Annotated in this window: 102 protein-coding genes and 2 pseudogenes (2 of these 104 only partly in view); 63 read left to right on the top strand and 41 right to left on the bottom strand. The window is 73.1% G+C overall.

Annotation, left to right across the window (positions count from 1 at the left end):
* The 4 genes from ACH5A8_RS20675 to ACH5A8_RS20660 form a co-directional block, all read right to left on the bottom strand.
* Positions 1-809, bottom strand: partial view of a helix-turn-helix domain-containing protein gene (locus ACH5A8_RS20675; RefSeq protein ID WP_399003899.1) — the 5' portion only. The gene continues 31 nt to the left of window position 1, outside the view; 809 of the gene's 840 nt are visible here — the first part of the coding sequence; it begins with the start codon at positions 807-809; the stop codon falls past the left edge of the window.
* A 130-nt stretch (positions 810-939) separates the two neighbouring features.
* Complete coding sequence (locus tag ACH5A8_RS20670; protein WP_399003898.1) at positions 940-1,773, bottom strand: hypothetical protein; 834 nt, start codon at positions 1,771-1,773, stop codon at positions 940-942.
* A 63-nt stretch (positions 1,774-1,836) separates the two neighbouring features.
* The gene (locus ACH5A8_RS20665) at positions 1,837-2,262 is read right to left on the bottom strand and encodes a DUF4267 domain-containing protein (RefSeq protein ID WP_399003896.1); all 426 of its coding nucleotides are present in this window, start codon (positions 2,260-2,262) and stop codon (positions 1,837-1,839) included.
* A 26-nt stretch (positions 2,263-2,288) separates the two neighbouring features.
* Complete coding sequence (locus ACH5A8_RS20660) at positions 2,289-2,735, bottom strand: anthrone oxygenase family protein (protein WP_399003894.1); 447 nt, start codon at positions 2,733-2,735, stop codon at positions 2,289-2,291.
* A gap of 92 nt (positions 2,736-2,827) precedes the next feature.
* Between ACH5A8_RS20660 and ACH5A8_RS20655 the strand changes: the two genes are divergently transcribed.
* On the top strand, positions 2,828-3,406 hold the full coding sequence (locus ACH5A8_RS20655; RefSeq protein ID WP_399003892.1) for a TetR/AcrR family transcriptional regulator: 579 nt from the start codon (positions 2,828-2,830) through the stop codon (positions 3,404-3,406).
* A gap of 293 nt (positions 3,407-3,699) precedes the next feature.
* Here the strand turns inward: ACH5A8_RS20655 and ACH5A8_RS20650 are convergent, their stop codons facing one another.
* Positions 3,700-4,110 (bottom strand): VOC family protein, encoded by a 411-nt coding sequence (locus tag ACH5A8_RS20650; RefSeq protein ID WP_399003890.1) that lies wholly within the window; start codon positions 4,108-4,110, stop codon positions 3,700-3,702.
* A 71-nt stretch (positions 4,111-4,181) separates the two neighbouring features.
* Between ACH5A8_RS20650 and ACH5A8_RS20645 the strand changes: the two genes are divergently transcribed.
* Both ACH5A8_RS20645 and hemB read left to right on the top strand, forming a co-directional pair.
* Positions 4,182-5,216 carry a helix-turn-helix transcriptional regulator gene (locus ACH5A8_RS20645; protein ID WP_399003888.1) on the top strand — a complete coding sequence of 345 codons (1,035 nt, stop codon included), beginning with the start codon at positions 4,182-4,184 and terminating at the stop codon, positions 5,214-5,216.
* A 10-nt stretch (positions 5,217-5,226) separates the two neighbouring features.
* A complete protein-coding gene (gene hemB, locus ACH5A8_RS20640) occupies positions 5,227-6,219 on the top strand; it encodes a porphobilinogen synthase (protein ID WP_399003886.1) in 993 nt (330 codons plus the stop codon).
* Here hemB and ACH5A8_RS20635 read toward each other — a convergent pair.
* Both ACH5A8_RS20635 and ACH5A8_RS20630 read right to left on the bottom strand, forming a co-directional pair.
* Complete coding sequence (locus tag ACH5A8_RS20635) at positions 6,183-6,389, bottom strand: hypothetical protein (protein ID WP_399003885.1); 207 nt, start codon at positions 6,387-6,389, stop codon at positions 6,183-6,185. The genes hemB and ACH5A8_RS20635 overlap by 37 nt on opposite strands.
* A gap of 239 nt (positions 6,390-6,628) precedes the next feature.
* Positions 6,629-7,429, bottom strand: a complete 801-nt coding sequence (locus ACH5A8_RS20630; RefSeq protein WP_399003883.1) for a DUF4232 domain-containing protein — start codon at positions 7,427-7,429, stop codon at positions 6,629-6,631.
* 209 nt (positions 7,430-7,638) lie between these two features.
* Between ACH5A8_RS20630 and ACH5A8_RS20625 the strand changes: the two genes are divergently transcribed.
* Together ACH5A8_RS20625 and ACH5A8_RS20620 are read left to right on the top strand one after the other, a co-directional pair.
* Positions 7,639-9,237: a helix-turn-helix domain-containing protein gene (locus ACH5A8_RS20625; protein WP_399003881.1), complete on the top strand. Its 1,599-nt coding sequence runs from the start codon at positions 7,639-7,641 to the stop codon at positions 9,235-9,237.
* A gap of 101 nt (positions 9,238-9,338) precedes the next feature.
* Entirely contained in the window at positions 9,339-9,788 is a 450-nt protein-coding gene (locus ACH5A8_RS20620; protein WP_399003879.1) for a nuclear transport factor 2 family protein, read from the top strand.
* Between the two features lie 71 nt (positions 9,789-9,859).
* Here the strand turns inward: ACH5A8_RS20620 and ACH5A8_RS20615 are convergent, their stop codons facing one another.
* From ACH5A8_RS20615 to ACH5A8_RS20605, 3 genes are read right to left on the bottom strand one after another with little or no spacing between them, the layout of a single operon-like run.
* Positions 9,860-10,801 (bottom strand): MBL fold metallo-hydrolase, encoded by a 942-nt coding sequence (locus tag ACH5A8_RS20615; protein ID WP_399003877.1) that lies wholly within the window; start codon positions 10,799-10,801, stop codon positions 9,860-9,862.
* A complete protein-coding gene (locus tag ACH5A8_RS20610) occupies positions 10,798-11,334 on the bottom strand; it encodes a flavin reductase family protein (protein WP_399003875.1) in 537 nt (178 codons plus the stop codon). The genes ACH5A8_RS20615 and ACH5A8_RS20610 overlap by 4 nt, the downstream gene beginning before the upstream one ends.
* A 40-nt stretch (positions 11,335-11,374) precedes the next feature.
* Complete coding sequence (locus ACH5A8_RS20605; protein WP_399003873.1) at positions 11,375-12,160, bottom strand: SDR family NAD(P)-dependent oxidoreductase; 786 nt, start codon at positions 12,158-12,160, stop codon at positions 11,375-11,377.
* A gap of 279 nt (positions 12,161-12,439) precedes the next feature.
* On the opposite strand from ACH5A8_RS20605, the gene ACH5A8_RS20600 reads away from it, so the two are divergent.
* From ACH5A8_RS20600 to ACH5A8_RS20590, 3 genes are all read left to right on the top strand, one after another.
* Complete coding sequence (locus ACH5A8_RS20600; protein ID WP_399003872.1) at positions 12,440-12,931, top strand: SRPBCC family protein; 492 nt, start codon at positions 12,440-12,442, stop codon at positions 12,929-12,931.
* Positions 12,928-14,076, top strand: a complete 1,149-nt coding sequence (locus ACH5A8_RS20595) for a hydrolase (protein ID WP_399003870.1) — start codon at positions 12,928-12,930, stop codon at positions 14,074-14,076. The genes ACH5A8_RS20600 and ACH5A8_RS20595 overlap by 4 nt, the downstream gene beginning before the upstream one ends.
* Before the next feature lie 444 nt (positions 14,077-14,520).
* Positions 14,521-15,759 carry a cytochrome P450 gene (locus ACH5A8_RS20590; protein ID WP_399003868.1) on the top strand — a complete coding sequence of 413 codons (1,239 nt, stop codon included), beginning with the start codon at positions 14,521-14,523 and terminating at the stop codon, positions 15,757-15,759.
* A 126-nt stretch (positions 15,760-15,885) separates the two neighbouring features.
* On the opposite strand, the gene ACH5A8_RS20585 is transcribed toward ACH5A8_RS20590, so the two are convergent.
* From ACH5A8_RS20585 to ACH5A8_RS20570, 4 genes are all read right to left on the bottom strand, one after another.
* Positions 15,886-16,659, bottom strand: coding sequence for a VOC family protein (locus ACH5A8_RS20585; protein WP_399003866.1), 774 nt, complete (start codon positions 16,657-16,659; stop codon positions 15,886-15,888).
* A 174-nt stretch (positions 16,660-16,833) separates the two neighbouring features.
* Positions 16,834-17,385, bottom strand: a complete 552-nt coding sequence (locus ACH5A8_RS20580; RefSeq protein WP_399003864.1) for a hypothetical protein — start codon at positions 17,383-17,385, stop codon at positions 16,834-16,836.
* Positions 17,378-18,763 carry an FAD-dependent oxidoreductase gene (locus ACH5A8_RS20575; RefSeq protein WP_399003862.1) on the bottom strand — a complete coding sequence of 462 codons (1,386 nt, stop codon included), beginning with the start codon at positions 18,761-18,763 and terminating at the stop codon, positions 17,378-17,380. Before ACH5A8_RS20575 ends, ACH5A8_RS20580 begins: the two co-directional genes overlap by 8 nt.
* Positions 18,763-19,086, bottom strand: a complete 324-nt coding sequence (locus tag ACH5A8_RS20570; protein WP_399003860.1) for a 2Fe-2S iron-sulfur cluster-binding protein — start codon at positions 19,084-19,086, stop codon at positions 18,763-18,765. The genes ACH5A8_RS20575 and ACH5A8_RS20570 overlap by 1 nt, the downstream gene beginning before the upstream one ends.
* A 211-nt stretch (positions 19,087-19,297) precedes the next feature.
* Here ACH5A8_RS20570 and ACH5A8_RS20565 point away from each other — a divergent pair, with 211 nt between their 5' ends.
* Entirely contained in the window at positions 19,298-20,725 is a 1,428-nt protein-coding gene (locus tag ACH5A8_RS20565) for an alpha/beta fold hydrolase (RefSeq protein ID WP_399003858.1), read from the top strand.
* Positions 20,726-20,799: 74 nt separating this feature from the next.
* Here the strand turns inward: ACH5A8_RS20565 and ACH5A8_RS20560 are convergent, their stop codons facing one another.
* The 6 genes from ACH5A8_RS20560 to ACH5A8_RS20535 form a co-directional block, all read right to left on the bottom strand.
* Complete coding sequence (locus ACH5A8_RS20560) at positions 20,800-22,029, bottom strand: cytochrome P450 (protein WP_399003856.1); 1,230 nt, start codon at positions 22,027-22,029, stop codon at positions 20,800-20,802.
* A 78-nt stretch (positions 22,030-22,107) separates the two neighbouring features.
* The gene (locus tag ACH5A8_RS20555; RefSeq protein WP_399003854.1) at positions 22,108-22,872 is read right to left on the bottom strand and encodes an SDR family NAD(P)-dependent oxidoreductase; all 765 of its coding nucleotides are present in this window, start codon (positions 22,870-22,872) and stop codon (positions 22,108-22,110) included.
* A gap of 120 nt (positions 22,873-22,992) precedes the next feature.
* Positions 22,993-24,102, bottom strand: coding sequence for a winged helix DNA-binding domain-containing protein (locus ACH5A8_RS20550; protein ID WP_399003852.1), 1,110 nt, complete (start codon positions 24,100-24,102; stop codon positions 22,993-22,995).
* Positions 24,103-24,189: 87 nt separating this feature from the next.
* A complete protein-coding gene (locus tag ACH5A8_RS20545) occupies positions 24,190-25,212 on the bottom strand; it encodes a zinc-binding dehydrogenase (RefSeq protein WP_399003850.1) in 1,023 nt (340 codons plus the stop codon).
* A 141-nt stretch (positions 25,213-25,353) separates the two neighbouring features.
* Positions 25,354-26,613: a cytochrome P450 gene (locus ACH5A8_RS20540; protein WP_399003848.1), complete on the bottom strand. Its 1,260-nt coding sequence runs from the start codon at positions 26,611-26,613 to the stop codon at positions 25,354-25,356.
* Between the two features lie 20 nt (positions 26,614-26,633).
* Complete coding sequence (locus ACH5A8_RS20535; RefSeq protein WP_399003846.1) at positions 26,634-27,755, bottom strand: epoxide hydrolase family protein; 1,122 nt, start codon at positions 27,753-27,755, stop codon at positions 26,634-26,636.
* A gap of 467 nt (positions 27,756-28,222) precedes the next feature.
* On the opposite strand from ACH5A8_RS20535, the gene ACH5A8_RS20530 reads away from it, so the two are divergent.
* From ACH5A8_RS20530 to ACH5A8_RS20480, 11 genes and pseudogenes are all read left to right on the top strand, one after another.
* Positions 28,223-29,269 carry a CaiB/BaiF CoA transferase family protein gene (locus ACH5A8_RS20530; protein WP_399003844.1) on the top strand — a complete coding sequence of 349 codons (1,047 nt, stop codon included), beginning with the start codon at positions 28,223-28,225 and terminating at the stop codon, positions 29,267-29,269.
* An 81-nt stretch (positions 29,270-29,350) separates the two neighbouring features.
* Positions 29,351-31,108 (top strand): MFS transporter, encoded by a 1,758-nt coding sequence (locus tag ACH5A8_RS20525; RefSeq protein WP_399003842.1) that lies wholly within the window; start codon positions 29,351-29,353, stop codon positions 31,106-31,108.
* 509 nt (positions 31,109-31,617) lie between these two features.
* Positions 31,618-33,237, top strand: coding sequence for a citramalate synthase (gene cimA, locus ACH5A8_RS20520; protein WP_399003840.1), 1,620 nt, complete (start codon positions 31,618-31,620; stop codon positions 33,235-33,237).
* Positions 33,238-33,258: 21 nt separating this feature from the next.
* On the top strand, positions 33,259-34,293 hold the full coding sequence (locus tag ACH5A8_RS20515; RefSeq protein ID WP_399003838.1) for a ketoacyl-ACP synthase III family protein: 1,035 nt from the start codon (positions 33,259-33,261) through the stop codon (positions 34,291-34,293).
* Between the two features lie 181 nt (positions 34,294-34,474).
* Positions 34,475-35,461, top strand: a complete 987-nt coding sequence (locus ACH5A8_RS20510; RefSeq protein WP_399003836.1) for an aromatase/cyclase — start codon at positions 34,475-34,477, stop codon at positions 35,459-35,461.
* Complete coding sequence (locus ACH5A8_RS20505; protein WP_399003834.1) at positions 35,448-36,077, top strand: antibiotic biosynthesis monooxygenase; 630 nt, start codon at positions 35,448-35,450, stop codon at positions 36,075-36,077. The genes ACH5A8_RS20510 and ACH5A8_RS20505 overlap by 14 nt, the downstream gene beginning before the upstream one ends.
* A 132-nt stretch (positions 36,078-36,209) precedes the next feature.
* On the top strand, positions 36,210-36,401 hold the full coding sequence (locus tag ACH5A8_RS20500) for an acyl-CoA carboxylase subunit epsilon (RefSeq protein ID WP_399003832.1): 192 nt from the start codon (positions 36,210-36,212) through the stop codon (positions 36,399-36,401).
* A gap of 127 nt (positions 36,402-36,528) precedes the next feature.
* Positions 36,529-38,295, top strand: a complete 1,767-nt coding sequence (locus ACH5A8_RS20495) for a fatty acyl-AMP ligase (RefSeq protein ID WP_399003830.1) — start codon at positions 36,529-36,531, stop codon at positions 38,293-38,295.
* Positions 38,292-40,028, top strand: a complete 1,737-nt coding sequence (locus ACH5A8_RS20490; RefSeq protein WP_399003829.1) for an acyl-CoA dehydrogenase — start codon at positions 38,292-38,294, stop codon at positions 40,026-40,028. The genes ACH5A8_RS20495 and ACH5A8_RS20490 overlap by 4 nt, the downstream gene beginning before the upstream one ends.
* 73 nt (positions 40,029-40,101) lie before the next feature.
* Positions 40,102-41,346 carry an acyltransferase domain-containing protein gene (locus ACH5A8_RS20485; RefSeq protein WP_399003828.1) on the top strand — a complete coding sequence of 415 codons (1,245 nt, stop codon included), beginning with the start codon at positions 40,102-40,104 and terminating at the stop codon, positions 41,344-41,346.
* A gap of 109 nt (positions 41,347-41,455) precedes the next feature.
* A pseudogene (locus tag ACH5A8_RS20480) lies at positions 41,456-42,055 on the top strand (4'-phosphopantetheinyl transferase family protein); the annotation flags it as partial.
* 111 nt (positions 42,056-42,166) lie between these two features.
* Here the strand turns inward: ACH5A8_RS20480 and ACH5A8_RS20475 are convergent.
* The 4 genes from ACH5A8_RS20475 to ACH5A8_RS20460 all read right to left on the bottom strand — a co-directional run bounded on the left by ACH5A8_RS20475 (position 42,167) and on the right by ACH5A8_RS20460 (position 46,948).
* Positions 42,167-42,778 (bottom strand): DNA-binding response regulator, encoded by a 612-nt coding sequence (locus ACH5A8_RS20475; RefSeq protein ID WP_399003970.1) that lies wholly within the window; start codon positions 42,776-42,778, stop codon positions 42,167-42,169.
* Positions 42,779-42,978: 200 nt separating this feature from the next.
* Positions 42,979-44,115, bottom strand: coding sequence for a sensor histidine kinase (locus ACH5A8_RS20470; protein WP_399003826.1), 1,137 nt, complete (start codon positions 44,113-44,115; stop codon positions 42,979-42,981).
* Positions 44,116-44,372: 257 nt separating this feature from the next.
* Positions 44,373-46,640 (bottom strand): TOMM precursor leader peptide-binding protein, encoded by a 2,268-nt coding sequence (locus tag ACH5A8_RS20465; protein ID WP_399003824.1) that lies wholly within the window; start codon positions 46,638-46,640, stop codon positions 44,373-44,375.
* On the bottom strand, positions 46,637-46,948 hold the full coding sequence (locus tag ACH5A8_RS20460) for a hypothetical protein (protein ID WP_399003822.1): 312 nt from the start codon (positions 46,946-46,948) through the stop codon (positions 46,637-46,639). The genes ACH5A8_RS20465 and ACH5A8_RS20460 overlap by 4 nt, the downstream gene beginning before the upstream one ends.
* Positions 46,949-47,198: 250 nt before the next feature.
* On the opposite strand from ACH5A8_RS20460, the gene ACH5A8_RS20455 reads away from it, so the two are divergent.
* From ACH5A8_RS20455 to ACH5A8_RS20425, 7 genes are all read left to right on the top strand, one after another.
* Positions 47,199-47,993, top strand: a complete 795-nt coding sequence (locus ACH5A8_RS20455) for a BTAD domain-containing putative transcriptional regulator (RefSeq protein WP_399003968.1) — start codon at positions 47,199-47,201, stop codon at positions 47,991-47,993.
* A gap of 43 nt (positions 47,994-48,036) precedes the next feature.
* Positions 48,037-49,689 carry an acyl-CoA carboxylase subunit beta gene (locus tag ACH5A8_RS20450; RefSeq protein ID WP_399003820.1) on the top strand — a complete coding sequence of 551 codons (1,653 nt, stop codon included), beginning with the start codon at positions 48,037-48,039 and terminating at the stop codon, positions 49,687-49,689.
* Positions 49,690-49,956: 267 nt separating this feature from the next.
* The gene (locus ACH5A8_RS20445; protein WP_399003818.1) at positions 49,957-51,222 is read left to right on the top strand and encodes a beta-ketoacyl-[acyl-carrier-protein] synthase family protein; all 1,266 of its coding nucleotides are present in this window, start codon (positions 49,957-49,959) and stop codon (positions 51,220-51,222) included.
* On the top strand, positions 51,219-52,439 hold the full coding sequence (locus ACH5A8_RS20440; RefSeq protein WP_399003816.1) for a ketosynthase chain-length factor: 1,221 nt from the start codon (positions 51,219-51,221) through the stop codon (positions 52,437-52,439). Before ACH5A8_RS20445 ends, ACH5A8_RS20440 begins: the two co-directional genes overlap by 4 nt.
* Before the next feature lie 204 nt (positions 52,440-52,643).
* Positions 52,644-52,913 (top strand): acyl carrier protein, encoded by a 270-nt coding sequence (locus ACH5A8_RS20435; protein ID WP_399003814.1) that lies wholly within the window; start codon positions 52,644-52,646, stop codon positions 52,911-52,913.
* A 330-nt stretch (positions 52,914-53,243) separates the two neighbouring features.
* Positions 53,244-55,055, top strand: coding sequence for an acyltransferase domain-containing protein (locus ACH5A8_RS20430; RefSeq protein ID WP_399003812.1), 1,812 nt, complete (start codon positions 53,244-53,246; stop codon positions 55,053-55,055).
* Between the two features lie 9 nt (positions 55,056-55,064).
* Positions 55,065-55,292, top strand: a complete 228-nt coding sequence (locus tag ACH5A8_RS20425) for a DUF6059 family protein (RefSeq protein WP_399003810.1) — start codon at positions 55,065-55,067, stop codon at positions 55,290-55,292.
* Between the two features lie 21 nt (positions 55,293-55,313).
* On the opposite strand, the gene ACH5A8_RS20420 is transcribed toward ACH5A8_RS20425, so the two are convergent.
* Complete coding sequence (locus ACH5A8_RS20420; protein ID WP_399003808.1) at positions 55,314-56,099, bottom strand: DUF4253 domain-containing protein; 786 nt, start codon at positions 56,097-56,099, stop codon at positions 55,314-55,316.
* 154 nt (positions 56,100-56,253) lie between these two features.
* Entirely contained in the window at positions 56,254-58,026 is a 1,773-nt protein-coding gene (argS, locus tag ACH5A8_RS20415; RefSeq protein ID WP_399003806.1) for an arginine--tRNA ligase, read from the bottom strand.
* A 229-nt stretch (positions 58,027-58,255) separates the two neighbouring features.
* Here argS and lysS point away from each other — a divergent pair, with 229 nt between their 5' ends.
* Positions 58,256-59,998, top strand: a complete 1,743-nt coding sequence (lysS, locus tag ACH5A8_RS20410; protein ID WP_399003804.1) for a lysine--tRNA ligase — start codon at positions 58,256-58,258, stop codon at positions 59,996-59,998.
* A 71-nt stretch (positions 59,999-60,069) separates the two neighbouring features.
* Here lysS and ACH5A8_RS20405 read toward each other — a convergent pair whose 3' ends face one another.
* The 3 genes from ACH5A8_RS20405 to ACH5A8_RS20395 all read right to left on the bottom strand — a co-directional run bounded on the left by ACH5A8_RS20405 (position 60,070) and on the right by ACH5A8_RS20395 (position 63,447).
* On the bottom strand, positions 60,070-61,383 hold the full coding sequence (locus ACH5A8_RS20405) for a DUF2637 domain-containing protein (RefSeq protein ID WP_399003802.1): 1,314 nt from the start codon (positions 61,381-61,383) through the stop codon (positions 60,070-60,072).
* Positions 61,384-61,511: 128 nt separating this feature from the next.
* A complete protein-coding gene (locus tag ACH5A8_RS20400) occupies positions 61,512-62,438 on the bottom strand; it encodes a DUF3558 domain-containing protein (RefSeq protein WP_399003800.1) in 927 nt (308 codons plus the stop codon).
* Between the two features lie 142 nt (positions 62,439-62,580).
* Positions 62,581-63,447 carry a DUF3558 domain-containing protein gene (locus tag ACH5A8_RS20395; protein ID WP_399003798.1) on the bottom strand — a complete coding sequence of 289 codons (867 nt, stop codon included), beginning with the start codon at positions 63,445-63,447 and terminating at the stop codon, positions 62,581-62,583.
* Positions 63,448-63,642: 195 nt separating this feature from the next.
* Between ACH5A8_RS20395 and ACH5A8_RS20390 the strand changes: the two genes are divergently transcribed.
* Positions 63,643-64,836: an RtcB family protein gene (locus ACH5A8_RS20390; RefSeq protein WP_399003796.1), complete on the top strand. Its 1,194-nt coding sequence runs from the start codon at positions 63,643-63,645 to the stop codon at positions 64,834-64,836.
* Between the two features lie 18 nt (positions 64,837-64,854).
* On the opposite strand, the gene ACH5A8_RS20385 is transcribed toward ACH5A8_RS20390, so the two are convergent.
* Genes ACH5A8_RS20385 through ACH5A8_RS20375 form a run of 3 tightly spaced genes read right to left on the bottom strand, consistent with a single transcriptional unit; the run spans position 64,855 to position 66,189 of the window.
* A complete protein-coding gene (locus ACH5A8_RS20385; RefSeq protein WP_399003794.1) occupies positions 64,855-65,013 on the bottom strand; it encodes a hypothetical protein in 159 nt (52 codons plus the stop codon).
* 5 nt (positions 65,014-65,018) lie between these two features.
* On the bottom strand, positions 65,019-65,795 hold the full coding sequence (locus ACH5A8_RS20380) for an SDR family NAD(P)-dependent oxidoreductase (protein ID WP_399003792.1): 777 nt from the start codon (positions 65,793-65,795) through the stop codon (positions 65,019-65,021).
* A 52-nt stretch (positions 65,796-65,847) separates the two neighbouring features.
* On the bottom strand, positions 65,848-66,189 hold the full coding sequence (locus ACH5A8_RS20375; protein WP_399003790.1) for a YnfA family protein: 342 nt from the start codon (positions 66,187-66,189) through the stop codon (positions 65,848-65,850).
* Positions 66,190-66,498: 309 nt separating this feature from the next.
* Here ACH5A8_RS20375 and ACH5A8_RS20370 point away from each other — a divergent pair, with 309 nt between their 5' ends.
* From ACH5A8_RS20370 to ACH5A8_RS20355, 4 genes are all read left to right on the top strand, one after another.
* On the top strand, positions 66,499-67,608 hold the full coding sequence (locus ACH5A8_RS20370) for an LLM class flavin-dependent oxidoreductase (RefSeq protein WP_399003788.1): 1,110 nt from the start codon (positions 66,499-66,501) through the stop codon (positions 67,606-67,608).
* Positions 67,605-68,213, top strand: coding sequence for an FMN reductase (locus tag ACH5A8_RS20365; protein ID WP_399003786.1), 609 nt, complete (start codon positions 67,605-67,607; stop codon positions 68,211-68,213). The genes ACH5A8_RS20370 and ACH5A8_RS20365 overlap by 4 nt, the downstream gene beginning before the upstream one ends.
* A 180-nt stretch (positions 68,214-68,393) precedes the next feature.
* Positions 68,394-69,104, top strand: a complete 711-nt coding sequence (locus ACH5A8_RS20360) for a response regulator transcription factor (RefSeq protein WP_399003966.1) — start codon at positions 68,394-68,396, stop codon at positions 69,102-69,104.
* Positions 69,105-70,622: an ATP-binding protein gene (locus tag ACH5A8_RS20355; RefSeq protein ID WP_399003784.1), complete on the top strand. Its 1,518-nt coding sequence runs from the start codon at positions 69,105-69,107 to the stop codon at positions 70,620-70,622.
* 88 nt (positions 70,623-70,710) lie between these two features.
* Here the strand turns inward: ACH5A8_RS20355 and ACH5A8_RS20350 are convergent, their stop codons facing one another.
* From ACH5A8_RS20350 to ACH5A8_RS20340, 3 genes are all read right to left on the bottom strand, one after another.
* Positions 70,711-73,026: a protein kinase gene (locus ACH5A8_RS20350; protein ID WP_399003783.1), complete on the bottom strand. Its 2,316-nt coding sequence runs from the start codon at positions 73,024-73,026 to the stop codon at positions 70,711-70,713.
* Positions 73,027-73,078: 52 nt separating this feature from the next.
* Positions 73,079-73,486: a hypothetical protein gene (locus tag ACH5A8_RS20345; RefSeq protein WP_399003781.1), complete on the bottom strand. Its 408-nt coding sequence runs from the start codon at positions 73,484-73,486 to the stop codon at positions 73,079-73,081.
* A 219-nt stretch (positions 73,487-73,705) separates the two neighbouring features.
* A complete protein-coding gene (locus tag ACH5A8_RS20340) occupies positions 73,706-74,926 on the bottom strand; it encodes an FG-GAP-like repeat-containing protein (RefSeq protein WP_399003779.1) in 1,221 nt (406 codons plus the stop codon).
* 169 nt (positions 74,927-75,095) lie between these two features.
* Between ACH5A8_RS20340 and ACH5A8_RS20335 the strand changes: the two genes are divergently transcribed.
* Positions 75,096-75,854 (top strand): IclR family transcriptional regulator, encoded by a 759-nt coding sequence (locus tag ACH5A8_RS20335; RefSeq protein WP_399003777.1) that lies wholly within the window; start codon positions 75,096-75,098, stop codon positions 75,852-75,854.
* Positions 75,855-75,945: 91 nt separating this feature from the next.
* Positions 75,946-76,356, top strand: a complete 411-nt coding sequence (locus ACH5A8_RS20330) for an STAS domain-containing protein (RefSeq protein ID WP_399003775.1) — start codon at positions 75,946-75,948, stop codon at positions 76,354-76,356.
* A 39-nt stretch (positions 76,357-76,395) separates the two neighbouring features.
* On the opposite strand, the gene ACH5A8_RS20325 is transcribed toward ACH5A8_RS20330, so the two are convergent.
* Positions 76,396-76,833 carry a hypothetical protein gene (locus tag ACH5A8_RS20325; RefSeq protein WP_010353923.1) on the bottom strand — a complete coding sequence of 146 codons (438 nt, stop codon included), beginning with the start codon at positions 76,831-76,833 and terminating at the stop codon, positions 76,396-76,398.
* Positions 76,834-77,469: 636 nt separating this feature from the next.
* Here ACH5A8_RS20325 and hemL point away from each other — a divergent pair.
* From hemL to ACH5A8_RS20240, 17 genes are all read left to right on the top strand, one after another.
* Complete coding sequence (gene hemL, locus ACH5A8_RS20320; RefSeq protein WP_399003772.1) at positions 77,470-78,786, top strand: glutamate-1-semialdehyde 2,1-aminomutase; 1,317 nt, start codon at positions 77,470-77,472, stop codon at positions 78,784-78,786.
* Entirely contained in the window at positions 78,783-79,490 is a 708-nt protein-coding gene (locus ACH5A8_RS20315; RefSeq protein WP_396318950.1) for a histidine phosphatase family protein, read from the top strand. Before hemL ends, ACH5A8_RS20315 begins: the two co-directional genes overlap by 4 nt.
* Positions 79,491-79,771: 281 nt before the next feature.
* Positions 79,772-81,076, top strand: coding sequence for a hypothetical protein (locus ACH5A8_RS20310; protein WP_399003770.1), 1,305 nt, complete (start codon positions 79,772-79,774; stop codon positions 81,074-81,076).
* 319 nt (positions 81,077-81,395) lie between these two features.
* Complete coding sequence (locus tag ACH5A8_RS20305) at positions 81,396-82,061, top strand: TlpA family protein disulfide reductase (RefSeq protein ID WP_399003768.1); 666 nt, start codon at positions 81,396-81,398, stop codon at positions 82,059-82,061.
* Between the two features lie 6 nt (positions 82,062-82,067).
* Complete coding sequence (locus tag ACH5A8_RS20300; protein ID WP_399003766.1) at positions 82,068-82,829, top strand: cytochrome c biogenesis CcdA family protein; 762 nt, start codon at positions 82,068-82,070, stop codon at positions 82,827-82,829.
* A gap of 3 nt (positions 82,830-82,832) precedes the next feature.
* A complete protein-coding gene (locus tag ACH5A8_RS20295; RefSeq protein WP_399003764.1) occupies positions 82,833-84,686 on the top strand; it encodes a cytochrome c biogenesis protein ResB in 1,854 nt (617 codons plus the stop codon).
* Entirely contained in the window at positions 84,683-85,789 is a 1,107-nt protein-coding gene (ccsB, locus tag ACH5A8_RS20290; protein ID WP_399003762.1) for a c-type cytochrome biogenesis protein CcsB, read from the top strand. The genes ACH5A8_RS20295 and ccsB overlap by 4 nt, the downstream gene beginning before the upstream one ends.
* A 98-nt stretch (positions 85,790-85,887) precedes the next feature.
* Complete coding sequence (locus ACH5A8_RS20285; RefSeq protein ID WP_399003760.1) at positions 85,888-86,298, top strand: SRPBCC domain-containing protein; 411 nt, start codon at positions 85,888-85,890, stop codon at positions 86,296-86,298.
* A gap of 124 nt (positions 86,299-86,422) precedes the next feature.
* Entirely contained in the window at positions 86,423-87,874 is a 1,452-nt protein-coding gene (locus tag ACH5A8_RS20280) for a menaquinone biosynthesis decarboxylase (RefSeq protein ID WP_399003758.1), read from the top strand.
* Positions 87,871-88,773: a menaquinone biosynthesis prenyltransferase MqnP gene (gene mqnP / locus ACH5A8_RS20275; RefSeq protein ID WP_399003756.1), complete on the top strand. Its 903-nt coding sequence runs from the start codon at positions 87,871-87,873 to the stop codon at positions 88,771-88,773. Before ACH5A8_RS20280 ends, mqnP begins: the two co-directional genes overlap by 4 nt.
* A 67-nt stretch (positions 88,774-88,840) precedes the next feature.
* Positions 88,841-89,512, top strand: a complete 672-nt coding sequence (locus ACH5A8_RS20270) for a UbiX family flavin prenyltransferase (RefSeq protein WP_399003754.1) — start codon at positions 88,841-88,843, stop codon at positions 89,510-89,512.
* Positions 89,513-89,593: 81 nt separating this feature from the next.
* Entirely contained in the window at positions 89,594-90,049 is a 456-nt protein-coding gene (locus ACH5A8_RS20265; protein WP_009190018.1) for an Lrp/AsnC family transcriptional regulator, read from the top strand.
* A gap of 48 nt (positions 90,050-90,097) precedes the next feature.
* Complete coding sequence (gene mqnE, locus ACH5A8_RS20260; protein WP_399003752.1) at positions 90,098-91,261, top strand: aminofutalosine synthase MqnE; 1,164 nt, start codon at positions 90,098-90,100, stop codon at positions 91,259-91,261.
* 58 nt (positions 91,262-91,319) lie between these two features.
* Complete coding sequence (locus ACH5A8_RS20255; protein ID WP_399003750.1) at positions 91,320-91,985, top strand: UdgX family uracil-DNA binding protein; 666 nt, start codon at positions 91,320-91,322, stop codon at positions 91,983-91,985.
* A gap of 96 nt (positions 91,986-92,081) precedes the next feature.
* Positions 92,082-92,606, top strand: a complete 525-nt coding sequence (locus ACH5A8_RS20250; RefSeq protein WP_399003748.1) for a GNAT family N-acetyltransferase — start codon at positions 92,082-92,084, stop codon at positions 92,604-92,606.
* A gap of 121 nt (positions 92,607-92,727) precedes the next feature.
* The gene (locus ACH5A8_RS20245) at positions 92,728-93,027 is read left to right on the top strand and encodes a DUF4229 domain-containing protein (RefSeq protein WP_399003746.1); all 300 of its coding nucleotides are present in this window, start codon (positions 92,728-92,730) and stop codon (positions 93,025-93,027) included.
* Positions 93,028-93,107: 80 nt separating this feature from the next.
* A complete protein-coding gene (locus ACH5A8_RS20240; protein WP_399003744.1) occupies positions 93,108-93,764 on the top strand; it encodes a TetR/AcrR family transcriptional regulator in 657 nt (218 codons plus the stop codon).
* A gap of 39 nt (positions 93,765-93,803) precedes the next feature.
* Here ACH5A8_RS20240 and ACH5A8_RS20235 read toward each other — a convergent pair whose 3' ends face one another.
* Positions 93,804-94,706 carry a MaoC/PaaZ C-terminal domain-containing protein gene (locus ACH5A8_RS20235; protein WP_399003742.1) on the bottom strand — a complete coding sequence of 301 codons (903 nt, stop codon included), beginning with the start codon at positions 94,704-94,706 and terminating at the stop codon, positions 93,804-93,806.
* Between the two features lie 3 nt (positions 94,707-94,709).
* Positions 94,710-96,044, bottom strand: coding sequence for a 3-oxoacyl-ACP reductase (locus ACH5A8_RS20230; protein WP_399003740.1), 1,335 nt, complete (start codon positions 96,042-96,044; stop codon positions 94,710-94,712).
* Between the two features lie 87 nt (positions 96,045-96,131).
* Here ACH5A8_RS20230 and ACH5A8_RS20225 point away from each other — a divergent pair, with 87 nt between their 5' ends.
* On the top strand, positions 96,132-97,418 hold the full coding sequence (locus ACH5A8_RS20225; protein ID WP_399003738.1) for an acetyl-CoA C-acetyltransferase: 1,287 nt from the start codon (positions 96,132-96,134) through the stop codon (positions 97,416-97,418).
* A 250-nt stretch (positions 97,419-97,668) separates the two neighbouring features.
* The gene (locus ACH5A8_RS20220; protein ID WP_399003736.1) at positions 97,669-99,615 is read left to right on the top strand and encodes an AMP-dependent synthetase/ligase; all 1,947 of its coding nucleotides are present in this window, start codon (positions 97,669-97,671) and stop codon (positions 99,613-99,615) included.
* Between the two features lie 97 nt (positions 99,616-99,712).
* Here the strand turns inward: ACH5A8_RS20220 and ACH5A8_RS20215 are convergent, their stop codons facing one another.
* Positions 99,713-99,916 (bottom strand): cold-shock protein, encoded by a 204-nt coding sequence (locus ACH5A8_RS20215; RefSeq protein ID WP_003992177.1) that lies wholly within the window; start codon positions 99,914-99,916, stop codon positions 99,713-99,715.
* A gap of 372 nt (positions 99,917-100,288) precedes the next feature.
* On the opposite strand from ACH5A8_RS20215, the gene ACH5A8_RS20210 reads away from it, so the two are divergent.
* The 4 genes from ACH5A8_RS20210 to ACH5A8_RS20195 all read left to right on the top strand — a co-directional run bounded on the left by ACH5A8_RS20210 (position 100,289) and on the right by ACH5A8_RS20195 (position 104,965).
* Entirely contained in the window at positions 100,289-101,137 is an 849-nt protein-coding gene (locus ACH5A8_RS20210) for a menaquinone biosynthetic enzyme MqnA/MqnD family protein (RefSeq protein WP_399003734.1), read from the top strand.
* Positions 101,138-101,313: 176 nt separating this feature from the next.
* Positions 101,314-103,140 carry a serine/threonine-protein kinase gene (locus ACH5A8_RS20205; RefSeq protein ID WP_399003732.1) on the top strand — a complete coding sequence of 609 codons (1,827 nt, stop codon included), beginning with the start codon at positions 101,314-101,316 and terminating at the stop codon, positions 103,138-103,140.
* 99 nt (positions 103,141-103,239) lie between these two features.
* A complete protein-coding gene (mqnC, locus tag ACH5A8_RS20200) occupies positions 103,240-104,454 on the top strand; it encodes a cyclic dehypoxanthinyl futalosine synthase (protein WP_399003964.1) in 1,215 nt (404 codons plus the stop codon).
* A 58-nt stretch (positions 104,455-104,512) separates the two neighbouring features.
* The gene (locus ACH5A8_RS20195) at positions 104,513-104,965 is read left to right on the top strand and encodes an imidazolonepropionase-like domain-containing protein (RefSeq protein WP_399003730.1); all 453 of its coding nucleotides are present in this window, start codon (positions 104,513-104,515) and stop codon (positions 104,963-104,965) included.
* Positions 104,966-105,094: 129 nt separating this feature from the next.
* On the opposite strand, the gene ACH5A8_RS20190 is transcribed toward ACH5A8_RS20195, so the two are convergent.
* Entirely contained in the window at positions 105,095-106,138 is a 1,044-nt protein-coding gene (locus ACH5A8_RS20190; protein WP_399003729.1) for a chitinase, read from the bottom strand.
* 582 nt (positions 106,139-106,720) lie between these two features.
* Between ACH5A8_RS20190 and ACH5A8_RS20185 the strand changes: the two are divergent.
* The 3 genes and pseudogenes from ACH5A8_RS20185 to ACH5A8_RS20175 form a co-directional block, all read left to right on the top strand.
* Positions 106,721-107,173: pseudogene (locus tag ACH5A8_RS20185) on the top strand (acyltransferase); the annotation flags it as partial.
* 30 nt (positions 107,174-107,203) lie between these two features.
* Positions 107,204-107,899, top strand: a complete 696-nt coding sequence (locus ACH5A8_RS20180; protein ID WP_399003727.1) for a demethylmenaquinone methyltransferase — start codon at positions 107,204-107,206, stop codon at positions 107,897-107,899.
* Between the two features lie 125 nt (positions 107,900-108,024).
* On the top strand, positions 108,025-109,329 hold the full coding sequence (locus tag ACH5A8_RS20175; RefSeq protein WP_399003725.1) for a geranylgeranyl reductase family protein: 1,305 nt from the start codon (positions 108,025-108,027) through the stop codon (positions 109,327-109,329).
* A gap of 247 nt (positions 109,330-109,576) precedes the next feature.
* Here ACH5A8_RS20175 and ACH5A8_RS20170 read toward each other — a convergent pair whose 3' ends face one another.
* Positions 109,577-110,446, bottom strand: coding sequence for a C40 family peptidase (locus ACH5A8_RS20170; RefSeq protein ID WP_399003723.1), 870 nt, complete (start codon positions 110,444-110,446; stop codon positions 109,577-109,579).
* A 1,339-nt stretch (positions 110,447-111,785) separates the two neighbouring features.
* On the opposite strand from ACH5A8_RS20170, the gene ACH5A8_RS20165 reads away from it, so the two are divergent.
* Complete coding sequence (locus tag ACH5A8_RS20165) at positions 111,786-112,145, top strand: NADH-quinone oxidoreductase subunit A (protein ID WP_007383963.1); 360 nt, start codon at positions 111,786-111,788, stop codon at positions 112,143-112,145.
* A gap of 15 nt (positions 112,146-112,160) precedes the next feature.
* A protein-coding gene (locus tag ACH5A8_RS20160) for an NADH-quinone oxidoreductase subunit B family protein (RefSeq protein ID WP_009190037.1) crosses the window boundary here: on the top strand, positions 112,161-112,276 show its beginning. The gene runs 439 nt beyond the window's last position; only the first 116 of its 555 coding nucleotides appear in the window; it begins with the start codon at positions 112,161-112,163; the stop codon falls past the right edge of the window.

The following is a 112,276-nucleotide window of genomic DNA, read 5'->3' as shown; positions in this document are numbered from 1 at the left end:
ACGAAGGCCAACGAGTCCCGGGGGCTGAGAGCCTGAGCGCGGAGGGCTCCGTAGCGGATGTCGAGGACCGTTGTCTCCTTGGGATCCGTCATTACCCGGCTGCTGAGCGGTGCTTCGCTGAACGCGACCGTGGTCCCGTCCTTGAGTCTGAGGAGCCTGAACGAACCGTCGGTCCCCGAGTTCTCCTCCCGGTCAAGGGGGAGGACTTGGAGGTCCACGATGCGCTGGTGTCCCACCTCCAACAGCCGTTCGAGTTGCTGTCGCATCACCATCCTGCCCCCCATGGGCCTGCGAAGCGTCGACTCGCACTGAACGAAGCTGAACACACGCCGCCCCGTCAAAGGGTCGAGGATCTCCTGGCGCGCCATGCGCGCTGTGACGTGTTGCTCCACTTCTTCCTCTGTGAAGCCTGGTCGACGAGCGTTGAAGACTGCCCGTGCGTACTCCTCGGTCTGCAACAACCCGTGGATCACGGAGTTGTTGTACGCGCAGAGTTCGACCGCCTCCGCCTCCAGCTTCTTCAGGTCCCGTACCTTCTTCGGGTACCGGGCCTCCTCCACGTCCTTCTTCATCGTGGCGACGCGGCCACCCGCCCCCAGCACCTCGTCCGCCCGGTCCAGGTACTCCGGTCGCGGAATGCGCCGCCCCCGCTCCACCGCGGAGACCTGTTCCTCGCTGTAGCCGATGGCCGTGCCGAACTCGGCCTGGGTGCGGCCGCTCGCCTGCCGCCACAGCTTCAGCTGCCGGCCGACCATGCGCATCACGGCCCCGGCCTCCTCGTCGTCCGGCCCCGCTTCCCACTCGCCCATGTCCGTCGCCCTCCCGTCGCGCGCCCTTCCCCGGTTCAACTCCGGGCGTCCGCGCCCGGTCACCCGGACGGCCCGGACGGAACCGGACACGCCCCGGACAGACATCGGCCGCACGGGCGGGGCGGGAGCTTCAGGACCCGGGCACCCGGGCCGAGCGGGGGCGGCTGCGCAGGGCGGGCAGCCGGGCGAGGTCCTCGGGCTCGGCCAGGCTCTCGCCGAGGGCCAGGAGCGAGAGGAGCCGCACCGGGCGGCCGGCCGTGGCCGCGGCCTCCAGCTTGTGGTGGCCGTCGAGGAGGAAGTGCGTCAGACCCCAGTGGCGGTAGTGGTCGTCGGGCAGGCCGGCCGCGGGTTCGCAGACGTCCAGCGTCGAGACCGCCACCGCCGTCGGGACCGCTCCCCGGCCCATGTCCCGGACGTACTCCTCGACGCGCTCCCTCTCGTTCGACGTCGGCGGGACCATCGGCACGACGAACTCGTAGAGGTGGGCGGAGGCGTCGACCTCGGTCTCGAAGGTCCGGTAGTACGGCGTGTGCGGGTACTCCGGCAGCCCCCAGAACTGGTCGAGCCCCCAGGTGGCCACCTGCTCGTGGCTGAAGTAGTCGCCTTCCCGGCCGGGGACGACCAGACGGGGCTCCACGTGCAGCAGCACCGGAAGGTACGCGCCCTCCGGCAGCAACGCGGCGAACGCGTCGGCGACGCCGCCCTCGCCGGGGTCGGACAGCGACCCGGTGAGCCGCTCCCGCACCTTCTCCAGCGACAGCGTCTGCCGGGCGCTCGCCAGACGGCGGAACAGGAACGGGCAGGATCCGCACCAGAAGCTGAGCTCGAAGGCGGCCTCCCCGTCGACCGTGAGCAGCCTGCGCCCCGGCCCGCCCCCTGTCTCCTGCCGCTCCGCCTCGAACCGCAACCGCGCCTCGGACTTCGGCACCCCGAGCCTGCGCGGCCCGCCCGATCTGATCATCATGCGACAACCGTATGAGGGTCACGGTGCGCATTGCACCGCGTCGGTTCCGCCCGACCGGGGGTCTCAGGCGGGTTGCGGGGCGCGCGTCACCGGAGCGGCCGCGACCTTGCGGGTCTCGTGCATGATCAGCAGGCCGTTGACCACCATCAGTGTCGCGGTCAGGCCGTGGACGCCGAGCGCGGTGGCCACGGAGCCGTGGTGGGCCAGCACGTTGGCCATGTCCCCGTACGCGGCGAGGGCCTCCACCAGCATCACCGCGCCCAGCGCCCGGCGGTGACCTGCCACCAGCAGGACACCCAGTACCAGGGCCATGACGACGTCGCGGGTTCCCTTGACGATCAGGAAGCCGCCGCCGTCGCCGGACGGCCGGCTCGGCAGGCCGAAGCCCGGCGCCACCGTCTCCGGGCGCAGGATGAACTCCGACCCGAACCAGAGGATGAAGAGGACGAAGGCGGCGGCCAGGACGGTGTTGATCTTCTTCAGCGACATGGTTCTGCTCCTTGTGGGTGTCGGTCTCAGACGAGGGCGGTGACCAGGAAGGTGAAGGCGGCGACGATGACGGCGACGCGGACGTAGTGGTAGCGGTCCCAGCGGTTCATCTGCTCCTTCCAGTCCGCGGGCCGGTTCTCGGGGGTCCACGTCTTGCCGCGGTTGTTGATCGGGACGAGCAGCAGGAGCGACATGATCACGCTCACGATCAGCAGCGCGGCGGCGACGACGACGCGTCCGGCGCCGGGGCGGTCCCATCCGGCGACGGCCCAGACCGCGCTGAGGACGAGCGAGCCGATGTACCAGAAAGGCATGAGGGCGCCGAGCATCCGGCCCCCGTGGGCGCGGGCGAGCTGATCGCTGTCCTCGGGAAGGGCGTTGAAGATCCGGTTCATGACGAAGGCGACGGAGAACTCCACCCCCACCATCAGGCCGACGATCACGGTGGTGAACACCTCGAGTGCGTTGAACATGATGACCCCTCCTGGAATCTAGCGCTGCTAGATGACGAGGCAACGCTAGTACTGCTGCCGCTCGGTTGTCTAGCGGTGCTAGGATCGAAGTCATGTCAGTACAAGATCGCAAGCAGCGCGAACGGGCGGAGCGCGAGCGCCTCATCGTGGCGACGGCCCGCGAACTCGCCGAGCAGCAGGGCTGGGACATGGTCACGACCCGTCGGCTCGCCGAGCGCATCGAGTACAGCCAGCCGGTCCTCTACAGCCACTTCCGCGGTAAGCGGGAGATCATCGGCGCCGTCGCCCTGGAGGGCGCCGCCGAGCTGGCCGCGGCGGTGCGTGCCGCGACCTCCGCCGCGGACGGCCCACGCGAGCGAGTCGCCGCGCTCGCCCGCGCCTACCTCGACTTCGCCGCGCGCAACCCGGCGGTCTACGACGCCCTGTTCCAGCTCGACGGCGGCCTGTTGTACGCGCAGGAGGACACGCCGGAGCCGCTGAAGGACGCCTTCGCCGCGCTGCTGGAGAGCCTGGGCGAGGTCGCCGGGGACGGTGTCCCCCCGGGGCTGTTCACCGAGGTGTTCTGGGCGTCCCTGCACGGCCTCGCCACCCTGACCCGGGCGGGACGGTTGCTGCCGGAGGACGCCGCGCAGAGGGTGGAGCTGCTGGTGGACCGGCTCGCCGTGGTCTGACACACCGTCCCGGCGACCACGCCCGGTCCGCGGTCGCCGCTCTCAGGACGCCGGGCCCGCGAGCGTGGCCCGTCGCGGTCCTCGGCCGCGTCCCAACGGCGGCTGTGGAAACACGGCCGCCCAGGTGCGGCGGGCGCGGAGGCGGCGCTTCCGTGGGACGTCCGCCCACTGCGGCCCTGGATCCATGGCTGACGTGAGAGTGCCGCCGGGCGGAGCTCGGCTCCGGGCGGCGGCACGGGCTGTGTGGCCGTCGGCGCGGCCGTCTGCCGGGGACGGCCGCGCCGGACGCGGGATCAGACCAGTGTCGTGATGCAGAACGGGTGGCCGGCGGGGTCCAGGAGGACTCGCCAGCGGTCGTCGGGGGCGGGCTGGTGGGCGGGCTTGGTGGCGCCCAGGGAGAGGAGGCGCGCCTCGGCGGGGTCGAGGGCGTCGACGCCGATCTCGATGTGGGCCTGCTTCTCCTGGGCGGGGTCCGGCCAGGTCGGCCGGCGGTAGTCCGTCAGGCGGTTGAAGCCGAGGCCGGGCGCGCCGTCCTTGGCGAGGAAGACGAAGTCGTCACCGGCGAAGGCGACGGGCAGGTCGAGGGCCTCGCCGTAGAAGCGGGCCAGTTCGGCCGGGTCCGGGCAGTCGAAGGTGACCGCGGCGAACCGGAACGCGGGGGCGGACGCGGGGACTTCGGTGGTCGTGCTGTTCTCGGTGCTCATGGGGAGCACGCTAGGACGTGACCCGGACAGTTCCGGTCCTGGTCGTCGCGCGCTGTGGAAGACTCCCGGATGTGATCAGCGCGTCCGCCCGGCTGCTGCGGCTGCTCGCCGTCCTCGCCGCACGCCCGTCCTGGACCTGTGCCGAGCTGGCCGAGCGGACGGCGGTCACCGAGCGGACGGTGCGGCGCGACATCGCCAGGCTGCGGGAACTCGGGTACGTCGTCGACTCCGAGCCCGGGCCCTGGGGCGGGTACCGGCTGCGGGCCGGCGGACGGGTGCCGCCGCTGATCCTGGACGACGAGGAGGCGCTCGCCGTGGCCGTCGGGCTGCGCGAGACGGCGCTGAGCGGCGCCGCCGGCGGGGACCAGGCCGCGCTGTCCGCCCTGCTGAAGCTGCGCCAGGTGCTGCCGCGACGGGTCGCCGACCGGCTGGCCGGGGTGGACGCCGCCTTCGTGCGCACGCCCCGCCCCGACGAGCCGCAGATCACGGCCGGGCTGCTGCTGGAACTGGCCGCCGCCTGCCGGGCCGGCGAACGGGCCCGGCTGTCCTACCGCGACGGGGAGGGCCGGGCCACCGTCCGCGACGTCGACCCGTACCGCCTCGTGCACACCGGACGCCGCTGGTACCTCGTCGCGCGGGACGTGACGCGCGGCCAGTGGCGCACGTTCCGTGCCGACCGGGTCGAGCGGATCCAGCTCACCGGGCAGCCGGCGGAGCTGACCGACCCGCCCGACCCGGCGCTGCTCGTCTCCCGCAACATCGCGACCGGCCCGTATCCGATGTACGCCACCGTGCGCCTCCCCGTCGGCCTGGACCAGGCGCTGCGGCTGGTCCCGTCGACCGTCGGCGCGCACCGCCCCGACGGCCCCGACGCCACCGTCGTCGACGTCGGCGGCCCCGACCCGGACGGGCTCGCCCGCTACCTGCTCAGCCTCGCCACGCCGCTGCGGGTCCTCGCGCCCGACTCCGTACGGCAGGCCCTCGAGCGCCGTACGCGCGCGCTTCTGGAGGCTCTGGAGGAGGGCGGGACGGAGGGGACCGGGGGCGGGGCGTGCGGAGCGGCGCCCGACTCGGAGTCGGCAAAGGCACCGGGTGGGCGGGCGTAGCGTAGAAGGCATGACGAAGTACGGATCCTTCCCCGGTACGCGTCCTCGTCGGCTGCGCACCACCCCCGCCATGCGCCGTATGGTCGCCGAGACCCGGCTGCACCCGGCGGACTTCATCCTTCCCGCGTTCGTGCGGGAGGGCGTGAGCGAGCCGGTGCCGGTCGCGGCGATGCCCGGGGTCGTGCAGCACACGCGGGACAGCCTGAAGAAGGCCGCGGCCGAGGCGGTGGCGGCCGGGATCTCCGGGATCATGCTCTTCGGCGTGCCCGAGGAGGCCAAGAAGGACGCCTTCGGCACCGCCGGGACCGACCCCGACGGGATCCTCCAGGTCGCGCTGCGCGACGTGCGCGCCGAGGTGGGCGACGAGCTGCTCGTCATGTCCGACCTGTGCCTGGACGAGTTCACCGACCACGGGCACTGCGGTGTGCTGGACGCCGCCGGGCGGGTCGACAACGACGCCACGCTGGAGCGGTACGCCGAGATGGCGCAGGTCCAGGCCGACGCCGGTGCGCACATCGTGGGCCCCAGCGGGATGATGGACGGGCAGATCGGCGTCATCCGCGACGCCCTCGACCAGATCGGCCGGGAGGACGTCGCCGTCCTCGCCTACACCGTGAAGTACTCGTCCGCCTTCTACGGGCCCTTCCGGGAGGCCGTCGGTTCCTCCCTCCAGGGCGACCGCAAGACCTACCAGCAGGACCCGGCCAACCTGCGCGAGTCGCTGCGCGAGCTGGAGCTGGACCTGGGGGAGGGCGCCGACATGGTGATGGTCAAGCCGGCCGGTCCCTACCTCGACGTCATCGCCAAGGTCGCCGACGCCGCGAACGTGCCCGTCGCCGCGTACCAGATCTCCGGCGAGTACTCGATGATCGAGGCCGCCGCCGAGAAGGGCTGGATCGACCGCGACCGCGCCATCCTGGAGGCCCTCACGGGCATCAAGCGGGCCGGGGCCGTGAACATCCTCACCTACTGGGCGGTCGAGGTCGCGCAGAAGCTGGGCTGAGCCGAGCCGTGACCGCAGGGCCCGTCGCCCGTCCCCAGCGACCTGGAGACGGACGACGGGCCCTCGTCGCGTACGCCCTGACCGTCGTCGCAGCCCGTGAGGGCGGAGGTCGCGGCGAGGACGAGCACCGTGGCGGCGAGCAGTCGGACGCGGACGGGGCGCGCGGGCATGGGTCCCCCTGTGGACGAGCGTGAGCGGATCGTGCGGGCGGGCGGGGCGGCGGCCTCTCCCGCCCCTGAAGCGGTGCCGACGGACCGCGCCGGCCGGCCGGTCCAGCTTGTGCCGCCGGGCCGCCCCTGCGCCACCGCCGCGCGCGAACATGGGACGCCGGGACGCCGTCACCGCCTGTGACCTGCGGGAACGGCGTCCTTCCGGGACGTGGTACGGGACGTGCGGTCCCGTGGCGCGGTCAGTGGTCCAGGGCGAGGTCCAGGCTGGCCTGCCAGTACGTCACCGTCAGGCTGTCGTCGACGTAGACGCCCTTGGCGGGCAGCGCGACCGTGGCGATCGAACCGTCGTCGAACGGGACCGTCAGGGTGTGGACGGTGTGGCCGTGCGCCGCGCTGCCGTCGCCGGCCGACAGGAGGACACCCGCGTAGCCGGACTCGCCCGGCGCCAGCCCGGTGAGGGACTGCGGCTTGGTGTCCTCCGCGACCGGCGGCACCGCCTGCGCCTCGCCGAACCGAGCCATCGGGTACGGGGGCAGCATGCACGTCTTCGAACCGGTGTTGGTGGCGGTCAGCAGCAGGTGGTTGAGCGGCCGGGACACCACCGTCGCCCTGATCCGGACCGACTTCGCGCCGCACTTGCCGGGCAGGCCGGAGGACCGGCCGGCGGCCTGGGAGCCGCCGCTGCCGCCCGTTGCCGCTCCGGTGCCGCCGGTGGAGCCGTTGCCGCCGCTCCGGGAGCCGGTGGACGCGGCCGAGCCCTGCGAGCCGGTCGAGCCGGTCGTCGCGGTCGAGCCCTTCGAACCGGTGGTGTCGGCGGTGCCGCCCGTGGTCCGTGCGGCGGAGCCGGTGCCGTCCTGCGCCGACGTGGTGCCGGAGGACTGCCCGCCCTGCGCGGCGACCGGGGAGGAGGAGCCGGCGCCGATCGCGTCCGTGCCGTTGCAGGCGGTCAGCGACAGGGCGGCGAGCGAGAGCGCGGTGGCCGCGAAGAGGCGGGTGCGGGTGGTGCGGGCGGTGCGGCTGCGGGTGGTGCGAGCGGACATGGGAGCCCCCGATTCGATGTGCGGTGGTGTGCCGCTCGACCGGTTGCCGGGAGCGGCGTGCTTGATGGACCACAGCTTGTGGGAGGATCCGTTCCAGGGGCCAGCGGCGCCGGGACATGCGGGACGCCGGAATGCCGGAAGCGGCTCTGACCTGCGGAGACGGCATCCTCCTGGAACGCTTTCCGGGGATGCGGGGAGGACGGGGAACGGTGTCGGGCGACGACTTCGCACAGCTGCTGGGGGAGCTCAAGGAGCGGTCGGGGCTCAGCTACGGCGCGCTGGGCAAGCGCCTGCACATGAGCGCGTCGACGGTGCACCGGTACGTCAACGGGGACGTCGTGCCGACGGAGTTCGCCCCCGTCGAGCGACTGGCCCGCATCTGCCGGGCGACCCCCGACGAACTCCTCGAACTGCACCGCCGCTGGATCCGGGCGGACGCGCTGCGGGGGACGAAGGCCGCGGGCGGCGGGGCCGCGGCGGGAGGACGCCCCGGGACCGAGCCGGCGCCCGAGCCTCGGCAGGCGCCCGAACCCGCGTCCGAGCCGGAAGCCGAACCCGAAGCCGCATCCGTGACCGAGTCCGCGTCCGACGCGCGGCCCCCGTCGGACTCGGGGCCCGAGCCCGGGGTACGGCCCGAGCCGGTGGGCGAGTCCCGCCCGTCGTCCGCGGCCGAGGCGGAACGCAACCGCGGGGCCGCGTCCGAGGCGGAACGCAACCCCGGGGCCGCGTCCGAGGCGGAGCGGGGCCGCGAGGCCGGACCCGGGTCCGGGCGCGAATCCGCCGCCCGCCCCGAGCCCGCCCGCACTCCTGTCCCGGCCCCGTCCCCGGCCCCCGCGGTCCGGGCCGCTTCCCCGGTCGGGTCCCCGGCCGCCTCCCGGCCCGGCGGGGCCGCCCGCAGGCGGTCCGCCGCGCTGCTCGCCGGCGCCGGGGTCGTCGCGGTCGCCGCGGCCACGGTGCTCGTCGTGAACCTGGTGCCGGGGCACTCCGACGGCGCCGGCACCGTCCAGCGCGCCGCCGAGACCGGCTCCGCCGCCGCGCCCGTACCGCACGCCGACCGGTCGCCCGGTCCGACGGCGAGCACGTCACCGTCCCTGTCCCCGTCGCCGTCCTCGTCCCCGTCCCGGACGCCCACCGTCACGCCGAGCCGCACCGCCTCCCTGGGGGGCGCCGGGGTCACCGGGTCCTCCGGCGGCGCGGACGCGGCCGGTTCGGGTCCGGCAATCACGGTCGCCACCACCCCGTACTACTGGGACGTGCCCTGCGAGCAGAGCTTCCTGGTCGACCGCAGCCCGCAGAACGTGCCGACGCCGCCTCCCCAGCAGAACGTGGTCGGCTGGAGCACGGCGCTCGGCGCGGTCGCCGCCGACCACCAGATGCTCGCGCTGACCGTGCAGGGCACCGGCGCCAAGACGGTCGTGCTGCAGGCCCTGCACGTACGCGTGGTGCGCAGTGACGCGCCGCTGACCTGGAACAAGTACGCGATGGGCGTCGGCTGCGGCGGCGGTGTGGACACCAAGTCCTTCGACGTGCAGCTCGATCTGACCAACCCCCTGGTCCAACCGATCGGCGGGCAGCGGAACTTCCCGTACAAGGTGAGCGAGTCCGACCCCGAGGTCTTCTACGTCGACGGGCACACCAGCGGGCACGACGTCAGCTGGTACCTGGAGCTGGACTGGTCGAGCGGCGACCGGCACGGCACCGTGCGCGTCGACGACCACGGCAAGCCGTTCCGCACCAGCGGTTCCCACAAGGCGTACTACGCCTATCCGCTGGGCGGCAAGGACTGGGAGCCGGTCTCCGGGGAGTGAACGGGCCCGGTCCCGAGCGCTTCTCCAGCGGGGCTGCGGGCGGGGTCGGGCAGCCTGGGGGCGAGGGCGGCCACCGGGGCGGCGCCTCGAAGGGAGAATCCATGTCTCAGCCCGTCGGGACCCTGCGGCACCAGGTCAGCGGGGACCTCTACGCCGAGGTGCAGACCTTCTACGCGCTGCAGATGCGGCGGGTGGACTCCCTCGACATCGAGGGCTTCGCGGACACCTTCACCGACGACGGGGAGGTGGTGCACGCCGGAGGACAGCGGCAGCGCGGTCGCGCCGAGATGATCGCGGGCATGCGCGCGAACCTGCCGCGCTACAAGGACATCGCCGTACGGCACTGGTTCGGCCACCTGCTGATCGAGCCCGACCCGTCCGACGCCGACCTGGTGCGGGTGTCGTACTACACGCTGGTCACCCAGACCGACCGCGAGGGCAAGGTGAACTTCCAGCCCACCTTCACCGTCGAGGACGAACTCGTGCGTCGCGACGGCCGGTTGCTGACCCGCTCGCGAGTCATCCACCGCGACGCGCCCGCCGGCGCCTGAAGCCTTCGGCGCACACCGCGGCAGGGAGGGGCCCCGCTTCCGCGGGGCCCCTCCCTGCTGGTGGCGGCGTCTCAGGCGTGGCAGGGCGGCAGGCCGCCGTGGTACTGCGCCATCTCCTGGAACGGGACCATGATGTCCATCCGGGCGCCCGGCGCCAGACCGTCCAGCTCCGCGTACACCCGGTGCAGATTGGCCACCAGCCGTTCCGGGTCGATGAGGCCGGCGTAGCGGCCGGGGCCCGAGCGGCGGGCGGCCTCCATCGGGGTCAGCCCCTCGCGGACGCCCTCCTCGGCGAGCCGCTGGAGCCACAGCAGGTACTCCTCGGTCGCGTCGAGCAGCTCCGTACCGCCCACCGGGCCGTGGCCCGGCACCACCGTCCGCGGGCCGAGCGCGCGCATCCGCGCGATCGCCCGCAGCGAACCGGCGACCGTGCCGAACAGCACGAACGGCGTCACCCCGGACCACACGACGTCGCCGGTGAACAGCACCGAACGCTCCGGCACCCAGGCCACCACGTCGTTCGCGGTGTGGGCCGGCCCGACGTGCAGCAGCTCCACCCGCACGTCACCGGCGCGCAGGGTCAGCGACTCGGTGAAGGTGAGCGTCGGCAGGACCAGTGGCGTCTCGCCCCAGTGCACGTCCGGCCACAGCTGCCGTACCGACAGGCCCGCCTCCTCGGCGTCGGCCCGGGCGCCCTCGTGCGCGACGACCGTGGCGCGCGGCGTGAACTGCCCGTTGCCGAAGGTGTGGTCGCCGTGGAAGTGGGTGTTGACCACGTAGTCGGCCCCGCCCGGAGCGACCCGGTCCACCTCCGCGCGCAGCCGGCGGGCCCGGCTCTCGGTCGCCGCCGTGTCGACCACGACCGTCAGGTCCCGGCCGACCACCACGCCCGCGTTGTTCAGGCACCAGCCGCCGTCCGGCTGGACGAACGCGTACACGCCGTCCGCCACCCGCTCCAGCGTGCCCTGCCCGCCGGCGGCCCCGCGGACCTCCTGCTGTGCCGTCGTGCTCACGCCGCCGCCTCCGTACCGGTCGCGGGCAGCCGGCCGAAGCGGCCCTGGTGGAAGACGAGCGGGTCCGGGCCGGCCGCGCCGCCCGACAGGGCCACCACCCGGCCGATCAGCAGGGTGTGGTCGCCCGCGGTGTGCTCGGCGTCCAGGACGCACTCGAAACAGGCCTCCGCCGCCGGCAGCACCGCGTTGCCGGTGACTCCCTCGACGGCCGACAGGCGCAGCATCGCGGCCTCCCCCTCCGAGCGGTCCGGCCGGCAGAACTCCTGCGCCAGGTCCCGCTGGGCCTCCGCGAGCACGTTCACCGCGAAGCTCCCGGAGCGGGAGATGCGCGGACGCATCCGGCCGTCGGCCTTGACGGACACCAGGAGGAGCAGGGGGGCCAGGGACACCGAGGTCAGGCTGTTCAGGGTCATCACGATGGTCTGTTCGGCGCTGCCCTGCGTCAGCAGGGCGACACCGGTGGGGAACCGGCCCATCGCGGACCGGAACGCGGCCACGTCGGGTTCGGTGAGCACTGCGCCTGCAGCTGTCATGTCCGGGCTCCGTCTCTTCGTGTGCGCGAGTGGGTTGTGCTCAGTAGTTGCCGAGTCCGCCGCAGACGTTGAGCGCCTGCGCGGTGATCGACGCGGCGATGTCGGAGGCCAGATAGCCCACCAGGCCCGCGACCTCCTCCGGCGTGCTGTAACGGCCCAGCGGGATCTTGGCGTTGAACTTCTCCTGGATCGCCTGCTCGCTGACGCCGTAGTGGCCGGCGTATCCCTGGCGGACCCGCTGCGCCATCGGCGTCTCGACGTAGCCGGGGCAGACGGCGTTGACGGTGATGCCGGTCTTGGCGAGCTCCTTGCCCACCGCCTTGGTGAAGCCGACCACCCCGTGCTTGGAGGCCGAGTAGGGCGCGGCCAGCTCCACGCCCTGCTTGCCGCCCGTGGAGGCGATGTTGATGATCCGGCCCCAGTCGCCCTCGCGCATCCGGCCGGTGCTCAGCACCTCGCGGGTCACCCGGAAGGTGCCGTTGAGGTTGGTCTCGATCACGTCGTCCCACACGGCGTCGTCGAGTTCGGCGGTGACCCCGCCGCCGCCGCGGCCCGCGTTGTTCACGAGGATGTCGATGCGCCCGTACCGGTCCACGGCCGCCCGTACGGCGGCGCGGATCGAGTCGACCGAGGTGACGTCGCAGACCGCGCCGTCCACCTCCAGGCCCTCCTCCCGCAGCCGCTTCACCACGGTGCGCACGGTCTCCTCGCCGCGCGCCACACCGAAGACGGCGACGCCCCCGCGGGCCAGCAGTTCGGTCACCGCGAGCCCGATGCCGCTGGTGGCGCCGGTGACGAACGCCACCCGTCGTACCGCGTCTGTCATGGTGCTCTCCCGTTCGGTCGTCGTGCGTGCCGGCGATTCACGACGACCGTGACGGCGCGGCCTCGGTCCCGGATCGACGTGGGGTGGAGCGGTGCTCGGGCACGGCCCTCCAGCCGTACTCGACAAGGGGACGAGCGCACTCGGCCAGCGTGGCGGCGTTCCCCGCGGGATCCGGGGCCGGCCGCGTCCGGGAGCCGGGGCCCGCCGGGACGCCCGGCATCGGGGAACCACCCCCCGGAGAAACCGGAGACACCCGGCGACAGCGAGCGAGGAGGCCCCGTGCCCGAACAACCGCAGAACCTGCCCGACGTACGGAAGTCGGTGACCGTGGCGGCCACCCCCGAGCAGTGCTTCGCCGTCTTCACCGAGCGGCCCAAGGACTGGTGGCCCCCCTCCCACGTGCTGGTGAAGAAGGAACGGGCCGGCCTCGCCTTCGAGCCGGGCGTGGGCGGCCGCTACTACGAGTGGGACGTGGACGGCGAGGAGAAGACCTGGGGGCGGGTGCTGGAGTGGGAGCCGGGCCGCCGGCTCGCCATGACCTGGCGCATCGACCCCAACTGGCAGTCCATCGACGACGACGAGCGGGCCAGTGAGATCGAGGTCGACTTCGAGCCGGTCGACGAGCGGCACACCCGTGTGCACCTCGCCCATGTGAAGCTGGACCGGCACGGCGAGGGCGCCGAGCGGATCTTCAAGGCGCTGGACGGGCCGAGCCCGGGGGAGACCCTGGAGCTGTTCGCCCGCGCGATCGCGAAGGGGAGCCGGGCATGACCGTCACCAGCGTCGGCCGCCCCTCGGCGGACACGGACACCGGCGGCGCACTGGCGTCGGCGGCGGAGAAGGTGCGCGAGCTGGCCGCCCGGCACGCCGCCGACGCCGACGCCGCGCGCGCCCTGACCCCCGAGGTGGTCGGCGCCCTGCGCGAGGCCGGCTTCGCCCGGCACTTCGTGGCCGCCCGGTGGGGCGGCGCCGAGGGCACCTTCGCCGAACTGACCGACGCCGTCGTCACGGTGGGCGAGGGCTGCGCGGCGGCGGCGTGGTGCGCCTCGCTGTGCGCCTACTCGGCGCGGTTCGCCGCGCACCTGCCCGAGCGGGGCCACGCCGAACTGTGGGCCGAGAGCCCCGACACGGTCGTCGCCACCGCCCTGATGCCGGCCGGCCGCGCCCGGCGCGCGGACGGCGGCTGGCGGCTGACCGGCCGCTGGGCGTACGTCAGCGGCATCGACTTCGCCCAGTGGGTCCTGGTGTGCGCGGTGGTGGAGGGCACGGGCGACGGCGACGGTCCTCCGCGCGCGCGGTTCTTCGCGCTGCCGCGCGGCCGCTACACGGTGCGCGAGACGTGGGACAGCGTCGGCATGCGGGCCACCGGCAGCCACACGGTGGTGATCGAGGACGCGCTCGTCCCCGACCACCTGTCCTTCGACCGCACCGACATGCTCACCGGCCGCAACGGGACCTCCGTCCTGGACGCCCACAACGTGCCGTTCCAGGCGGTGGGCGGGCTCACCTTCATCGCCCCGGTCGTCGGCGCCGCCCGCGGGGCGCTGGCCGCCACCGCCGCCGGGCTGACCGGCAGGCGGCGCGGCCAGAGCGGCGAGCTGAAGGTGGTCCGCGCCTCCGGCCGGATCGACTCCGCCCGCCATCTGGTGGCGCAGAACGCACGGGTGCTCGACACCCGGGAGTTCACCCCCGAGGCCATGGCGCGCAACGAGCGCAACGCCACGTTCTCCGCCGAGCTGCTGCAGGAGGCCCTGGCGCTGCTCGTCGGCGCGGCCGGCACCGGAGGGCTCGGGGAGGGCGGCGCGCTGCAGCGCTTCTGGCGGGACGTCACCGCCGCGACGAGCCATGTCGCACTCCAGTACGACACCGCCGCCCGCAAGAACTACGGGGCGGTGCTGCTCGGCCCCGAGGGCTGAGGGGCGCCCGGGGCGGCGCAGGGGCCCGGTCCGGGGCGGCGGAGGTCTGAGCGCGCCGGAAGCGGGAAGCGGGAAGCGGGGAGGAGGCGCCGGGACCACGGGACGGTCCCGGAGCCCCTCCCCGCGGCCGTGTCCGGCCCCCTCCCCGCGGCCGTGTCCGGCCCCTGCCCCGCGGCCGTGTCCGGCCCCTGCCCCCGCCGTTCTCCGGCCGCCCCCTGACGTGCGGGGCCCGAGGTCTCCCGTCCGGATCGGACCCCGCGCGCCGGGCGGGCCCCAGGGGCTCTCGTCCGGATCAGGCCGGGCCGGGGCGGGGCGCGGTGCCAGGGACCGCGAGCCCGGCGTGATCCAGGCGAGAGGCCCCAGGTCGAGGGCGGGGCGAGCGGGCCTCCATCGGGCCTTCCTACGGTGAGGCGTGACCGTAGTGCCCCAAGCGGAGGTGTCAACGTGACTGCCCCTCAGACGGCTGCCCCTCAGGCGGAGACGGACGTCTTCCCGTTCGCCGGCTCGTCCTATCGCTGCCCGGCCGCGCAGTACGCACGGCTGCGCGCCGAACAGCCCGTGGTGAAGGTGCCGACCGCGGGCGGTGTGGACGCCTGGCTGGTCACCCGGTACGACGACGTGCGCCGGCTGTCCGCCGACCCCCGGCTCAGCCGGGCCCTGGCCTGCGGCCCGCACGCCCCCCGGATCGGCGGGACGATGCACACCACCCCCGAGATGATCATCTCGCTGGACTCGCCCGAGCACTCCCGGCTGCGCAAGCTGGTCGCGGGCGCCTTCACCCTGCGCCGCGTGGAGCGGATGCGCGCGAACGTGCAGAAGGTCACGGACGAACTGCTCGACGACATGCTGGCCAAGGGCGGCACCGTCGACCTCGTCCAGCAGCTCGCGCTGCCGCTGCCCCTCACCGTGATCGGCGAACTGCTGGGCGTGCCCTCGCAGGACCTGCGTACGTTCGAGAAGTGGGCCCGGGCCTTCGCCACCGTCGACGACCGTGCGGGCGGCGAGGCCTCCCTGGAGGGCCTGGCCAAGCTGAGCGAGTACATCGTGGGGCTGATCGCCGACAAGCGGAAGAACCCCACCGACGACATGCTCTCCGAGCTGATCGCGGCCCGCGACAACGACGACCGGCTCAGTGAACCGGAGCTGGTCACCTTCGGGTTCACGCTGATCGGCGCCGGCTTCGACACCACGGCCAACCAGCTCGCCAACTCGGTGCTCGCCCTGCTGGCGGACGGCCGCGACCAGTGGCGGTGGCTGGTGGAGGACAGCGGGCGCATCCCCACGGCGGTCGAGGAACTGCTGCGGCACGTCAACCTGTTCGCCACCGACACCTCCGGGTTCCCGCGGATCGCGGCGGAGGACATCGAGGTCGGCGGGGTGACCATCCCCAAGGGGGACCCGGTGCTGCTGGTGCTGGCCTCCGCCAACCGCGACGAGAGCGTCTTCCCCGACGCCGACCGCCTGGACCTGGCGCGTACGCCCAACCCGCACATCTCCTTCGGGCACGGCGTCCACTACTGCCTGGGCAAGCACCTGGGACGGATGGAGATGGAGATCGCCATCGAGGGCCTGACCCGCCGCTTTCCCGGCCTGCGGCTGGCCGTCGAGGAGAGCGGACTGCCCTGGCACGTCGGCGAGATCAACCACACGCTCACCAGCCTCCCGGTCGTCTGGGACGACTGAGCGCCCGGCGCCCCGGCCGCGGCGGCGCCACCACAAAAGACAGCTGGTCCCGGCCCCTGGGAGGGGGCCGGGACCAGCTGTCGTCGTAGCGCCGCCGCGACCGCGCGGACGTCCGCCGCGGCCCGCTCAGCCGCCGTTCGCGACCGGGCCCATGACCGCGAACCGGGCGCCCTGGTCGTCGGCGACCAGCGCCGAGCGGCCGAACGGGCTGTCCGAGGGCTCACGGCTCACGCTGCCGCCCAGCTCGCGCACCTTCGCCACGGTGAGGTCGGTGTCCTCGACGGAGAAGTACACCAGCGCGTGCGCGGGGACCTCGACCGGGATGAACGGGCCCATCTGCAGACGGCCGGCGACCGGCTGCTGGGCGCCGGGCAGGAACCACAGCTTGAAGTCGAACTCGGTGCCCTCGGAGATCTGCTGCCCGGTGAAACCGAACACCGACTCGTAGAACGGGTCGACGGCGTCCTTGTCCCGGGTGTAGATCTCCGGCCAGAAGAAGGAGCCGGGGGCGCCCTGCGCCTCGAAACCGGTCCGGGTGCCGGGCTGCCAGGCGCCGAAGGAAGCGCCGCCCGGGTCGGTCGCCACCAGCAGGGTGCCCGCGTCGGCGACGGCGGACGGGCCCGCGGTGACCTTGCCGCCGGCCTCGCCGATCCGGCGGCTGAGCGCCTCGGCGTCGGGGGTGGCGAAGTACAGGTTCCAGCCGGCCGGGTCGCCGCCCTCGGCGGGGGCGAGCGCGGCGACGTTCTTGCCGTCCTTCAGGGCCGGCGTGTAGTGGCCGGACTCGGCGGCGCCGGCCTCGAAGGTCCAGCCGAACAGCTCGCCGTAGAAGCGCTTGCCGGCTTCCAGGTCGGGCACGGTCAGGTCCACCCAGCAGGGGGCTCCGGCGTCGAAAGCGGTCATGAGGTGGCCTCTCCAGGTCGTGTCGGGGTGACTGAGGGATCGTCACGGACCCGTGGACCGTATCGGCGCGCTCTCGAGAACCGGACGAGCGGCGCCCGCGTCCGGCTGGGGAAGCCGGACGCGGGCGCGCGGGACAGGGGACCTCTCGTGCTCTCGTGCGCGGAGCGGGCCGGGTCAGGGGGCCGAGTAGGAGACCCTGACGGCGGTGCTGCTCACGTTGATCGGTCCCTCCGGCGCGCCGCCGGGCGTGGTGATCGTGAAGGCGTAGGCCTTGGTCGAGAAGTGCTTGCCGACGATGCGGCCCATGTGCACGGCCTGGACGCTGCCCAGGTAGGCGCCGTCGGCGCGGCCCGGGTGGGTGACGTAGAACGCGAACGTGCCGTCGCTCTTCTCGTTCCAGAAGCCGTGCGCCTCGTACTGCGGCCGGCCGTCGGTGTCGGGCGGGCCCTCGGCGCTGAGCTGGTGGTCGGCGTGGAAGACGAAGCGGGGCGTGGTGCTCGTGGAGCCACCGTCGGGGGTGACGATGGTGACGGTGAGGTCCCACACGCCCTCCAGTGACGGGTGGGCGCTGTGGTGGCCGGCGTGCTGCGGCGCGGCGGTGGCGCTGGTCACGCCGGCCGTGCCGATCGCGGCGATGAGCAGCAGCCAGACGCCGAGCATGCGCGCGGTCAGCGTCCTTCTGGTGCGGCCGGCGCGCTGCGCCGGGGCCGCCTGTGACTCAGGCATGGACGGACACCTTCTCCTTCTTCTCGGTGATCGGCGTGATCGGTTTCTCGTGGACCGGCTTGTCGTGGACGGGCTTGTCGACGGCCGCTTTCTCGGTGGCCGGCTCGTCGGTGGCCGGCTTCTCGCCGGCCGACGCGGTGCGCGCGCGGGACGCGCACGCCTTGAAGTCGAACTCCGGCCGCCGGGCCTCCCGCGGGGACAGCGGGGCCCCCGTGGCGAGCAGCCGGCGGGCGATGGCGTGGTCGGCCGGGCGGCCGACCGACTCCACCGCGGCGAGTCTGCCGCGGTGGAAGCAGAGGACGGAGAACCGGCCGGTCGCCGGGTCGCCGTGCAGGACCGTCTCGTCGTGCCCGGCGGACAGACCGGCGATCTGCAGCCGCACGGGCCCCTGCTCGGACCAGAACCAGGGGACGGCGGTGTACGGGACCGGCTCGCCGGTGAGGGCGGCGGCCACGCAGCGGGCCTGGTCGCAGGCGTTCTGCACCGACTCCAGGCGCAGGTGCCGGCCGGCCGAGGCGCTGGGGAAGCGGGCGCAGTCGCCGACCGCGTACACGTCCGGGTCGTCGGTGCGCAGGTGCCGGTCGACGACGATCCCGTCCCCCACCAACAGTCCCGCCGCGGCGGCGAGTTCGGTGTTGGGCAGGACGCCCACGCCGATGACGACGAGGTCCGCGGGGATGCGCTCGGCGACGTCCAGCTCGACGACGCGCACCCGGCCGGAGGCGTCGCCGTGCAGGGACGTCACCTCCCGGCCCAGCAGGACGCGCGCGCCGCCCTGCCGCAGCCGCTCCACGAGCCAGTCGGACATCACCGGGGTCAGGGCCCGGCGCAGCGCCTTCGGCTGGGCCTCGACGACGGTGACGTCGTGCCCCAGCTTCCGCGCGGTCGCCGCGAGTTCCAGTCCGATGAAGCCGGCGCCCACCACCACCAGTTGCAGCGGCGGCCCGCTCAGCCGCCGGCGCGCCTCCTCGGCGTCGGCGAGGGTGCGCAGCGACAGCACCCCGGACAGGGAGGCGGCGCCGGGCACGGGCAGGGTCCGGGGGCGGGCGCCGGTCGCCAGCACCAGTCGGCCGTAGCGCAGCGAGAGTCCCGACGCCAGCCGGAGGGTGTGGCGGTCCCGGTCGATCGCCGAGACCCGGTCGCCGGTCACCAGGTCGATGTCCTGGGCGGTGAAGAACGACCGCGGACGCAGTTCGAGCTCGTCGGCCGCGGTGGTTCCGGCCAGGAACCCCTTGGACAGCGGCGGGCGTTCGTAGGGCACGGCGGGCTCGTCGCCGACCAGCGTGATCCGGCCGTCGAAGCCGCGGCCGCGCAGCGCCGCCGCGGTCTCCAGACCGGCCTGGCCCGCGCCGACGACCACCACGCCACGGGCCGGCATCAGCTCTGCGCCCGGGGCAGGTGGACGACCAGGCCGTCGATCGCGTCGGACACCGGCAGCTGGCAGCTGAGCCGGCTGTGCTCGGTGCGCTCGCAGGCGGTGCCGTACAGCACGTCGTCCTCGACGCTGTCCATCTCCGGCAGCGGGAGGGTGTTGGCCGCGTCCACATAGACGTGGCAGGTGCCGCACTGGGCGGAACCGCCGCACTGCGCCTCGATGCCGTCGACGTTGTTGAGCTTCGCACCGCGCATGACCGTGTTGGGCGCCTCGACGTCGACGACCGTGACGGTGCCGTTGGGATGCGTGTAGGTGATTTTGGCCATGGCGCTCTCCTCGTGGGTGTCCGGCCGGCCGTGCGGAGATACGGGACGGAACTGTGCCCACGGCTCCTGGGACGCCGGTGGAGAAGTCCTGGACAGTGGCGGAATCCGTGCGTCCCGACCGGCCCGGCGCCGTGATCGGGTCCGGGACGGTTCCAGGCTGTCTCTAGGCGGTGCCGAGACGCTGAACCCCTGACGAGAGCGGAGGTTCGCAGTGGTCAACGAGTTCTCCACCCAGCGGCCGCAGTGGTCGCCCGCCCCGCACGACGGGCGGCTCGAGTACGCGACGGTCGAGGTGCCCCGCGACTACGCCGATCCCGGGGGCGAACGGATCACGATCGCCCTCAGCCGCCGCCGCGCCACCGACCCGGCACGGCGGCGCGGGGTGCTGCTGGCCGTCAACGGCGGCCCCGGCGGCGACTGGGGATTCGGCCGGGCGCTGCCCGACAAGTACGCCGGCACCCCCCTGCACGAGGTGTACGACCTGATCGGCTTCGACCCGCGCGGCACCGGCGAGTCGACACGGCTGTACGCCGACGTCACCGTGCCCCGGGCGCCCTTCGACTCCCGCCCGCCGGACAGCGCCTTCGAGACCATCGCCGAGGACATGCGCCTGCGGGAGCTGGGCTGCGCCCGGGCGGGCGGTGAGCTGCGCCCGCACATCAGCACCCGCAACACGGCCCGCGACATGGACACGATCCGGGCCGTCCTCGGCGAGGAACGGATCAGCTTCGTCGGGTACGCGTACGGCGCCTACGTGGGCGCCGTCTACGGCAGCATGTTCCCCGACCGCCTGGACCGCAGCGTCCTGGACTCCTGCGTGCACCCCGGCTGGACCTGGCGCGAGCAGTTCCTGTGGCAGGGCGACGCGGCGCAGCGCAACGTCGACCGGTGGGCGGCGTGGATGGGCGAACGGCACGGGCACTTCGGGCTCGGGTCCGGCGCCGAGCAGGTGCTCGACGGCGTGGAGCACCTGGTGGCCCGGCTGGAGGGGCTGCCGGACGGGACGCGGCTGCGGACGCTGCTCGACGGAGCCGTCGGCAGCCGTTCCGCCGACCGCGGCCAGTGGGCCCAACTGGGGACGCTGATCGGCGCGCTGCGCGCGGCGGCGGAGGCCGGCGACGCGGACGCCTGCCAAGGTCTCCTCGTCCAGCAGGGGACCTGGCGCCCCGAGGACAGCGAGGGCGCCCAGCGCGTCGGCGTCCTGGAGGCCATCACGCTGGAGCACGCCTGGCCCGCCGACCTGGAGGTCTACTACCAGGACATGCGCGACTTCCGTAAGCGGTTCCCCTACGGCTACGGCGTGCTGCGCGCCCAGCCGTGGGTGGGCGCCTTCCGCACCTTCGAGGCCCCCGAGGCGCCCACGGTCGTCGAGCGCGCCGGCTACCCGGTCGGCCTGATCGTCCAGGCCGACGGCGATCCGATGGACCACTACGCCGGCGGGGTCGCCATGGCCGAACGCCTGGGCCACCACCTGGTGACCGTGGAGGACTCCGGCGAGCACGAGGTGTACGTCCTCGGCGGCAACCCGCACGTCGACGCGCTGGTGCACCGCTACCTGGTCGACGGCGAACTGCCGCCGCCCCGGGTCTCCTGCCCCGCCCGCACCCCCCGCCCGGACATCCCGGCGGACCCCGCCTGAACGAGAGCGACCCCTACGGCCGGTGGCCCGGTACCGCGAGGTGCCGGGCCACCGGCCGTGGTGCCGGGCCTGGGTCACCAGGTGATCGGGAGCTCCCACAGGCCGTAGATGACGGCGCCTTCCTTGCGGGGGATCTCCAGGAAGGGCTTGGCCAGGCGCAGGGTCGGGATGCGCTGGAAGAGCTTGCTCCAGACGATCTCCAGCTCCAGCCGGGCCAGGTCGGCGCCGATGCAGTGGTGGACGCCGTGGCCGAAGCCGAGGTGCTTGCGGCTGCCGCGGGTGATGTCCAGCTTCTCCGGCTCCGGGAAGACCTCCGGGTCGCGGTTGGCGGCCAGCCCCAGGCACAGGATGCCGTCGCCCTGGCGGATGACCTGACCGCCGATCTCGATGTCCTCCAGCGCCACCCGGGGCACGGCCGTGTCGCCGATGGTCGCGAACCGGACCAGTTCCTCCACGGCCGGCCTGACCAACGACGGGTCGCCGAGCAGCAGTTCGAGCTGGTCGGGGTTCTCCAGCAGGCAGGCGGTGCCCAGCGAGATCTGGCTGGCGGTGGTCTCGTGGCCGCCGTTCATCAGCAGCCGCACCATGTTGAACAGGTCCCGGTCGGTGTATTCCTCGCCGGAGGCCTCGTAGTCGGCCATGGCCCTGCTCAGCAGGTCCTCGCCCGGCTCGGCCTTCTTCAGCTGGATGAGCTCGCTGATGTAGGCGTTCACCTCGACGATGGCCGCCTGCCGCTCCTCGGTGGTGCTGTGACCGCCGAGGAGGGCGGTGCCGTGCTTGATGAAGAAGTCGTGCTGGTCCTGCGGGATGCCCAGCAGCTCGCAGATCACCGTCATCGGCACGGCCAGCGAGAACTCCCGGTGGAAGTCCGCCGGCGGCGTCAGGCGCAGCAGCTTGTCCAGGTGGTCGTCGACGATCTCCTCGATGCGCGGGCGCAGCCGCTGCACCTGCCGGTTGGTGAAGGTGAGGGCGGCCTTGCGGCGGGTGCCGCTGTGCGCCTTGCCGTCGTAGCCGATGAAGGAGGTCTCGGTGCGGTACTCCGGCGGCGCGACGAAGTAGAAGGGGAAGTTGGCGTGCTTGCGGGAGGCGCTGACCCGGGGATCGGTGAGCAGCTGCTTGATCGTCTGATAACCGGTGACCGTCCATATCCGCAGGCCGGATCCTTCCAGCGTGACCTGGGAGACGTCCTTCTCGATCATCTCGGCGTACTGCCGGGGCGGTGTGAAGGGGCACTGCCGCTTGTACGGGAAGGTCATGGTCTCCGTCTGCTCGGCGGCGCCCGGTTCGGTGGCACTGGTGGTCACGGTGAGTCCTTCCGGTTCGTGACGGTCGGTGGGGTGCGGACAGGGCCTGGGGCCCGAGGCCTTGCCTTGGGGCAGGCCCTACTTGCCGGCGACGTCCATGCCGCCGTCGACGGTGAGGATCTGGCCGGTGACCAGGGCGGAAGCGGGCTCCGCGAGCCGGGTGATCCAGGTGGCGATCTCCTCGGGCAGCGCCACCCGGCCGAGCGGGACGGAGTGGGCCACGCCGGCGAACAGGCCCTCGACCTGCTCCTCGGACAGGCCGTTGGCGGCGTACGCCTCGGTGCGGACGAAGCCGGGCGCGACCGCGTTGACGCGGATGCCGCGCGGGGCCAGTTCGGCGGCCCAGCTGCGGGTGAAGCTGTGCACGGCGGCCTTGCTCGCCGAGTACAGGGAGCTCTCCGGGCCCGGGTTGTGGCCGCCGCGGCTGGAGACGAGGACGAGCGTGCCGCCGGGGGAGCGCAGCAGCGGCAGCAGCCGGCGGGTCAGCAGGACCGGCCCGAGCACGTTGGTCTCCAGCACCTCGCGGGCGGTCGCCGGGTCCAGGCCGGTCAGCGGGGTGAAGCGGAACACCCCGGCGTTGTGCACGAGGACGTCCAGGGTGCCGCCGTGTCCCTCCACCGCCTCGGCGACGGCGTCCGCGCCCGTCTCGGTGGTCACGTCGGCGGTCACCGGGACGATCGCCGGGTGCAGCTCGGCGACCTCCGCGAGCCGTTCCTTGCGGCGGCCGGTGACGATCACCGCGCTCGCCCCGAGGGCGGCGAAGGCCAGGGCGGAGGCCCGGCCGATGCCGGTGCCCCCTCCGGTGACGACGACGGTGCGTTCGGCGAATGGCTTGTCCGACATGGCAGTTCCCTCTCTTGGCCGGTGGCCGGCAGACGGACGGATCCGGCCGTGGTGGCCAGTACACCGGGCCCGGCTGGTGCCCCGGTCGAGTCGCCGGGGAGCAGCCGGTGGGGAGGGGCACTAGGAGTCGAAGCGGACGCCCGCCGGGGTGTGGCCGGGGGCGGCGAAGGCCAGCAGCCGCGTGCCCTCTTCGGTGAGCTCCCGGCGGTGCGCCCGGCCCACCGGGGCGAACGGCTCCAGGACGAGGGCCGCCTCGCCCCCTTGGCGTTCCAGCCGCCACAGCCCCCGTACGAAACCGTCCACGAGGAACACGGACTTCACCAGGCCGTTGCGGGTCAGGACGTGGGTGCGCTGCTCGGCGGTCAGGATCCGGGAGCGGTCGGCGTGCGCGAGCAGGATGTTGTCGAACTCCGGCAGGAAGCGCACCGGCGCGGGGGCGGCGGAGTCCGGGCGCGGCGCGTCCGGCAGGTCGTGCAGGACGGCGCCCCTCTCGTCGCGGAAGGCGCACAGCCGCGGGCCGAGCCGCCGCACCACCGCGTTCAGCCCGGTCATCCCCGACCACGTCTGGATGTCCTTGACGGTGGCCGGGCCGAACGCGGCGAGGTAGCGCAGGACCAGGTCGTCGGCCGCGTCGTCGGCCTTTGGCGGACGCCCCAGCCAGGCGTCGGCGGTCGTGTGCACGGCCTGGCCGGACCGCCCCCACAGGCCGCGCGGCGGCGTCTGCACCAGCGGCACCAGGGCGCGTACGGCGTTGGCGAGGGCGAAGGGGTCCCGGTCGGGCCAGTGCTCGGCCAGCCCGGTGCCGAGGCCGCCCAGGGTGAGCGGCTCCTTCTCCACCAGGGCCCGGCCGCGTGCCGTCACCTCGGCGAGGTCGAGGCCGGCCAGTTTGCGGCCGAAGGTGCTGTTCAGGGAGCGGGCCAGGGACCCGTGCAGCACCGGGCGCAGCCGCAGGCAGTCCCGCGCGGTGACCAGGTGCAGCGTCGAACGCATCATCACCAGCCGTACCGCCGCCCGCTTCTCGAGCAGCCCGGACAGGTCGTCCGGCCGGAAGCCCGCCAGCCGCGTCCACAGCCCTGTGTACGGCGGCTCGGGCGCCTGGGCCTGCATGCCGACCAGGTGCTCCAGGGCGTCGGCGGCGCCCATGGGCGAGCGCTCCAGCAGCAACTGGCGGTCCAGCAAGGCCCGGTTGAGCGCCACGCGGTCCAGCACCCCGCCGTCGTGTGTGGTCATCGTCGGTCCCCTCCTCGCGACGTGCACGCGGCGGCCCGTCCCGGAACGGTCCGGGACGGGCCGCCGCCCGCATCGGGATTGCGTCCTTCAGCTCAGCCTGACGAGCACGGTCCCGCTGTAGCGGCGTTCCAGCAGGGCGATGAACGCGTCCGGGAGCGCGGGCACCCCGCCCTCGACGACAGTGTGCGGGAAGACGATGCGGTCCTCGCCCAGCCAGGCGCCGAACCGGTCGTTCCAGTTCTCGATCTGGTCGGGGGTGTGCAGGGTGGCGAAGCCGCGCAGGGTCAGGTCCTTGGTGATGACCTGCATGAGCGGCAGCCGGGGCGTGCCGCCCTCGCCGGTGCCGTGCTGGCCGGCCAGCGCGCCGCACAGCGCGAACCGCGCGCCGCGCGAGGCCACCTGCACGGCGGCCTCGAACTGCTCGCCGCCGACGTTGTCGAAGACCACGTCGACGCCGTCGGGGGCCAGTTCGGCGAGCTGTTCGGCCGCCGGGCCGTCGTGGTGGTCGAAGGCCGCGTCGAAGCCCAGCTCGTCGACGAGGAAGCCGATCTTCTCCTTGGAGCCGGTGCTGCCGATGACCCGCTCGGCGCCCCGCAGCCGGGCGATCTGGCCGGCCAGCGCGCCGACGCCGTTGGTGGCGCCGGAGACGAACACGACGTCGCCTTCCCCCACCTGCGCGGTGTCCACCATGCCGTGCCAGGCCGTGGGGCCCTGGGAGAGGAAGTACTCCGGTCCGGGCAGCAGCGCGCGGTCGCGGCGGAAGAACTCGTGGGCGTCGCCGACGGCGTACTCGCGCCACCCGGAGAAGTGCTCGACCAGATCGCCGACGGCCAGCAGGGGGCTGCGGGAGGCGACGACCGTGCCGACCGTGCGGCCCCACATGGCCACCCCCGGCTGGAACACCGGGATGGGCAGCTTGGTGTCCGGGTTCATCTGGTCGCGCGCCACCGAGCCGAGGGTCATCCAGTCGTTGCGTACGACGACCTGGCCCTCGCCGGGCTCCGGCAGGGCCGACTCGCCGAGTTCGAAGTGGTCGAGGGTGACCTCGCCACGGGGATAGGAGGCCAGCCGGACCTCACGGCTGGTGGCCGGCAACTGGTCGGCGGTCATGCGGTGCTCCTTGTCGGACGGGCGGGTGGGGTGATCGGGCGCGGGGGGTGCGGGGCTCATGGACGCGGGGCCGGATGCGCGGGGGCCGGGGAGGGCGCGGCGTACCGGTGGTGCGGGAGTGGCCTGCCGGCGTACGGGGGGTCAGGCGGGCGGGCCCAGGCGGACCGGCAGGGCCAGCAGGTTGTGGTTGACGTCCCCGGCCCGCCGGCGCAGCTCCCCCTCCGGCACGGCGAGGGCGGCCTCGGGGAACCGCCGGGTCAGCTCCGCCAGGGCCACGGACAGCTCCAGCCGGGCCAGGGGCGCGCCCAGGCAGCGGTGGATGCCGTGGCCGAAGGCCAGGTGCGGGTTGTCGGCGCGGCGGAAGTCGGTGCGGCCGGCGTCGGGGAAGACGTCCTCGTCGCGGTTGGCGGAGGAGAAGGCGACGAACACCGCGTCCCCGGCGGGGATGACGACACCGCCCACGGTGACGTCCTCGGTGGCGATCCTCGGCAGGCCGGAGGTGTCGTTGCCGTTGAGGTTCACGGTGCGCAGCAGCTCCTCGACCGCGGCCGGGATCTCCTCGGGGTGGCCGCCCAGGCGGCGCCACACGTCGCGGTGGCCGGCGAGCAGGGTGGCCACCACATTGCCGAGCTGCCCGGCGGAGGAGTCGAAGCCGGCGCCCAGGAGGGTGAACCCCAGACCGACCAGCTCGTCGAAGCCGAGGCGGTCCTCCCCGAGGCGGGCGGCGGCCAGCGCGGCCAGCACGTCGTCGCCGCCGGTCCCGTCCGCGTCCTGGCCGGCCTGTCGCCGCGCGACCAGCCCGGCGATGTACGCGCCCAGCTTCTCCCCGCCCTCGGCGGCCCGCTCCGGCGGCCCCGACACGTCGGCGAACTGCCGTACCCAGACGTGGAAGCGGTCGCGGTCGGCCTCGGGCACGCCCAGCAGTTCGCAGATCACGGTCATGGCGAGCGGGGCCGCGAAGCCGGCCACCAGGTCGACGGCGGCGTCCTCGCCCTCCTTCGCCAGGCCGTCCAGCAGCCGCCCGGTCAGCTCCCCCACGCGCGGCCGCATCGCGGCGATCCGGTCCGCGGAGAAGGCCTGTTCGGCCAGGGCGCGCAGCCGGGTGTGGTCGGGCGGGTCCAGCGAGATGATCATTCCGGGCGGGGCCTGGAACAGTCCGCTGAAGCGGGGCGCGTCGGGCGCGTAGGCGGCGGCCCGGCTGAAGCGCGGGTCGTCGAGGACGGCCCGGATGTCCGCGTGCCGGGTGACCAGCCAGGCGTGGCCGCCGCCGGTCCACTCGACGCGGACGACCGGGCGCTCGGCCCGCAGCCGTGCGAACAGCGGGGCGGGGCCCCGGTGGCTGGAGCCGGGGAACGGGAAGGCGGGCAGGTCCGTGACCGTGGTCGGTGTGTGCCGCGTCATGACGGTGTCCTTTGGTCCGGTCAGCGCAGCGCGCGGAAGAAGGAGCGCAGTTCGTCGACGAGCAGGCCGGGCTGCTCCAGCGCCGGGAAGTGGCCGCCCCTGTCGTGGTCGGTCCACCGGCGCAGGTCGGAGAACCGGTGCTCGCACCAGGCCCGCGGCATCCGGGCGTCCTTGGGGAAGACCGAGCAGGCCGTCGGCACCGCCACCGGGGCCAGGGCCATCTTGTTGTGGCTCTCCCAGTAGATGCGGGCCGAGGAGGCCCCCGTCCCGGCCAGCCAGGCCAGGGTCACCACGTCCAGGAGGCGGTCGCGGGGAACCACCTTCTCCAGGTCGCCGTCGTGGTCGCTCCACGCCCAGTACTTCTCGGCGATCCACGCGAGCTGGCCGACGGGGGAGTCGGTGAGGGCGTAGCCGAGCGTCTGGGGGCGGGTGGCCTGGATCGCGGAGTAGCCGCCCTCGTTCTGCTGGAACTCCTTCAGCCCGGCCAGCCCGGCCAGATCGCGGGCGTCCAGCTCGACCTGCTCCTGCGGGGGCCTGGCGAACGGCATGGCCACGTGGATGCCGAGCAGATGGGCGGCGTCCAGGGCGCCGAGCTCGCCGGTGAGGAAGGAGCCCCAGTCGACGCCGTGGGCGGCGTAGCGGTCGTAGCCGAGGCGCGCCATCAGCCGCGCCCAGGCGGCGGCGGTGCGCTCCACGGTCCATCCGGTGCCGGCGGGCTTGTCGCTGAACGCGTAGCCGGGCAGCGAGGGCGCCACGACGTGGAAGGCGTCCTCGGGGTCCGGCGGGTTCGTCAGCGGCTCGACGAGGTCGAGGAACTCGACGACGGAGCCGGGCCAGCCGTGGCTGAGCAGCAGCGGGACGGCCCGCGGGTGCGGGGAGCGCACGTGCAGGAAGTGGACGCCGAGACCGTCGATCACGGTCCGGTACTGCGGCAGCGCGTTGAGCCGGGCCTCGGTGGCACGCCAGTCGTAGCCGTCCTTCCAGTGGGCGGCCAGGTCGCGCAGGTACGCCAGCGGGACGCCCTGGGACCAGTCGTCGACCGTCTCCCGCTCCGGCCACCGGGTGCGCGCCAGCCGGTCGCGGAGGTCGGTGAGGTCCGACTCGGGAAACTCGACGCGGAAGGGCGTGAGTGCCGTGTCCATGCGGGGTTCCTCTCGGGCTGCCGAAGGCTTCGTGCCCCGGCACGCTAGGGGGCGCCCCTAGAGCGGGGGTCGACCGGCGACGGGCCTCGGCCGCACCGTTGGGCACGCGCGGTCCACATCGCCGGGCACGCGCGGTCCGCGTCTTCGGGCACATGTGGCCCGCGCCGCCGGGCACGCGCGGTCCGCGCCTCCGGCGTGCTCCGGTGCCGCGCCTCCCGGACGTGCGCGGCTTCCCCGGCGGCTTCTCCGGCGTCGGCGCCCCGCCGCCTCGCCCAGGGCGGCCCACCACCGCGGCACCCGGCGGGAGCCGCCTTCGTCCCGTCCGGCGGTCCACCGCCAGGCCGCCCGGCCACCCCCACCGCCCCGCCCGAGGCGCCCCCCCCCGCCGAGTCGGGCGCGAGCGGGGCGCGAGTGGGCGGGGGCAGCGTGCCCGGGCCGGTCGGGCGGGACGAGACGAGGAGGGCGGGATGGCAACGGAACCCGGGACGGGGCCGCTGCGGGGACTGCGGGTCGTGGAGCTCGCGGCGATCGGGCCCGCCCCCTTCGCCGGAATGGTCCTCGCCGACCTCGGCGCGGACGTGCTGCGCGTGGAACGCGCCGACGGCCGACGCTCCTTCGCCGACTGGCACCGGGTCCTGGACCGGGGCCGCCGTACCACCTCCCTGCACCTCAAGGACCCGGCGGGCGTCGCGGAGCTGCTGCGCCTCGCGGACGACGCGGACGTCCTGGTCGAGGGCTTCCGGCCCGGTGTCGCCGAGCGGCTCGGCATCGGCCCCGAGGCGTGCCTGGAGCGCAACCCCGCCCTGGTGTACGCCCGGATGACCGGCTGGGGCCAGGACGGACCGCTCGCCCGCACCCCCGGCCACGACATCAACTACCTCGCGCTGACCGGCGCGTTGCACGCCGTCGGCGAGGCCGGCGGCCCGCCGGTGCCGCCGGTCAACCTGCTCGGCGACTTCGGCGGCGGCGCCATGTTCCTCGTCGCCGGCGTCCTGGCCGCGCTCTACGAGCGGCAGCGCTCGGGCCGCGGGCAGGTGGTCGACGCCGCGATCGTCGACGGCGCCGGCGCGCTGCTCGGCATGCTGACCGGCATGGCGGCCGCCGGGCACTGGCGCCACGAACGGGGGGCGAACCTGCTGGACGGCGGCGCCCCCTTCTACACCTGCTACGCCTGCGAGGACGGCCGCTACGTCGCGGTGGGCGCCCTGGAGGACCGCTTCTACGCGGCCCTGCTGGCCGGCCTCGAACTGGACGGGCGGCGCCTGCCGGACCGTACCGACCCCGCCAACTGGCCCGAGCTGCGCCGCCGTTTCGCCGATCGCTTCCTCGGCCGCGACCGGGACGGCTGGGCCCGCCACTTCGAGGGCACCGAGGCGTGCGTGACCCCGGTCCTCACCGTCGAGGAGGCCCCGCGCCACCCCCACCACGTGGCCCGCGGCAGCGGCCCGGCCACGGCCGCTCCCCGCTTCAGCCGCACTCCAGCAGCGCTCCACCGGCCGCCGTCATGCTGCTGAACCGATGCTTCCGCGGCCTTCGGCCGTGACACCGGTTACCGACCGCCGGACACCCCCCGAGTATCAGAGAGGTACACCATCATGGCTATTGAGTCCCAGCAGGCCCCGTCCGTCGAGACGGAGGTGGAAAAGAAGGCGCAGGGCGCGGACCTGTCGGCCGAGGAGGCGGTGCATCTCGACCCCAAGCGCTGGGCGGCACTGCTCGTGCTGCTCGTGTCCGCGTTCATGGATCTGCTGGACGGGACGATCGCCAACGTGGCGGCGCCCTCGATGCAGCGCGAGCTGGGCGCGGGGTACTCGGCCATTCAGTGGGTGCTGGTGGGCTATCAGCTCGCGTTCGCCCTGATGCTGATCCTCGGCGGTCGCCTCGGCGACATCTACGGCCGCAAGAGGATGTTCCTCGTCGGCGTCGGCGGCTTCACGCTGGCCTCGCTCGCGGCCGGCGTGTCGCAGGAGCCGTGGCAGCTGGTGGCGGCCCGGGTCGTGCAGGGCGCGTTCTCCGGCGTGATGGTCCCGCAGGTGCTGTCCATCATCCACGTGACGTTCTCCGACAAGGAGCGGGGCACCGCGTTCGCCCTGCACGGCCTGGTCGGCGGACTCGCGGCCACCCTGGGCCTGGCGCTGGGCGGCCTGATGGTCGAGTGGAACCTGTTCGGCCTGGACTGGCGGCTGATCTTCCTCGTCAACGTGCCGGTCGGCCTGCTCGGTCTGGCCTACGGCGGCAAGGTCATCCGGGAGTCCAAGGCGCCGCACGCGCTGCGCCTGGACACCATCGGCGTGGTGCTCGCCACGGTCGGCCTGGTCATGCTGGTCTACCCGCTGCTCCAGGGCCGCGAGTTGGGCTGGCCGCTGTGGGGCTACGTCTCCATGATCGCCGCCGCGCCGGTCCTCATCGGCTTCGTGCTGTGGCAGAAGGCCAAGGCGCGCAACGACGGCTCGCCGCTCGTGGAGCTGAGCCTGTTCCGCATCCGGAGCTTCTCCTCCGGCCTCGCCGTGAACATGATCTTCTACACCGGCATGGGCATGTTCACCATCGGGTGGACGCTCTACATGCAGGTCGGCCAGGGCTGGTCCCCGATGCGGGCCGGCCTCACCAGCCTCCCGTTCTGCGTCGGCGCCTTCCTCACCGCCACGTCCTCGGTGATGATCCTGGTGCCCAAGTTCGGCCGCAAGGCCATGCAGGCCGGCGCTGTGGTCCTCGTCGTCGGCCTGGCCAGCTACATCTGGGTGGCGGGCGCGAAGGGCGCCGAGGTGACCTCCTGGCACATCGCCGCGCCGCTGTTCCTGGTGGGTCTCGGCTTCGGCACGGTGGCCACGCCGCTGCCGCTGATCGTGACCTCCGAGGTCCCGCACAAGGACGCCGGTTCCGCCTCCGGCCTGGTCAACACCAACACCCAGCTCGGCTTCGCCATCGGCGGCGCCCTGGTCAGCGTCGTCTTCTTCGGCGGGCTGGTCGCCAACACCGGCTCCGCCGTGGACGACCAGCTGCCGCAGCTGCGCAAGGACCTGGTGGCCGTCGCCCAGCTCACCCCGGGCGAGGCGAGCACCACGGCGAAGGCGTACCGCGACTGCGCCACCGACCGGTCCGGCCAGAAGGACCTCCAGGTGACCCCCGCGAGCTGCACCGTGGCCCCGCTGCGGGACGCCAAGGTCGCCTCGGTGCTGTCGAAGTACGAGACCGAGGTGCGCGGGGACTCCTTCGCGGACAGCTTCCAGACCCTGATGGAGGTGTTCGTCGGCATCACGGTGGTGGTGTTCGCCCTGATGTTCGCCATCCCGCGCAAGCTGCGCGACGAGGCGCAGGGGCAGGCCGAGGGCACCCCGGCCGAGGTGTCCTGACCGGCACCCCACCCGTCCGCCGGCGCGGCGGGACCGGACGGCTCCGGCCGCCCGGCCCCGCCGCGCACCGGCGTTCCGCGGCCCGGCAACGGGCCCGGCCGTCGGGCGTCCCGGCCGTCCGGTGTCCCGGCCGTCGGGCGTCCCGGCCGTCGGGCGTCCCGGCCGTCGGGCGTCCCGGCCGTCCGGTGTCCCGGCCGTCCGGTGTCCCGGACTCCGGCCGTCTCCGTCTCCGGCCGTCTCGGACGGGGGCCGGACGGACGCCGGACGGACGCCGGAGGGAACGGCGACACCCCGGGGGCCGGGTGGTCGCCCGACGGCCCTCGCTCCCCTGCACACCCCCCACACACCCGACCCCGCACCTCCACCCCCACCTCGCCCCCCACGCCCGCACCCCCCTGCACATCCCCCGTTCCACCCCCGTTCGAGGAGTTCTCCGGACCCGCGCCGGACCGTAGGGGCAGCAGGAATGTTCGAGAAACGCCGCGATCCGAGCGAGCGAGGGAGGGACGATGGCCGAGCGGAGCTTCCAGCTCTACGACACGACCCTGCGGGACGGTACCCAGCAGGAGGGCCTGGTGCTGACGGTCGAGGACAAGCTCGCCGTCGCACGCCGGCTGGACGCACTCGGCGTCCACTTCATCGAGGGCGGATGGCCCGGCGCGGTACCGAAGGACACCGAGTTCTTCCGTCGCGCCAAGAGCGAACTGGACCTGCGGTCCGCCCAGTTGGCGGCGTTCGGGGCGACCCGCCGGGCCGGCGTCTCGGTCGCGGTCGACCCGCAGGTGCGAGCCCTGCTGGTGGCCGAGACCCCCGTGATCACCCTGGTGGCCAAGAGCCACGCCGGGCACGTCAGCCACGCCCTGCGCACCACCCTCGCCGAGAACCTGGCCATGATCGGCAGCACCGTGCGCCACCTGGTGCGCGCCGGGCGCCGGGTCTTCCTCGACGCCGAGCACTACTTCGACGGGTACCGGCTCAACCGGGAGTACGCCCTCGCCGTCGTCCACACCGCCGCCGAGGCCGGGGCCGAGACCGTCGTCCTGTGCGACACCAACGGAGGCTCGCTGCCGGACGAGGTGGGGGCCGTGGTGGCCGACACCATCGCCATGACCGGCGCCGCCGTCGGCATCCACTGCCACGACGACACCGGCTGCGCGGTCGCCAACACCATGGCCGCCGTCGACGCCGGCGCCGTCCACGCCCAGGGCACCGCCCACGGCTACGGCGAACGCTGCGGCAACGCCAACCTGTTCACCGTCATCGCCAACCTCCTGCTCAAGCGCGGCCGGGAGGTCGTACCGCTGGAGCGGCTGCCCGAACTCACCGCGACCGGGCGCGCGATCACCGAGATCACCGGGGTGCCCGCCAGTCCGGCGGCCCCCTACACCGGCGCCACCGCCTTCACCCACAAGGCGGGGCTGCACGCCTCGGCGCTGCGCGTCGACCCGGACCTGTACCAGCACACCGATCCCGCCCTGGTCGGCAACGTGATGCGCACCCTCGTCTCCGACATGGGCGGCCGCTCCTCCATCGAGCTGAAGGGCCGTGAGCTGGGCTACGAGGTCGCCGCGGACTCCGAGGTCGTGGCCCGGGCCGCCGGCCGCGTCAAGGAGATGGAGCAGCGCGGCTACAGCTTCGAGTCCGCCGACGCCTCCTTCGAGCTGCTGCTGCGCGAGGAGCTCGCCGACGCTCCGCAGGACCCGCCGTTCGAGGTCGAGACGTGGTCGGTCGGGGTGGCGCGCCGCCCCGACGGGCAGGTCCGCACCGAGGCGTCCGTGGGCCTGCGGATCGACGGCCGGCCCGTCACCGCGACCGGCCACGGCAACGGCCCCGTCCACGCCCTGGACACCGCGCTGCACCGCGCCCTGGACCCGTGCTTCCCCGTCCTGGCCGCTCTGGAGCTGGTGGACTACCGGGTGAGGGTCCTCGGCGGGGAGACCGGCAGCGGCGCCGCCGCCCGGGTCCTGATCTCCTACCGGGCCGGCGAGCGGCGCTGGGGCACCGTGGGCGTCGACCAGAACACCGTCACCGCCAGCTGGGCGGCGCTCCTCGACGCCGTCCACTACATGCTGCTCGACGGATCCCGCGGCCCCCTCGGCACCCCCTCCCTGGCCGCCGCCACCGGCTGAGCCCCGACCTCTGGAGCACCTGTGCGCGTGGAAGACGTCTTCATACGGGGGACATCCGTACGGCTGCCCTCCGTGCTCACCGTCGCCGACGCGGTCGCCGCCGGCGCCTGCCCGCCCCGTGTCGCCTCCGCCACCGGCATGGTGTCGGTGGCCTTCTCGCCCGAGGAGTCCGCCGCCGAGATGGCCGCCGCCGCGGCCCGCACCGCGCTGCGCCGAGCCGACAGCGACGGCGGCGACATCGGCCTGCTGCTGCACGCCGACACCTACCACCAGGGCCAGGACCTGTGGCCGGTGGCGTCCTACATCCAGCGCGAGGCGCTCGGCAACAGCTGCCAGGCCGTCGAGATCCGGCAGATGTCGAACGGCGGCCTCGCCGCCCTCGACCTCGCGACCGCCTACCTCACCTCCGGACACGGCGCCACGGACGCCCTGCTGACCACCGCGGACCGCTTCTGCGAGCCCGGCATCGACCGGTGGCGCACCGACCCCGGCACCCCGTACGCCGACGGGGCCACCGCACTCGTGCTGTCCAGGCGCGGCGGCTTCGCCCGGCTGCTGTCGCTCGCCCTGTTCGCCGACCCCGAGCTGGAGCCGATGCACCGCGGCGACGAGCCGTTCGGCCCGGCCCCCTTCAGCCACCGCACCCCCGTCGACTTCGAGCAGGCCAAGCGCGCCTTCATCGGCCGGGTCGGCATGTCGTACGCCATCACCCGCGCCCACAACGGCCAGCAGACCGTCGTCAAGCAGGCCTGCGCCGACGCCGGCCTGGAACTCGCCGAGGCCGACTGGGTGCTGCTCCCGCACTTCGGGCACCGGCGGCTGAGGTCCATCTACTACGAGCCCTTCGGCATCGACCCGGCCCGCACCGCCTGGGACTTCAGCCGCACCGTGGGCCACCTCGGCGCCGGCGACCAGTTCGCCGGGCTGGACCACCTGGCCGCGGCCGGCAGGCTCGCTCCCGGCGACCGCTGCGTGCTCGTCAGCGTCGGCGCCGGCTACAGCTGGGGCTGCGCGGTGCTGGAGATCATCCACCCCCCGCTGCCCGATCCGGCCTGACCCGGGGGGACACCCCGGGAGCGTCGACGGCCCCGAGGCCCCGACGCCCCCGGAGCACCACGCGAGACCGCACCCGCTCCGGCCCCCCGGCCGGGCTCCACCACTTCTCCACCCTTGCTCGACCATCCGTATGTCAGTCTGCTGGCACGCCGTACGCGCGGCTGTCGAAGGGAAGGTTGCCGTGGCGCCGACCGCTACGTCCGAGACCTCCGCTCCCCACCTCACGGAGCACTCCATCACCGTGGCCGCCCCGGCCTCCGCCGTCTACGCGCTGGTCGCGGACGTCTCCGCGTGGCCCCAGGTGTTCGGCCCGACCGTGCACGTCGAAGTGCTCCAGGACGCGCCCGCCGAAGGGGGCGAACAGACGCTGCGCATCTGGGCCGTCGCCAACGAGCGCGTGCGCACCTGGACCTCCCGGCGGATCCTGGACCCGGCCGCCCGCACGATCACCTTCCGCCAGCTCGTCCCCGCCGCGCCGGTCGCCGCCATGGGGGGCGAGTGGCGCGTGGAGGAGCTGGAGGCCGGCCGCACCCGCGTGGTCCTGCTGCACGACTACCGCGCCGTCGACGACGACCCCGCCGCCGAGGAGCAGATCGAGCGGGCCGTCGACCGCAACAGCCGCGCCGAGCTCGCCGCCCTGAAGAACGCCGCCGAACTCGGCGACGCCCGCGACGAGCTGCACTTCACCTTCAGCGACTCGGAGACGGTCGTCGGCGCCGCCGGGGACGTGTACGCGTTCCTGGACCGGGCCGACCTGTGGCCCGAGCGGCTGCCGCACGTGGCCCGCCTGGACCTGACGGAGGAGGAGCCGGGCATCCAGCACATGGACATGGACACCCGCAGCCCCGACGGCTCGCTGCACAACACCACCTCGGTGCGCGTCTGCTTCGAGGACCGCCACATGATCGTGTACAAGCAGCTGCGCGTGCCGGTGGCGATGAGCGGCCACACCGGGCGCTGGGTCATCGAGTCCCTGGGCGACGGCACGGTCAGGGCGACCTCCTGGCACACCGTGACCCTCGACCCGGAGGGAGTGCGCAGCGCGCTCGGCCCCGAGGCCACGCTCGCCGAGGCGCGCGCCCTGGTCCGCAAGGCGCTGGGCACCAACAGCTCCACCACGCTGCACCACGCAAAACAGTTCGCGGAGGAAGCGCGTGTCGGATCGTAGCCACAGCCGGCCGGTCGTCGTCGTCAACTACTTCACGGTGACGGGCGACCTGCTGGAGTTCGAGCGGCTGTTCGATGAATACGCACAGTTCATGCGTCACCGCCCGGACTTCGACTTCCTGGTCACCGTCAAGCTGACGGACCGGCCTCACGTCTACGCCCATCTCGGGCACTGGCGCACCCGGCGCGGTTTCCTGGACACCGTCAACGACGCGGAGTTCCAGGACCGTGTGGGACGGCTGGGGCCCCTGGTGGAGACCGAGGCCGACCAGGCGGTCAGTGTGGCCCGCGTCCTGCGGGAGAACGCCGTGGTGGGCGCCGCGAACGTGGTCCTCACCCGGGCCACCGTGCACGGCGACCCGGCCGTTTTCGAGGCCTGCTTCGCCGAGGCCAACGAGCACTTCGACGAGCTGGGCCACTTCGGCGGCAGCGACCTGCTCCGCTCCACGCTGCGCCCCGGCGAGTACACCGCGCTGCAGTGGTGGCGCGACTCCGAGGCCTGCGAGCGGTCCCTGGGCAGCGAGAAGTACCTGAAGCTGCGCGCCGCGATCGCCGAGGAGGCCGAGGTGGCGGTGGTGCGCACCCGGCACATGGCGTACCAGCGCGTGATCGTCTGAACGCGGCGGCCGGCGGGCCGGCCCGGGCCCGGCGGGACCCGGATGAGCGCGAGAGCCGAGGACCACCGGTCCTCGGCTCTCGCGCGTCCCGGGCGCGAGGCCGCTTCGAGCGGCCCGGAGCAGGCTGTTCCCATGGCCGACACGACACGTATCACCGTGGTCCGCGGACAGCCCGACGCGGCCGAACTCGCCGCCGTCACCGTCGTGCTGCTGGCCCTCGTCCGGCGCGGCGAGGCGCCGGACGAGGAACGGCGCACCGCGTACGCGGGCTGGACCGTCAAGAGCGGCGGCCACCGCACCGAGGCGGCCTGGCCGGGTCAGTGACCTCGGACCACGACGCGCACCGGGCGGGGACGGCACCGGTTCGCCGGACCGCGCCACCCGCCCGCCGGCAGGACAAGCAGCGGCCGAGCCGCAGAGACGGCCGCACGACACGTGAGGGGGAGGGGCGATGACCGGTCACCGGACTCTCACCGAACTCATCCAGGACCAGGCCGCGAGGACACCCGACCGGGAGGCGCTGGTCCTCCTCGGTGAACACGCGGAGGACCAGCGTCCGCGGACGGTCACGTACGCGGAGCTCGACCGCGCCGCCCGGGACCTGGCCGGCCGGCTGCTGGAGCACACGCGCCCGGGGGAACGGGTCCTCGTCGTCCACTCCTCCCGCGCCCGGTTCGCCGCGGGCTTCCTCGCCTGCCTGTACGCGGGCGCCGTCGCCGTCCCCGTGGCGCCGCCCGGAGGACGCGCGCACCACGACGAGCGCATCGCGGGCATCGTCAAGGACGCGGCGGTCTCCTGCGCGCTGACCTCCACCGCCGAGGCCGCCGAGGTGTCCCAGCTGCTGGCCCGCACCGGCCACGGCCACATCACCTGCGTCCTCGCCGACGCCCCCGGGAACGCCGACGCCCCCGGGAACGCCGACGCCCCCGGGAACGCCGACGCCCCCGGGAACGCCGACGCCGCCCGCCCCTCCCGCGCCGTACACCCCGCCGCGCCCGGGCCGCGCCCCGAACCCGACGCGCCCGCCTTCCTCCAGTACACCTCCGGCTCCACCCGCGACCCCCGCGGCGTGATCGTCACCCACGGCGGTCTGACCGCGAACCTGCGGGCCATCGCCGACGCCCTCGGCATCGAGCCCGGCACCAGGGTCGGCGGCTGGCTGCCCTTCCACCACGACATGGGCCTCGTCGGCCAGTTGCTGCTGCCGCTGTGGCTGGGCGGCACCACCGTCCTGCTGTCGCCCACCGCCTTCGTCCGGCGGCCCGCGTCCTGGCTGGAGGCCGTCTCCCGGCACCGGATCGCCGTCAGCGGCGCCCCCGACTTCGCGTACGACCTGTGCGTGCGGCGCGTCAACGACTCCCAGCTCGCCGGGCTCGACCTGTCCGGCTGGCGGGTGGCCGTCAGCGGCGGCGAACCGGTGAACCCGGCCACGCTGCGCGCCTTCGCCGAGCGCCTCGCCCCGGCCGGTCTGCGCCCCGAGGCGCTCGTCGGCTGCTACGGCCTGGCCGAGGCCACCCTCCTGGTGTCCGGCTCCGCCGCCGCCCCGGCCCTCACCGGACCCGGCGCCGGCCGCGGCCACTGCGGACCCGCCGCGTCCTGCGAGATCCGGATCGTCCACCCGGAGACCCACGAGGAGCTGCCCGACGGGCGCACCGGCGAGATCTGGGTGCGCGGGCCCGGCGTCGGCGCCGGCTACCGGGGCCGCCCGGCCGAGACCGCGGCGGTCTTCGACGGCCGGCTCGCCTCGGGCGACGGCGGCTACCTGCGCACCGGAGACCTCGGCGTCCTGGAGGACGGGCTGCTGCGGGTGACCGGACGCATCAAGGACGTCATCGTGTGCGCCGGACGCAACCTGTACCCGCAGGACCTGGAGCGCACCGTGCAGCGGGTGAGCGGACTGTTCGGCGCCGGCACCGCCTTCGCCGTCCCCGGCGAGCGCGAGCGCATCGTCGTGGTCCAGGAGCTGCGGGCCCGCAGCTCCTACGACATCGACCTGGGCGCCCTGGCCTCCGCCGTGCAGCAGCGGCTGAGCGAGGAGCACGAGGTGACCGCCGCCGGTGTGCTCCTCGTCCGCCCGGGGACCGTGCGCCGCACGACCAGCGGCAAGGTGGAGCGCGCCGCCATGCGCCGGCTGTTCCTGCGCGGCGAGGTCCGGGCCCTGCACCAACGGCTCGAACCGGAGATCGAGCGCCTGGTGGCCCCGGGGAGGCGGCGGTGACCGGCGTCCAGGACCGCATCGACGCGCTGGAGCGCGCCTTCGGACCGCTCGACGACCCGGCCAACCCGCTCGGCGGCGCCGCGCTGCTGGCCGCCGACGCGGCGGGTGTGGTGCTGCCCGGCGCCGAACGCGTCCTCGACGCGTGGGGGATGAACGCCGAGTTCGTGCCCGCCTCCCTGGGCGGACGGCTGGAGCGCATGGACCTGCTCGGCCGCATCCTGCGCACCGTCTTCCGCCGCGACGCCTCTCTCGGCTTCGGCTACGGGCTCAACTGCTTCTTCGCCGCCGCCCCGGTGTGGACCGCCGGCAGCACCGCGCAGCAGGAACTCGCCGCGCGGGTGCTGCTGGAGGGCCGTCGGATGGCCGTCGCCCGCCACGAGGTGGCGCACGGCAACGACTTCGTGAGCGACGAGTTCACCGTCCGCCCCGAAGGGGACGCGCTCGTGCTGAACGGCAGCAAGTCGGCGATCGCCAACGCCTCCCGGGCCGACGGTCTGGTCGTCTTCGCCCGCGCCGAGGGCGTCGACCGCAGCCTCAGCCGCAGCCGTACCGTGCTGCTGCTGCACCGGCCCGACCTGCCCGAGGGCACGGTCGAGGACCTCGGCCGGCACGCCACCAACGGGATGCGCAGCACCGAGTTCGGCGGCCTGCGGATCAGCGGGTGCCCGGTGCCGCGCGAGGCGGTGCTCGGCGCCGAGGGCGACGGCTACGAGCTGTCGCTGCGCTCCTCGCTCGTCATCCGGGGGCTGATCCCGTCCATCGTGCTGGCCGGCGCCGACACCGCGCTGCGCACGGTCGCCCGGTTCGCCGTGCGGCGCCGCGCGGACGGCCGCTCCTCCCTGGACGTCCAGCACGTCCGCGACGTCCTCACCGGCGCCTTCCTCGACCTGCTGCTGACCGACTGCCTCGCCCTGGTGGCCACCCGGGCGCTGCACCTGCTGCCCGGGCAGATGAGCGCCTACGCGGCCGCCGCCGCCTACCTCGCGCCCAAGCTGGTCTCCGAGTCCATGGACGAGATGTCGGCCGTCCTCGGCGAGGAGACGTTCGCCGAGGACGGCATGTACGCCATGTTCCAGAAGCAGCTGCGCGACCTGCCGGTCACCTCGCTCGGGCACGCCGGCAGCGCGGGCCGGCAGGTCAGCCTGCTGCCGCAGCTGCCGTACTTCGCCCGGCACGCCTGGTTCGCCGACCCGGAGGCGCCCGCCGAGCTGTTCCGGCCGCACGAGGACCTGCCGCCGCTGGACCTCGGCAAGCCCACCCTGCTGGGCGACGCCGACCCGCTCGCGGCCACCCTGGTCGCCACCACCGACCTGCTGGAGGAGGGCGAGGTCGGCGCGGCCATCGGGGAGTCCGGGGCCACCCTGCGCTTTCTGGCGCGCCGCCTGACCAGCGAGCTGGACGATCTGCGCAAGGCGTTCCTGGAGATCTCCCCGACCGACCGGCGGGCGCTGGCCAACCCGCACAGCTTCGGCCTCGCCGACCGCTACACCCTGGTGATCGCGGCCGCCGCCTGTCTGGGGGTGTGGCGCGCGCAGCGCTCCGCCGGCGACGCCGCGGACCCGTTCCTCGCCGACCCCGCCTGGCCGACGGCCGGGCTGTACCGGCTGTGCCGGCGGCTGGGCCTGCCGCTGCCGGACCGGCCCGCCGCGGACGAGGAGCGCGTGCTGCGCGAGGTCCTCGCCCGGCTGCACGGGCGACGCAGCTTCGACCTGTACGACTCCACGCTTGCCTGACGCCGGAGGGGGCGCCCTCCACGACCGACCCGGGTGCCTCGGTGACCCCGGGTCCCCCTAGGGAGCACTGACCATGCGAGAACATCGCGAACAGGAAGACGACGGCTTCGACAGGGCCTGCCGCGAGTGGCTGCTGGAACGGCTCGCCCACTACCTGGGCCGGCCGGTGGAGGAGACCGCCCCGCTGCACGAGTACCTGGACTCGGTGGCCGCGCTGAGCCTGTACGGGGACATCGAGGCGGAGTTCGGCCCGCTGGTGGAACCCACCGACATCTGGCTCCACCCCACCGTGCGCGACCTGGCCCGGCACATGGCCGAGCAGGGCGCGCGGCGCACCGGCCACCAGGTCAGGGCGGCGTTCGTCTTCACCGGCCAGGGCAGCCAGCACCCGGGTATGACCGAGGGGCTGTACCGGGGCTCCACCGGCTACCGGACCTTCCTGGACGAGGCGGCGGCCGCGCTGCGCCCGTACACCGGGATGAACGTGGTCGAGCTGATCCTCGGCCGCGATCCGCGGATCCACCAGACCGCGCTGACCCAGCCGGCCCTGTTCGCCGTCGAGTACGCCCTGGCCCGGACGCTGCAGGAGGCCGACGTCCACCCGGTGGCGGTGCTGGGCCACGGCATCGGGGAGTTCGCCGCCGCCACCGTCGCGGGCGCGCTGTCCCTGGCCGACGCGGCCAAACTGGTCGCCCTGCGCGGGGCGTTCATGCAGTACCTGCCCTCCGGCGGCGGCATGATGGCGGCCTGCATCACCCCCTACGAGGCCGCCGAACTCGTCGCCGACGAGCCGGGCGTGGGCATCGGCGCCATGAACGCGGCCAAGTCCACGGTGCTCTCCGGCGACCAGCAGGGCCTGGAGCGCATCGAGGACCGGCTCGCCGAGCGCGGTGTGCGCTGCCGGCACCTCGCGGTCACGCACGCCTTCCACTCGCCGCTGATGGAGCCCGTCGTCCCGAAGTTCGAGGCGGTGGTCCGCCGCATGCCGGGCGGCTTCACCCAACTCCCGTTCTACTCCACGGTCTACGGGCGTCTCGTCACGGAGCCGCTGTACGCGCCGTACTGGACCGAGCAGCTCACCGCGCCGGTCCGGTTCGCCGACGCGGCCCGGCAACTGCTGGCCCAGCAGTCGCCGACCCATGTGGTGGAGATCGGTCCGCGCGCGGTGCTCACCCCGTACCTGCGCCGGATGGGCGGGACGGCCGGACCGGTCTGCCTGCCGGTGTGCCAGGGGCCGCGCAGCGACGCCGTCGACCTGGCCGGGGTGATCTCGGCGCTGGACGCCGGCCCGCTGGCCGCCGCACTGGCCGGTGCGTGAGGTGACGGGCCCGATCCGGCCGTCGGCGCCCGTCCCCGGACCCGACGGCCCCTGGGAGCGGCTGCACGACGACCTCGCCCGGACCGGTACGGCCCTGGTGCACGGGGTGATGCGGGACTGGCTGCCGCGCCGGGAGGCCGACGACCAGCTGCGGCCGCTGCTGGGACGGGACTGGCGCCGCTACGAGAACCTGACCCGGCCCGGGATGCGGGAGCGGTTCCTGGCGTCCCGGCTGCTGCTGCGGCACACGGCGGCGGCCGCGCTCAAGACCGCCCCGCACCTGGTGGACCTGTCCTACCAGCCCGGTGGCCGGCCGTACGTGCGCGGCTGCGACCAGATCGAGGTCAGCCTCAGCCACACCGAGGACATGATGGTCGTGGGCGTCACCCGCCGCGGACGCATCGGCGTCGACGTGGAGCGCGCCGACCGCAGGCTCGCCCACACCGGTTCGGAGCTGCAGGCCTGCACGCCGTTCGAGAAGGAGCATCTGGACGCCGGCGGCGAGGACGCCCGCAACGACACCCTGGTGCGGCTGTGGACCCTGAAGGAGGCCTACAGCAAGGCGCTCGGGCAGGGGCTGCGGTTCCGCTTCACCGAGTTCGGCTTCGCCCTGTCCGAGACGGGCGCGTCCCTGGTGCGTCCGGACGGCACGCCCGCCCGGGGCGCCCAGTGGCTGTTCGGCACCTTCGCGGTGGGGGAGCGCTACGTGGTCAGCGTCGCGGTGGGCGACACCGGCTTCGGCGGGCTGTCCGACCTGTCCGTCGGCACCACGCTGGACGAGGGCATGCTGGACGCCCTGGTCGGGGCCACGGGCTCCGGGTCAGGGGATCCAGCCGGCCTCCTCGGCCAGCCGTATGGCGTCGATGCGGTTGCGGGCGCCCAGCTTGGTGACGATCGCCGTGAGGTAGTTGCGGACCGTCCCCTTGGACAGGAACAGGCAGCCGGCGATCTCGGCGGCGTCGGCGCCGCGGGCGGCGAGGCGTAGCACTTCCAGCTCCCTCGCCGACAGGGGGTTGTCGGCGCAGTCCCATGCGGCGAGGGCCAGTTGGGGGTCGACCACCCGGCGGCCGGCGGCGACCGACCGCACGGCCAGGGCGAGCTGGTCGGGTGGCGAGTCCTTCAGCAGGAAGCCCGTGACGTGCGCCGACAGCGCACGGCGCAGGGTGCCGGGACGGCCGAGGCTGGTGAGGATCAGGGTGCGGCACTCGGGCAGCTGCTCGTGCAGCTCGGCCGCCGCCGTCAGCCCGTCCGTGCCCGGCAGGTCGACGTCGATCACGGCGACGTCCGGCCGGGTCTCCAGTGCCTTCTTCACGATGACGTCGCCCCGGTCGACCTCGGCGACGACCTCCAGATCGGGCTCCAGTTCGAGCAGCGCGACCAGCGCGCCCCGGATCATGTGCACGTCCTCGGCAAGAAGGATCTTCACCGACAGCACCGCTTCCCCCTCTTCCCCCCAGGGCCCCTCGCCCGGACGACGCCGAACTCGCGGACCCTGGCAACGCTCCCTCGTCCGGCCTGATCCGGACGAAGGTCCCTGGCAACGCTCCCTCGTCCGGCCTGATCCGGACGAAGGTCCCTGGCAACGCTCCTTCATCCGGCCTGATCCGGACGAAGGACTCTGATCGGCACTTCTCAGACGGCGGCCTTCTCCAGCGCTCCGTCGTGCGGCGAAGTCCCCGTCTCGGCGGTGCGCGGCTGCAGGGGCGCCCATGCCCGCAGATGGAAGCGCCCGTCCTCGCGGGTCTCCGCGTCGAGCCCGCCCCCGATGGCGGTCAGGCGCGTGCGCAGGTTCCCCAGCCCGCTGCCGCCCGTCCCGGCCTCGGTGGGCAGTCGCGTGCCGTCACCGCTCTCGTGCGGACGGTCGTTCACCAGTGCCAGCCGGACCACGTCGCCTTCGACGTCTGCGGTGATGGTACAGAGCTGCGCGGCGCTGTGGCGGAGCATGTTCGTGATCCCCTCCCGCAGGGCGGTGGCCAGCACGGTGTCGACCACCGGGTGCAGCCGGCCGACCTCGACACGGACCTCGGCGCGCACGTCCGCCGCGGCGAGGACGGCCCGGGCCGACTGCGCCTCCTCGGCGAGCGACATGTCCCGGTACCCGCGGGAGACCAGCCGCACGTCGGCGAGCGCCTGCCGGGCCACCGCCAGCAGTTCGGCGGTCTCCGCGGCGGCCCGGTCGGGCCGGTGTCCGATCAGCCGCTGGACCAGCTCGCCCTTGAGCGTGATCGCCGACAGGCTGTAGCCCAGCAGGTCGTGCAGGTCCCGGGCGAAGCGCAGCCGCTCCTGGACCACCGCCATCTTCGCCACCTGTTCGCGCGTCTCGTGCAGTTCCTCGACCAGGTCGGCGAGTCGGCTCAGTCCGTAGACGACCAGCCCGGTCAGCCCGCCGGCGATGAGGAAGTAGGCGGTCTCCAGCGGCCCGGCGCCGGACAGCAGCGAGTAGGGGACTATGCCGGCCACCACCGCCCCGTAGGCCGGCCAGGCGAGCCGGGAGGGAAGGGTGAGCAGCAGAGTGGCGCCCAGCGGCCCCTGCATGCTGCCCCAGCTGGAGTGGAACCAGACCATCGGCAGGTACGTCAGCACCGCCTGGGCGCCGAGGACGGTCAGGCGGTGCCGCAGGGTCCAGGTGCGCGCCCGCTGCGAGGAGACGCTGAACTGGATCCCGAAGTTGAGCACGACGGTGGTCAGGCACACGGCCAGCGCCATGCGGCCCAGCCCGGTGCCGAACACGTTGAGCACCGTCGCGGCGCAGTAACTGGCCAGTGCCATCACGGTGATGGCCCGGGCCACCCTCGGCGCCGGCGAGTGCTGACGGGGCGAGGAGAGGAACTCATGCCGGCGCTCCCCGGCACCGGCCCGCTTGCCCGACCGAGCCGAGGAACCGGGCGCCTGTTCCGGAATGGATGCTTCCACATGTGGGAATTCGTTCGGCATCGCCGTCTCCAAGCCGGGGACAGGTGTGGGCGAAGCGCATGGTATGACTTTGCGTCGCATCGGAGCCACAGGTAGCGATCAGCGGCCTGGAATCACACGAAGAGCGGGACGGGGTTGAGATCGTCGTACGCCGTCGGTCGCGACAGTCTCCCCAGGCGGACGGGGGTGTCGAAAAGGCGTCCTGGAGCGAATCGCGCCCAGAAGTGCCGCATGCCCGGAACGATCACTTTCGCTACGGGAACCCCCAGGTCAGGGCGGGTCTGGTCCAGGACGAGAAGCTCCATGCCATGGGCACGCACCAGGCGTTCGGCGGCCTCGACGTCCGCGCGGAGGTCGCTGCGCGCCTCCTGTTCGTAGCTCGTCGGCCCCAGCGTGCCCTGGCCGTAATCAGCTACGAGGTAAGGCTGATTTTCGACAGTCGCGTTTCTCCACCATTCGTCCATGTCCGGGTGGGACGCGCGGGCCTGCCGGCCCTCCTCGCCGACCGGCAGGAGCTGGCCCAATTCCGTCACCGCGCGCCGCAGGGCCAGCCGTGCGTCGAAGTGCGCCCCGAAGCCGACGCAGATCCCCTGCTCCCCGTCGCCGACGAGCCGGGACATCGCCGCCATGGCCGGGATCCCCAGGTCGCTGGTGACGTCCAGCACCCACATCTCGCGCCCCAGCCGGCCGTAGGCCTGCCGGATGCGGGCCAGCCACGGTTCGTCGAACGCGTCGAGGTCGACCCCCGGCTGACGGGTGCGGTTGTACCACCACAGGGCGACCGCGTCGCGCTCCACCAGTTCCAGGAAGCCCTGCACCACGGCGTCCTCCAGGCTGCTGCCCGCGGCGCAGCCGTTGGAGTCGGCCCACGGCGCCCGCGCACGGCCGCGGGAGTCGAGGTCGTAGTAGAGCATGGAGGTCGGCAGCAGGCGGTGCTCGCCGGCCGTCAGCGACCACACGGGCGTCCACTCGGCCGGCTCGTGCGGGTCGAAGGGCGGCGGCACCCGGTGGAACGGCGCGCTCCGCGCGTTCCACCGCTCGCGCTCGCGGAACTGGCGGTCGGCGAACAGCTGGCAGGCGTTGGGGTGCACGGCCGTGGCGCCCAGTCCCGCCAGGGTGTCCCGGACGACGGGCTCGTCCCCCTGCCGGGTGCCCGAGTAGCGCTCCACGGCCTCGCACAGGGCGCCCACCTCCGCCTCCAGCGGAGTGGTCCCCTTGCCGCCGCTCTGGCCGCGCATCCCGCCGCGCACCCCGCCGAGGGAGAACGCCTGGAGCGCCGCGTTCCGGCCCGACACGTACCGGTTGAGCCCCTCCGGAGTACCCGGGGCGCGACGCACCTCGGGCACCACGCCGGTCACCGGGCCGATCAGGTGGCGGTGGCGGGACAGCATCTCCTCGGGCGGCAGCGCCCGGTCGTTGCCGCCCGCCGAGGCGGCCTTGGGGCGGGAGCGCAGGACGACGGGCCGCCGCACCTGACGCGCCACCAGGAAGGGGTCGCCGCACTCCGGGCACTGCGGGCGCCGGAGCACCGCGTGGTGGCGGGTGCGCAGGGTGCGGGTGTCCAGCGTGCAGACGGCGCCCTGCTCCTCGTAGCGCATCCCGGCCACCCACTTGACCGCCTCCAGCACCGCGGTGTGCAGACCGAGGCCCCGCACGACCGGGAGGGAGGCGTCGGGCACCGGCACCGCGCCCGGCAGGCCCAGGGCCTGCCGGACGGGGGCCTGGGAGAAGATCCGGGCGCGCAGCCGGTGCGCGAGGCACGACCAGCAGGCACGGTCGCCCGGTCCGAAGACGGGGCCCACCCAGGCCTCGGTCCCGCACGGCTTGGCGAGCAGCCACGGCCGCCCCTCGGCCCGCAGCCGGCCGTCCAGCTCGCGCAGCCGCGGGTCGAGGTAGTCGTCGCACAGGACCAGCGTGAACGCGCCCTGCCGCCCCTCGGGCGCGACGGACAGCCCGGAGGCGAGGCACTGGCCCAGCGCGGCCTCCCGGCTCGTCCGGCCCAGCGTGACCAGGCCGACGACGGTGGCGCGCAGGGACGAGACGGCGCTCGCCCCCTGCACACCGGCCAGTTCCCAGTAGGCGGCGGCCGAGTCGTCGGCGCTCGGGTCCCGGTAGCCGACCAGGTCGGCCCGCGCCAGTTCGGCGATGACCTGGGCCGCCTCACCGGGCGGCAGGGTCCCCGAGACCTCGTCCAGCACGGCCGGAAGGGTCCGGGTGCCGTCCAGGAGCGGTGCCAGGGACTCGACGTGCGCCCCCTGGAGCGCGGTGGTGCCGCGCTCCGACAGCAGGTAGACGGCTTCGCCGGCCACGACCTCGACCCGCAGGTGCGGCTTGAAACCCACCGTCCGCGCGGCGCCGGAGGACAGCAGCGCCCCCGTCATCTGCGGGCGGCTTCCACGGCGGCGAGCATGTCGTTCGTCGACACGCACCAGGTGCTGGCCACCATCGACGCGCGGTCCAGGTCCTCGATCACCAGCCGTCCCGCGGTCGGCCACGTGGCGTACACCGGCTCCGCGGCCGGCAGACCGAACTCGGCGAGCAGGGAGCACGGGTCCTCGGAGTAGCGCTTGGCCAGTTCCGGTTCCAAGGCGGTCCTGGCCGTCAGCAGGGCGATGCGGTGATCATCGGCCGGGAACGCGGCGGCGGCGCCGTCCGCGTCGGCGTGTGCGGTGGACAGGGCGGTGCTCATGGAAGTCCCCCTCGAATTGGCGTCGTACGAGCTTGCGTTCGACGGTGCCGAGGGAACGGATTCTGCTGGACCGGCCGGGAGAGGGCCCAGTGCCGTCCTCACTAGGACGGCATGACATTTTCACGCCCGTCCTCGTGACCCGCTCACTGGGACTCCAATCCCCCTGGTGTCAGGCTCGGTCAGTACTTCGAAAGCCATGGGCCGGACCCAGCAGGGCCGGCCGTACGAGCACACGAAGGGGCTGACCCACATGGAGATCAAGGTCCTCGGACCGCTGACGGCCCGCGAGAACGGCGTGTCGGTCGTTCCCACCGCGGCCAAGCCCCGCCAGATCCTGGCCCTGCTCGCACTGCAGGCCGAGCGCGTGGTGACCGTGCCCACGCTCATGATGGAGATCTGGGGCGAGAACATACCCCGCAGCGCGGCCACCACGCTGCAGACCTACATCCTCCAGCTGCGCCGCCGCATAACCCAGGCCCTGGACGGCGATCCGACCCGGCAGGCCAAGGACGTCCTGGTCACCCGGCACGGCGGCTACCTGCTCCAGGTGCAGCCGGGACAGGTCGACAGCCAGGAGTTCACCCACCTCGCCGCCTCCGGCCGGGCCGCGCACGAGGCCGGCGACCACCGGGCCGCCTCCGACCTGCTGGGCCGGGCGCTGCGGATGTGGCAGGGCCCCGCCCTGGTGGACGTCCGCGTCGGCTCCGTGCTGGAGCTGGAGGTGCTGCGGCTGGAGGAGGACCGCATGGCGGCCCTGGAGCGCCGCATCGACGCCGACCTGAACCTGGGCCGGCACACCGAGATCGTGCCCGAGCTGCGCGTCCTGGCCACCCAGCACCCCATGCACGAGAACTTCTGCGCCCAGCTGATGACGGCCCTGCACCGCTCCGGCGCCGCCTGGCGCGCACTCGACGCCTACCAGCGGCTGCGCGAGACGCTCATCGAGGAACTCGGCCTGGAGCCCTCGATGCGCCTGCAGCGCCTGCACCAGGCCGTGCTGTCCGCCGACCCGGCACTGGAACTCCCGGTTCCGGCGAACGGCTGAGCTGCTCCAGCACCTTTCGAGCCGCCGTACCTACGTTCGGCCGATGACGATCCTCGACGACCTGACGGTCACACCGGACACCTCAGCCGAACCCGACGCGCCCGCCGCGCCCGCCGCGCCCGCCGGACCCACCGGGCCCGCCGCGCCGGACCTGCGCCGCGCCGCCGCCGAACTGCGGCGGCTGAAGGAGGAGGTCGGCCGGGGCCCCGACCCCGAGGCGACCCGGCGCCAGCACGCCAAGAACAAGCTCACCCCCTACGAACGCCTCGAACTCCTCTTCGACGACGGGACGTTCACCGAACTGGAACCGCTGCGCCGGCACCGCGCCACCGGCTTCGGCCTGGAGGACAGGAAGCCGCACGGCGACGGCGTCGTCATCGGCTGGGGACTGGTCCACGGCCGCACCGTGTTCGCCTACGCCCACGACTTCCGCGTCTTCGCGGGAGCCCTCGGCGAGGCCCACGCCGCCAAGGTCCACAAGGTCATGGACCTCGCCCAGGCCGCGGGAGCCCCGCTGGTCAGCCTCAACGACGGCGCCGGGGCCCGGATCCAGGAGGGCGTCACGGCGCTCGCCGGCTACGGCGGCATCTTCCGCCGCAACGTGGCCGCCTCCGGAGTCATCCCGCAGATCAGCGTGATGCTCGGACCGTGCGCCGGGGGAGCCGCGTACTCGCCCGCCCTCACCGACTTCGTGTTCATGGTCCGCGACACCGCGCAGATGTTCATCACCGGCCCCGACGTCGTCCAGGCCGTCACCGGCGAGCGGATCACCCACAACGGCCTCGGCGGCGCCGACGTGCACGCCACCACCTCCGGCGTCTGCCACTTCGCCCACGACGACGAGACCACCTGCCTGGAGGACGTGCGCTTCCTGCTGTCGCTGCTGCCGTCCAACAACCGCGAGACACCCCCCGCCGTACGCGCCGAGGACCCCGCCGACCGGCGCACCGACGCCCTGCTCGACCTGGTGCCCGCCGACCCCGGCCGCTCCTACGACATGCGCGCCGTGATCGAGGAGATCGCCGACGACGGGGAGTACATCGAGGTCCATGAGGCGTGGGCGCGCAACGTCGTGTGCGCGCTGACCCGGCTGGACGGGCAGCCCGTCGGCATCGTCGCCAACCAGCCCGCCGCGCTCGCCGGCGTCCTCGACATCCACGCCAGCGAGAAGGCGGCCCGCTTCGTCTCCACCTGCGACGCCTTCAACATCCCCCTGGTCACCCTCGTCGACGTGCCCGGCTTCCTGCCCGGCGTCGACCAGGAGCACAACGGCATCATCCGGCACGGCGCCAAACTCCTGTACGCCTACTGCAACGCCACCGTGCCCCGCATCTCGCTGGTGCTGCGCAAGGCGTACGGCGGCGCCTACATCGTCATGGACTCCCGCTCCATCGGCGCCGACCTGTCCTTCGCCTGGCCCACCAACGAGATCGCGGTGATGGGCGCCGAGGGCGCGGCCAACGTCATCTTCCGCCGCGAGATCAACGCCGCCGACGACCCCGAGGCCGTCCGCGCCCGGCGGATCGCCGAGTACAAGAGCGAGCTCATGCACCCCTACTACGCCGCCGAACGGGGCCTCGTCGACGACGTCATCGACCCCGGCGACACCCGGCACACCCTCATCCGCGCGCTCGCCGTGCTGCGCACCAAGAAGGCCGAGGTGCCCGCCCGCAAGCACGGCAACCTGCCCACGTGAGGCGCCGCCGCGGCGGTCCATGGCGGCGCGAGCAGCGGTCGAGCACACAGACGTTCCATGGCGGAACCGGAAAACGGCGGCACGCCACAAGCGGGCGGCCGGCCGGTGACGGTCGGCCGGGGCGCTCCCACCCCGAGCGCACCCGGCCACCGCGAAACCGGCGCAATCGGCAGTGACACGGACGAAGGGATCGACAGTGGCCCGCACAGTTGCATCCGGCAGGTGCCCGTCGCGGCACCCCGCTCCCGCGAAGGCGAGGTAGCCGTCATGCGCAGAGTCGCCATCACCGGACTGGGCGTCGTGGCCCCCGGCGGGGTCGGTGTGAAGCAGTACTGGGACCTCCTGACCTCCGGCCGCACCGCCACCCGCCGGATCAGCTTCTACGACCCCTCCCCGTTCCGCTCGCAGGTCGCCGCCGAGTGCGACTTCGACCCGCGGGCCGCGGGCCTGAGCCCCCAGGAGACCCGGCGGCTGGACCGGGCCGCGCAGTTCGCGGTCGTCTCCACCCGCGAGGCGCTCGCCGACAGCGGACTGGACATCACCGCACACGACCCGTCCCGCGTCGGCACCGCCCTCGGCAGCGCCGTCGGCTGCACCACCAGCCTGGAGCGCGAGTACGTCGTCGTCAGCGACGGCGGCCGCAAGTGGAACGTCGACCACGAGTACGCCGTACCCGAGCTCTACCGCCACTTCGTGCCCAGCTCCATGGCGGCCGAGGTCGGCAACGCGGCCGGCGCCGAGGGGCCCGCCGCGGTGGTCTCCACCGGCTGCACCTCCGGACTCGACGCCCTCGGCCACGCCGTGGAACTCATCCGCGAGGGCACCACCGACGTGATGATCGCGGGCGCCACCGAGGCGCCGATCTCCCCGATCACCTCCGCGTGCTTCGACGCCATCCACGCCACCACCCCGCGCAACGACACCCCCGAGAGCGCCTGCCGGCCCTTCGACCGCACCCGCAGCGGACTCGTCCTCGGCGAAGGCGCCGCCGTGCTGGTCCTGGAGGAGCTGGAGAGCGCCCGCCGCCGCGGCGCCCACATCTACGCAGAGATCGCCGGCTTCGCCTCCCGCTGCAACGCGTACCACATGACCGGCCTCAAGCCGGACGGCCGGGAGATGTCCGAGGCCATCGACGTCGCCCTCGGCGAGGCCCGCCTCGCCCCCGACAGCATCGACTACATCAACGCCCACGGGTCCGGCACCAAGATGAACGACCGCCACGAGACCGGCGCGTTCAAGCGCAGCCTCGGCGACCACGCCTATCGGACCCCCGTCAGCTCCATCAAGTCGATGATCGGGCACTCCCTGGGCGCCATCGGCTCCCTGGAGATCGCCGCCTGCGCCCTGGCCATGGAACACGGCGTCCTGCCGCCCACCGCCAACCTGCACGAGCCCGACCCCGAGCTCGACCTCGACTACATCCCGCTGACCGCCCGAGAGAAGCAGACCGACGTCGTCCTCAGCGTGGGCAGCGGCTTCGGCGGCTTCCAGAGCGCCATGGTGCTCGCCCGCCCCGAGAGGAGCGTCGCATGACCACGCCAACGGTGGTGACGGGCCTGGGCGTCGCCGCGCCCAACGGCCTGGGCACCGACGAGTACTGGAAGGCGACCCTCGCCGGACAGTCCGGCCTCGGCCCCGTCACCCGCTTCGACGCGGCCCAGTACCCCTCCCGCATCGCGGGCGAGGTCTCCGACTACGTCGCCGAGGAGCACATCCCCAGCCGGCTGATGCCGCAGACCGACCACATGACCCGGCTCGCCCTCACCGCCGCCGACTGGGCGCTGCGCGACGCCGGCATCGACACCTCCGTCCTGCCCGAGTACGGCATCGGCGTGGTCACCTCGGCGTCCGGAGGGGCCGTCGAGTTCGGCCAGCGCGAGCTGCAGAACCTCTGGAGCAAGGGCAAGGAGTACGTCAGCGCCTACCAGTCCTTCGCCTGGTTCTACGCCGTCAACACCGGCCAGATCTCCATCCGGCACAAACTGCGCGGACCCAGCGGCGTCCTGCTCACCGAACAGGCCGGCGGCATCGACGCCATCGGCCAGGCCCGCCGCCACGTGCGTAAGGGCTTCCCGGCGGTCATCACCGGCGGCGTCGACGCGGCCGTGTGCCCCTGGGGCTGGGTGCCGCAGATCGCCACCGGCCGGATGAGCACCGTCGACGACCCGCGGCGCGCCTACCTGCCCTTCGCCGCCGACGCCGGCGGCTACGTGCCCGGCGAGGGCGGCGCCATCCTCATCGCCGAGGACGAGCGCTCCGCCCGCGAGCGCGGCGCCGAACGGATCTACGGCGAGATCGCCGGCTACGCCGCCACCCTGGACCCGGCGCCCGGCTCCGGCCGCCCGCCCGGCCTGCGCAAGGCCGCCGAGAACGCGCTCGCCGACGCGGGCCTCACCCCCGCCGACATCGACGTGGTCTTCGCCGACGCCTCCGGCGTGCCCGACCTCGACCGCACCGAGGCCCAGGCCCTGACCGGCCTCTTCGGCCCCCGCGCCGTCCCGGTCACCGCTCCCAAGACGATGACCGGACGGCTGCTGGCCGGCGGCGCCGCCCTGGACACCGCCACCGCCCTGCTCGCCCTGCGCGACGGCGTCATCCCGCCCACCGCGCACGTGAGCGAGGCCGACCCCGCCCACGGGATCGACCTCGTCACCGGGGAGGCCCGCGAGGCCCGGCTGCGCACCGCGCTCGTCCTGGCCCGCGGCCACGGCGGCTTCAACGCCGCACTCGTCGTCCGCCGCGCCGGCTGACCCGCCCGCGGCACCGACCCGTCCGCCCGGCGCCCCACACCGCCCGGCCCGTCCGGCGCCCCGCACCCGCCCGGCGCCCCGGCCCGGTCGCGGCCCGCCGCGTAGACATCCCCCCACCACCGTGCTCCGGCCGGCCGCCCGACGCGGACCGGCGGGATCCCGAACGCACCATCCGAGTTGTTCCATCGAGAGGACGGCACCGACATGACCACCACGACCACCACCACCGTCACCCTGGCCGACCTCACCCGGATGCTCCGCGAGAGCGCCGGCGAGGAGGAGGGCATCGACCTGGACGGTGACGTCATCGACACCCCGTTCATGGAGCTCGGGTACGACTCCCTGGCGCTGCTCCAGGTCATCGGCCAGATACAGCGCGAGTACGGCATCAGCATCCCGGACGACGCCGTGGTCGACGCCGAGACGCCCGGCGCGCTGCTCGCCCTCATCAACGAGGGGCAGGCCGCCGCCTGAGCGCCCCGCCCCGCCACCGGAACGCGGCCGCCCCGCCCCAGTCCCCCGCCGGGCGGGGCGGCCGCCCCCGTCTCCCCAGGGCCTCCCGTCCGCATCACCCGGGCTCGCGGGCCCCGGCGCCGCAGCCCCACCGCCCCAGCGGCGGGGAAGGCGCCTCCACCACCGGGGCCGCGCTCCCCGATCCGGACTCCGGGATCCGGGATCCGGGCTCCGGGACCCCGGCTCCGTGATCCGGGGTCCGGGATCCGGGATCCGGGATCCGGCCTGATCCGAACGCAAGGCCCCAGCCCGCACCAGCGGTCGGCGGACCGCGCCGACGAGGAGGGAACCATGTCGCTCACCGAGCACAGCGCGGTGATCCGGAGGCTGGTCGTCAGCCCCGGCGCCGCCACGCAGCACCGGCCACCGGCCGCGGCGACGCCCGCCGGAGTGCCGGCGACCCCCGCCGCCGTCTCGGCTGTGCTGCGCGCCTTCGGGCAGCCGCCCGCCGCCCTGCCCGCCCGCACCGTCGTCCACATCGCCTCGGCCACCCCGGACCCGGCCCTCGGGACGGAGCACGAGGGCTTCACCGTGCGCACCACAGCCTCCTCCGGCCGCGCCCTGCGCCGCGCCCACGAGGAACTGCGCGCGGGCGCCGCCGACTTCGCCCTCGTCGCCGGCTTCGACGGCCCCGGCCCCGACACCATCACCGTGTACGCGGTCAAGCGCGCCGCGGAGGCCGTCGCGGACGGCGACGGCGTCGTCGGCGTCCTGGACCTCGACGACACCGTCGACGTCGACACCGTCCCGCCCCTGCGCCCGCTGCGCCACGGACACCGCGACACCGACCCGCAGCGCCACCGGCTGCTGCTCTGGTCCGGCCGCGACGGCGCCGACGAGACGCGGGTGCGCGGCGAACTGCTGCCCCTGCTCGGCAACCTGCACAGCGAGGCCTTCGCCTCCCTGCCCACCGCCGTCCCCTGCGGCACCGTCCCCGGACCCGTGCGCGGCGCCGCCGTGTCGACCGCCTCCCTGGCGGCGGGAGCCGTCCACAAGGCGCCCGCGGTACGGGCCGACCGGCCCCGCCCCGTCGCCCTGCTCTTCCCCGGCCAGGGCTCGCAGCACCACCGCATGGCCGCCGGGCTCTACCGCCGCGAACCGGTGTTCACCGCCGCCGTCGACGCCGCCCTGTCCCACATGGGCGAGGAGGGCCCGCGCATCCGCCGGGACTGGCTGACCACCGGCCGGCCCGCCATCGGCATCGACGACGTGCGCCGCGCGCAGCCGCTGCTGTTCGCCGTGGACTACGCCCTGGGCCGCCTCGTGCTCAGCTGGGGCGTCCGCCCGGCGGCCCTGCTCGGCCACAGCGCCGGCGAACTGGTCGCGGCCGCGCTGGCCGGCGTCATGTCGCTGCGCGAGGCGGTCGGGATGGTCATGTCCCGGGTGCGGGAGGCCGTGCGGATCCCCGAGGGCGGGATGCTCGCGGTCGGGGCCGGCGAGGAGCGCCTGCGGCCCTACCTCACCGACGAGGTCGGCATCGCCGCGGTGAACACCGCCCAGCAGGTGATGCTGGCCGGGCGCGCCGGGCCGCTCGCCGAGGTGCGGGAGCGGCTGATCGGGGACGGCCTCGTCGCCGTCGCCGTCCCCGCGACCAGCCCCTTCCACTCGCCGGCGATGGCCCCCGCGTCCGACGCCGTCGAGGAGGACTACCGCCACGTTCCGCTGCGCGAGCCGTCGCTGCCGCTGTACTCCGGGTACACCGGCGCGCTGATGGGTCCCGACGAGGCCCGCAGCCCCCGCTTCTGGGCACGGCAGATCACCGACACCGTGCACTTCAGGACGGCGCTGGAGGAACTGCTCAGGACCGACGACGTCCTGCTGGTCGAGGCGGGACCGCGCCAGACGCTCACCGCGTTCGCGCGCAGGCACCGCGCGGTCCGGCTGGGCGCGAGCGCGGTGGTGCCGCTGCTGCCGGCCCGCCCGGGCACGGCCGAGGCGGACCGCCAGTCCGTCCTCACCGCGGCGGGCCGCCTGTGGACCGAAGGGCACGACGTCGACCTGGTCGCCCTGTCCCGCCTGTGGACGTGGAGCGACGAGGAGACCGCCGCCCCCGCCGCGGCGGACGCCGGCGCCCCGCCCCTCGCCCCGGCCCTGCACCACTGAGGCACGGCCATGGGACGAGAGGAGACACGGCAGCCCGCCATGAAGTACGTGAACGTCGTCTACCGGTTCTTCGCCGACGCGCTCATCGCCCACGGCTGGATGTGGATCGGCTCCCCCTGGCCCCTCCTGCTGCGCACCAGCCTGAACGCCCCGCCCCCCGGTCACCCGGAGCGCCTGCGCCCCGACATCCCCCTCACCGCGACGGAGGCCCTCCTGGACCGCGAACTGACGCACTGACCCGGGTGGCTCCGGGCGGTCTCAGTCCCACCAGAAGTGCCAGGCGTGCTCGCCGACCAGCCCGTCCGCGTACGCCTCCAGCCGGTCGGGGTCCACGTTGTCCGGGCAGAAGGCGAAGTGCTCGGCGGCGATGGCCTCCGCCTCGGCGCGGGTGGCCGGCGGGGCCGCCACGGACACGGTGAGGTGGTCGAAGCCCAGCGCCACGACCCGTATGCCGAACCGGTCCTCCCAGGAGCGGAGGACCGCGCAGAGGCGGGCCACATCGTCGTCGTGGTTGAGCGGGCCGCTCCAGCCGATCGCGGCGGGTATGTCGGCGCTGCGGCGGGCGGGCGCCAGCGCGAGGTGCGGGTCCTTCAGCCAGGGCCGCCCCTCGGCGAGCGAGTCGGCGACCTCGGCGGCGCGGGCGTCCGGGGCGGCGATGAGGGCGAGCGGCGCGGCCAGGCCCGGCCACGGCTCGCCGCCCGACTCCTCGTGGGCGACGTCGTCCCAGTACTCCGCCAGCACGTCCTCGGCGTCGTGGTCCCCCGGGTACGACACCTCCCCGGGCATCAACTCCCACCCCTCGGGCCCGCCCTGACCACCCCCCAGGTCCACGAGCACCGGCAGCAGCCCCACCCGGGCGGCGGGCGCGCCCAGCGCCGCCCAGTTGCCGGGGGACACCGCCCGCCCGGCGTACCAGAGCAGCGGCTCGTGCCACGGCCCGCCCTCCGTGGCATCGAGCAGAACACCGGGCGGCAGCTGCAACCCGAGCGAACGCCCACTCGGATCGGCCACCAGCTTGGGCAGCGGGTTCGGAAGAGTCGCCATGCCGGTGACTGTAGGGCCGGCCACTGACAACGGGTCACCCAAGAGGGCGTGCGGCGGGCCGAAAGGGGTGGCCGCGCGGGGTCGGGGCCCGGCTCGGGCGGCAGGTCCTCTCATGGTCTGCGGGGCGGTCCCCGCAGACCATGAGGGCTGTGCCTCAGAGCCGCTCAGGCGTCCGGATGCCCAGGAGGGCCATGCCCTGGTGGAGGGTGCGGGCGGTGAGGTCGACCAGGAAGAGGCGGTTCTCGACGACCTCCGCCGGGTTGTCGGCGGACAGCACCTGGCACTGGTCGTAGAACGTCGTCAGCAGCGAGGCCAGGTGGTACAGGTACGCCGCCAGCTTGTGCGGCTCGTAGGAGGCCGCGACCTCCAGCACCGTCTCGCCGAACTGGTCCAGCTGGAGACCCAGCGCCCGCTCCGCCGGGGCCAGCTCCAGCTCGGGGTGGGCCGCCGGACGCGCCTCGCCGGCCTTGCGCAGGATGGACTGGATACGGGCGTAGGCGTACTGGAGGTAGACCGAGGTGTCGCCGTTGAGCGAGACCATCTGGTCCAGGTCGAACTTGTAGTCCCGCACGGCCGAGGTCGACAGGTCCGCGTACTTCACGGCGCCGATGCCGACGTAGCGGCCGTTCTCGACGATCTCGTCCTCGCTCAGGCCCACCTTCTCGGCCTTCTCGCGCACCACGGTCGTGGCCCGGTCGACCGCCTCGTCCAGCAGGTCCTGGAGCTTGACCGTCTCGCCCGCGCGGGTCTTGAACGGCTTGCCGTCCTTGCCGAGCACCGTGCCGAACGCCAGCTGGTAGGCGGTGACGTCGTCACCCAGCCAGCCCGCCCGGCGCGCCGTCTCGAAGACCATCTTGAAGTGCAGGGACTGGCGGGCGTCCACCACGTACAGCAGGGTGTCCGCCTTCAGGTCGAAGACGCGGTCGCGGATCGCGGACAGGTCGGTGGCCGCGTAACCGTAGCCGCCGTCGGACTTCTGGACGATCAGCGGGACCGGGTTGCCGTCCGGGCCCTTGATGTCGTCGAAGAAGACGCACAGGGCGCCCTCGGAGCGGACCGCGACGCCGGACTCCTCCAGCAGTCGGCAGGTCTCGGCGAGCATGTGGTTGTAGCCCGACTCGCCGACGATGTCCGGGTCCCGGACCTCCATGTCGAGCTTCTCGAAGACGGAGAAGAAGTAGATCTTCGACTCGTCGACGAACTTCTGCCACATGGCGACGGTCTTCTCGTCGCCCGCCTGGAGGTCGACCACCCGGCGCCGGGCACGGGTCTTGAACTCCTCGTCGGAGTCGAACAGCTTCCGCGCGGCCTTGTAGAGACGGTCGAGGTTCGACATCGCCTCCTCGCCGCTCACCTCGGACGCCTTGTGGTCCAGCTCGTGCGGGTGCTCGTCCAGGTACTGGATGAGCATGCCGAACTGGGTGCCCCAGTCGCCGATGTGGTGGCGGCGCACCACGTTCTCGCCGGTGAACTCCAGGAGCTTGACCAGCGCGTCGCCGATCACCGCCGAGCGCAGGTGGCCGACGTGCATCTCCTTCGCCACGTTCGGCTGGGCGTAGTCGATCACCGTCGTGCCCGGGCGGTCGGCCTGCGGCACGCCGAGCCGGCCGGCCGGGTCGGTGGCGCGCGCGGCCAGGTTCTCCACGATCGCCCGGTCGGAGACCGTGATGTTGAGGAAGCCGGGGCCGGACACCTCGATGTCCTGGATCAGGTCACCGGCCGTGACCTGCGCGACGACCTGGGTCGCCAGCTCCCTCGGGTTCGCCTTGGCCTTCTTCGCCAGCGCGAGGATCCCGTTGGCCTGGAAGTCCGCCCGGTCGCTTCGTCGCAGCAGCGGGTCCGCGTCGGCGGTCTCCGGCAGGGCGGCCGAGAGAGCGTTCGCGAGGCGCTGATGGACGGCGGACGTGAGGGACTGGACCGAGGCCATAGGAAGGGGTGCCGTTCTCCTCGTGCGGATGGATAGTCCCGCCCAGTATCCCACGCGGGGCAAAGCGAATTTTCCGGTCGGCGGGCCAACCCCCGGGCGCGCGACGCCGTCCAACGCGGTGAAAAGGCGTTTTCGTGGATACCGCCCGGCCTGGGACAATGGAGCGGTCAGCGGTGCGACCGCACCGGCTGCGCACGAAGAGCTTCAGGGAACTTCAGGGAAAGAGGACGTGCCGATCGTGGCTCAGAGCACCGAGACCACCGACTGGGTCTCCCGTTTCGCGGATGACGTCATCGAGGAATCGGAGCGTCGGGCCCCGAACAAACCGGTCGTCGTCGCGTCCGGGCTGTCGCCGTCCGGCCCCATCCACCTCGGCAACCTGCGCGAGGTCATGACCCCGCACCTCGTCGCCGACGAGATCCGCCGCCGGGGACACCAGGTGCGGCACCTGATCTCCTGGGACGACTACGACCGCTACCGCAAGGTCCCGGCCGGGATCAGCGGCGTCGACGAGTCGTGGGCCGAGCACATCGGCAAGCCGCTGACCTCCGTCCCCGCCCCCAAGGGCTCGGCGTACGCGAACTGGGCGGAGCACTTCAAGGCCGCCATGGTCGAGTCGCTGGCCGAGCTCGGCGTGGAGTTCGACGGCATCAGCCAGACCGAGCAGTACACCTCCGGCGTCTACCGCGAGCAGATCCTGCACGCGATGCGGCACCGCGGCGACATCGACGCGATCCTCGCCCAGTACCGCACCAAGAAGGCCCCGGCCAAGAAGCAGCAGCAGAAGCCCCTCGACGAGGCCGAGCTGGAGGCCGCCGAGGGCTCCGGCGCCGCCGCCGAGGACGACGGCAGCTCCGGCTCCGCCGGCTACTTCCCGTACAAGCCGTACTGCGGCAACTGCGAGAAGGACCTCACCACCGTCACCGCCTACGACGACGACTCCACCGAGCTGACGTACACCTGTACCGTGTGCGCCTTCTCGGAGACCGTGCGGCTGGAGGAGTTCAACCGCGGCAAGCTGGTCTGGAAGGTCGACTGGCCGATGCGCTGGGCCTACGAGGGCGTGATCTTCGAGCCGTCCGGCGTCGACCACTCCTCGCCCGGCTCCAGCTTCCAGGTCGGCGGCCAGATCGTCGGCATCTTCGGCGGGCAGCAGCCCATCGGCCCGATGTACGCCTTCGTCGGCATCTCCGGCATGGCCAAGATGTCCTCCTCGCGCGGCGGCGTCCCCACGCCCGCCGACGCGCTGAAGATCATGGAGCCGCAGATCCTGCGCTGGCTCTACGCCCGCCGCCGGCCCAACCAGTCCTTCAAGATCGCCTTCGACCAGGAGATCCAGCGGCTGTACGACGAGTGGGACAAGCTCGCCGCCAAGGTCGCCGAGGGCTCCGCGCTCCCCGGTGACGTGGCCGCCTGGACGCGGGCCGTGGGCACCGCCGCCGGCGAGCTGCCGAAGACAGTCCGCCCGCTGCCGTACCGCACGCTCGCCTCGGTCGCCGACATCACCGCCGGCCACCAGGACCAGGCGCTGCGGATCCTGTCCGAGCTGGACCCGGCCGACCCGCTGGGCTCGCTGGACGAGGCCCGGCCGCGGTACGACAAGGCCGAGGCGTGGATCAACACCCACGTCCCCGCCGACCAGCGCACCATCGTCCGCGACGAGCCCGACAGCGAGCTGCTGAAGTCGCTGGACGACGCCTCCCGCCAGTCGGTGCGGCTGCTGCTCGACGGGCTCGCCGACCACTGGTCGCTGGACGGCCTGACCCACCTCGTCTACGGCGTGCCCAAGGTCCAGGCCGGGTTCTCCGCCGACGCCACGCCCAAGGAGCTGCCGCCGGAGATCAAGACCGCCCAGCGGACCTTCTTCGCGCTGCTCTACCACCTGCTCGTCGGCCGCGACACCGGCCCGCGCCTGCCCACCCTGCTGCTCGCGGTGGGCCAGGACCGGGTCCGCACCCTGCTCGGGGAGTAAGCGGCCGCGGTAGTACGAGAAGGGGGCGCCCGGTGATCACCGGGCGCCCCCTTCCGTCGTCCGCGTACCGCCTACGCGATGTGGTCCTCCTCCAGCTGCGCGTTGAAGCGCTTGGTGAAGAGGTCGACCATGTGCGCGGCCTCGGGCTGCGCCAGCGCGATGCCGTACGTCGCCTCCACCGCGTCCGCGAACTGCGCGGCCGTGGGGTAGCTGCCGTCGATCGACTTGCGGAAGACCTGGTAGTAGTCCTCCTCGCCGGGCTCCGCGTCCGGCGTGCCGCCGCCCTCGCCCAGCTCACGGGTACGGCCGCCCGGCACCACCGGGATGGGGAAGCTGCCGGTCTCCTCGGGGGAGGGCTCCTGCGCCGGCGGCTCCTCCTCGTACTGGTCCCGGTACTGCTCGGCCTGCCGCTGCTCCTCGTACCAGGACGCGTACTGCTCGGCCGGGTCGTAGGTGGGGTCGTAGCCGCCGTGGTACTCGATCCGGCGCGCGGTGTTGAACCACGGGCTCTCGTCCGGCTCGGGCTCGGGTTCCGGCCCGGCGGCGGACGCCTGCGGCCGGGCCGCGTCCGGGCGGCCGGCGAGCTCGGGGCGCTGTCCGGCGGCCGGGGCCTGCTGCCGGGCGGCGGGCACGGCCGCCGCGGCCGGGGCGCCTGCGGTCACCTCCACCGGCGCCGCAGGCGGCAGCAGCGCCGGCTCGATGCCCGCCGCCGCCAGACCGGCCGAGGCGGTCTGGGCCAGCGGCACGCCGTAGCGGGCCAGCCGCAGCGGCATCAGCGACTCCACCGGGGCCTTGCGCCGCCAGGCCCGGCCGAACCGGGACCGCAGCCGCGCCTGGTAGACCAGCCGCTCCTGCTCCAGTTTGATGACCTGGTCGTAGGAGCGCAGCTCCCACAGCTTCATCCGGCGCCACAGCAGGAAGGTCGGCAGCGGGGAGAGCAGCCAGCGGGTGAGACGGACGCCCTCCATGTGCTTGTCGGCCGTGATGTCGGCTATGCGGCCGACCGCGTGCCGGGCCGCCTCCACGGCGACCACGAACAGCACCGGGATCACCGCGTGCATGCCGACGCCCAGCGGGTCCGGCCAGGCGGCGGCGCCGTTGAACGCGATCGTCGCCGCCGTCAGCACCCACGCCGTCTGGCGCAGCAGCGGGAAGGGGATCCGGATCCAGGTCAGCAGCAGGTCCAGGGCGAGCAGGACACAGATGCCCGCGTCGATGCCGACCGGGAAGACGTAGGCGAAGTTGCCGAAGCCCTTCTTCAGGGCCAGTTCGCGCACGGCCGCGTACGAACCCGCGAAGCCGATACCGGCGATGATCACGGCGCCGGTCACGACCACGCCGATGAGCACCCGGTGCATGCGAGTCAGCTGCAGTGGCGCGGCCACTCGTCACTCCCCTCCCCTTGCGTGTTGTTGCGCGCAACAGAGTGGCACATCTGTCCGGTGAACGGGTGGCCGGATCTGGATGCCCCACCGCCCGGCCGCGGGGGCGCGGCCCGGGCGGCGCGCGACGGTCAACTGTTGCCGGCGTCCTTGGTCGCGGCGTCCGACGCGGACCTGGAGGCCGACGGGGAGGCGCCGGCCGACTTGCCCGCCTTGGCGGCCGAGGCCGACGGGGAGGCGGACTTGCCGGCCGTCTTCGAGGCCGACGGCGAGGCGTCCGGCGCGCCGGACGCCGTGTCCCCGTTCGCCTTCGCCACCGAGGCCACCACTTCCTTGGCGGCCTTCTCGGCGGCCTTCACCAGGTCGTCCGCGTCGGGACTCTTGTCGCCGGCCAGACCGGCGCCGTTGTAGTCCAGCGTGAGCACCACGTTCTCGACCCGGGCCACGACCGTCTGCTGCTTGAAGGCGCCTTCCTTCTTCTTCAGGTCGTAGCGCACCAGCGTCGCCTCGTCGCCGGTCCCGGACACCCCTTGCGTCTTCACGTTCTTCGCGCCGGTCACCGCCTGGGCGTCCTGCACCTGGTCGCGGTAGTACGCCCGCGCCTGGTCCGCGCCCGAGCCGCGCGAGGCGTCGGAGTCGAAGCGCAGCAGGGACACGTTCAGCCAGCGGTACTGGGAGCCCTTCACGCCGTTGTTGTCCAGGCCGTTCCACGAGCAGCTGGTGCGCGAGGAGACATCGCTGGAGGAGCCCTTCTTGGCGGACTTCGCGCCCTTGGGCACCAGGTCGTCCACCGTCTTGCCGGCCAGGGCCTTGCACGCCTCCGGAAGCCTGGCGTACTTCGCCGCCGCCACCGTCGGCGAGGCGCTCGGGCTCGACGACGCCGAGGCGCCGGCCGACGCGCTCGCCTTCGCGCCGTCACCGGAGCCGGAGTCGGAGCCGGAGTCCGAGGAGCAGGCGGCGGCCAGGAACAGTACGGGGACGGCCGCCGCGCAGACAAGGACGCGGTTCAGGCGCTTCGCTCGCGGACTGTGCGGGGCTCGCTGGGCTGCTCGCTGCATGGTTCCTTCACTCATGACGCTGGTGGCTCGTGGTTCCTGCGGTCGGGGATCGGGTCCGAGGGGCCACGGTACGCGGTGGAACAGACGTGTGTTTCTGCTTCACCGGCTTTCCGCCGCCGCGCCAAGTGCCGTGCGGCAGACGTCAACCGCCCAGCGAGTCCGCCAGACGCGCCGCCAGATTCCGGGCCTTGTCCTGCATTTCCTTGCTGTCCGGCAGCACGCCGACGGCGGCCGGCTGCTCCTCGTACTGGATGGTCACGATCACGTTCGACGTGCGGAACGCCACAGTCACGGTGCGCTGCTTGGCCGTCGAACCGGAGCCGCTGAGCGCGTCGTCGAGGAACGCCTCGTCGCCCAGGTCGTCCAGGAGGCGGGGCTGGAGGTCGGCGGAGTCGTCGGTGGCGGTGGCGGGCGCGGAGGGGGCCGAGGACGCGGAGGAGGAAGGGGTGGGCGCCCCGGAGGAGGAACCGGCGGAGGAGGTGGCGGAGGGAGCGCCGCCCCCGGCGCCGGTGACCGGCCCCGAGCCGGACGCGGTGGTCGTGGCGGTCGTGGCGGGCGCGGGCAGGTCCGCGGCGGTCCGCTTGGTGGCGAACACCGACTCCGCCTGGCTGTCGTCGCTCACCGAGTTGTCGTAGGAGACGACCCGCTCGAAGTCGACGTAGAGGCGGTCGGTGGCGTCCGTGGCGTCCACCTTCCAGCGGCAGCCGACCTTGCGGTCGGTGTCGTAGGTGAGCGTGGCCTCGCCCTCGTAGGCCTTGTCCCGCTGGTCCAGGTCCGTGAGCTGCTTGATGCCGGGCAGCAGCGAGTCGAGGGTGTCGTGCCCGACCGCGCCGCAGGCTTCGGGCAGCGTGCGGTACTTGCCCGGCTGGGCCGCGACGGCGGTGGTCCCGGAGCCGTCGGGGTTGGAGTCGTCCGCCCGGCCGCCGTCCGACGAGCCGCCGGTGCAGCCGGCCAGCAGCAGCGCCGCGAGGAACGCGGCCGCGCCGGATACGTACGCCTTCCGCAGCACGGGCAGGCTCCTCTCGCCTCTTCCTGTCCCCGCCGGTTATTCGCTTGCCGGGCGGGGGCGTCTCCTGGAGACAATGTCTATCGCACGCACTGCCGTGGACGCCGGTCCGATGTCCTGTTTCGTCGACCCTGGCGCCGGTATTGCGATTCGTACTTTTTGCGATTTCTGTCTGTTTCACGGGGGAATGGGAACGTCATGTCGTACGTGGAGATGCCGGGCGCGAAAGTGCCGATCCGCATGTGGACCGACCCGGCGGCCGTCGAGGATGTGGCGCTGCGGCAGTTGCAGAACGTCGCGACGCTGCCCTGGATCAAGGGCCTCGCCGTCATGCCGGACGTGCACTACGGCAAGGGCGCGACGGTCGGCTCGGTCATCGCGATGCGGGGCGCGGTGTGCCCGGCGGCGGTGGGCGTCGACATCGGCTGCGGGATGTCGGCCGTGAAGACGTCACTGACCGCGAACGACCTGCCGGGCGACCTGTCCCGACTGCGCTCGAAGATCGAGCAGGCCATCCCGGTGGGCCGGGGGATGCACGACGACCCCGTCGACCCGGGCCGGTTCCACGGGCTCGCGACCTCCGGGTGGGACGGCTTCTGGGGGCGCTTCGACCAGGTGGCGGAGGCCGTGCGGTTCCGTCAGGAGCGGGCGACCAAGCAGATGGGGACGCTGGGCTCGGGAAACCACTTCGTGGAGTTGTGCACGGACGAGACCGGCGCCGTGTGGCTGATGCTCCACTCCGGCTCCCGCAACATCGGCAAGGAGCTCGCCGAGCACCACATCGGCGTCGCCCAGAAGCTGCCGCACAACCAGGGCCTGGTCGACCGCGACCTCGCCGTCTTCGTCTCCGACACCCCGCAGATGGCGGCCTACCGCAATGACCTGTTCTGGGCGCAGGAGTACGCCAAGTACAACCGCACGCTGATGATGGCGCTCCTGAAGGACGTGGTCCGCAAGGAGTTCAAGAAGGCGAAGCCGGTCTTCGAGCAGGAGATCTCCTGCCACCACAACTACGTGGCCGAGGAGCGTTACGACGGCATGGACCTGCTGGTCACTCGCAAGGGCGCGATCCGCGCGGGCTCCGGCGACTACGGGATCATCCCCGGCTCGATGGGCACGGGCTCGTACATCGTGAAGGGCCTCGGCAACGAGAAGTCCTTCAACTCAGCCTCGCACGGCGCCGGCCGCCGCATGAGCCGCAACGCCGCCAAGCGCCGCTTCTCCACGAAGGACCTGGAGGAGCAGACGCGGGGCGTGGAGTGCCGCAAGGACTCCGGCGTGGTCGACGAGATCCCGGGCGCCTACAAGCCGATCGACCAGGTCATCGACCAGCAGCGGGACCTCGTCGAGGTCGTGGCGAAGCTGAAGCAGTTCGTCTGCGTGAAGGGCTGAACGGTCCGCCCGGCCGCCTCACTTCGCGTGGCGTACCGCGTAGATCATGACGAACGCCACGATGTGGATGCCGAAGAGGAAGTACCCCAGGTAGTACCAGACGTAGCGCTCGCGCTTCTTCTCCAGGGCGAGGCGCTCGCGTTCGGCCGTCCGTCCGGGGTCGTCGTCCGCCGCCATCGTCCTCAGCGCTCCCGGTGGACCTTGGTGTTGGACGCCTGGGCGCGCGGGCGCACCACGAGCAGGTCGATGTTGACGTGGCTGGGCCGGGTCACCGCCCAGGCGATGGTCTCCGCCACGTCGTCCGCGGTCAGCGGCTCGGCCACGCCCTCGTAGACCTTCGCGGCCTTCTCCGCGTCGCCGCCGAAGCGGGTCAGCGCGAACTCCTCCGTGCGGACCATGCCGGGCGCGATCTCGATGACGCGGACCGGCTGCCCGACGATCTCCAGGCGCAGGGTCTCGGCGAGGACGTGGGCGCCGTGCTTGGCGGCGACGTAGCCCGCGCCGCCCTCGTACGTGCCGTGGCCGGCCGTCGAGGAGACGACCACCACCGTGCCGTCGCCGCTCGCGGCCAGCTTGGGCAGCAGGGCCTGGGTGAGGTTCAGGGTGCCGATGACGTTCGTCTCGTACATCGTGCGCCAGTCGGCCGGGTCGCCGGTGGCGACGGGGTCGGCGCCGAGCGCGCCGCCCGCGTTGTTGACCAGGACGCCGACCGTCGTGAAGGCGGAGGCGAACTCGTCGACGGCCGCGCGGTCGGTGACGTCCAGCTGGTAGGCCGTGGCCGAGTGGCCGGCCGCGCCGATCTCCTCGGCGAGCGCCTCGATGCGGTCCTTGCGGCGGGCGGTCAGCACCACCCGGTAGCCGGCGGCGGCCAGCCGGCGGGCCGTGGCGGCGCCGATGCCGCTGCTCGCACCGGTGACGACGGCGATGCGGGAGGCGGCGGACGGTGCGGCGGTGGCCATGGCTGCTCCTGGGAGGGTTCGTAGGCTCGGCTCCGACCAGCGTAGGCGAACGTCAGCCGCCGTTCCTCGGCGCCCACATGATCAGCGCCATGCCGGCCAGGCACACCAGCGCGCCGGCCACGTCCCAGCGGTCGGGGCGGTAGCCGTCGGCGATCGCGCCCCACAGGATCGAACCGGCGACGAAGATCCCGCCGTAGGCGGCGAGGATGCGGCCGAAGTGGGCGTCGGGCTGGAAGGTGGCGACGAAGCCGTACGCGCCGAGGGCGAGGACGCCGCCGGCCGCCCACAGCCAGCCGCGGTGCTCGCGCACGCCCTGCCAGACCAGCCAGGCGCCGCCGATCTCGAACAGGGCGGCGACGACGAAGAGGGCGGCGGAGCGCAGGACCGACGGCATGCGAGCAGCTTCGCACGTGGCCCGGGCGGGGCGGGCGGGCGGTGCGGTCCGGGCGGGGCGGCTGGAGTGGTGCGGCCCAGGTGGTCCGTGCGGCTGCGCGCCCCGGCGGTCCGTGCCGCGGTGCGATCCCGGCGCGTGCGGCGGTGCGGCCCGGGCGGTGCGGTGGCGCGATCCCGGCGCGTGCGGCGGTGCGGTCCCGGTGGTGTCACGGCTCCGGGGACCGGTCCGCGGCGGGTGCGGAATACCTGCGGGAGGGGGACGGTTCCACGGGTATAGTTGAACCGTCAACAACCTGGAGGATGAGCGACCATGCAGTTCGGGATCTTCAGCGTCGGCGACGTCACGCCGGACCCCACCACCGGCCGGACCCCGACCGAGCGCGAGCGCATCAAGGCCATGGTCGCGATCGCGCTGAAGGCGGAGGAAGTCGGCCTGGACGTCTTCGCGACCGGCGAGCACCACAACCCGCCGTTCGTGCCGTCCTCCCCGACCACCATGCTCGGCTACATAGCCGCCCGCACCGAGCGGCTGGTCCTGTCCACCTCGACCACCCTGATCACCACCAACGACCCGGTGAAGATCGCCGAGGACTTCGCGATGCTCCAGCAGCTCGCGGACGGCCGGGTGGACCTGATGATGGGCCGCGGCAACACCGGACCGGTCTACCCCTGGTTCGGCAAGGACATCCGCCAGGGCATCAACCTCGCCATCGAGAACTACGTCCTGCTGCACCGGCTGTGGCGTGAGGACGTCGTGGACTGGGAGGGCAAGTTCCGCACCCCGCTCCAGGGCTTCACCTCCACGCCCCGCCCGCTGGACGGCGTGCCGCCGTTCGTCTGGCACGGCTCCATCCGCTCCCCGGAGATCGCCGAGCAGGCCGCGTACTACGGCGACGGCTTCTTCCACAACAACATCTTCTGGCCCGCCGACCACACCAAGCGCATGATCGAGCTGTTCCGCAACCGCTGGGCCCACTACGGGCACGGCACCCCCGAACAGGCGATCGTGGGCCTGGGCGGCCAGGTGTTCATGCGGAAGAACAGCCAGGACGCGGTGCGCGAGTTCCGCCCCTACTTCGACAACGCCCCGGTCTACGGCCACGGGCCCTCCCTGGAGGACTTCACCGCCCAGACCCCGCTGACCGTCGGCTCCCCGCAGCAGGTCATCGAGAAGACGCTGTCCTTCCGCGACTACGCCGGCGACTACCAGCGCCAGCTGTTCCTGATGGACCACGCCGGCCTGCCGCTGAAGACCGTCCTCGAACAGCTCGACATCCTCGGCGAGCAGGTCGTGCCGGTGCTGCGAGAGGAGTTCGCCAAGAACCGTCCGGCCGACGTGCCGGACGCCCCCACCCACGCGTCCCTGCTGGCCGCGCGGGACCAGGACCACAAGGCGGAGGAAGAGGTGAGCACCGTATGAACAAGCTCGTCGTCGTGTCGGCGGGGCTGAGCGTCCCGTCCTCCACCCGGCTGCTCGGCGACCGGCTGGCCGCCGCGACCGCCGCCCGCACCGGCGCCGAGATCCAGGTGATCGAGGTGCGCGACCTCGCCGTGGAGATCGCGCACAACCTCACCAACGGTTTCCCCGGCCCCGCCCTGGCCACCGCGCTGGACGCGGTGACCGAGGCGGACGGGCTGATCGTCGTCACCCCGGTGTTCTCCGCGTCGTACAGCGGACTGTTCAAGTCCTTCTTCGACGTGCTCGGGGCGCGGGACAAGGACGCCCTGGCGGGCAAGCCGGTGCTGGTCGCCGCGACCGGCGGCACCGCCCGTCACTCGCTCGTCCTGGAACACGCCCTGCGCCCCCTGTTCGCCTACCTGCGGGCCGTGGTCGTCCCCACCGGCGTCTACGCCGCCTCGGAGGACTGGGGCGCGGAGGGGCTGCCCGAGCGCGTCGAGCGGGCCGCCGGGGAACTGGCGGCGCTGATGACGGGACTGTCCGCGCGGCCCCCGGCGGCCCGCCGCGAGGCCGACGGCTTCACGGTGGTGCCGTTCGAGGAGCAGCTGGCGGCCCTGCGCACCTGATCCGCGGCCGAGCGCGGCCCCCGGCGGCGGGGGAGCGGCCCCACGGCGGCGGGGGGACGGCAGGCGTCCGTCCCCCGTTGCCGCCGGCACGGTGAGAGCCGGGTAAAAAGGGCGATCGCACACCCGCTCGCCCCGGCCGCGACGCCCTGGCCTTGGCAGACTGGGCGCGTGCCCCAGACTGTGCTGCTCGCCGAAGACGACCGCGCCATCCGCCACGCCCTGGAACGGGCGCTGACCCTGGAGGGCTACGAGGTGACCGCGGTCGCCGACGGCGTCGAGGCGCTCGCCCAGGCCCACCGCACTCCGCCGGACGTCCTCGTCCTCGACGTGATGATGCCGGGCATCGACGGACTCCAGGTCTGCCGGGTGCTGCGCGCCGAGGGCGACCGCACCCCGATCCTCATGCTCACCGCCCTGGTGGAGACCGCCGACCGCATCGCCGGTCTGGACGCCGGCGCCGACGACTACGTCGTCAAGCCGTTCGACGTCGAGGAGGTCTTCGCCCGGCTGCGCGCCCTGCTGCGCCGCACCAGCCCGGTCGCCGCCGGCCCCGCCGAGGACGTACCGGCCAGGGACCCGCAGCTGCCCGAGCGGCAGATCGAGGCCGCCGGGATCCGCATGGACCTCCAGGCCCGCCGGGTGTGGCGCGGCGCCCGCGAGCTGGAACTGACCCGCACCGAGTTCGAACTCCTCGAACTGCTGGTCCGCAACGCCGGCATAGTCCTCGACCACTCCACCATCTACGACCGCATCTGGGGCTACGACTTCGGACCCGGCTCCAAGAACCTCGCCGTCTACGTCGGCTATCTGCGCCGCAAGCTCGACGAGCCGGACGCGCCGCAGCTGATCCACACCGTCCGCGGCGTGGGTTACGTGCTGCGGGAGGACTGAGTGGGCCGTCTCGCGCGGCTGCTGGACCGGCCGCGGCCGGGGCTGTCGTCGCTGCGGACGACCTTCGCGGTGACGTTCGCCCTGGTCACCGCCGCCGTCACCGTCGTCGTCGGCATCCTGTCGTACAACTCCGCCGCCCGGCTGGTGCGGGTGGACCAGCAGTCGGTGTTCACCCAGGTCGTGCAGGACGTCCAGGACGAGGTGCGGCGCTACGACCGCACGCCCGAGGACTTCATCTCCTCCCGCCCCGGGCACGAGGTCGTCCGGCCCAACCGCACCGACGTCCAGGTGCTCGGCGCCCGGGGCCAGGTCGTGGACCGCGGCAGCCCCCCGCTGCCCGTCACCGGCCGCGACCGGACCGTGGCGGCCGCCGCCACCGCCGGGAAGACCGTCGAGTACCAGGACGTGGCCGTCGCCGACGACGTGTACCGCGTCGCCACCGTCGCCCTCGGCGACGGCCGCGGCGCCGTGCAGATCGCCCAGGAGTTCAGCGACACCGAGGACCTGCTGCACGCGCTCCAGCAGCGGACGCTGATCCTGATGGGCGCCGTGGTCGTCGCCGCCGGCCTGTGCGGCTGGTGGCTGGCCCGCCGCATCACCCGGCGGCTGCGCATCCTGACCGCCGCCGCCGAGGACGTCGCCCGCACCCGGCGGCTCGGCGTCGACGTCCCCGTCACCGGCCACGACGAGGTGGGCCGCCTCGGCCGCTCCTTCGACCGGATGCTGGGCCGGCTCGCCCAGTCCGAGGAGGACCAGCGCCGCCTGGTCCAGGACGCGGGCCACGAACTGCGCACCCCGCTCACCTCGCTGCGCACGAACATCTCGCTGCTGCGCCGCATCGACGAGCTGCCGCCCGGCAGCCGCGAGGAACTCGTCGCCGACCTCACCCAGGAGGCGCGCGAGCTCACCGACCTGGTCAACGAGCTGGTCGACCTCGCGGCCGGCCAGTCCGACTCCGAGCCGCCGCAACAGGTCGACGTCGCCGACATCGCCGAGGACGTGGCGGGTCTCGCCCGCCGCCGCACCGGACGCGACATCGTGGTCCGCGCGAGCGGCGACACGACCGTGGACGGCCGGGCGGGGTTGCTCCAGCGGGCCCTGTCCAACCTCGTCGAGAACGCCGCGAAGTTCGACCGCGGCGGCACCGCGCCCATCGAGATCGCCGTCTCGGGCCCGGCCCGGCCGGGCACCGTGCGCGTCGAGGTCCTCGACCGCGGCCCCGGCATCGCCGAAGGCGATCTGATCCGCGTCTTCGACCGCTTCTACCGCGCCGCCGACGCCCGCTCGCTGCCCGGCTCCGGACTCGGCCTGTCCATCGTGCGGGAGGTGGCGACGGCTCACGGGGGCGCCCCGTTCGCCTCCCGGCGCCCCGGCGGGGGAGCGGTGATCGGGTTCACGGTGGGGGCGGAGCGGGAGCGCGGCCACGGTCACGGCCACGGTCACGGCCACGGCCACGGTCATGGGGCCGGTCATGAGCGCGGCTACCAGGAGGGTGGCGGGGCGCACGGCGGCAGCTGAGGGGCGCGGCGGGCGACGCGGGGCATGGCGGGCGCCGAGGGGCGCGGCGGGAGCGAAGTGCTTCGCGTCCGGGCCCGCCGCGCGGCGGCTACAGCCTCGCCCAGCGCTGGGAGGCCTTCCCGGTCGAGCAGGGCGTCGCCGACACGTTGCCGCCGAAACCGATGTCCAGGCAGCCGCCGTTGAAGACGCTGACGAGGGTGCTGCCGGAACCCGCCCGCCACAGCCGCGGACTCTGGCCGTCGCAGGTGCCCACGAGCACGTTCTGCCCGCTGAAGTTCGCACTCAGACACTGGCCGCTCTGCTTGTTGACCAGCTGGAACGCGCCGCCGGAGGCGCTTTTCCTCGTCCACGAGGCGGTCGAGCCCGCGCAGTCACCGGTGGACGCGGCCATGTACTGGGCGGTCAGGCACGCACCGGTGTCGCCGTTCTTGTAGGAGGACGTTCCGCCGGAGGACGGCGGCTGGGAGGTGCCGCCCCCGCCCGAGGGACCGCCGGACTTCGACCCGGACCCGGTCCCCGAGCCGGACCCCGATCCCGATCCGCTGCCGGACCCGGACCCGCTGCCCGACCCCGATCCGGAGCCCGTGTGGGAACCCCCGGCCGCGCCCGAGCCGGAGCCCGATCCGCCCCCGGAGCCGTGCGAACCGCCCGACCCGGCGGGGGAGCCCGGACCCGGGCCGCCGTCCGCGCGCGCCGACGCGGCGCCGTCCGGCTGGGCGCCGGGGCCCTTCGACGACGTGCGGCCCTTGCCGGGCGAGGCGGAACCGGCCGGTGTGGGTTGCCCCGGGCCGCGGGACGTCGTCGCGGAGGCGGTGGGCGCGGTGGCCCGGGCGTCCCCGGAGACGGACGCGGAGACGGACGGGTTCGCCTGGGCGCCGGACTTGGAGGAGTAGGGGAGCAGTTGGATCGCGGTGGTCGCACCGGCCACGATGACGATCGGCACGACGGCGAACAGCACGCGGCGGCGCCTGTGCCGGCCGGCGGAACGCTTCGCCGGGGTGCCGTCGCCGGGGGCGGTCCGCTTCCCGGAGCCCCCGGAGCGCGGTCGCGACCCGGAACCGGCCCCGTCGTCCGGCTCCGGCGTCGGCTCCGCGGCCGGTCCCGCGCCCGGCCGGGGGGCCGACTCAGGGTTCTCGCCAGCGAGTACGGCGGCCTCGCCCGGCAGCGTGGCCTTCAGTACGTCGGCGGGCGGGACGGTGGCCGCGAACGCCGCCCTCTCGGACAGCCGCGCGGTGACGGCGGCCGGCCACAACGGCCTCGTGGCCGGGCCCCTCTCCCCGGCGAGCGCGGCCAGTTCGGCCGCGGTCGGGCGGGCCCCGGGGGCCTTCTCCAGACAGGACGCGACGACCTCGGCGAGGCCGGGGTCGCGGTCGCGGAGCGGCTGGAGGTCGGGCTCGTCGTGGACGATGCGGTAGAGGAGGTCGAGCCCCGCGCCCTCACCGAAGGGCGAGTGGCCGCTCGCGGCGCAGGCGATCAGCGAACCCAGGGCGAACACGTCCGTCGCGCCCGTCAACGCCCGTGATCCGGAGGCCTGTTCGGGTGACATGTAGGCGGGGGTGCCGACCACCATGCCGGTCTTGGTCAGCCGGCTCTGGTCGGCCGCGCGGGCGACGCCGAAGTCGATGAGGGTGAGGCCGTCGAGGGTCAGCATGACGTTCGACGGCTTGAGGTCCCGGTGCACCATGTCCAGGTCGTGCACCGCGCGCAGGGCCGAGGCGGCCTCCCGCAGCAGCAGCCACAGCGCCTCGCCGGGCAGCCCCTCGCCGTGCAGGTCGACGGCCTCGTTCAGGGTGAGGCCGGGGACGTAGGCGGTGGCCAGCCAGGGCGGCTTCGCCTCGCGGTCGCTGGCGAGCAGCGGGGCGGTGGCGTCGGCGGGCAGCCGGGTGAGGTTGTCGAGTTCGTGGCCGAAGTGCCGTAAGAAGCCCTGGTCCTCCGCGAGCAGCGGGAGCACCTGCTTGACGGCCGCGTACCGCCCCGCGTGCACGCCCAGGAAGACGCGGCCCATGCCGCCCGAACCGAGTCGTCCCACCAGCGGGATGGAACCGATCCGGCGCGGATCGTCCGGGTTCAGCGGCTCGGCGCCGCTGCCGCTCAGGTCGAACGGCCGCCCGTCCCCGCCGCCCCCGTCCGGCCCGTGTCGCTGGTCCGGTCCGTCCGGCCCGTGTCGCTCGTCCGGTCCGTCCGGCCCGCGCCGCTGGTCCGGTCCGTCCGGCCCGCGCCGCTGGTCCGGTCCGTCCGGCCCGCGCCGCTGGTCCGGTCCGTCCGGCCCGTGTCGCTCGTCCGGCCCGTGTCGCTCCGGTCCGTCCGGCCCGGGCTCGCCGGCCTCCGCCGTTTCTTCGGGCTGCTGTCCGGTGTGCCGCTGTCCGGTCCTCGGCGTGTTCCCGTTTCCCCCGGTCCCCGTCATGCCCGGCAGGCTACCGAAGCGGCGAATGCCCTGTCACCGAACGGACCTGGCGTCAGGGCCGGTTCCCGCCGCCCGGCTCGCCCCCGGCGGAAGCGGCGCCGTCCGCTGCCGTGCCGCCCGAGGCGGAGTCCGCGGCGACGGTGCACGCGGAGGCGGTGTCCGCGGAGGGGGCGTCGACGCCGTCCTGGAGCGGGGCGGCGAAGGCCGGCGCCTGGTCGTCGCGTCTGAGGGGCGCGGTCAGCAGCCACACCAGGTTCCCCACGGCCGCGCCGGCCGCCACGACGGCGACGATCACCCCGGCCGTGGCGAAGCCGTTGTTGAACAGCCGGGGCCGGGGATTGAGGATGTGCAGCCCGAACCCGCACAGCTCGTACACGCCGACGGCGGCGATCGTCAGACTCACGACGAGCACGGCGACGGTCGGCCCGAGCGCGCCCTCGGACTCGCCGCCGCCTCGCACGCCCGACCTCGTCCCGGTCGCGGCGCCGGGCGCCGGACAACGCGCTTCCCGCATGGATCCCCCGTCGGCAGATGGAATGCGACGGAGCCCTACAGTACGTAGTGGCTCGCCCAGGGGTGAAACCGGCCATCGCCCGGAGGGATGACCCAGCCCGCGTGACCGGGCACGGCACGGCGCCCGCAGGGCCGTACCCTGCGGGCGCCGTGGGAATGACGCGGGCTAGCAGAAGCCGTTCAGGCCCCACCACTCGCCGTTGGTGCGCTGCCCGCCCGCCAGGAGGCCGTTGCCGCGGCCCTGGTAGGTGACGAGCCAGCCGAGGTTGCCGGCGTAGCCGTCGATCACGTACTTCTCGTTGGTGACGGCGGCCAGGTCGGGGCGGCCGTCGCCGGAGAAGTCGCCGACCGCGATGAGCTGCGCCATCGAGTTCCAGCCGCCGTTGCCGACCAGGACGCGAGCGCCGAGGGCGGAGGCGCGGCCCGGGTAGAGCCAGAGCTTGCCGGTGGAGGCCTCGCGGGCGTAGAGGTCGGGGCGTCCGTCGCCGTTCATGTCGCCCACGCCGGTCAGCGCGTTCATGCCGTTCCAGCCGCCGGTGCCGATGAGCTTGCGCGCGCCGAGGGCGCCGGTGGAGGTGCCGGGGTAGAGCCACAGCTTGCCGGTGGACTTCTCGGCGGCGATCAGGTCGGCGCGGCCGTCGCCGGTGAGGTCGCCGACGGCGCTGATCTCGCGCATGGCGTTCCAGCCGCCGGTGCCGATGAGCTTGCGCGCGCCGAGGGCGCCGGTGGAGGTGCCGGGGTAGAGCCAGAGCTTGCCGGTGGAGGCCTCGCGGGCGATGAGGTCCTCGCGGCCGTCCCGGCTGAAGTCACCGTGCCGGGTCAGGGCGTTCATGGCGTTCCAGCCGCCCGAGCCGATCAGCTTGCCGGTACCCGCGCCGGAGGCCAGCCACAGCCGCCCCACCTTGTCGCGGGCGAGCACGTCGGCCCTGCCGTCGCCGTTCATGTCACCGAAGCCCAGCGACCTGGGCGCGACCTCGGCCGCCCAGCCCGGGTAAGGGTCCTGGGAGCACTCGCGCTCGGTGGGGACGAACTTGACCGAGCTGATCGTCGCGGTGGGGGACGCGCCGTACTCGCCGGCGTCGTCGGGTTCCGCGGGGAAGTAGCCGCCCCAGGGGGTGTAGTTCTTCTCGTCGTAGACGCAGGCGATGGACTTCGTACGGTTGACGTACGAGTGGATCTTGTTGTCCCAGCTGCCGAGGTCCGCGACGCTCTTGTTCGTCTTGTACATCGACCCGGTCGCGTTCTGGTTCGCCCAGCCGCACCAGTAGCCGGCCGGACAGTCGTACGAACTGGCCGCCGCCTCAGTGGCGTTCACCGCGGCGACACCGGTGCCGGCGAGCACGAGACCGGCCAGCGTCGCCACGCTCCGGGTGAAACGATTCCCCATATGCATCCCTCCCTTGGATGATCGCTCGCACTTTAGCCCGTCTTTACCGACTCGGGGAGTTCCTTTACGGAAGCGGGGGGGCGACGCACCGCCCGCCTCAGCCCGCCGCCCACGCCCGTGACCGCCCCCGCGGCTTGCCCCGAGCCGCCGCCGCGGGCACCGTGGAGGTATGGGCGCTCGCGAAGGCCCCACGCTCATCACATCCGTGCAGCGGGCTTTCCGGTTGATGGAGGCGGTCGGGGCCCATGAAGGCGGCGCGCCGGCCAAGCAGCTGGCGCGGGAGACGGGGCTGGCGCCGGCCACCGCCTACCACCTGCTGCGCACCCTGGCCCACGACGGATACGTGCGGAAACTGGAGGACGGCTCCTTCGTCCTCGGCGAGCGGCTGGGGTCGCTGCACACCGTCAGCCGGACCCAGGCGCTGCTCAGCCGCGTCCGCCCGATGCTGGGCTCCCTGCGGGACGACCTGTCCGCCGCCGCGTACCTCACCTTCTACGAGGACGGCGAGATCCGGGTGGCGGAGATCGTCGACGGGCCCCGCGCCCCGCGCGCCGAGCTGTGGGTGGGTTTCGAGGACGCGGGCCACGCCACCGCGCTGGGCAAGTGCGTGCTGCGTGAGCTGGACGACGAGGCGCGTCAGGAGTACCTGTCCCGGCACTCGCTGGCGGACCTCACGCCCAGGACGGTCACTCACCGTGAGGAGCTGCTGCGCCGGCTCGACGCGGTCTCCGACGCCCCGGCCGTCACCGACCTGGAGGAGTACTCCCTCGGGGTGGTCTGCGTCGCGGTGCCGGTGTACCGGGGCGACACCCTCGGGTCCCTGGGCATCTCGCTCAGGGCGGACCGTTCGTCCAGGATCGGGGAGGCCTCCGTACGGCTGCTGACCGCGGCGAACCGGGTGACCAGGGGGCTCTCGCTCACTATCTGAAACTCGCGCCCTTGTGACCTGGCGCCCGGAGGCCGTTCACTGGAAATACGAGACATTCCGGACGGACGGCGAGAGAGGCAGAGGGCGCGGAGTGCGGACACCCACACAGCTCACCCTGAACAAGGACGACCACCTCGTCCACGGCACGGCGAACGGCTGGACCGTCGTCGGCGTCACCGGCGAGGTGGACGTCTGTTCCGTCCCCGCGATCCGCGAAGCCGTCCTCCGCCTCGTCGAGGAGGGCCACCGGCACTTCGTCCTCGACCTGTGCGACGTCACGTTCATGGACTCCATGGGCCTGGGCCTGATCGTGGCGATCACCAAGCGCCTGAGGGCACGCTCGGGCTCCCTGCTCCTGGCCTGCGCCGACCCCCGGATCCTCAAGGTCTTCAAGGCCGGCGGCCTGCACGCCGTCTACACCTTCCACCCCTCATCCGCGGAGGCCACCCGCCGGCCCCCCGAGGGCCACGGCCTGGAGGGATGGCCCCACTTCCGGGACTGACACTCCCGGGGGACCCCGCACCGCACGCCTTCGACAAGCTCAGGGCCAGACCAGGCAGTAGGGCTGATGCCCCGCCTCGTGCAGCCGGTGGCTGAAGTCCTGCCACTCGTGCAGCAGCTGGTACACGTTGAAGGCGTCGCGGGGGCCGCCGCGGTCCGGGACCGTGGACCAGATGAAGGCGGCCGCGCCGACCGCCTCCTCGCCGATGTCGCGCAGGGGGTCGACGACCGTCATGGGGAGTTTGACGACGGCGTAGTCGGGGTGCAGGACGACCAGTTCCAGCGGCGGGACCTTGTGGAGGGGGACGCCCTCGATGCCGGTCAGCACCATCGCGGCCATCGTCTCCGGCTTGATCTTGGTGAACATGCCGTTCATGCCGAGCTCGTCGCCGCCGAGCTCCTCGGGACGCATCGAGATCGGGACGCGGGCCGCGGTCGCGCCGTCGGGCGCGCCGAAGTACTTGTACGTCACCCCCACCCGACCACCATTCCTGCTTCCGGCCCGGAGACGGTCGGCGCGGCGATCGATCCGGTGATCGACGCGCCGGTCGAGCCGCTCGGGCTCACTCGGTACGCCCTGTTCCTGACGTGCTTCGGCCGCTTCCTCCGCCTCGCGTCGGTGCCTTCCCCGCCGGGCACGTCGAGGACCCAGGTCATCAGTCCCCTCGCCCAGTCCGCCACCGCGATGCATATCTCCACCCGACTGCTTTTCTAGGACGCGTGGTCCCCGCCGCGCAACCCGATCATCGTGTCAGTGACCTCCCCCACGGCCGCACGCCGAAACGTACGCCGAAACATTCCGCCCGCGAGATCCTCGCGGCCCTCGAGACGTCTTGGACACGACCCTGACACGACCCTTCGCCCTGTCCATACGTACGAGGAGCCCAGTTTCTCAGATGGGCGGCGACGAATCCGCTTCTTCGGGTGTCCGGGTTCCCGGTCCCGAGGCACCGGACGCCCACGGGCGCCGGCGTCCCGGCCCCCACGGGCGCCAGGGTTCCGGCCCCCACGGACACCAGGGCCCCGGGGCCTTCGGCCCGCTGGCCTACCCTGAACAGGTCACTGCCCACCGGATTTATGAGAAACCGCCGAGAAATCGGAGAAGCCGCAGGTCATGAGCGAACTGCCATATCCATACGAAGCCCCCGTCTCGCAGGCGCTGTTCGACCGTGCGGCGGCCGTCACGCCCGGCGGTGTGAACTCGCCGGTGCGTGCCTTCCGCGCCGTGGGCGGCACGCCCCGGTTCATGGTGTCCGGCAGCGGCCCGTATCTGAAGGACGCCGACGGGCGCGAGTACGTCGACCTGGTGTGCTCCTGGGGGCCGATGATCCTCGGCCACGGCCGGCCCGAGGTGATCGCCGCCGTGCAGGAGGCCGTCGCGCGCGGCACCTCCTTCGGCACGCCCGGTGAGGGCGAGGTCGCCCTCGCGGAGGAGATGGTGGCGCGCATCGCGCCGCTGGAGCAGGTCCGGCTCGTCTCCAGCGGGACCGAGGCCACCATGTCCGCCATCCGGCTCGCCCGCGGGTTCACGCGGCGCGCCAAGGTGGTCAAGTTCGCCGGCTGCTACCACGGCCACGTCGACTCCCTGCTCGCCTCGGCCGGGTCCGGCCTCGCCACCTTCGCGCTGCCCGACACGCCCGGCGTGACCGGCGCGCAGGCCGGCGACACCATCGTGCTGCCGTACAACGACCTCGACGCCGTGCGGGCCGCCTTCGCCGCCCACCCGGACGAGATCGCCTGCGTGATCACCGAGGCCTCGCCCGGCAACATGGGCGTCGTGCCGCCGCTGCCCGGCTTCAACCAGGGGCTTAAGGACATCTGCCGGGACAACGGCGCGCTGTACATCTCCGACGAGGTGATGACCGGGTTCCGCACCAGCCGCGCCGGCTGGTTCGGCGTCGACGGCGTCGAGCCCGACCTGATGACCTTCGGCAAGGTGATGGGCGGCGGGTTCCCGGCCGCCGCGTTCGGCGGGCGCGCCGACGTCATGGCGCACCTCGCCCCGGCCGGCCCCGTCTACCAGGCGGGCACCCTCTCGGGGAACCCGGTCGCCACCGCCGCCGGCCTCGCGCAGCTGCGCCTGCTCGACGACGCCGCCTACGCCAAGGTGAACGCCGTCTCGCAGCAGATCCAGGCCCTGGTCTCCGAGGCCCTGACCAAGGAAGGCGTCGCGCACACCCTGCAGAACGCCTCCAACATGTTCTCGGTGTTCTTCACCGACCGGCCGGTGCGCGACTACGACGACGCCAAGGCGCAGGAGTCGTACCGCTTCACCGCCTTCTTCCACGCGATGCTGGCGAACGGCGTCTACCTGCCGCCGTCGTCCTTCGAGTCCTGGTTCGTCTCCACCGCCCACGACGAGCAGGCCCTCCAGCGGATCGCCGACGCCCTCCCGGCGGCGGCCCGGGCGGCTGCGGAGGCGACGGCATGAGCGAGGAGACCATGGGCGCCGAGGCCAGGAACGACGACGTCACCGTCGTCCACCTCATGCGCCACGGCGAGGTGGAGAACCCGACCGGGGTGCTGTACGGGCGGCTGCCCGGCTACCACCTGTCCGAGCTCGGCCGGCAGATGGCCGAGCGGGTCGCCGAGCACCTCGCGCCCCGCGACGTCACCTACGTCGTCGCCTCCCCGCTGGAGCGGGCGCAGGAGACGGCGACGCCGATCGCCAAGGCGCACGGGCTCGACCTCGACACCGACGAGCGGCTGATCGAGGCGGAGAACGTCTTCCAGGGCAAGACCTTCGGCATCGGCGACGGCGCGCTGCGCCGGCCCGCCAACTGGAAGCACGTCGTCAACCCGTTCAAGCCGTCCTGGGGCGAGCCGTACGTCGACCAGGTGGTGCGCATGATGGGCGCGCTGAACGCGGCGAAGGACAAGGCGCGCGGGCGCGAAGCGGTGCTGGTGAGCCACCAGTTGCCGATCTGGATCGTGCGCTCCTACGTCGAGCGGCGGCGGCTGTGGCATGATCCGCGCAAGCGGCAGTGCACGCTCGCCTCGCTGACGACGTTCACGTACCAGGGCGACCGGATCGTCTCCGTCGGCTACAGCGAACCGGCCCGGGATCTGGTGCCGGCTCATCTCCTCGCGGGCGCCAAGCCGGTGAAGGGACAGGGCAAGGCCTTCGGGGCCTAGGGACTGTCCACCCGGGCGGACGGTTCCCGTTCCCCGGGCGCCCGCCCGGAGGGCACGGCCGGAGGGCACGGCCGGCGCGGAGAGTGCGCGGGGGCGCGCGAGATGCGGAACGCGCGACGCCGCTTGGCATACGGTGCGTAAGACCGCTGTAAGCCCTCGGTCACATATGAACAGTTTCCATGCATTTGTTGTGAAATTCATATCGATCCGCGCAACCGTCCTTTCCGTCACGGCCTCTGAGTGGGTGACCACATCAGAGGACGTGACGGATCGGGGATCTCATGCGCACCTTCTCCCGGAGGGGAATACTCGGCCTCGGCGCGGGCACCGCGGCCGCCGTCTCGCTGGCCGGCTGCGGCGGCGAGAAGTCTTCGGGCGGCTCGCACCACGCGGGGGACTCCGGGTCGGACAAGGGCTCGCAGGGCAAGGGGACGCAGGCCCCCGCGCGCCTCATCGGCGACGGCTCCACCTCGTTCACCGGCAAGCAGCCGCACCAGCCCGCCAAGCCGGTGCCGCTGGAGCCGGGCCAGACCCCGCCGCAGTTCGTCATCTTCTCCTGGGACGGCGCCGGCGAGGTCGGCAACGGCCTCTTCCCGCGCTTCCTGGACCTGGCCAAGCAGCACCAGGCGGGCATGACCTTCTTCCTCTCCGGGCTCTACCTGCTGCCGGAGTCGAAGAAGCGGATGTACAACCCGCCGAACAACCGGCGCGGCGCCTCCGACATCGGCTACCTCGCCGACGACCACATCAAGGCCACGCTCACCAACGTCCGCCGCGCCTGGCTCGAGGGCCACGAGATCGGCACCCACTTCAACGGCCACTTCTGCGGCGAGGCCCACACCTCCGTCAAGTGGTGGACGCCACAGCAGTGGCGCAGCGAGATCGACCAGGCCAAGGCGTTCGTCAAGGAGTGGAAGACCAACACCGGCTGGCACGACCTGCCCGCGCTGCCCTTCGACTACGACAAGGAGCTGGCCGGCGGCCGCACCCCCTGTCTGCTCGGCCAGGACAACCTGCTGCCCACCGCCCGCGAGCTCGGCTGGCGCTACGACGCCTCCTCGCCCGGCGGCCTGCAGGTGTGGCCGGCGAAGAAGCAGGGCATCTGGGACCTTCCGCTCCAGCAGATACCTTTCCCCGGACACAAGTTCCAGGTCCTCTCGATGGACTACAACATGCTCGCCAACCAGTCCGTGAACTCCACCAAGGCGCCGCCCGCCAACTACCCGGGCTGGCGGCAGCAGTCCGCCCAGTCCTACATCCAGGGCTTCGAGCGGGCCTACCGGACGAACCGGGCGCCGTTCTTCATCGGCAACCACTTCGAGCAGTGGAACGGCGGGATCTACATGGACTCCGTCGAGGAGGCCTTCAAGCACATCGCGGCCGAGCGGGACAAGGGCGCGGACGTACGCCTGGTCTCCTTCCGGCAGTTCGTCGACTGGCTGGACGTGCAGAAGCCGGAGGTGCTCGCCAAGCTGCGCACCCTCGGGGTCGGGCAGCAGCCCACGGGCGGCTGGAAGACCTTCCTGCAGGACACCGCCGGCGCCGGGACCGGCACCCCGGCGGGCGCCTCGGCCACGGCCTCGTAGCCGGGCCGGCCACGGCGTCGCAGCCGCCTCGCCGCGGTGTCGCGTTCGCCCCGAGCCGTGGTGTCGCGTTCGCCCCGAGCCGTGGTGTCGCGTTCGCCCCGAGCCGTGGTGTCGCGTTCGCCCCGAGCCGCGGTGTCGCGCGTGCCTCGCCACGGCGTCGCGGCCGCCCGGGCCAAGGCGTCGCACCCGCCCGGGTCGCGGCATCGCGGCCGTGGCGGTCACGGCCTCGCGGGGCGCGCCGAACAGCGCCTGATATGCGGTTCTCCACCCGCGAGGGGGGCGGGCAAGATCCCCGGAACAGGCATGCGAAACTTTTCACATGAGTGTCGTCAGCCGCGCCCCCCAGTGCTCGAACCGGGCGAACCGTACGTCCCGTCCGCACCGCCCGCGCACGACCCGTGCCCGTAGTCGCGCCGCACTGCTGGCCGCCGTGACCGCCGTGGCGGCGCTCGCCCTGTCCGCGTGCGGCTCCGGAGGCACCTCCGGAGGCTCCGGCGACACCCACTTCATCACCGGCTCCGACGGCATCGCGACGGTGAAGAAGGGCGAGCGCAAGCCCGCCCCCGACCTCTCCGGCAAGACCATCGACGGCAAGCAGCTCGACCTCGCCTCCTACAAGGGCAAGGTCGTCGTCCTCAACGTGTGGGGTTCCTGGTGCGCCCCCTGCCGGGCCGAGGCGCCCAACCTGGTCAAGGTCGCCCAGGACACCGCGGCCAAGGGCGTGCAGTTCGTCGGCATCAACACCCGCGACACCAGCAGCCAGCCGGCCGTGCAGTTTGAGAAGAACTTCGGGGTGCCCTACCCGAGCCTGTACGACCCGACCGGCAGGCTGATGCTCCGCTTCAAGAAGGGCACCCTCAACCCGCAGCTCATCCCGACCACGATCGTCGTCGACCGGGACGGGAACATCGCGGCGCGCGCCCTGCAGGGGCTCAGCGAGGAGAAGCTGCGCAAGATGCTCGCCCCGGTCCTCGCGGAGAAGTGAGCCGTCGTGCTACTGGCCGCAGCCACTGATCCCAACCAGACGGTGCTCAGCGGGGCCCTGCTGCTCGCGCTGCCCGTCGCCGTGCTCGGCGGGCTCGTCTCCTTCTTCTCGCCGTGCGTCCTGCCGCTGGTCCCCGGCTACCTCTCGTACGTGACCGGGGTCACCGGCACCGACCTGGGTGAGGCCCGGCGCGGCCGGATGGTCGTGGGCGCCTCGCTGTTCGTGCTCGGATTCACCGTCGTGTTCGTCAGCGGCGGCGCGCTGTTCGGGTACTTCGGGCAGACGCTCCAGGAGTACAAGGGGACCCTGTCCAAGGTGCTGGGCGTGCTCATGATCCTCATGGGCGTCTTCTTCATGGGCCTGATGCCCTGGCTGACCCAGCGTGAGTTCCGCTTCCACCGGCGGCCGGCCACCGGCCTGGTCGGCGCCCCCCTGCTCGGGGCCCTGTTCGGCGTCGGCTGGACCCCGTGCATCGGCCCGACGCTGGCCTCCGTGGTGGCGCTCTCCTCCGACCAGGCCAGCGCCGGGCGCGGCGCCGCGCTGACCGTCGCCTACTGCGCCGGGCTCGGCATACCGTTCGTGCTCACCGCCGTCGCCTTCCGCAAGGCCCTCGGCGCGTTCGGCTGGGTCAAGCGTCACTATGTCTGGGTGCTGCGCATCGGCGGGACGATGATGATCGTGACCGGTGTGCTGCTGCTCACCGGCGCCTGGGACCGGCTGGTGCAGGAGACGCAGACCTGGTCCAACGGCTTCACTGTGGGGATCTGATCCATGAGCAAGACGACAACCGGCGCCGACGCCGAGGAGACCCCGACCGCCGGGCCGTCCGGCGAGGGCGCCCCGGCCGCCACGCCCCCCGGCGAAGTCCCCGGGACCGAGACCCCCCTGTCCGCCGACGACGACCTCGGCGCGGCCGGCTCGCAGCTGTCCACCGCCCCCACCGAGACGTCCGTCCCCGGATCCTTCGGCGGCAACCGGGCCCCCGGCCTCGCCGGCCGGCTCGCCTGGACCGGGCGCGAGGCCGTCGGCTGGACACGCTGGTTCTGGCGGCAGCTGACCTCCATGCGGGTCGCGCTGCTGCTGCTGTTCCTGCTCTCCCTCGGCGCCATCCCGGGCTCGCTGATCCCGCAGACCGGCAGCAACGCCATGAAGGTCGACGCCTTCCGGCAGGCGCACACCACGCTCGCGCCGATCTACGACCGGCTCGGCCTCTTCCACGTCTACAGCTCGCCGTGGTTCTCCGCGATCTACATCCTGCTGTTCGTCTCCCTCATCGGCTGCATCGTGCCGCGCACCTGGCAGTTCACCGGCCAGCTGCGCAGCCGTCCGCCGGGCGCCCCCAAGCGGCTGACCAGGCTGCCGGCGTACGCCACCTGGCGCACCGCCGCCGCGCCCGAGGAGGTCCGCGAGGCCGCGCTCCAGGCCCTGAGGCAGCGCCGCTTCCGCGCCCATGCCGCCGGTGACGCCGTCGCCGCCGAGAAGGGCTATCTGCGCGAGGCCGGCAACCTGCTCTTCCACATCGCGCTGATCGTCATGCTGATCGCCTTCGGCTGGGGCCAGCTCTACAAGACCGAGGGCGACAAGCTGATCGTCGAGGGCGACGGCTTCTCCAACACCCTCACCCAGTACGACGACTTCAAGTCGGGCAATCTCTTCGACGACGACAACCTGGTGCCGTTCAGCTTCGACCTGAAGAAGTTCACCGCCACCTACGAGACCGACGGCCCCAACAAGGGCACCGCCCGCACCTTCCAGGCGGACGTCGACTACAGCGTGGGCGCCGACGGCGCCTCCGAGCGCCGGACCATCAAGGTCAACGAGCCGCTGGAGATCGACGACGCCAAGGTCTACCTCGTCAGCCACGGCTACGCGCCGACCGTGACCGTGCGCGACGGCAAGGGCCACGTGGTCCTGCGCCAGTCGGTGCCGATGCTGCCGCTGGACTCCAACGAGACCTCGCAGGGCGCCATCAAGGTCTTCGACGGCTACCGGAACCCGCAGGGCAAGAAGGAGCAGCTCGGTTTCTCGGCGTTCTTCGTGCCGACCTTCGCGGGCGCCGGCAAGGGAACGATGTTCTCCCAGTTCCCGGCGCTGAAGTTCCCCGTCCTCGCGCTGGGCGGCTACCACGGCGACCTGGGCGTGGACGCGGGCACCCCGCAGAACGTCTACCAGCTGGACACCAAGAACCCGAACCTGAAGCCGTTCAAGGACGCCAAGGGCGACATCCTCAAGTCCCGGCTGCTGCCGGGCGAGACCATGACCCTGCCGAACGGCGCCGGCTCCATCACCTTCGAGAAGGACATCAAGGAGTGGGCCGGCTTCCAGGTCGTCCAGCAGCCCGGCACCGGCTGGGCGCTGACCGGAGCCCTCGCCGCGATCGCGGGCCTCGCCGGCTCGCTGTTCATCCAGCGCCGCCGCGTGTGGGTGCGGGCCGTGCGGGGCGATGACGGCGTGACGGTCGTCGAGGTGGCCGGCCTGGGCCGCAGCGAGTCCGCCAAGCTCCCCGAGGAGGTCGGCGCCCTGGCCGCCCTCGTCCACGACAAGGCACCCACCCGGGCCGACGCCGACCCCGGCCGGCCGGACGCCGACACCCCCGTACCCGCCGAAGGGGCTGAGACCAAGTGACTCTCGCCGCCACAACCGAACTCGCCACGGCGACCAACGAGCATCTCGCGCACATCAGCAACACGCTGATCTACTCATCGATGGCCGTCTACACCCTGGCCTTCTTCGCCTACATCGCCGAATGGCTGTTCGGCAGCCGCAGCAAGGTGGCGCGCACCGCCGCCGCGCTGACGACGAAGGAGGACGGCGCGGCGAAGGCGCAGGCGCCCGCGGTGGCGGTGAAGTCCGCCGGCGGCACCGCCGTGCTGGAGCGGCCGAAGGTCGTCGTGCGCTCCGCCACCGGCTCCCGCGACGTGCCCGACGGTCCCGGCGCGCACGGCGGCGACGTGCAGGGCGACCTGTACGGCCGGATCGCCGTCTCCCTCACCGTGCTCGCCTTCCTGGTGGAGCTGGGCGGCGTCGTCGCCCGCGCGGCCTCCGTGGAGCGGGCGCCGTGGGGCAACATGTACGAGTTCAACATCACCTTCTCCACGGTCGCGGTCGGCGTGTACCTCGCGCTGCTGGCCCTGAAGAAGAACGTGCGCTGGCTCGGTCTCTTCCTGACCACCACGGTCCTGCTCGACCTCGGCCTCGCGGTCACCGTCCTGTACACGGCGAGCGACCAGCTGGTCCCGGCGCTGCACTCGTACTGGCTCTACATCCACGTCTCCACCGCGATCCTGTGCGGCGCGGTCTTCTACGTGGGCGCGGTCGGCACCCTGCTGTACCTGTTCAAGGACTCCTACGAGAACAAGCTGGCCGGCGGTGGCAAGCCCGGCCGCTTCGCGACCTCGGTCCTGGAGCGGCTGCCCGCCTCGGCGAGCCTGGACAAGTTCGCCTACCGGATCAACGCGGCCGTCTTCCCGCTGTGGACGTTCACGATCATCGCGGGCGCCATCTGGGCCGAGTCGGCCTGGGGCCGGTACTGGGGCTGGGACCCCAAGGAGACCTGGGCCTTCATCACCTGGGTCGCCTACGCCGGCTACCTGCACGCGCGCTCCACCGCCGGCTGGAAGGGCCGCAAGGCGGCGTACATCGCGCTCGTCGCCTTCGGCTGCTGGCTGTTCAACTACTACGGCGTCAACATCTTCGTCGGCGGCAAGCACTCCTACGCCGGGGTGTGAGCCCGCTCGGGCCGAGGCCGGTTCCGGTGACCCGAGAGGTCACGGGGACCGGCCTCGGCCATGCTGCGCGGCCCCGCGGATGGCGGCAGGCTGGTGTCATGACCGGTTCCATCGAACAGGGCACCAGCCAGACCCACGGGAACACCCATCTGCTCCACTTCCTGGTGCGGCTTCCCCGGCCCATGGAGAAGGTGTGGCCGGAGCTGACCACCCCGGAGGGCCTCGCCGCCTGGTGCACCGCCGCCGACGAGCTGGAGCCCCGGCTCGGCGGCGCGGTCAGCCTGCGCGACCTGGGCAGCGGGCGGATCACGGCGTGGGACGTCGACCGGGTGGCCGAGTACACGGTGGGCGAGGGCGACCGGATCCGCTTCCACCTCGAACGCGACGGCGAGGACGGCTCCGTGCTCCGCTTCACCCGCGAGTTCCAGGACGACGGCGAGAGCGAGTCGGAGGCGGGCTGGCGCACCCGCTTCGAACGACTGATCGCAAAGATGGCTGACCCGTCGTAGCCCCGGCGGTCGCGGTACCGGGAGCGCCGGCCGTGACCGGGAAAGCGGCCGGGGACCGCCCGCCGGCCCCGTGGTGCGGCCCCGGTGACGGAGCCGGGCAGGCCTGTGGAAGATACTGGGACACATGGCTTACGACGATCTTCGCTCCCTGCTCAGGGCGCTGGAGCGCGAGGGCGACCTCAAGCGCATCAAGGCCGAGGTGGACCCGTACCTGGAGGTCGGGGAGATCGTCGACCGGGTACAGAAGTCCGGCGGTCCCGCGCTGCTCTTCGAGAACGTGAAGGGCTCGGCGATGCCGCTGGCCATGAACGTCTTCGGCACCGACCGGCGCCTGCTGAAGGCGCTGGGCCTGAAGTCGTACGGCGAGATCAGCGAGAGGATCGGCGGGCTGCTGCGGCCCGAGCTGCCGCACGGGTTCGTGGGCGTGCGCGAGGCGTTCGGCAAGCTCGGCGCGATGACGCACGTGCCGCCGCGCAAGGTCAAGGAAGCCCCCGTGCAGGAGGTCGTCCTGCACGGCGACGACGTCGACCTGGACGCGCTGCCCGCGCTGTTCACCTGGCCCGAGGACGGCGGCTCCTTCTTCAACCTCGGGCTCACCCACACCAAGGACCCCGAGACCGGCGTCCGCAACCTCGGGCTGTACCGGCTCCAGCGGCACGACAAGCGCACCATCGGCATGCACTGGCAGATCCACAAGGACAGCCGCAACCACTACCAGGTGGCCGCCCGCAAGGGCGAGCGGCTGCCCGTCGCGATCGCCTTCGGCTGCCCGCCCGCCGTGACGTACGCCTCCACCGCCCCGCTGCCCGGCGACATCGACGAGTACCTGTTCGCCGGGTTCCTCGCGGGCAGGCGGATCGAGATGGTGGACTGCAAGACCGTTCCGCTCCAGGTCCCCGCCAACGCCGAAGTGGTCCTGGAGGGCTGGCTGGAGCCCGGCGAGATGCTGCCGGAGGGCCCCTTCGGCGACCACACCGGTTTCTACACCCCGCAGGAGCCCTTCCCGGCGCTGACCATCGACTGCGTGACGATGCGCAGGCGCCCGCTGCTCCAGTCGATCGTGGTCGGCCGCCCGCCGACCGAGGACGGCCCCCTGGGCCGCGCCACGGAGCGCTTCTTCCTGCCCCTGCTGAAGATCATCGTGCCGGACATCGTGGACTACCACCTGCCCGAGGCGGGCGGCTTCCACAACTGCGCGATCGTCTCCATCGACAAGAAGTACCCCAAGCACGCCCAGAAGGTGATGCACGCCGTCTGGGGCGCGCACATGATGTCCCTGACCAAGCTGATCGTGGTCGTCGACGCCGACTGCGACGTGCACGACCTGCACGAGGTCGCCTGGCGCGCCCTCGGCAACACCGACTACGCCCGCGACCTCACGGTGGTCGAGGGCCCCGTCGACCACCTCGACCACGCCTCCTACCAGCAGTTCTGGGGCGGCAAGGCGGGCATCGACGCCACGCGGAAGTGGCCGCAGGAGGGCTACACCCGCGACGGCGGCTGGCCGGAGATGGTGGTCTCCGACCCGGATACGGCGGCGAAGGTCGACCGCCGCTGGAAGGAGTACGGCCTGTGAGCACAGCGTCCGCCGCGATCCCGCAGCCGGGACGCACCAGGGCGTTCCTGCGCCTGGTGATGATCGAGCACTCGGTCTTCGCGCTGCCCTTCGCCTACATCGCCTCGCTGACCGCGATGTACGAGTGGGACAAGTCCGTCCACTGGGTCAGGCTGCTCCTGGTCACCGTCTGCATGGTGGGCCTGCGCACCTTCGCCATGGCGGTCAACCGGATCATCGACCGGGAGATCGACTCCCGCAATCCCCGCACCGCCCACCGTGAACTGGTGACCGGCGCGATGTCCGTGCGGCACGCCTGGACCGGCGCGCTGGTCGCCCTGGTCGTCTTCCTGGGCGCCGCCGCCGCGCTCAACCCGCTCTGCCTGGCCCTCGCCCCCGTCGCCGTGATCCCGATGGTGGTCTACCCCTACGGCAAGCGGTTCACGAACTTCCCGCAGGCCATCCTGGGTATCGCCCAGGCGATGGGCCCGATCGGCGGCTGGCTGGCGATCAGCGGCGAGTGGTCGTGGAAGGCGGTGATCCTGGGGCTCGCCGTGGGCGTCTGGATCGGCGGCTTCGACCTGATCTACGCCTGCCAGGACGTCGAGACCGACCGCGAGATCGGCGTCCGCTCGGTGCCGGCCCGCTTCGGCATCCCGGCCGCCATCCGGGGAGCGCGCGGCTGCCACGCGGTCACCACCGCGCTGTTCGTCTGGTACGCCCTGGCCACCGGCGCCGGCGCCTTCTTCTGGCTGGGCCTGGTCATCGTCGCCGGCGCCTTCGTCTACGAGCACACGATCGTCCGCCCGCACGACCTGTCCCGCCTGAACCGGGCGTTCTTCAGCGTCAACGGGTTCATCGGCATCGCGCTGTTCGTGTGCGCGCTGCTGGACCTGCTGGTGCGGGGGCTGACCCTCTGACCGCCGGGGACCGGCACGAGGTCGCCTCCCGGTTCGTTCCTGAACGCCGCCGGATAGGCTCGACACCATGAAGCCAGGAGAAACGCAGCGCACGCCTTGGATCGTGGGGGTGTCCGGAGCGTCCGGTACGCCGTACGCGGCCGCGGTGCTGCGCGCGTTGCTCGACGCCGGGGAGAGCGTCGACCTGGTGGTCAGCCGGGCCTCGCGGCTCACCCTGCTCGACGAGACCGGCATCTCCTACCGGGACGCCCACTGGCAGGACGACCTGCGGGAATGGCTGTCCCTCGGCGCCGACGGCAAGCCCGGCACCTTCGACGTGGACGTCACGGACGTACGGCACTGGAGCGCCGGCGACCTGGCGGCCGGGCCGTCCTCGGGGTCGTACCCCGCCAAGGGCATGCTGATCGTGCCCGCCTCGACGGCGTGCGTGGCGGGAGTCGCGCTCGGCCTGTCGAAGGACCTGCTGCAGCGGACGGCGAGCGTGACGCTCAAGGAGCGCCGGCCGCTGGTCGTGGCCGTTCGGGAGACCCCGCTGAACGGGCCGACGCTGCGGCAGCTGGTCGCACTGGACGACGCGGGCGCCACCGTCCTGCCCGCCTCGCCCGCCTTCTACGCCGGCGCGACGCACATCCAGCACCTGGTGGACTTCGTCGCCGGCCGCGCCCTCGACGCGGTGGGCGTGCCCCACCGCCTCTACCGCCGCTGGGAGGGCGAACTCGGGGGCTCCCGGCCCGCCTGAGCGGTACCAGCACCACCTCTTGACTCTTCGGCAACTTCGCAGATCCCTCGCCGGATCTCGTCAGTGGAAGGCTTCGATCGCATGGACGCGGTGGACAGGCAGCTCATCCAGGCCCTCAGGGAGAACGGCCGGGCCTCCTACGCGGAGCTGGGACGCCTCGTCGGCCTGTCGGGACCGAGTGTCACCGACCGCATCAACCGGCTGGAGGCGGCCGGTGTCATCACCGGCTACCGGGCCACCGTGGACGCCGCCTCGCTCGGCCTGGGCGTCACCGCCCTGATCGGCATCTCGCTGTCCGACGCCGCCGACCACGAGGACGTGGCGCAGCGGCTCAAGGACCTGCCCGAGATCGAGGACTGCTGGTTCATCGCCGGCGACGACTCCTTCATGCTCAAGGTCCGCGCCACGGACGTGGACGGCCTGGAGCGGATCATCCGGCGGCTGTCCGGCACCAAGGGCGTCTCCCGCACCCGCACCACGATCGTGCTCTCCACCAAGTGGGAGAACCGCGTCGGTGAGCTGCCCGAAGAGGTCTAGGACCCTCGGCGTACGGTAATCGGAGACTTTTCGGAAAGAGGTGTTCGCATGGACGTCGGGCTCAAGCGCGAGCTGGAGGAAAAGGTCCGCTCCGGTGAGCGGCTGACCCGCGAGGACGGCATCGCGCTGTACGAGTCGGACGACCTGGCCTGGCTCGGCGGCCTCGCGCACGAGGTGCGTACCCGCAAGAACGGCGACGTGGTGCACTTCAACGTCAACCGTCACCTCAACATGACCAATGTGTGCACCGCGTCCTGCGCCTACTGCTCCTTCCAGCGCAAGCCGGGGGAGAAGGACGCGTACACGATGCGCATCGAGGAGGCGGTGAAGCTCGCCAAGGCGATGGAGTCGGACAACCTGACCGAGCTGCACATCGTCAACGGGCTGCACCCGAACCTGCCGTGGCGCTATTACCCGCGTTCCCTGCGCGAGCTGAAGGCCGCGCTGCCGCACGTGTCGCTGAAGGCGTTCACGGCCACGGAGATCCACCACTTCGAGACGATCAGCGGCCTGTCGGCGTCCGAGATCCTCGACGAGCTGATCGACGCGGGCCTGGAGTCGCTGACCGGCGGCGGCGCGGAGATCTTCGACTGGGAGGTCCGGCAGCACATCGTCGACCACCGCACCCACTGGGAGGACTGGTCGCGGATCCACCGGCTGGCGCACGAGAAGGGGCTGAAGACCCCGTGCACCATGCTCTACGGCCACATCGAGGAGCCCCGGCACCGGGTGGACCACGTGCTCAGGCTGCGTGAGCTGCAGGACGAGACCGGCGGCTTCCAGGTCTTCATCCCGCTGCGCTACCAGCACGACTTCGTCGACATGAAGGACGGCAAGGTCCGCAACCGGCTCCAGGCGCGCACCACGATGGCGACCGGCGCGGAGGCCCTCAAGACCTTCGCGGTCTCCCGGCTGCTGTTCGACAACGTGCCGCACGTCAAGGTGTTCTGGGTGATGCACGGCGTGCAGACCGCGCAGCTCGCGCTCCAGCACGGCGCCGACGACATGGACGGGTCGGTGGTCGAGTACAAGATCACGCACGACGCGGACAACTTCGGCACGCCGAACAAGCTGACCCGTGACGACCTGCTGGAGCTGATCCGGGACGCCGGCTTCCGCCCGGTGGAGCGCAACACGCGCTACGAGATCATCCGCGAGTACGACGGCCCGGACGCCGGGCGCCGGGAGTCGCCGCAGCCCATGCGGGTGTGAGCCCCTGGGCGTGACGGGGGCGCGGTGAGGCGGGCCGCCGGGCGGGTATCCGTCCGGCATGGCCGCCTCCAGGGCGCGGGCCGCTCACTCTCCCGAGGACGCCTGCACGGCCGAGCCGTTCGTCCCCCGGCACGCGGACCTGGCCGCCCTGCGGGTGGCCGCCGCGGGGTGCCGGGGCTGCCCGCCGCACCGGGACGCCACGCAGACGGTGTTCGGCGCGGGGGACGCCGGCGCGCGGGTGATGCTCGTCGGCGAGCGGCCCGGCGACCAGGAGGACCGGCAGGGCCGGCCGTTCGTCGGTCCGGCCGGGAAGCTGCTGGACCGGGCGCTCGCCGAGGCGGGCGTCGACCCGGGCGAGGCGTACGTCACCAACGCGGTCAAGCACTTCGAGTTCACCCGCTCCGAGCCCCGCAAGCGCCGCATCCACAAGCCTCCCGGTCTGCGCGGGATGTCGGCGTGCGGGCCCTGGCCGGCGGCCGAGCCGGCCCTCGTCGAGCCCGAGCTGATCGTGGTGTTCGGCGCGACGGCGGGCAAGGCGCTGCTGGGGTCCTCCTTCCGGGTGACCGAGGTGCGCGGCACGGTGCTGGAGCACGAGATCCACGGCCGGCCGGAGCGGCTGGTGCCCACCGTGCACCCTTCGTCGGTGCTGCGCGCCGAGGACCGGGAGGGCGCCTACCGGGGGCTGGTGTCGGACCTGGGGGTGGCGGCGCGCGCGCTGGCGTAGGGCTCTCGCGTCGGCGTTGGTGTCCTGCCGGGGCCGGTCGGACCACGGCGGGTCCTTGCCCGCCGAAGATCATCGCGTAATGGGTACGATAGTGACATGCCCCTTACCTTCACGCTGGACCCCTCCGTCGACCGTGCCCTGCGCGACGGCCTCCTCGACCTGTGGACGGAGGTCACGGACGCGGGCGGGGCGGTCGGCTTCGTGGCGCCCGCGCAGCGCGAGGCGATACGCGCCGAGCTGGTGAGGCACTTCGTGGCGATGGCCGAGGGCCGCACCCGGCTGCTGGTCGGCCACGACGAGGAGGGGCGGGTCGCCGCGACGGCGTTCCTGACCGCCAACACCCACCGGCTGATGACCCACTGGCTGTGGCTCTACACGGTGATGGTCCACCCGCGCCACCAGGGCAAGGGATACGGCCGGGACCTGCTCGCGGCGGCGGCCGAGGCGGCGCGCGGCGTCGAGGGCGTCGAGGCGATCCGGCTCACCTGCCGGGGCGGGCTCGGTCTGGAGCGCTTCTACGCGTCCTGCGGCTACAAGGAGGTCGGCCGGGTGCCCGGAGCGATCCGGGTCGCGCCGGGCGACGACCGCGACGACGTGATCATGCTGCTGCCGCTGGCCTGAGTCACTGGGCTCGGACCCGAGCATTTGTCCGCCTTGGCACCCCCGTGCGGGAACGGTCGCCGGTCGTGCTTCACTGGACGGTGCCCCTTTGGCCTCCTTCGGAACGGAAGAGTGGATTGAGATGCTCCGCTACACGCTGATGCGCCTCGGGATCTTCGTGGGCTGCCTGGTGGTGGTCTGGGGCCTGGTCTACGCCGGGATCGTGCCGAGCGGACGCAACGGTTCCAACAGCCTGTGGATCCCGCTCCTCGCCCTGGTGATCTCGGCCCCGATCAGCTTCGTCGTCCTGCGCAAGGAGCGGGACCGGGCGTCGATCCAGGTCGCCGCGCGCGTGGACCGGATGAAGGCGAACATGGAGGCCAACGCGGGCGTCGAGGACCTGGCCGACGACCGGACGCGGGCGCAGAGCCAGACGTCCTGACGCCGTGATCCGGCCGGTTCGGCCGGGAACGGCCGTTCGCGGGCCTCGCGGCCGGCGCCGCGAACCGTAGGCTTGCGCGCATGGGTGCCGTGAAGACCAGGCGGATGCCGCGGGCGGTTCGTGAACAGCAGATGCTCGACGCCGCCGTGCGGATCTTCGGCCGGCGCGGCTACATGGCCGCGTCGATGGACGAGATCGCCGAACTGGCGGGCGTCTCCAAGCCGTTGGTCTATCTGTACCTGAACTCCAAGGAAGACCTCTTCAGCGCCTGCATCCGCCGCGAGGCCGCGGCGCTCACGGAGGCGGTCCGCGCCGGGGTCCGTCCCGGCCTGCCCGCGGACCGCCGGCTGTGGGAAGGGCTGCACGCCTTCTTCACGCACACCGCGCGGCATCCGGACGGCTGGGCGGTGCTGCACCTTCAGGCCCGCACCCACGGTGAGCCGTTCGCGGCCGAGATCGCCGCTATGCGCGAGGGGCTGGTCGCGTTCGTGACGCGGTTGATCGCCGACGCCGCCAGAGGGACGCACCGCGACCCCGATCTGCCCGAGCGCGAGGTCGCCGGACTCGCGGAGGCCCTGGTCGGCGCTGCCGAGTCCCTGGCCGCCTGGGCCAACACCACCGAGGGGGTCACGGCCCGCCAGGCGGCGGCCACCTTGATGAACTTCGCCTGGGCGGGCCTGGGCGACCTCATGGAGGGCCGGCCCTGGACACCGCCGCCCGCCGCCCGGGACCGGTGAGCCTTCCCGCCGCCCGGGACCGGTGAGACTGCCCCCCGCTCAGGCGGGCAGTGGCAGCACCTCGCCCGTCAGATGGGTCCGGCGCCCGTCGGGCGAGCGCACCTCGAAGCGGCCGACGCCGTCGGCGGCGTAGGCGACCTCGCCCGGCAGCAGCACGGGAGCCCGGAACCGGGTCCGGACCAGGGCCGCTTCGGGGGTGCCGTGGGCGGCGAGGCAGCGGGCCACGGTCCACATGCCGTGCGCGATCGCCCGGGGGAAGCCGAACAGGCGGGCGCTCACCGGGTGCAGGTGGATCGGGTTGCGGTCCCCGGACGCCGCGCCGTAGCGGCGCCCCAGGTTCCCGGGCAGACGCCACCGGTCGGCCTCGGGCAGCGGTCCGTGCCGCTCCTCGGGGGCCTCGGCCGCGGTGCCTTCGGTGCGGTGGCGGGCCAGATAGGTGCTCGTCGACTCCCACACGACCTCGCCGTGTTCCCGTAGGCCGGTGACGACGACGGCCTCCGTGCCCCGCCGGTGCGGCGCCAACCCGGCGACGTGCACGGTGAGTTCATACGTGCCGGTGGCGGGCAGGGCGGTGTGCCGGGTGATGTCGATCGAGGTGTGGACCAGGCCGAGCAGCGGCAGCGGGAAGTCGGCGCCGCTCATCAGGCGCATCGCCAGCGGGAAGCCGAGCACGTGCGGGTAGGTGGCCGGCAGCGCGTCCGCGCCGGTGGCGAAGCCGCACACGCGCTCGTAGGCGGCGAGCCGGGCGGGGTCGGCGCGGACGGACGGCAGCGTGAGCCGGGCGTGCGGGAACGGGGCCCTCGGGCGGGGCCGCTTGAAGGGGGAGCGCAGGGCGCCCCGGGCCAGCAGCGGGGCGAGGGCGGGGGAGCGGGACAGCAGGACGGTGGGGGCGGCGGGGCCGGCAGGGCCGGTGGACGGGCCGGTGGGGCCGGTGTCGGTCATCGTTCACGCCCCCAGCAGGCTCTGGCCGCAGACGCGGACGACCTGGCCGTTGACCGCGCCCGAGGCGGGGTGGGCGAGCCAGGCGGTCGTCTCGGCGACGTCGACGGGCAGGCCGCCTTGGGCGAGGGAGTTCATCCGACGGCCCGCCTCGCGGATGAGCAGGGGAACCGCGGCAGTCATCTTCGTCTCGATGAACCCGGGCGCGACCGCGTTGACCGTCACCCCGTGTTCGGCCAGCGCCCGGGGCGCGAGGGCGCGGACCAGGCCGGCGACGCCCGCCTTGCTCGCGCCGTAGTTGGTCTGCCCGGCGTTGCCCGCCAGGCCCGCGATGGAGGCGGTGGCCACGATCCGGCCGCCGGGCCGCAGTGTGCCGGCGGCGAGCAGCGCGTCGGTGGTGCGCAGCACGCTCGCGAGGTTGACCTCCAGCACCGCGCTCCAGCGCTCGGCGGGCATGTTGACCAGCCGCCGGTCGCGGGTGATGCCCGCGTTGTGGATCAGCACGTCCAGGCCGTCGGGCAGCGCGGCGGCGATCCGCTCGCCCGCGTCGGCGGCCGTGATGTCGAGGGCCAGCGCGGTGCCGCCGAGGCGTCCGGCGACCCGGCGGGCGTCCGCGTCGGCGGCCGGGACGTCCAGGACGACGACGTGGGCGCCCTCGCGGGCCAGGGTCTCGGCGACCGCCTCGCCGATGCCGCGCGCGCCGCCGGTGACCAGCGCGGTGCGTCCGGCCAGGGGGCGTTCCCAGTCGTCGGGTGCGGTGACCTCGCCGGCCGCGACCTCGATCACCTGGCCGCTGAGGTAGGCGGACCTGGGGGAGAGCAGGAAGCGGAGGGTGGACTCGGCGGCGGCCGCGTCGGTGAGCCGCACGAGGTTCACCGTCCTGCCCCGGCCGATCTCCTTGCCGAGCGAGCGCGTGAAGCCCTCCAACGCCTGCTGGGCGGCGGCCCGGTGGTGGTCGCCGGCGTCCAGCGGGGCGCCCAGCACGAGGACGCGGCCGCTCGGCGTCACCGCCCCGACCGCCGGGTGGAGCGCGGCGTGGACCTCGCCGAGCGCGTCCACGTCCCGGACCCCGGTGGCGTCGAGGACCACGGCGGCGGTCCCGGCGGCCTCACCGGCCCCGGCGGCGGCCGGAACCGCGTCGGTCACCTCAAGTCCCGTACGGGCCAGCACCGGTGCGAGATCCAGCTCCGACTTCCCGGCCGTCAGGTGCAGCAGCCGGCCGTCGAGCACGGGGGACTCCGGTGACCAGCGGCGCAGCACCGCGGGCCGGGGCAGCCCGAGGCGGCGGGACAGGAAGCGGCCGGGCGCGGTGCCGGTGAAGCTCAGATAGCGGTCGGCCATGTGCTGTCTCCCACAGGTTCACATTTGCTGACTCTGAAGTAAGGTTACCGGCGGTAATCTTACGTCACGGGTGAGGAGCAGGTCGAGATGAGTCCCCTTGCACCGCCGCGGGCCCGCCGGGTGGCGGTCGTCGGCGGCACGCGCGTCCCCTTCGCCCGCTCCGACGGTCCGTACGCCACCGCCTCCAACCAGCGGATGCTCACCGCCGCCCTCGACGGCCTCGTCGAGCGGTACGAGCTGACCGGACCGGGCGCGGTGGGCGAGTTCGTCGCCGGCGCCGTCCTCAAACACAGCCGCGACTTCAACCTCGCCCGCGAGACCGTGCTCGGCTCGAAGCTGGACGCGCGCACACCCGCCTACGACATCCAGCAGGCCTGCGGCACCGGGCTCCAGGCGGTGATCGCCGCCGCCAACAAGATCGCGCTCGGCCAGACCGAGTCCGCGGTCGCGGGCGGCGCGGACACCGCGAGCGACGCGCCCCTGGGCGTGAACGACACGCTGCGCCGCATCCTCCTGGAGGCCCGCCGCGCCCGGTCGGCCGGCGCCCGGCTCAAGGCGCTGGCCAAGGTGCGCCCCGCCCACCTCGTCCCCGACATCCCGCGCAACGCCGAGCCGCGCACCGGCCTGTCGATGGGCGAGCACGCCGCCGTGACCGCCCGCGCCTGGGGCGTCTCCCGCCAGGCGCAGGACGCGCTCGCGGCCGCCAGCCACCGGCGTCTCGCGGCGGCCTACGAACGGGGCTTCTTCGAGGACCTGGTCGTCCCCTTCCTGGGGCTCGCCCGCGACCAGAACCTCCGCCCCGACTCCACGCCCGACAAGCTGGCCGCCCTCGCACCGGTGTTCGGCCTCGACGGGCCCGAACCGACCATGACGGCGGGCAACTCGACCCCCCTGACGGACGGCGCGGCCACCGTGCTGCTGGCCTCCGAGGAGTGGGCCGAGGCCCGCGGCCTGGAACCGCTCGCGTACCTGACGGCGTACGAGACGGCGGCCGTCGACTTCCCGCACGGGGACGTGGCGGACGGCGAGGACGGGCTGCTGATGGCGCCGGCGCACGCGGTGCCGCGCATGCTGGAGCGCGCCGGGCTGGGCATCGAGGACTTCGAACTGGTCGAGATCCACGAGGCGTTCGCCTCCCAGGTGCTGGCCACCCTGGCCGCCTGGGAGAAGCGCGGCCTCGCCCCGGTCGACCGCGACCGCCTCAACGTGGCCGGTTCGTCCCTCGCCACCGGCCACCCTTTCGCGGCGACCGGCGCCCGTATCGTGGCGACGCTCGCCAAGCTCCTGGCCGAACGCGGCGGCCCCGGCCGCGGGCTGATCTCCGTCTGCGCGGCGGGCGGCCAGGGCGTGACCGCGATCCTCGAACGCCCCTGAGGGCCCCGCGCGACCCGGCGGGCCGCGGGGCCGCCGCGAGACTGCACACACCCGGCCCCGGACCATCTCCCGTTGCGCCCCGGTCCCGCACGAACCCCTCACGAGCGCGCCGTACGATCCCGGTTGCAACCGGCGGTAACACCCAGGCCCGCACAGCCGCGCACCTCCGGTGAACGACCCGGTACGCACGGCGCGTACCCGATGCGGCGAAGCAGCCCCGCTGTCCCCGCCGCAGGCTTCAGGAGCTGCCATGCCCATCTCGTACTCGTCCGCCCCCGCCGTGCCGCCGTCCGACCCGGAGCACGGCCACGGCCTCGACGGCGGCCAGGGGGGCGCCGCTCCGCACACCCGGCGGCTGCACGGCGAGGTGCGGGAGGCGTACGTGCCGCCGCTGGTGGCGCGGGTGACGCACGGCTCGCTCGCCGACCTGCCGTTCGAGAACGCGGCCGCGGACCCCGGCCGGCCGGTCCTGAGCCGCCGCGCCGCCGGCGGCCGGTGGACGCACGTCACGGCCGAGCGGTTCGCCGGCCAGGTGCTCGCCCTGGCCAAGGGGCTGATCGCGGAGGGGCTGGTCCCCGGCGACCGGATCGCGGTCATGGCGCGCACGACCTACGAGTGGACGCTGCTGGACTTCGCCGCCTGGGCGGCGGGCCTGGTCACGGTCCCCGTCTACCCCACCTCCTCCCTCTTCCAGGTCCGCTGGATCCTCCAGGACTCCGGCGCGGTCGCCCTGGTGACCGAGACGGCCGGGCAGGCGGCGGCCCTCGGCCCGGAACGCGACCGCCTGCTGGACCTGCGCCACATGTGGGTCGTCGACAGCGGGCACCTGGACCGACTGGCGGAACGGGGCGCGGCGGTCCCGGACCAGGAGATCGACGTGCGCCGGGGCGTCCTCGGCCCCGACACCCTGGCCACCCTGATCTACACCTCGGGCACCACCGGCCGTCCCAAGGGCTGCGCGCTCACCCACGGCAACTTCCTGGCCGAGGTCGACAACGCCGTCGAACTCCTCGCCCCGGTCTTCAAGGCCAAGGACGGCGAGGAGCCCGCCACCCTCCTGTTCCTGCCCCTGTCGCACGTCTTCGGCCGCATGGTGGCGATCGCCTGTGTGCGCGCCGGGGTACGGCTGGGCCACGCGCCCAGCCTGACCGCCGAGGACCTGCTCGCGGACATGGCGAGCTTCAGGCCGACGTTCCTGCTGGCCATCCCGTACATGCTGGAGAAGATCTACAACAACGCGCGGGCGACCGCCGAGCGCGGCGGCCGGGCGGCCTCCTTCGACCGCGCCGCCGACGTCGCCCGCCGCTACGGCGAGGCGGTCGAGGCCCGTCAGCGCGGCTCGGGCCCCGGCCCCGGCCGCGCCCTGAAGACGGCGCGCGCCTTCTACGACCCCCTCGTCTACCGCCGGATCCGGGGCGCGCTCGGCGGCCGGCTGCGCCACGTCATCTGCGGCGGCTCCCCGCTGGGCCACCGCCTGGCCGCCTTCTACTCCGGCGCGGGCGTCGAGATCTACGAGGGCTACGGCCTGACGGAGTCCACGGGCGCGGCGACGGTGACACCGCCGCACCGGCCCCGTCTCGGCACGGTGGGCTGGCCGCTGCCGGGGACGCGGGTGCGCATCGCCGCGGACGGCGAGGTGCTGCTGAGCGGCGGCCAGGTGTTCCGCGGTTACTGGGACCCGCACGCCGGCGGGGTGGTCCCGGCCACCCACGAGGGCTGGTTCCCCACCGGTGACATCGGCCGCCTGGACGACGAGGGCTATCTGACGATCACCGGCCGCAAGAAGGAGATCCTGATCACCGCGGGCGGCAAGAACGTGGCGCCGGCCCCACTGGAGAACTGGCTCCGCCAGCACCCGCTGATCTCCCAGTGCATGGTGCTCGGCGACGGCCGCCCCTACGTCTCCGCCCTGATCACCCTGGATCCGGAGGGCATCACCCACTGGCGCCGGATGAACGGCAAGCACCCGGTGCCGGCGGAGCTGCTCGCCGACGACCCCGAGCTGGCGGCCGTGCTGCAGCGGGCGGTGGACGAGGCGAACAAGCTGGTCTCGCGGCCGGAGTCGATCCGCCGCTTCGCCGTCCTGCCGGTGGACTTCACGGAACAGGCCGGCCATCTGACCCCGTCCATGAAGCTGCGGCGGCAGGCGGTCATGCGGGACTTCGCGGCGGAGGTGGAGGGGCTGTACGCGAGGTGAGGGGCGAAGGCCCCCGGGAAAGGGCAGGAGCCCCGTTGCCTTGCGGCGCGGGGCTCCTTGGGTACTGCAATCAGATCGGTTACTGCGCGCGGGACGCTCAGACCGGGGTGACGTTCTCCGCCTGCGGGCCCTTCGGGCCCTGGGTCACGTCGAAGGACACCTGCTGGTTCTCTTCGAGAGAGCGGAAACCGCTGGCGTTGATCGCGGAGTAGTGAACGAAGACGTCGGGGCCGCCGCCTTCCTGGGCAATGAAGCCAAAGCCCTTTTCGGCGTTGAACCACTTCACGGTTCCGGTAGCCATAAGCCCTCCTTGGGCTCAAAGGGTCGCCCTGCTCCAGAACCTGCAAATGTGAAAACGAGATCGCCGCACAACTGCATACGTCTGAAAACGACCAGAGCCCGCGGTTACATGCTCCGCAGGCTCTGTACTGCAAGGGAAACCAAAACTGCAACTTGATGAAGACCCTAGCATGTGGGCCCCGGAACGCAATAGAGGTCAAGATCACGTCACCCGGATGTTTGAAGGTTCTGGCTAGAACCTCACGTAGAGGAATCGACAGAAGTCGGCGTACCGGGCGGCCGAGCGGGTGACCGGGTGCGGCACAGGGGTGCGAGCGCGGCGCCCGCAGGGGTCGGCGGCCGCCCCGGCCCGGCCGGGGTCTAGTCTCGCGATGTGGACAATTCTCGCACCCGGCCGCGCGTCGGCCACATCCAGTTCCTCAACTGCCTGCCCCTGTACTGGGGGCTCGCGAGAACCGGCACGCTCCTCAACCTCGAGCTCACCAAGGACACTCCGGAAAAGCTCAGCGAGCAGATCGTGCGGGGGGACCTCGACATCGGTCCGGTCACCCTGGTGGAGTTCCTGAAGAACGCCGACGACCTGGTCGCCTTCCCCGACATCGCGGTGGGCTGCGACGGCCCGGTGATGTCGTGCGTGATCGTCTCGCAGGTCCCGCTGGACCGGCTCGACGGCGCCCGGGTCGCCCTCGGGTCGACCTCCCGCACCTCCGTCCGCCTGGCCCAGCTGCTGCTGTCCGAGCGGTACGGGGTGAACCCGGACTACTACACCTGCCCGCCCGACCTGAGCCTGATGATGCAGGAGGCGGAGGCGGCGGTCCTGATCGGGGACGCGGCCCTGCGGGCCAACCTGCACGACGGGCCGCGCTACGGCCTCGACGTCCACGACCTCGGACAGCTGTGGAAGGAGTGGACGGGGCTGCCGTTCGTCTTCGCGGTCTGGGCGGCGCGCCGCGACTACGCGGAGCGGGAGCCGTTCATCACCCGCAGGGTGCACGAGGCCTTCCTCGCCTCCCGCGACCTGTCCCTGGAGGAGGTCACCAAGGTCGCCGAGCAGGCGGCCCGCTGGGAGTCCTTCGACGAACAGGTCCTGGAGAAGTACTTCACGACGCTCGACTTCAGCTTCGGCGGCCCGCAGCTCGCGGCGGTCACGGAGTTCGCCCGGCGGGTCGGCCCGACGACGGGCTTCCCGGCGGACGTGAAGGTCGACCTGCTGCGGCCGTAGGGCCACCGCGGTACCGCCCGCGGGCACCACCCCGTGGTGATGCTCGCGCGCATCACCCGTGGACGGGGCCCGCCGCGGATGTACGGGGATATATAGGGGAGCGCGGGAGCAGGGGGCGGCGGGCCCCGCGGCACTACCCTGCTGGGAGTACGGCGTTACGGGGGAGGGGGGACGCCATGCAGCCGCTCGCGCAGGACGAGCCCGCCGCCGTGGGGCCCTACCGGCTGCTCGGCCGGCTGGGCTCCGGCGGCATGGGCCGGGTGTATCTGGGCCGCAGCGCCGGCGGCCGCACGGTCGCGGTGAAGATCGTGCACCCGCACTTCGCGCTGGACGAGGAGTTCCGCGCCCGTTTCCGTCGCGAGGTGGCCGCCGCGCGGCGGGTCGGCGGCGCCTGGACCGCGCCGGTGCTGGACGCCGACCCGGAGGCCCCGGTGCCCTGGGTCGCCACCGCCTACGCGGCCGGCCCCTCCCTCGCGGCGGCCGTAGCGGACGCCGGACCGCTGCCCGCGCACTCCGTACGGGTCCTGGCCGCGGGCCTCGCCGAGGCGCTGGCGGCCGTTCACCGGCTGGGCCTGGTGCACCGGGACGTGAAGCCGTCCAACGTGCTGCTCACCCTCGACGGCCCCCTGCTGATCGACTTCGGCATCGCCCGCGCCACGGACGGCACGGCGTCCCTGACCTCGACCGGCGTCTCGATCGGTTCGCCCGGCTACATGTCGCCCGAGCAGATCCTCGGCAAGGGCGTCACCGGCGCGGCGGACGTCTTCTCGCTCGGCGCGGTGCTGGCGTACGGCGCGACGGGGCGGCCCCCGTTCGCGGGCGACTCCTCGGCGGCGCTGCTCTACAAGGTCGTCCACGAGGAGCCGGAGCTCGACGCGCTGGGGGACGGCGAGTTGGGGCGGCTGGCCCGGGAGTGCCTGGCCAAGGACCCCGCCGCCCGCCCCGCGCCCGGCGAGATCGCCCGCCGCCTCGCTCCCGGCGGCACGGCCTCTCTGGTGGCCGGCGGCTGGCTCCCCGGCCGCCTGGTCGAACAGGTCAGCCGCGGCGCGGTGAGCCTGCTGAACCTGGAGGCGGCGGAGCCGGGCGCCTCGGGCGACCCGGTCTCGGGCCCGCTCGGCTTCGGCACCCCGTCGGTCACGCCCACGGGAGCGGCCGGGGGGAGCGCTTCGGCGCCCAGAAGTCCGGAGTCGCGGGGCGAGTTCGGCCCGCCACCGGAGATGCCGGCCGCTCCGCCGTACTTCCCCGGGCAACGGAACGCCCCGGACGCCTCGGCCGTCCCGGATGCGCCGGGACCGTCGGGCACGCCCGGCGGCCCGGGCGCGTCCGGCGATCCTGACGCGCCTGGCGGTCCGGGTACGTCCGGTGGCCCGGGCGCGTTCGGCGGATCGAAGGGTGACTCCGGCGCAGGTCCTGGCACAGGTCCTGGCACCGGTTCCGGCCGGTTCTCCGTCACCGTGGCGGCCGGCTCGACGCCCGGCAGCGGCGGCCGGGGCCGCCGGATGAGCTGCAGCGTGGTGCTCGCCGTCGCGGGCGCCCTGGCGGTGGCGACGACGCTGGGCGTGGTGCTGCTGAAGCCGTTCGACCACGGCTCGGGCGGCGGCGACGCGAGCGGCGCCCGCCCCTCGGCGGCGGCGACCGCCGGCGCGGTGCCCACACGTTTCCTCGGCACCTGGCGCGGCGACGGCACGGTCACCGCGGTCGGCGAGGACTTCCCCGGCGGCACCTTCGAGGTCGTCGTCCGCCAGGCGGCGCCCGGCGGTGTCGTCGGCTCGGTCACCCAGACCGACGGCGCCGGCGGCACCTGCGTCGACGTCCTCACCCTGAAGTCGGCCACCGACGAGCAGTTGGTGGCGACCGGCCGGGGCAGCGCGGACAACCCCTCGCACTGCGTCCCCGACGCCCATGTGGTCCACCTCCGCCCGGATGCCGGGGACGCCCTGGACTTCACCTCGGAGGACCCCAAGGCCGGCAACCCGAAGGCCACGCTGGAGAAGGTGGACTGATCGGCATGGACGCGGCCCTGTATCGGGTGCCCCGAGCCCCTGGCGTAGCCTGGGTTCAGTCCGTTCATGACCTTTACGAACCTTGCGAAGGGGACGCTGGTGACCGAGAAGGCCGACCTCACGTCTGTTGATGTCACAGCCGTCCTCGAGCGTGCCGCCGCCGGCGGGCGCATCACCCCCGAGGAAGCGCTCGCCCTCTACCGCGACGCGCCCCTGCACGCGCTGGGCGCCGCCGCCGACGCCGTGCGCCGCCGGCTGTACGCGGGCACCGAGCACATCGCGACGTACATCATCGAGCGCAACATCAACTACACGAACGTGTGCGTCACCGCGTGCAAGTTCTGCGCCTTCTACGCCGCTCCCAAGGACACCGCCAAGGGCTGGACCCGCGACCTCGACGACATCCTGCGCCGCTGCGCCGAGACCGTCGAACTCGGCGGCACCCAGATCATGTTCCAGGGCGGCCACCACCCGGACTACGGCGTCGAGTACTACGAGAAGCACTTCAAGGCCATCAAGGACGCCTTCCCGCAGCTGGTCATCCACTCCCTCGGGGCCTCCGAGGTCGAGCACATGGCCCGCATCTCCGGAGTCTCCGTGGAGGAGGCCATCACCCGCATCCACGAGGCGGGCCTCGACTCCTTCGCCGGCGCCGGCGCCGAACTCCTGCCCGAGCGCCCGCGCAAGGCCATCGCGCCGCTGAAGGAGTCCGGCGAGCGCTGGCTGGAGATCATGGAGACCGCGCACCGGCTGGGCGTGGAGTCCACCTCCACCATGCTGATGGGCACCGGCGAGACCAACGCCGAGCGCATCGAGCACCTGCGGATGATCCGCGACGTCCAGGACCGCACCGGCGGCTTCCGCGCCTTCATCCCGTACACCTACCAGCCCGAGAACAACCACCTGAAGGGCCGTACGCAGGCCACCCTCTTCGAGTACCTGCGGATGATCGCCGTCGCCCGCCTCTTCCTCGACAACGTGCGCCACATCCAGGGCTCCTGGCTGACCACCGGCAAGGACGTCGGCCAGCTGACCCTGCACTACGGCGCCGACGACCTGGGCTCGATCATGCTGGAGGAGAACGTCGTGTCCTCCGCCGGCGCCAAGCACCGCTCCAACCGGATGGAGATCATCGAGCTCATCCGGAAGGCGGGCCGCGTCCCGGCCCAGCGGGCCACCACGTACGAGCACCTCGTCGTCCACGACGACCCGGCGAACGACCCGGTCGACGACCGTGTGATGTCGCACATCTCGTCGACCGCGATCGCGGGGGGCACGGCCCACCCGGAGCTGAAGCTGCTCGCCTCCAACTGAGCCTCGGCCCAGCCACCGCGAGACACCGACACCACCTGAAGTCACCGACCGAGCGACAGTGCTGACGATTCATACGGCGGACGAGGTCCGCACCGGTCCGGGCGCCGATCCGGTCGAGGGCGGCGCCGTGGCCGTCGAGGGCGACCGGATCGCCGCGGTGGGGCCGCTGGCCGAGCTGACCGCGCGGTTCCCGGCGGCCCGGGTGCGTTCCTGGCCCGGTGTCCTCGGGCCGGCCCTGGTGCACGACGGCCCGGTCCCCGACGCCCCGTCACCCCGCGAGCGCATCCACGCGGTGCTCAAAGCGGGCGCGGCCGCCGTGCTGGAACAGCATGTGGACTCGCCCGCGCTCCGTGCCGCCGCCGAGCGGAACGACGTCCTGGTCCTCGCCTCCCGTACGGCTCCGCGGCCGGCCCTGGTACCGGCCGGCCGCGCCGACCTGGCCGTCTTCGACGGCACCGGCGCCTGTATCGCCACGGTCTGCGCGGGACGGCTGGTGCACCGCCGCCGGTGATCCGGTGACGGGAGGATGCGGTGGCCCGTAGCCCTGTGGGTCCGTACGCCCGTGGGCCGGTGGGCCCGTAGGCCCGTAGGCCGGTGGGGCTGCTGGTCCGCTGAGGGGGTGCCGGGTGCCCCGGCCCGCTCACCCCGCGAAGGCCCGCGCGAACGCCCCCTGTTCCTGCGTCACCCCGCTGCAGTCGGTCGCGGCGTCCTCCCGTCCCGGAGTGCCCTTCGCGCACTGCCGGTCCCGGAAGGTGGCCCACATCGACACCCAGGCGACGCCCCTCCCCTCGGCGAAGGAGCGCACCTGTGCGGCGTCGGCGAGGGTGAGGGTCTCCCCGGCGATGTCGTTGGCGCCGATCATCGAGGTGAGCGCCATGCCCCGCCAGGCCGCGGCGTCCGAGAGCCCGAAGACCTTCTTCAGCTGGGCGTGTGCCGCCTTCGCGGCGGTGACGGCGTAGCCGCCCATGTCGCCGGTGTACGACTCGCCGTAGTTCATGGTCATGATGTCGACGGTGGAGACCTGGACGTCGTACTGGTTCGCGGACGCCAGCAGCGCCAGCCCGTCGGGGTCCAGTCCGTCGGGCATGACGGGCAGCGTGAAGGAGACCTCCAGGCCCGGGCGTTCCTTCTGCAGCCGTGCGATCGCCCGGGAGCGCAGGGCGACGGAGGCGGCGTCGCCCAGCGCGTCGCCCTCGACGTCGAAGTCCGCCTGGGTGGAGCCGGCCGCGTCCAGCGCCCGCCCGTACGCCGCGGCGAGCGCGGACTCGCTGCCGCAGACCGCCGCCAGCTCCTTGCCTGAGGCTCCGCCGAAGGACACCCGCACCGTGGCGCCGGACTTCTTCAGCGCCTGGATCCGTGACGTCACCGCCGGGTCGCCGATGGCGTCGTCGCCGTTCCATTTCGGGGTGCAGCCGGAGCCGTCGGAGATGACGAAGGCGAGGTTGTACGTCGTCGGGGAGCCCGCCGAGTCGGTGCCGGACGCCGATGTGGCGCTGACGTAGGGGGCGTAGGACGTACTCGACCCGCCCGATGACGGGGCGGTGGGCGCGGCGGCGCCGGCCGCCGAGGTCCGGGGAGCGGCGGAGTCCTCGTCGGAGGCGGCGCCGGAGCCCGAGGAGCAGCCCGTCGCGGCCAGGGCGAGCAGGCAGGTGATCCCGGCCGCCGATTTCAGAAGACTCCTCATGTGCGCATGCACCAGCTCTCGTGACGTCCGTCTCGAAATCGGGGCGGAACGGAATTCCGGACCGGAAATGTCTCACATCCGGTGACGTCGGCGGGGCGGGTGCGCGGCATGGACCACACCTGGACGAACCTGTGCCGGACTGGTCGACTGCCTGATCAGTACGGGTGGTTCGGTTGCGGGTCGTCGCATCCGGTCCGGTGGGGCCTCTTCCGTTCTCCCGGTGAAGAGACCGGTTCCCGCTCTTTTCACGGGCGGCTCACAAGAACTGTGCGGGAGCGCACGAAAAGCCTTCCTGATGTCCGGGGAATGCGTTCCGATCCCGCCGATCCCGTCATCGAGAGCCGCGCCCCCGCGGGGCGCGGGGGCCGTCGTCGGCGTCGGCGCGCCGGGGCCGGCGAGGGACCCGTCTTCGTCGACACCTCCGGACGCCGGTCGAAGGTGCTGCGCCGGATCGGTCTCCTCGTCGGGTTCGTGTGCCTGCCCGGCGGGACCGCTCCTTCGACACCCTCCGGGCGCTCGCCCTCGTCCGGGTCGTCGCCCACCACGCCTTCAGCCGGCCCCGGGCCGGGATGGTCCTCCCCGCCGACCGTGGTGGTCGTGCTGTCGCTCGCCGCGATCGGCTACGGCGGCTGGTACGCGTTCGCCCACCGGGCCGGCGCGGGGACGGACGACCTCGACGAGATCCCGCTCGCGCAGGCCTTCTGGTCGGCGGGCTCCGTCACGCTGCTGATGCGGGCGAAGGAGCACTTCCGCGTCGACATCGCCCGCCTCGCCCGGTTCCGACGGCTCGACCGGATCGTCACCGTCTTGAACGCGCGCGCCGTGACCGTCCACCTCTGGCACGAGATCCCGCTGGTCCTGGCGGTGCCGCTGATCGACCGGCTCTGGGACGTGCCTGCCTTCGAGAGGTATCTGCCGCTGGACAGCCAGTGGTTCCTGTTCGGCGTCGACTGGGTCCCGATCTGCGTGTTCGTGCTGCTGTGCGGGTGGGTGGAGGACGTCGCGGCGCGGGAGAAGCCGAGGCTGCTGCCGTGACGCCGTACCCCTGCCTGCCACAATGGGCTCGTGACCCGCGCATCCCTGGAGAAGCAGCCGCACGAAGTCGCCTCGATGTTCGACGGCGTGGCGGAACGGTACGACCTGACCAACGACATCCTGTCCCTCGGACAGGACCGGCGGTGGCGCAAGGAGGTCGCCAGAGCGGTCGACGCCCGGCCGGCGCAGAAGATCCTCGACCTCGCCGCGGGCACGGCCACCTCGTCCCTGCCCTTCACCCGGGCCGGCGCCTACGTCGTCCCCTGCGACTTCTCCCTGGGCATGCTCCAGGTCGGCAAGCGGCAGCACGACTGGCTGCCGTTCACGGCCGGCGACGCGACCAGGCTGCCGTTCAAGGACGACACGTTCGACGCCGTCACGATCTCCTTCGGGCTGCGCAACGTGCGGGACTTCGACACGGCGCTGCGCGAGATGCACCGGGTGACCCGGCCCGGCGGACGCGTGGTGATCTGCGAGTTCTCGCACCCGACATGGGCGCCGTTCCGCACCGTCTACACCGAGTACCTGATGCGCGCCCTGCCGCCGGTGGCGCGGGCGGTCTCCTCCAACCCCGACGCCTACGTCTACCTCGCCGAGTCCATCCGCGCCTGGCCCGACCAGCCGGCGCTGGCCGGGCATCTGCGCGAGGCCGGCTGGACGAAGGTGGCCTGGCGCAACCTCAGCGGCGGCATCGTCACCCTGCACCGGGGCTTCAAGCAGGGCTGAGCGGGCACGGGTTCGCCAGGGCCCGCGGGGCGGCCCGTCAGCCGGGTGATCACCACCGCTGAATAGACTGCCCATGTCCAGTGCCGGTCGGCACGCAGACTTTTCGACCTTGGGGAGATCCCGCCGTGACCGTCGTGACTGAGCCCCTCTCCGACCCCCTCACCGGGAACACCGCCGATGTGATCGTCGTCGGCGCGGGGCCGGCCGGCTCCACCACCGCCTACCACCTCGCCCGGGCCGGCCTCGACGTGCTCCTGCTGGAGAAGACCGAGTTCCCGCGCGAGAAGGTCTGCGGCGACGGCCTCACCCCGCGCGCCGTCAAGCAGCTCGTCGCGATGGGCATCGACATCTCCGAGGAAGCGGGCTGGCTGCGCAACAAGGGGCTGCGCATCATCGGCGGCGGCGTCCGGCTCCAGCTGGACTGGCCCGAGCTGGCCTCCTTCCCCGACTACGGACTCGTTCGCAAGCGCGACGACTTCGACGAGCAACTCGCCCGGCAGGCCCAGAAAGCGGGCGCCCGGCTGTACGAGCGCTGCAACGTCAGCGAACCCATCGTCGACGACCGCACCGGCCGCATCACCGGAGTGAAGGCCAAGCTCGGCGAGGAGAAGCGCGAGGTCACCTTCCACGCGCCGCTCGTCGTCGCCGCCGACGGCAACTCCACCCGCCTCTCCCTGGCGATGGGCCTGCACCGCCGTGAGGACCGCCCGATGGGCGTCGCGGTGCGCACGTACTTCACCTCGCCGCGCCACGACGACGACTACCTGGAGTCCTGGCTGGAACTGTGGGACCGGCGCGGCCCCCAGGACCGCCTGCTGCCCGGCTACGGCTGGATCTTCGGCATGGGCGACGGCACCTCCAACGTCGGTCTCGGCGTCCTCAACACCTCGGCCGCCTTCAAGGAGCTCGACTGGCGCGAGATCCTCAAGGCCTGGTGCGCCTCGATGCCCGCGGACTGGGGCTACACCCCGGAGAACATGACCGGCCCGATCCGCGGCGCCGCCCTGCCCATGGCCTTCAACCGCCAGCCCCACTACACGCGCGGCCTGCTCCTCGTCGGCGACGCCGGCGGCCTGGTCAACCCCTTCAACGGCGAGGGCATCGCCTACGCCATGGAGTCCGGCCAGCTGGCCGCCGAGGTCATCGTCCAGGCCCACTCCCGGGCCACGCCCGCCCAGCGCGAACTTGCCCTCCAGCGCTACCCGCGCGTCCTGAAGGACACCTACGGCGGCTACTACACGCTGGGCCGCGCCTTCGTGAAGCTCATCGGCAACCCGAAGGTCATGCAGATCGCCGCCCAGCGCGGTCTGACGCACCCGGTGCTGATGAAGTTCACCCTCAAGCTGCTGGCCAACCTCACCGACCCGACGGGCGGCGACGCGATGGACCGCATCATCAACGGCCTGAGCAAGGTGGCGCCCAAGGCGTGAGCCGTGCCCGGGAGCGCCCCGGCACCGTGACGACGCGAGGTCGGCTCAGTTCCTGAGCCGACCTCAGTCGTGTCGCCCGGCAGGCTTGTGGGGCACCCGCGGGGAAAGCGGGTGGAAAGGGACTGGGCGCCCGCGCCCGAAGCGCTCCGGCCGGACGGAAGAGCGGAAGGGCGGATCCGGCGATGCCGGAAGGGCCGCTGCCCCCGAGCGGCTGCGGCCCTTCACCCCGTACGGCTCCGCGGTGCCCTCAGAGCACCCGCACCGCGCCGGTCGGCGGATCGTACGACAGCGGCCTCTCCACGACGCCGCTGGAGGGGTTCTGCGCGCCGACGAACATACCGTCACCGACGTACACCGCCACGTGGTACGCGCTGCCCGCGCCGCCCCAGTAGAGGATGTCGCCCGGCTGGAGGTTGGACAGCGACACCTGGGTGCCGGCCGTCGACTGGTCCTGGGAGACGCGCGGCAGGTTGATGCCGACCTGCTTGAAGGCGGTCTGGACCAGGCCGGAGCAGTCGTAGGCGGACGGACCCGTGGCGCCGGAGACGTAGGCCTTGCCGATCTGCGACTTCACGAACGAGATGACCGCGGCGGCCGAACCGGTCGCCGTGGAGTCGCTCGTGGAGCTGCTGCCGCCGGAAACGGAGAGAGAGGCGGATCCGGAGCCGGACCCGCCGTCGTCGCCGGAGCCGGTCGAGTAGGCGGCGAGCTTGACGCGCTCGGTGCTGCGCGAGGCGCGCTCGGCGGCGGCCTTGCGGGCGGCGGCCTCGGCCTTCTTCTTCGCGGCCTCGGCCTTCTTCTTGGCCTCGGCGAGGTCCGACTTGGCCTGCTTCGCGGCCTTCGCGGAGGCCGCGTCGCGCTCGGCCTGGAGCTGGTAGTTCGCGGCGGCCTGCTGCGTGGCGTCCGCGGACTGGGCGACCTGGGCGGCCAGGTCGGCGGTGAGCGTGGGCAGTTCGAGGGTCTGGGTCACGGGCTCGGCGGCGTTGGCCGACGAGGCCGACGCACCGGCCACCGCCAGGGTGCCCAGGACGCCTCCGGCAACTCCGGCCCGCATCGCGATTTTCGACGCGCTACGGCGGGGCTTCCGGTGGCTGCGTATGTGAGCGGTGTGGGACATGGGAACAACGGGTACCAGGGGCTCCTTCATATCTTCAAGAAACGTGTCCTGCGACACATTTGCTCAATGAGGGGTGCGAACGCCGGGCGTGTCGCCCTTTATTGACGCCACAACGGACATACGGGGCACTGATGATCATGCCTGTGATCATGGTCTTTCGCTGTTACGTCCGAATTGCCCCACGCCTACCACTGGTTGAGACCGTTGGCCAAGCCCGGTTCTCAGAGTCCTCTCATGGATGTGGCGGAGGTCACGGAACGGTCACCGCCCCGCCCTGCGTCCGCGCGTCCGACTCCGGTCGCGGTCAGGGCGGACGACTTGTCCGCTCGGAGCCTGAAATCCCCTTTGTCTCCTTGGGCCCGTCAGTCTCGGCCGCGACAGCCGTCGGTGGGGGCTCCTGGTGGCCTCGTGGGGTGGTCGCGTGGGGTGGGTGCTGCGGGGTGGGTGACCCGAGAGTGTGATCCGGGGGAGGCGGGGCCGGCGGCCCGCTGGAGGCCCGCTGGAGGCCGGCCGGGGGTCGGCCGGGGGTCGGCCGGGAGTCGGTCAGGGGTCGACCGGGGGCCGGTCAGGGTCGGCCGGAGCCGACTGGGGCCGACTTCGGGTCGGTCGGGGTCGGCCGGAGCTGACTGGACCCGGCTTGAGGTCGGTCAGGGGTCGGCCGGGGTCGATCGAGCCGGCTGGGATCGATCGAGCCGGCCGGGATCGATCGGGTCGGCCGGGGTCGGACGAGGGTCGGGCCGGGGCGACCGGAGGATGACCGGGCGCCGATCGGGGGGTGCGACCGGGTGCCGTTCGGGGGGTGCGGCCGGACGCCGATCGAGGGTGCGACCGGGTATCGCTCGGGGGCCCGGCCGCGTCTCGACGGCGCTTGTGAAGAGGTGAACGTGTCCACTTCCGGTTCCGCCGTCCCTCCGATGTGTGAAAAGCGGCCCTATATCAAGGTCTTGACGCCCACTGCCACTTTGCGCCGGACCGCAGTCATCTGATATTGCGCACCCCCTCCGACCTGCAAAGACGAAGTCAAATGTCACTTTTCGTGATCGCTCGTGCGCTTCCCGTGCGAAGATCGCAGCTCATCCGACTTCATGATCCTTCGTCAGGTGGTGGAGATCACAAAGCTTGTGGAATACCCCGTGTCGCAGATCACAGAGTCACGGGCATAGGATGCCCTGCAGTTGGGCTTGTGACCTGCTTCACATGTTCCCGATCTTCGCCGGGACGAGCGGGGGTGGTGGGACGGATGAGGCGGCTGTGAGCGCAACCTCCCCCAAGGTCTCGGCTCCGTTCGACCAGGGGGGACCCCCATGCAGTCAGTGCCGACTGAGAGGAGCGAGGAGCGGTGAACGCTTATGCGCCCATCCTCGTACTGGGAGCCCTCGGGGCAGGCTTTGCGATCTTCTCCGTGGTCATGGCCACGCTGATCGGACCGAAGCGGTACAACCGCGCCAAACTCGAAGCCTACGAGTGCGGCATCGAGCCGACCCCCACGCCGGCCGGCGGCGGGCGCTTCCCCATCAAGTACTACCTGACGGCGATGCTCTTCATCGTCTTCGACATCGAGATCGTCTTCCTCTACCCCTGGGCCGTCACCTTCGACGCCCTGGGTGTTTTCGGGCTCGTGGAGATGCTGCTCTTCGTGCTCACCGTCTTCGTCGCCTACGCGTACGTATGGCGGCGCGGCGGCCTGGAATGGGACTGAGGGGCCATATAAGACATGGGACTCGAAGAAAAGCTGCCGAGCGGATTCCTGCTCACCACCGTCGAGCAGGCCGCGGGCTGGGTGCGCAAGGCGTCCGTCTTCCCGGCCACCTTCGGACTCGCCTGCTGCGC

Source organism: Streptomyces sp. NPDC018610, from assembly GCF_044391765.1.
Taxonomy (GTDB): Bacteria; Actinomycetota; Actinomycetes; order Streptomycetales; family Streptomycetaceae; genus Streptomyces.
This window is presented reverse-complemented; position numbering and strand designations above follow the sequence as displayed.

Coding starts and splice junctions, on each gene's coding strand:
- ACH5A8_RS20670 (WP_399003898.1), bottom strand. CDS start 1,773: ATGATGATCAGATCGGGCGGGCCGCGCAGGCTCGGGGTGCCGAAGTCC.
- ACH5A8_RS20665 (WP_399003896.1), bottom strand. CDS start 2,262: ATGTCGCTGAAGAAGATCAACACCGTCCTGGCCGCCGCCTTCGTCCTC.
- ACH5A8_RS20660 (WP_399003894.1), bottom strand. CDS start 2,735: ATGTTCAACGCACTCGAGGTGTTCACCACCGTGATCGTCGGCCTGATG.
- ACH5A8_RS20655 (WP_399003892.1), top strand. CDS start 2,828: ATGTCAGTACAAGATCGCAAGCAGCGCGAACGGGCGGAGCGCGAGCGC.
- ACH5A8_RS20650 (WP_399003890.1), bottom strand. CDS start 4,110: ATGAGCACCGAGAACAGCACGACCACCGAAGTCCCCGCGTCCGCCCCC.
- hemB (WP_399003886.1), top strand. CDS start 5,227: ATGACGAAGTACGGATCCTTCCCCGGTACGCGTCCTCGTCGGCTGCGC.
- ACH5A8_RS20635 (WP_399003885.1), bottom strand. CDS start 6,389: ATGCCCGCGCGCCCCGTCCGCGTCCGACTGCTCGCCGCCACGGTGCTC.
- ACH5A8_RS20630 (WP_399003883.1), bottom strand. CDS start 7,429: ATGTCCGCTCGCACCACCCGCAGCCGCACCGCCCGCACCACCCGCACC.
- ACH5A8_RS20620 (WP_399003879.1), top strand. CDS start 9,339: ATGTCTCAGCCCGTCGGGACCCTGCGGCACCAGGTCAGCGGGGACCTC.
- ACH5A8_RS20610 (WP_399003875.1), bottom strand. CDS start 11,334: ATGACAGCTGCAGGCGCAGTGCTCACCGAACCCGACGTGGCCGCGTTC.
- ACH5A8_RS20605 (WP_399003873.1), bottom strand. CDS start 12,160: ATGACAGACGCGGTACGACGGGTGGCGTTCGTCACCGGCGCCACCAGC.
- ACH5A8_RS20595 (WP_399003870.1), top strand. CDS start 12,928: ATGACCGTCACCAGCGTCGGCCGCCCCTCGGCGGACACGGACACCGGC.
- ACH5A8_RS20585 (WP_399003866.1), bottom strand. CDS start 16,659: ATGACCGCTTTCGACGCCGGAGCCCCCTGCTGGGTGGACCTGACCGTG.
- ACH5A8_RS20580 (WP_399003864.1), bottom strand. CDS start 17,385: ATGCCTGAGTCACAGGCGGCCCCGGCGCAGCGCGCCGGCCGCACCAGA.
- ACH5A8_RS20575 (WP_399003862.1), bottom strand. CDS start 18,763: ATGCCGGCCCGTGGCGTGGTGGTCGTCGGCGCGGGCCAGGCCGGTCTG.
- ACH5A8_RS20570 (WP_399003860.1), bottom strand. CDS start 19,086: ATGGCCAAAATCACCTACACGCATCCCAACGGCACCGTCACGGTCGTC.
- ACH5A8_RS20555 (WP_399003854.1), bottom strand. CDS start 22,872: ATGTCGGACAAGCCATTCGCCGAACGCACCGTCGTCGTCACCGGAGGG.
- ACH5A8_RS20550 (WP_399003852.1), bottom strand. CDS start 24,102: ATGACCACACACGACGGCGGGGTGCTGGACCGCGTGGCGCTCAACCGG.
- ACH5A8_RS20545 (WP_399003850.1), bottom strand. CDS start 25,212: ATGACCGCCGACCAGTTGCCGGCCACCAGCCGTGAGGTCCGGCTGGCC.
- ACH5A8_RS20540 (WP_399003848.1), bottom strand. CDS start 26,613: ATGACGCGGCACACACCGACCACGGTCACGGACCTGCCCGCCTTCCCG.
- ACH5A8_RS20535 (WP_399003846.1), bottom strand. CDS start 27,755: ATGGACACGGCACTCACGCCCTTCCGCGTCGAGTTTCCCGAGTCGGAC.
- ACH5A8_RS20530 (WP_399003844.1), top strand. CDS start 28,223: ATGGCAACGGAACCCGGGACGGGGCCGCTGCGGGGACTGCGGGTCGTG.
- ACH5A8_RS20525 (WP_399003842.1), top strand. CDS start 29,351: ATGGCTATTGAGTCCCAGCAGGCCCCGTCCGTCGAGACGGAGGTGGAA.
- cimA (WP_399003840.1), top strand. CDS start 31,618: ATGGCCGAGCGGAGCTTCCAGCTCTACGACACGACCCTGCGGGACGGT.
- ACH5A8_RS20500 (WP_399003832.1), top strand. CDS start 36,210: ATGGCCGACACGACACGTATCACCGTGGTCCGCGGACAGCCCGACGCG.
- ACH5A8_RS20495 (WP_399003830.1), top strand. CDS start 36,529: ATGACCGGTCACCGGACTCTCACCGAACTCATCCAGGACCAGGCCGCG.
- ACH5A8_RS20485 (WP_399003828.1), top strand. CDS start 40,102: ATGCGAGAACATCGCGAACAGGAAGACGACGGCTTCGACAGGGCCTGC.
- ACH5A8_RS20470 (WP_399003826.1), bottom strand. CDS start 44,115: ATGGCACTGGCCAGTTACTGCGCCGCGACGGTGCTCAACGTGTTCGGC.
- ACH5A8_RS20465 (WP_399003824.1), bottom strand. CDS start 46,640: ATGACGGGGGCGCTGCTGTCCTCCGGCGCCGCGCGGACGGTGGGTTTC.
- ACH5A8_RS20460 (WP_399003822.1), bottom strand. CDS start 46,948: ATGAGCACCGCCCTGTCCACCGCACACGCCGACGCGGACGGCGCCGCC.
- ACH5A8_RS20455 (WP_399003968.1), top strand. CDS start 47,199: ATGGAGATCAAGGTCCTCGGACCGCTGACGGCCCGCGAGAACGGCGTG.
- ACH5A8_RS20450 (WP_399003820.1), top strand. CDS start 48,037: ATGACGATCCTCGACGACCTGACGGTCACACCGGACACCTCAGCCGAA.
- ACH5A8_RS20445 (WP_399003818.1), top strand. CDS start 49,957: ATGCGCAGAGTCGCCATCACCGGACTGGGCGTCGTGGCCCCCGGCGGG.
- ACH5A8_RS20440 (WP_399003816.1), top strand. CDS start 51,219: ATGACCACGCCAACGGTGGTGACGGGCCTGGGCGTCGCCGCGCCCAAC.
- ACH5A8_RS20435 (WP_399003814.1), top strand. CDS start 52,644: ATGACCACCACGACCACCACCACCGTCACCCTGGCCGACCTCACCCGG.
- ACH5A8_RS20430 (WP_399003812.1), top strand. CDS start 53,244: ATGTCGCTCACCGAGCACAGCGCGGTGATCCGGAGGCTGGTCGTCAGC.
- ACH5A8_RS20425 (WP_399003810.1), top strand. CDS start 55,065: ATGGGACGAGAGGAGACACGGCAGCCCGCCATGAAGTACGTGAACGTC.
- ACH5A8_RS20420 (WP_399003808.1), bottom strand. CDS start 56,099: ATGGCGACTCTTCCGAACCCGCTGCCCAAGCTGGTGGCCGATCCGAGT.
- argS (WP_399003806.1), bottom strand. CDS start 58,026: ATGGCCTCGGTCCAGTCCCTCACGTCCGCCGTCCATCAGCGCCTCGCG.
- ACH5A8_RS20400 (WP_399003800.1), bottom strand. CDS start 62,438: ATGCAGCGAGCAGCCCAGCGAGCCCCGCACAGTCCGCGAGCGAAGCGC.
- ACH5A8_RS20390 (WP_399003796.1), top strand. CDS start 63,643: ATGTCGTACGTGGAGATGCCGGGCGCGAAAGTGCCGATCCGCATGTGG.
- ACH5A8_RS20385 (WP_399003794.1), bottom strand. CDS start 65,013: ATGGCGGCGGACGACGACCCCGGACGGACGGCCGAACGCGAGCGCCTC.
- ACH5A8_RS20380 (WP_399003792.1), bottom strand. CDS start 65,795: ATGGCCACCGCCGCACCGTCCGCCGCCTCCCGCATCGCCGTCGTCACC.
- ACH5A8_RS20375 (WP_399003790.1), bottom strand. CDS start 66,189: ATGCCGTCGGTCCTGCGCTCCGCCGCCCTCTTCGTCGTCGCCGCCCTG.
- ACH5A8_RS20370 (WP_399003788.1), top strand. CDS start 66,499: ATGCAGTTCGGGATCTTCAGCGTCGGCGACGTCACGCCGGACCCCACC.
- ACH5A8_RS20365 (WP_399003786.1), top strand. CDS start 67,605: ATGAACAAGCTCGTCGTCGTGTCGGCGGGGCTGAGCGTCCCGTCCTCC.
- ACH5A8_RS20350 (WP_399003783.1), bottom strand. CDS start 73,026: ATGACGGGGACCGGGGGAAACGGGAACACGCCGAGGACCGGACAGCGG.
- ACH5A8_RS20340 (WP_399003779.1), bottom strand. CDS start 74,926: ATGGGGAATCGTTTCACCCGGAGCGTGGCGACGCTGGCCGGTCTCGTG.
- ACH5A8_RS20335 (WP_399003777.1), top strand. CDS start 75,096: ATGGGCGCTCGCGAAGGCCCCACGCTCATCACATCCGTGCAGCGGGCT.
- hemL (WP_399003772.1), top strand. CDS start 77,470: ATGAGCGAACTGCCATATCCATACGAAGCCCCCGTCTCGCAGGCGCTG.
- ACH5A8_RS20315 (WP_396318950.1), top strand. CDS start 78,783: ATGAGCGAGGAGACCATGGGCGCCGAGGCCAGGAACGACGACGTCACC.
- ACH5A8_RS20310 (WP_399003770.1), top strand. CDS start 79,772: ATGCGCACCTTCTCCCGGAGGGGAATACTCGGCCTCGGCGCGGGCACC.
- ACH5A8_RS20305 (WP_399003768.1), top strand. CDS start 81,396: ATGAGTGTCGTCAGCCGCGCCCCCCAGTGCTCGAACCGGGCGAACCGT.
- ACH5A8_RS20295 (WP_399003764.1), top strand. CDS start 82,833: ATGAGCAAGACGACAACCGGCGCCGACGCCGAGGAGACCCCGACCGCC.
- ACH5A8_RS20285 (WP_399003760.1), top strand. CDS start 85,888: ATGACCGGTTCCATCGAACAGGGCACCAGCCAGACCCACGGGAACACC.
- ACH5A8_RS20280 (WP_399003758.1), top strand. CDS start 86,423: ATGGCTTACGACGATCTTCGCTCCCTGCTCAGGGCGCTGGAGCGCGAG.
- ACH5A8_RS20270 (WP_399003754.1), top strand. CDS start 88,841: ATGAAGCCAGGAGAAACGCAGCGCACGCCTTGGATCGTGGGGGTGTCC.
- ACH5A8_RS20265 (WP_009190018.1), top strand. CDS start 89,594: ATGGACGCGGTGGACAGGCAGCTCATCCAGGCCCTCAGGGAGAACGGC.
- mqnE (WP_399003752.1), top strand. CDS start 90,098: ATGGACGTCGGGCTCAAGCGCGAGCTGGAGGAAAAGGTCCGCTCCGGT.
- ACH5A8_RS20255 (WP_399003750.1), top strand. CDS start 91,320: ATGGCCGCCTCCAGGGCGCGGGCCGCTCACTCTCCCGAGGACGCCTGC.
- ACH5A8_RS20250 (WP_399003748.1), top strand. CDS start 92,082: ATGCCCCTTACCTTCACGCTGGACCCCTCCGTCGACCGTGCCCTGCGC.
- ACH5A8_RS20245 (WP_399003746.1), top strand. CDS start 92,728: ATGCTCCGCTACACGCTGATGCGCCTCGGGATCTTCGTGGGCTGCCTG.
- ACH5A8_RS20240 (WP_399003744.1), top strand. CDS start 93,108: ATGGGTGCCGTGAAGACCAGGCGGATGCCGCGGGCGGTTCGTGAACAG.
- ACH5A8_RS20235 (WP_399003742.1), bottom strand. CDS start 94,706: ATGACCGACACCGGCCCCACCGGCCCGTCCACCGGCCCTGCCGGCCCC.
- ACH5A8_RS20230 (WP_399003740.1), bottom strand. CDS start 96,044: ATGGCCGACCGCTATCTGAGCTTCACCGGCACCGCGCCCGGCCGCTTC.
- ACH5A8_RS20225 (WP_399003738.1), top strand. CDS start 96,132: ATGAGTCCCCTTGCACCGCCGCGGGCCCGCCGGGTGGCGGTCGTCGGC.
- ACH5A8_RS20220 (WP_399003736.1), top strand. CDS start 97,669: ATGCCCATCTCGTACTCGTCCGCCCCCGCCGTGCCGCCGTCCGACCCG.
- ACH5A8_RS20215 (WP_003992177.1), bottom strand. CDS start 99,916: ATGGCTACCGGAACCGTGAAGTGGTTCAACGCCGAAAAGGGCTTTGGC.
- ACH5A8_RS20205 (WP_399003732.1), top strand. CDS start 101,314: ATGCAGCCGCTCGCGCAGGACGAGCCCGCCGCCGTGGGGCCCTACCGG.
- ACH5A8_RS20190 (WP_399003729.1), bottom strand. CDS start 106,138: ATGAGGAGTCTTCTGAAATCGGCGGCCGGGATCACCTGCCTGCTCGCC.
- ACH5A8_RS20170 (WP_399003723.1), bottom strand. CDS start 110,446: ATGTCCCACACCGCTCACATACGCAGCCACCGGAAGCCCCGCCGTAGC.